This window comes from Lactococcus sp. FSL W8-0209 (assembly GCF_038006585.1).
GTDB classification, from domain to species: Bacteria; Bacillota; Bacilli; order Lactobacillales; family Streptococcaceae; genus Lactococcus; species Lactococcus lactis.
In genome coordinates this window covers 749,730-864,575 of record NZ_JBBOVN010000001.1, presented here as the reverse complement: position 1 = coordinate 864,575, position 114,846 = coordinate 749,730, and the positions used below count along the sequence as shown (strand labels likewise).

The following is a 114,846-nucleotide window of genomic DNA, read 5'->3' as shown; positions in this document are numbered from 1 at the left end:
TTTATCACATAATTAATCTGACTCGGCACGACATCAAATTGATTGGCTAAGTCCGCTCGTTTAATTTCAATGACTTGTGCTTCTTCTAAAAGCTTTCTCAGATAAGCTTCGATAATATCTGATGTATTTTTTTGACCTGCCATCGCTCCATCCTTTCTTTCATCCATTTTCTAAATAATCTTTGACTATTACTGACTATTATACCTGAAAAATATTATTTTTACCAAAAATAGCAATTTTAACTTACTGACAGACTTAAGCGTTGAAAAATAAAAAAACCGTTACTGACGGCTTTTTTACTTATTATATTCTAAAATAATTAGTCAACTTTTACAATTTTAACTGTCATTTCGCCAACTGGAAGTGGTACATTTACGATGTCTCCAACTTTTTTTCCAATCAAAACTCGAGCAATTGGTGATTCATTAGAAATTTTTCCTGAAAATGGATCAGCTTCAGCAGTACCAACAATTTGATAAGATTCTTCGTCAGTTTCGCCAACTTCAACAAAAGTTACGTTTTTACCAAGTGCTACTTCGTCTTTAGCAATTTTTGCGTTATCAACAATTTCAGCATAACGAATCATTGTTTCAACAGTTGAGATACGTCCTTCGATAAAGGCTTGTTCATCTTTAGCTGCTTCGTACTCTGAGTTTTCTGAAAGGTCACCATAGCTACGAGCAACTTTGATACGGTCAATGACTTCTGGACGTTTCACAAGTTTTAAATTTTCAAGTTCTAATTTTAATTTATCAAGCCCTTCTTGGGTCATTGGGAATGTTTTTTCCATTATATTTCTTTCCTTTTTTGTAAACTTTTTTCTTTTTTAATCAAATCTAAATTAATGATAGCTTAGCTACTTATCTTATCATTCACATATTTTTGAACATTTGCATTTTGTTCAGCTAATGTTTTCGCAAAATAAACTTTTCCTGTTGTCACATCAGCAACAAAATAGAAGTAGTCATTTTGAGCAGGATCAAGTACTGCTTTAATAGATGACAAACTTGGACTATCAACAGGGCCAGGGCCAAATCCAGTATTTGTGTACAAATTATATGGCGAATCTAGGTTGGTGTCAATATTAGCATCCTCTGAAAGACTTGTTTTTTCACCAAGTTTACCTTCGGCATAAAGAATTGACAGATTAGAACCCAAAGTCATTCCAGCATTCATACGATTATAGAAGGTTCCAGCAACGTTGCGTCGGTCATCATCATTGTTGGCTTCTTTTTCAACCAAAGCTGCTAAACTCAAAACTTCATTGACAGTCAAATTCTTTTGAGCGATTGTATCATAGTAAGGAGTGAGTTGAGTATTGGCTGCTTGAATCATATTTTCAATGACTGATTCAACTGTCGATGATTTTGTGTAATCATAAGTCGCTGGGAACAAGTAACCTTCTAACTGATATTTGATTCCTGAATCTTTTGTTGGCAAGCTTGCGAACAGTTTAGGATAAGCCTTAACCATTTTAGCGATAAAGGTTGGGTCTTGAACGGTTTTCATGAAGTCTGCTTCAGAAAATGGCGTTTTTGCATTCTTTTCATTGCTTCCACTATTAACTGTCACAGCTTTAGCAATTTGTGTTAGCGTATAGCCTTCAGGAACTAAAATTTTACCTAAAGTTGGAGCAACAGGTTTTTCTGTTCCGCCTTCTTCAAGTTTACTAGCAATTGTAGATAAGCTCATGTTTGGTGCAAGATTATAGTAGCCGCTTTTAAACTCTGAATAATTTTTAAATTTTGTATAATACTGAAAAACCATTCCATTTTTAATAATGGATTGTCTTTGCAAAATTTCACCAATTTGCTTACTACTTGAACCAGCAGGAATATTGATTGACTTAGCTGTTGCATTCTTAGAATCCAAAGGTTGAATGCCAGATTTTACAAAGTTATAGCCATACCAACCAGTTCCTCCAACAACTAAAACTAAAAGAACAACAATCACAGCAATGATTTTTCCTGCTGTTACTTTTTTCTTTTTCTTATTTTTGTTCTTATTCTTATTTTTCTTACTAGAAGAAGTTTTTTTAGAAGAACTGTTGGTTCTTCTTGAAGGTTGATGTTTAACCATTTTTTCTGATTCTTTTTTTTCTGAAAATTGTTCTTGTTCAACCTTTTCATCTTGAACTTTTGATTCACTTCTTGAAAATTGAGGAGGAATATCTTGGTTTTGAATTTCCTCAGAAACCACTCCATCTAAATTTTGACGCAATGAATCGCCTTCTTCTGAAAGGTTTTCATTTTCTACAAAAGGTTCTTCTTCGTTTTCATCCGCTGCTGGAAAATCAAAGACGGGAAGTTTGAAAGGCTCAAGATCAACTTTCCTTGGTTCGATTTTTCGCTCAGGTTCTTCTGAGTCACTCCTGCTGGGACGTTCGAAATCTTCAGGGTCTGGGAACTTAGTTTCTGCTTGTTTCGCTGCATTTTCTTCAAGTTGGCGAAGTATTTTTTCTTTAAAACTTCCTCGAGAAAATTCAGTTGTTTCTTTGTCCACCAAATTTTTTCTCCTTATGATTAGCTTTCGCTCAATAATAAAATTTTACTTTTCCTAATTGTAACCGTTCTTTTAATTTTTTACAAATAAAAAGAGAATATTCATAAAAGTGAGGCTGATGCCTCACTTTTTATGTGTTTTAGTCTTCATCAGTATCGTCTGAATCATCTTCATCGTCTTCTACATCGATGTCAACTTCTTCATCTACATTATCAAGTTCAACTTCCGCAAGTTCTGCGTCATAAGCAGCGACGTCATCTTTATCTTCGTCTTCTGCTTGAGTATCGTATGACATGTCTTCTTCAGTTGTTTCTTTTGCGCCTTCTTCATCTTCTGGATCGATTTCGTCTTCGATACCAAAAGCATTGACTTTTTTACGTTTTTTAGCTGGTTTTTCTTCTTCTTCGTCTTCAATTTCATCAAGAGCGATAACTTCTTCGTCAATCTCATCAATGGCGTACCATGAACGAAGTGCCCAGATATTATTTCCTAATGGAATGAAACTTCCGTCTGTATTGATTTCTGTATAAAAACGAGAAATACTAGCTTTAATTTCATCATCTGATTTTTCCAAATAATCTTGAATCGCTCTGATGATTTCAGAGAATTGCATTTCTTTGCCATTTTGCTCCAATAAAGCATGAGCAACTTCAATCATTGAAAGTTCTGAGATTTTTTGTCCTTCTAAGGCTGTAATTTTCAAGTTTTTACTCTCTCTTTTCCTAATATAAAATATAGGCTCATTTCCTAAAAAACGAACGCTATGTGGATTTTCTTTTTATAGTGTATATCAAAATTAGCTTGCTGTCAATATTTTACGCCAAAAAACCTCTGTTTACTTGCTTTTAGCTTAACTATACTCTCTTGTTTTTATCAAAAGAATACTAATAACATTTATTGGCTACCGACAGTAAAGAAATTAATAGTGCATTAGAACTTTATAATCGTAATCTCCGATTTTTTCGCGACCTTTAAGTTCATCAAGTTCGATAAGGAACGCACATCCGACAACAATTCCACCCATTTTTTCAACAAGTTCAATTGTAGCAGCAATTGTTCCACCAGTTGCAAGCAAATCATCAACAATCAAGACACGTTGTCCTGGTTTGATGCTATCTGAATGCATTGTGAGTGTGTCTGTTCCGTATTCTTTTTCGTAAGTTGCTTCAATGACTTCACGAGGTAATTTACCAGGCTTACGAACTGGGGCAAATCCTACACCAAGTGCAAAAGCAACTGGACATCCAATGATGAAACCACGTGCTTCTGGACCTACAACCATATCTATTTCTTTATCTCTTGCATACTGAACAATTTCGGTAGCAGCATAGTTATAGGCATTTCCGTCTGCCATCAAAGGGCTGATGTCGCGAAAAACTACGCCTTCTTTAGGATAGTTTTCAATTGTTGCAATATAGTCTTTTAATTCCATGTTTTTGTTACTGACAGAATTGTCAGTGCTCCTTTTTTCTAACATAAGTTCGTTATTTTTACTGACAGCTTTATTATTATGAGTATAGCTGATTTCGTCAGTAACTTTTTATAAAAACGAAATTATTTTTCTAATAAATTTTGATAAATTTCTTTGACGGGTGCTAAAGCAAAAAGTTCTTGCATTTTTACAATTTTTTCTAGTTCTTGATAAATTGTACTCTCAGAAATTTCGCGTTTATCGGCCGTCTTATTAACGGTCATTAAGCCATTGTCAATGCTGACAAATTCAAGTTCCTCAAAGATTTTTATCATCTTGACAAGCAAGAGATGAGGGATTTTCAAATAATCCGCAAGTGATTTTAATTTATAGCGAATATCAAATTCTGGAAATTGATAAATTGCTTTATAAAGTCTTGCAAATTCTTCTCGTGTTCCACTTCCTGTTAAATAATAGCTATCAGTGATTTTATTTTTAAAATAAATCATTTTAAAATCATCCGACGCTGCTTTACTGACAGCTTCTTTTAATACTGACAAACCTGCTAAATCTCCAGGTGTCTCTTCGATGACAAGCACATCTTCCATTATACCATGTTTTAGCTGATTTTGAGAAAAAATATTAGCCTCTTTTGGGATAGGAAGTTGTTTACTTCTTATATCAAGAAGTTCGACACCAACTGAATCAGCATCTTCAATCATTAATTGAAGACTCGTATTTCCATTCCAACTATTACTTGAAAGTGTTGCGACTAATTTTGTTTGTGCCTGTTCGAATTCCAATTCTTCTGAACCATGTTGGAAATAAACGGCATCAATTTGTTGCTTTTCTTCCTGAATTTTTAATTTAAGATGAGCATTGTCTTTCCCCATACTTCGGCTTTGAATCACCTTATAATCTTCGATTAAAAATCGAGGCTTAGGATTATCCATGCCAAAGGGAGCCAATTTTGCTAAATTAGTGATTGTTGAGAGCGAAATATCGTCTAAGTGGCAACGGTCAGCAATTTCTAAGGGACTTTTTTTAGACATATCTAAATGATTGTCCACGATATAATCAATCATCGCCTTTTTAACTGCTTCTACGTTTTCCAGACTTAAAGTCATCCCTGCGGCTTGTTTATGACCACCAAAAGCAATAAAAAGTTCACGATGGGCATTTAATGCCTTGAAAATATCAAAATTTTCGATTGACCGAGCAGACCCACGCAAAATCCCATCTTCTTGGGCCAGCATGATTACTGGCTTATGTGTGGCTTCTAGCAAGCGACCCGCAACAATTCCTAAGACACCTTTATGCCAGTCCTTATGATATAAAATCTGAACAGGTTCATCTGTCAGCATACTCAGAGCTTCATTGTGAATTTTTTCCACAATTTCTTTTCGCTCTGAATTTTTTTGGTCAATCATTTTGGCAATTTCATGCGCTTCGTCTTCATCCCAACCTGTCAGCAATTCAATGGCTGGGTTTGGGTCATCGAGACGTCCCAAAGCGTTTAAACGGGGAGCAATTTGAAAACCAACCGTTTCCTCAGTGATTTTATCAAAATCAACCCCAGCATACTTCATTAATTCTTGTAGGCCGGCACGCTCTGTTTGGGCCAAAACTTTTAGACCATGAGCCACTAAAATTCGGTTTTCATCAGTCAAACTGACCATGTCAGCAATTGTACCAATTGCAACTAAATCAAGCATTTCACTGGGTGCATATTCTAAAAGAGCACAGGCAACTTTGAAGGCGACACCAACTCCTGCCAAATATTTGAAAGGATATTGACTGTCAGGATGTTCGGGGTGGACAATGGCATAAGCAGGGGGAAGTTGGTCAGGAATTGAGTGATGGTCGGTAACAATTACATCCACTCCATTTTCCTGTGCCCAGGTAATTGCCTCCAAGCCAGCAACCCCATTATCTACAGTAATAATAAGATTGATATTTTCATTCTTAATATAGTACTGATAAACGTCAAGATTTGGCCCGTAACCGTCAGTAAAACGATTGGGTAAATAAACTTGAGCCTCAGCTCCTAATTCATCCAGAGCGGACTTCATGACTGATGCTGCAGTCATTCCGTCAGCATCATAGTCACCATAAATTAAGATATTTTCACCTTGCTCAATTGCTGATAAAATACGCCCTGTTGCTTTTTCCATATCATGAAGTAGAAAAGGGTCATGTAAATTTTCTAAACTTGGCTTTAAAAATTGCTCAATTTCAGCTTCTGCATGAACTCCTCTTTGATAAAGCACGCGACTTGTCAATTCATCTAATTTATGTTTTTTCGCTATCTTTAGAAAATCTTCGGAAATGGCTGTATCAGCCACTTTCCAATCATATTTTGCTTTTATCATTTTAATTCTCTTTATCTTTTCTATGCTCAATTCAATTATTTTAGCATAAATTACTCGAAAAAAATGGCTAAGTTTAGAGATTATTTTTCTTTTATTTAATAAAATCCTAAACTTTTCTATAATTTACTGACAGAAATAGCATTAAGCTTCTATCAGTAAAAAATTCTATTTGAAATTAAAAAATTTGGCAGAGATAAAATCAAAAAGCGAAGGAAAAATAGCTCGCAATTTGGCCGCTGTGGATAAAGTCCAAGGTAAATTGATTTCTCTTTTCCTTTTTCCCAAGTTATTCACAACTTTGTCAGCAACTTTAGATGCTGAAATTGCATTTTCCCCCACCTTTTCCAGATAATCTCCATTATCTTTGTGAAATTTGGTTTTTACAGGTCCAGTATTCACAGTTGTCACAATTAATTGTGGATTTTCCATACGCAAAGCATCTGAAAATGTAATCAAAGCCGCCTTAGAGGCAGCATAAATTGATGATTTACCTGTTGGTAACTTTCCAGCAATTGAAGCAATATTAATCAATTGAACTTTTGGTTCTAATAATCTGGTCAACTGGATTGGCATTAACGTATTAATGACAAACTGTTCTGTAATTTCCCCATCAGTAAGTTCAGTGAATTCTTTAAAAATACCAAAACCAGCATTATTAATCAAAATATCCACAACAAAAGATTGTTCATTAGTCAAAAGTTCATCATTGGTCAGTAATGTAACATTTTCAAGCTGACCATAGCGTTCAATCAGAGCCTTACGGCTACGTGAAACCAAAATTAAATGGTCATTTTCTTTAGATAAAGATTTGACAATTTCTTTAGCAATATCACCAGTTGCACCTGTAATTACAATATTTCTAACCAATTTTTTCCTCGTAAAAATCCTTAACCACAAAAGTGTTGGAATGAACAGTTTGTGCCTCACGCACCAATTGTCCAACCAAAGGTCCAACATAGCGTGCACTAATATGAGTCAATAACAATCGATTAACTCCGGCTTCTTTGGCGACGTCTGCTGCCTGTTTCGTCGTTGAATGACCATGTGCTTTTGCCATTTTACTTTCATTTGCTTCATAAGTTGCCTCATGAACCAATAAGTCTGCTCCATAAGCTAAGCGTACTGCAACATTCGATTTTCTTGTATCACCTAAAATCGTGACTATTTTACCAGCTTTATCCGCTCCGATATAATCTTTAGGATCGAAAGTTTTTCCTTCGTACTGAACAATCTCACCTTTTTTTATTTTACCAAAAAGGGGTCCGAAAGGAAGCCCAGCTTCTTTTAAAGCATTGGCATCGAGTTCACCTATTCGATTTTTTTCTACGACGCGATAACCCAAGCAGAAAATAGTATGGTCAAGCAAATCTGTATGGACTTCAAAACTATCATCTTCAAAGATTTTTCCAGCCGAATCAATTTCATGAAAATTGATACGATAAGCTAAGCGTGAACCCGAGATTCTAAGAGCGGTCAAAACAAAATCTTTAATTCCCACAGGGCCATAAAGCTCCAAATCAGTTTGTTCATCTGAACTTTGAAAACTCCTACTAGACAAAAAACCAGGCAAGCCAAAAATATGATCCCCATGTAAATGTGTAATAAAAATCTTAGTAATTTTTCGTGGCTTAATTGTCGTATTTAAAATTTGATGTTGCGTTGCTTCACCACAGTCAAAAAGCCAAATTTCATTGCGCTCATCAAGCATTTTCAAGGCAATTGCCTGAGTGTTTCTTGATTTAGAAGGCTGACCAGCCCCAGTCCCTAAAAATTGGATTTCCATTGAACCTCCATCAGTTTCAACTCACCTTAAGGCAAATTAAAACTTTATTTTCTCAAAAATGAGAATTATTTTCCAAAACAAGAAAAGATTGTGAAACTTCCCCACAATCTTTTCTTCAATAAATTAGTGACCCGTGCTGGGCTCGAACCAGCGACCCTTTGATTAAAAGTCAAATGCTCTACCAACTGAGCTAACGAGTCATGCTTAAAGCGTCATTTTCACGACGAAATATATTATAACACAGACTTTCTGAAATTTCTAGTCTCAGCTGTAATTTTTTTATTTTTTTTAAATTTATTATTTATTTATCTCTGATAATGGCCACACACATGTCCAATTAATCATTTTTTTCATCATCAAAGGGCAGTAAAAAATGTGACCAATCCAAAAATTATACCTGGAAAGTTTGCCGTTGCCAAAGCTAAATCTCTAGGCTTTTTGCCAATTCCATAAGTGACCCAAAGTGTACAATTAATTGCAGCAACAAGGGGCTGAATAGGATTTCCTTTGATTCCACTAAGATTGTTAGCAATTTGCGGAAGATATGACACATACATCATTACCGACATCCCAGTCGCTACCCAACTTAAATACTTAATAAATTTCTCTTGATTCATAAAAGCCCTCCTGTAAAATGATAATATCAAAAAACTCTCGGTTTCATTCTAACTATTTTTTAAATTTAAAACCTAGTCATTTTACCTTCGAGTCAATATCTTATTATAACATATTTAGGATTCTATCAAACGCAGTCATTGGCACATGTTTAGCACAAAAACAATAAAAGCCGCTCAACCGAGCGGTTTATTTACTTAATTAAATGCGTCCGGAGGGAATCGAACCCCCATCTCAAGAACCGGAATCTTACGTGATATCCATTACACTACGGACGCGCTACAATCACTTTATTCTACCTAATTTCAAAAAAAATTGCAAGAAGAAGCTTGCTATAATAAAAAAGCTATCCATCGATAGCTTTCCATTTTTACTTTATTTACCTGCTTTAATGGCTGATAAAATCTGAGTCCTTAAACTTTCTGCTCCTTCAGCTCCGCTTGGAAGGAAAATGGTTGAATTTCCACCTGCAGCAAATTGATTCAAGGTATCTAAATATTGGTTAGTTAACAAAATCGCCATAATTTGTTCTTCATCAAGCGCCACACCAAGCTTTTTGATTTCGGTAATTTGTTGAGCCAAACCGTCAACAATAGCCTTACGTTGTTCAGCAATCCCTACCCCATGCAGACGGTCTTTTTCAGCTTCTGCTTCAGCGGCAGTTACAACTTGAATTTTATTAGCATTTGCCAACATTTGGCTGGCATCTTGTTTACGTTGTGCCGCATTGATTTCATTCATAGATTGCTTAACTTCAGCATCAGGTTCTACTTTAGTAATCAATGTTTTTACGATAATATAACCGTAAGTTTGCATTTCTTCAGCAACTGTTTTTTGAACTTCAAGAGCGATTTCATCTTTTTTCTCAAAAACATCATCCAAAGTCAATTTTGGTACTGCTGAACGAAGGGCATCTTCAATATAAGCCTTAATTTGTTCACCTGGATTCATTAACTTATAGTATGCATCTTTGATGGATTGTTCGTTTACTCGATATTGCGTTGCAATATTCATCGTAACAAAAACATTATCCGCAGTTTTAGTTTCAACTGTCATCTCTGTTTGTAATAAGCGCAATTGAACTCGAGCAGCAATCCGATCAATTCCCCAAGGAAGTTTCAAATGAAAACCAGGGTTTGCAGTAAATTGATACTTCCCAAAACGTTCAACAATTGCAACAGTTTGTTGTTTAACAACAAATACAATTGTACTCAAACTAAAGATTAAAATGAGCAGGATAATTGCTAAAACAACGAGTGGAATAAAAATCATAAAAGTTCCTCCTTATATTTGACCAAAAGTTACTGACAAACTTTTCTGTCAGTAATTATGAAAAATTCAGTCTTATTAATTACTGACAGCATCGCCAGTAACCGTTTTCACATAGTCTATCACTTATCAAAGATAAATGCAATTTTTTTGATAGTTTATTAACTAACGATTAAAAACCTTTTGTAATATAGATAAAGTGTTTACGTCCGTCACGCCCAAAGCATAAAGGACTTAAGAAGCCAATTTCTTCGGCTTGTTCTAATAAATCTTCAATATTATAGCCGGCTAAGCGAATATATTCCCCATTTTCTGCTTGTTCTGTTAGTGCTGTTAGGTCTTTCACTTTCTCAAATTCACTTTGAAATTGAGCAGGTTTCATTGTCAATTTTCCGTCTTCTTCCACTAATAGATAATGCGGGAAAATCTGTGCAATTTCAAACATCAATTCGGCTGTCACTTTTACCGGAAATTCACTGAAAATAATTGCTTCTTCTGCGTCATTTTTATATGAAAAACCAAATGATTTTCCAGAAAGATTGAGTCGAATAAATCTGAAATTTTCATAACCATTTTTTCCTTCAAGTTGAAAATCTGGATTTTCTTCAAAAATATCAAAAGCTTTAGAAAGTTCAAAGAAATAATCTGTTGCATCTTTCGGTGAGCGTTTTTGATAAAGTTCAGCAAAATAAGCATTTAAAACTGATGCTGGTGGAGTCACCAAAAGTCTTTTATCTTTTACATTGGTCAAGGCAGCTAATCTATTTTCTAAAAAGATATGGTCTTGAGCCATGAAGCCACCATATTTCATTCCCAAATCAATCCATTTTTTATCAGTCATTTTTTCTCTCCATTTTTAATAAAATTTACTTATAAAGTCCTTTTTTCAATCTTTTTCATTATAACATTTTTAAGGAAATGCGTCAGTTCAAAAACTGACTGACTTTATCAAAAACTGGGTCAGGATAATTTTTTGAAAAAACATCTTCAAATTCGACAGACATTCGATTTTTAAACCAAGTCAATTGTCGCTTGGCATAGCGTCTTGAATTTCTTTTGACCAACTCAACAGCTTCTTCCAAACTAATGTCCCCTGAAAAATAAGGGAAAAATTCTTTATAACCAATCCCTTTTGCCGCTTGAACTTCTGGTGCTTGCTCATACAAAGTTCTAGCTTCATCTAATAAGCCCTCACGCATCATTTGATCAACCCGTTGATTAATTCGATCATAAAGCACTTTTCTGTCAGCATTTAATCCTATAAGCAAAAAATCATAATCAGAACCCAAATTTTCATCTTGAGAGCCGAAAGCTTGCAGCTCCAAAAAACGAATCGCCCGTCTACGATTTAACTCAGGAACTTCTGGATTTATTTTAATCACTTTTGCAAACAATTCCTCATCAGATAAAAGAGATAATTCTTCACGAAGTTTCATCATCTCCTCATGATTTTCCTGTCCGCCAAGATGATAACCTTCGATAAGAGATTGAATATATAAGCCAGTTCCTCCGACGATAATTGGCACTTTTCCTTGGTCAAGAATTTCTTTAATTAATTGATTAGCTTCAATGACAAAATCATGAACCGAAAAATTTTCTGTCCATTTACGTACATCAATCAAATGATGAGGAACTTGAGCTTGTTCAGCCATAGTCACCTTAGCAGTTCCAATGTCTAATCCTTGATAAACTTGCTGAGAATCACCAGAAATAATTTCACCATTAAATTTGATTGCTAAATCAATGCCAAGTGCTGTTTTCCCCACAGCTGTAGGCCCGACAACCACTAAAACTTTATTATTTTTCATTTATTTTTTATGACTCACTCTCACCATTTTCATTCTCTATTATTTCAGAAATAGCCTGTAAATTCAAGCACTGACAAGTAAAAATTACTGACAGCTCAATTTCTGTCAGTAATTTTTATTCTATTATTCTTAAAGTTTTTATGCAGCAAAAACTTTTTGATAAATTCTTTTTCCACGATTCATTAAAGATTTCCGATAATCTTCACGTCCCACAATCAGAGTCATTTTACTAAAGATATAGCATGAGAGTAGTGTGACCGCAAAGTTAGGAAGTGACAAGAATGTTAATAAGGAAACACTTAAAACGACCACATCGACCATAAACAAAACCTTGTCAATTTTAAAGTTCCATTGCTCCTCCAAAATTCGGCTCAATAAGATTGATCCTCCAAATGTTCCTTCAGAAATAATAACTAATCCTGCCCCGAATCCTGAAAGAAGTCCATCGAAAATTCCAGCAAAAATAACATGTGAGAATTGGAAACCAGTAACTCCTAATGCTTCATAAATCATTAACCAACCACTCATGGCAAGCGCTCCAGGAATGCTCAGTAGTAAAATTCTCCGCGGAAGCGAACGTCCTCCGAAAATGAAAAGTGGTACATTTACCAAAAAGAAAGTCAAGGCTGGGTTGATGCCAAAAACAAAATCCATAAGTACAGAAAAACCAGCGACACCATTACTTGCTAGACGATTAGGGATGACGAATAACTGAACTGAGAGTACATAAAGTCCGACACCTAAAATAAGTATGAGTAAGTCCCTCATAAACTTTTTGTCAATTTTTACACCTATAATTGTCATATTTCTTACCTTCTTTCTTTATCATTTATTTATTACAACTGCTACTAATATATCACATGCACCTAATCTTAACCTTAACCAGTTAATTATTAAAGAGTCTTTCTTTTTAAAATGTGCTTCGTTAGCGTTTTCACATTTTTTGATTTATAATGAAGATAGAGCAATTTTTAAATAAAATATAAAGGAGTCCACTAAATGAAAAATAAATTTATACAAGGCTATCTCATTGGAAAATCTGTCGAAATTCTTGTTGCAGGTACAGCCCTGTTAATTGCCAAGAAAAAAGGTTATCTTCCTTCTGCTGACAAGGCCGAATTTATCGCTCAAAAACGAAAAGAAGCCGCTAGAAAACGACTTGCTCGTTAAAAATTTTACTGACAGAAATAAAAACTTACTGACAGAAATTTTGTCAGTAAGTTTTTTTATATTCTTTAATGAGTTGCTGAAGCTTCTGCTTCATCCACCTGTTCCAATCGTTCATGAATTTCCAAATTACGTACATCTGAAAGAACCAAGGGAACTGTTTCAACAGTTACTTCCGAGAATTGAAGACCAAACCAACGAATTGGGGAAGCCGTAATTCTCTTGATTTGTGCTTTAGTTTGAAGAACAAAACGCTCGAAACCTGGCATTTGACGTGCATTCATTAGCTTTTCTTCAACAACGACAAAGCGGAAATCTCCAACTTTACGTCCTGGAGTGATACTGTAATGTTGATGCTGACGTGGCAAGCGTCCTGATTCCATCAAATCCGTCACAATTGTTCTTAAATAACGCGGAACTTCTTGACGCATACGGAATCCAAGATAGAGATTCACACGAACAATAAAGTCAGTATCCATCATGTCTACTTTATACTCAGAAGTATAAGGCTCGTCAGTAACTTTTACATTTACAAACCAATAACATTCTGCACGTTTTGGTCGTTTATCCAAGATTGAATATAAGATTGAACGGTCAATCCATTCATGGTCCATTTTGCTTGTTAAATAAACCACATTTGTTTGATATAAATCATAAGATTCATCATGACGCAAAGCATTAAGTTGATTTTTATACTCATTAATATTCAATGATTTGATATATTTCATGACAATCTTGTGTGACTTGTTCCAGATGAACATCACGAAGATAATTGCCAAGGCAATCAGAACCACAATATATGCTCCGTTGATAAATTGGACAAGAGAAGCAGCAAAGAATGAGCCTTCAATACAAAAGAGACCGATAGAAATAATTGCAATTGCAATTTTTGGCGTTCCTTTTTGAATTAAGAAATAAGTCAAAAGTGTTGTTGTCATCAACATAGTGATGGTAATGGCCAAGCTATAAGCGGCTTCCATATGTTCTGAAGTTTTAAAATACAAAACAAAGAATGAAGTCGTTACCCAAAGAGCAAAGTTAACTGCTGGGATATAAAGTTGTCCCAAAGTTTGCCCTGGATAATAAATTTTGAACAATGGCAAAAGTTTCAAACGAATCGCTTCAGACACCAAAGTAAATGAACCCGAAATCAGTGCTTGAGAGGCGATAATCGCCGCCAATGTTGATAAGATAACGACATAAATAACCATATTATCAGGTAAAACAGCAAAGAAAGGATTAAGTTTTTCAATGTGTTCACCACGGTGAGCTAAAAGCCAAGCTCCTTGTCCACAGTAAGATAAGATAATACAAATCTTAACAAATGGCCAGCTGACATAAATATTTCCACGCCCAACGTGTCCTAAGTCAGAATAAAGTGCCTCTGCCCCTGTCGTTACCAAGAAAATAGAACCCAAGATAAAGAAACCAGCTTTATTTTCTGGACTAAACAATAAGTGAATTGCATAATATGGATTAATTGCTTTTAAAATTGATAAGTCAAGAAAAGAATTAATCAATCCACTTACACCCAAAAAGCCAAACCAGATAAACATAATTGGTCCAAATAAACGACCAACCAAACTTGCTCCAAACCTTTGAATCAAAAAGAGAAAGGCCAGGATTATCAAAGTTGTTACCATGACTGCCGTCTGATTTGAGTAAACATGTGTTACTCCTCTTAAACCCTCGATGGCTGACGTGACCGTCACCGCAGGAGTCAATGCTCCATCCGCTAATAATGTCGCCCCACCAATCATCGCTGGAATAATCAGCCATTTTCTCATCCGTCTCACAAGGGTAAAGAGTGAAAAGATTCCCCCCTCATGATGGTTATCTGCTTTCAAAGCAATCAGAACATATTTAACAGTTGTAATCAATGTTAAAGTCCAAATTACAAGAGAAACAGCCCCCAAAATAAAGCTTTCAGAAAGATTTGCTAACCCTCCCTGTCCTCGAACAATGGCCTGCATGGCATAAAGTGGACTTGTTCCGATATCACCGTAAACAATCCCTAATGCAATCAGGAACCCTGCAGATGTCGCTTTATTAAACGACCGATTATGTAAGTGTACTTGACCCACTTTTGTAACTCCTCAACTTTCTTCAACGAAAATAGTCAAATAAAATAAAACGAAGCGTAGCTCGTTTTTTAATAGCTTTATTATAGCAGATTATCCCCTGTTTATTCAAAAAAAACTGCGGGAAATTATATTTATTTATTTCTCACAGTTTTATATATAATACAGTAATCATCACAAAAGCGATGATAGCAACAGTAAGCTATCTTTTGATTGATTTTATTTTATTATGCTTCTCCTTGATTTTCTTCTGAAATTCGTTCGTGAATTTCCAAATTTTTAACATCCGAGAGAACCAAAGGAACAGTTTCAACCGTCACTTCTGAAAAGTGAAGACCAAACCAACGTGCTGGCGAAGCTGTAATTTTTTTAATTTGCTCTTTTGTTTGAAGAACAAATCGTTCAAATCCAGGCATTTGTCTTGCATTAATTAGTTTTTCTTCTAAAATAATAAAACGGAAATCCCCAACTTTTCGTCCTGGTGTAATACTATAAGTTTGATTTTGTTGTGGTAATCGTCCTGACTCCATCAAGTTGGTCACAATCGTCCGTAAATACCTAGGAATTTCTTGACGCATATGAAAACCGAGATATAGATTAACACAGACAATAAAATCAGTTCCTAGCATATCCACTTCGTATTCAGAAGTATAAGGCTCATCTGTAACATTAACCTTCACAAACCAGTAAACTTTAGCTTTTTTAGGACGCTTATCCAAAATAGAATACAAGATTGAACGGTCAATCCATTCTTTATCCATTTTAGCCGTTAAATAAACAACATTCGTATGATAAAGGTCGTAAGTTTCATCTTTGCGGAGTTTGTCCATTTGTTCTTTATAATCATTAAGATTTGAAGAATTAAGATATTTATAAAAAAGCTGATCAGATTTATGCCAGATTGCCATAACAAATAGAATCATGGCAGCAATAATCACAACGACATAACCGCCATGCATAAATTTTACAGCGGAAGCTGCAAAAAACAAGCCTTCAATAAAGATAAAGACGGTGAAAAATAGGCCAACCAATACTTTTTTAACTTTTTGATAGTGACTTAAATAGACAGTTAACAATGTTGTTGTCATAAGCATGGTTACTGTGATTGCTAAACCATAAGCCGCTTCCATGTGAGCAGAACTTTGGAAATAGACAACAATAAAACTCGCTGCCAACCAGAGTCCCAAATTTACGGCTGGAATATATAATTGTCCGAAAGTTTCTCCTGGATAAAAAATTCTTAATCGAGGAAGGAGTTTAAGACGAATAGCTTCTGACACAAGAGTAAATGAACCAGAAATCAATGCCTGTGAGGCAATAATTGCCGCCAAGGTTGCTAAAATTACTGAAAAAATGATTAAATTTTGAGGAAGGACAGCAAAAAATGGATTGATATCTCCTAATGATTTTCCGCGATTTTGTAAAAGCCAAGCCCCTTGCCCACAATAGGATAGGATGATACAAACTTTAACAAAAGGCCAACTGACATGAATATCTCCCCGACCAACGTGTCCTAAATCGGAATAAAGAGCTTCTGCGCCCGTCGTTGCCAGAAAGACTGAACCTAAAACAAAAATTCCAGCTTTATTTTCTGGGCTTAAAAGTAAATGAATTGCCCAATAAGGATTAATTGCTTGAAGAACAGAAAAATCACCAAAGAGATTAATCAAACCCGTAATTCCAAGAAAACTAAACCAAATAAACATGACTGGTCCAAACACTTTACCAACGATTGAAGTTCCAAATCGTTGAATTAAAAATAAGACCACTAAAATCGCTAAAGTAATAATAACAATCGGTAATTTCTGCTGACCAAAAGCTTCATGAAAAGCTGGAATTGACCTCAAGCCTTCTATTGCTGACGTAACCGTTACGGCAGGTGTTAAGGCTCCGTCAGAAAGCAAAGCAGCACCACCAATCATTGCCGGAATAATTAACCATTTTGCATACTTGCGAACGAGAGTAAATAATGAAAAAATTCCGCCTTCATGATTATTATCCGCTTTTAAAGCAATCCACACATATTTGACTGTTGTAATTAATGTCAGCGTCCAGATAATGAGCGAAAGTGCCCCAATAATTGACGTTTCTGAGATTCGCTCAAGCCCCCCTTGGCCTTGGACAATTGATTCCATTGTGTAAAGAGGGCTCGTTCCGATGTCGCCATAAACAATTCCCATTGCGATGATGAAACCGGCACCTGTTGCTTTATTAAATGAGCGATTAGATTCATAACCCATTCTAATTTCCTCAACTTTCTCTAGTTCCATAAAATTTATCAAAGTAAATAATTCACATTCGATTACCTAAATCATATAACAATTTCTTGATTTTTTGTTAAAAAATGGTCTAAATAATACTGCAAAATTTATAAGAAAAAAAGCTAGAAAATTCTAGCTTTTAATTAATTATTTTTCAACTTAATCTTCCGTGTACCAGTCGTAGTGGAAGATTCCAGCTTTGTCTGTACGTTCATAAGTGTGAGCACCGAAGTAATCACGTTGGGCTTGAATCAAGTTAGCTGGAAGATTTTCAGAACGATAGCTATCGTAGTAGCTAATTGCTGATGTGAATGTTGGAATTGGAATTCCTGCTTGAACAGCAAGTGAAACTACATCACGAACAGCTTCTTGATAACGTTTTGTGATGTCTACAAAGTAGTCATCAAGCAAGAGGTTTTCAAGTTCGCTATCTTTGTCGAAAGCATCAGTAATATTTTGGAGGAATTCTGCACGAATGATACATCCAGCACGCCAAATTTGTGCAATTGTACCGTAAGGCAAGTCCCAATCAAATTCTTCTGAAGCTTTACGAAGTTGAGCAAATCCTTGAGCATAACTCATAATTTTTGAGAAATATAGCGCTTTGCGGATTTTTTCAATGACTTCTTTTTTATCGCCTGAGAAATTAACCGCTGGTCCAGATAAAACTTTGCTTGCTTTAACACGTTCATCTTTATAAGTTGAAATGTAACGAGCAAATACTGATTCTGTAATCAATGGAAGTGGTACACCAAGGTCAAGGGCAGACTCTGAAGTCCATTTACCAGTTCCTTTGTTTCCTGCTTTATCAAGAATTTTATCAACGATGTAGCCTTCGCCTTCATCATCTTTACGTTTCAATACTTCTTTAGTGATTTCAATGAGGTAGCTATCAAGTTCGCCTTCATTCCATTCTTCAAAAATGGCTTGAATTTCTGCATTGCTAAGACCAAGAACACGTTTCAACAAATCATAAGATTCAGCAATCAATTGCATATCGCCGTACTCAATTCCGTTGTGAACCATTTTAACGTAATGTCCAGCACCGTTTGCTCCCATGTAAGCCACACATGGTTTACCATCTTGAGGAGCTTTAGCTGCGATTTGTTCAAAAATTGGTGCAACCAAATCGTAGGCTTCTTTTTGACCACCAGGCATCATTGATGGGCCTAAAAGCGCACCTTTTTCACCACCAGAAACTCCTGTACCGATGAAGTTAATACCTGAGTCTGCAAGTTCAGCATTACGACGCATTGTGTCTGGGAAATGAGTATTTCCACCATCAATCAAGATATCGCCTTTATCCAAGAGTGGTAAAAGTGATTTAATTGTCGCATCTGTCGCTGCTCCTGCTTGAACCATGAGCATGATACGACGTGGTTTTTCAAGACTTCCAACAAATTCTTCAAGTGTTTTAGTGAGAACAAGATTCTTATCTTGATGTTCTTTATAAACTTCTTCAGTTTTTGAAGTCGTACGGTTGTAAATTGCAACGGTATAACCACGTGACTCTACGTTGAGTGCAAGGTTTTTCCCCATTACAGCCATTCCGACAACACCAAAGTTTGCTTGTGCCATTTGAAATCCTCCAGAGTATTTCTTTATATTCTATAATATATAGTATAACGCAATTTATTTCCAATTACCATAGTTAAGTATGTAAATATTTTACATGACAAAAAAATCTGCCTTAAAGACAGATTTTAAATTTTATTCTTTTTCGTCAGGAAAATTTGTTAATTCTTTGGCTTTGTCAGCAATTTTTTTCGCTTCTTCAGCAAGAGACTCAGTATCAATATCTTCTTTCACTTCATCTTTGGCATCACTGAACTTAGCCACAACTTCTGCGGCTTCTTCTGAGATGTCTGATTCATTTTCATCAAAGAGTTCTTCTCCACTGTCTTTCATTGAATTAATTTTTTCAACGACAGCATCTTTAGTATCATTGAAGAAATCAACAACTGAATCTTTAGACAGTTCACCTGAGTCAACTTTTTCCATAATTAAATCACGTTTTGAAAGCAAAAATTCTTTGGCCTTGTCAGCTGAAATTTCACCTGAATCAAATTTTTCTTTGATCTCATTAAATTTTTCAGCTGAGAAATCAAGAGCAGTATCTCTCATTCCAGTCAATGTTTCTTGAGGATTTTCTTTTAAATCATCATAAATTTTTCCAGCCCCTTCGCGGAGTTCGCTTCCTTTTTTAGAAGCTAAAAATAGAGCAGCTGCGGCACCAACTAAAGCACCAACTAGAAATCCTGTTTTTTTTGACATCGGTTAAGTCCTTTCTTTCGTAAGCAAGTTTAATTTACTTTTACACCCGCTTCAGTTTTATCTTTTTTAACAAAGAATTTTTTGGCTGTTTTTGCCAAAACTACTGCTGAAGCTGAGGTTGTTTTTCGTTTTGTTGAACCTCTATTAAGACGTGTCACAAGTTTACGACTTGAAGCATTGATGTATGAAACACTTTCAGACAAGTCAGCAACCGCTGTAAACAAAGGGTCAATCGTGGCGACTTTCCCATTAACATCATCAAGCAAGGTATTGGCTTTAGTCATTATGCCATCAGCTTGATGAAGTAAGACATCTACATCGCTAGAAACTAATTTAACCGTACGGTTGGCTTCTTCAACAACCTTAGAAACTTTATGTAATACAATAACTAAGAAGACCACCAATACAGCAAATGCTATCGCGATAATCAATAATGCAATATTTCCCACGTTTCCTCCTCTTTATTCGGGTATAAATCAGCACCCATTTTTTCAATCTTCTTTCATTTTGATGAAAGCGATTCTATTTGACTTAATTATAACAAATTGTTTCGCTATTTTCTAATATAACTTACATTTTTTTATGACAAGAAGTCTATCCTTCAGGATAGACTTCTTAATTTTTTTTCATTCTGCGATAAATAAAGAGAACAAGTCCTACAATTACTAATAAAACTGAAAGCCATTGTGACACACGAGCAGGTCCTAACATTAGGCTATCTGTTCGCATTCCCTCAACAATAAAACGAACGGCTCCATACCAGACGAGGTAGAAACTAAAAATATCCCCACGTTTTAATCCTTTAATTCGATGCCTAAAGACCATGACCAGAATAAAACCGCTTAGTGTACCAATACTTTCAAAAAGGAAGGTAGGCATTCGATAATGACCATCAATAAACATTTGATTTCTAATGAAAGCAGGTAGCCAGTCTAAATTTGAAACAATTTTTCCATAGGCTTCTTGATTGACAAAATTGCCCCAACGTCCCATTGCCTGAGCAAGAAAAACACCCGGGATAGTAATATCAAGCAAATCTAGCGGATGAATCATTCGATAGTAGCTAAAGACAAAGAGGACAATTGCTCCAGCGATTAAGCTTCCATAGATGGCTCCGCCACCATCCCACATGGCAATGATTTGTGAAGGATGTTGACTATAGTAAGACCATTGGAAAATGACATAATAAAGTCTCGCTCCAACAATTCCTAAAGGAAAGGCAAAGAGAACAAAATCAATAATATCATCGGTTTTTATATTACGCTTTGGGGCTTCTTTACATGCGAGCCAAACGGCTAATGCGGCACCGCCCACAATAAAAATAGCATACCAGTGAATGGCTAGCGGCCCTAATTGGAGTGCAATCTTATTTAAAGCTAAAAAGGGAAATAGATTATTCATATTTTTTATCAGTTTTCTAAATTTACTGACAGAATTTTCGGTCAGTAATTTCTAAGTTTTATCTTATGATTCTTTATTATGACTGATTAAATCAGTGAGACGGTCTTCAAAAGTTTTTGTGGCATCGAAACCCATTTGCTTAGCTCTAAAATTCATAACCGCAGCTTCAACAATTACTGACACATTCCGCCCAGTTTTTACAGGAATGCGGGTTTGTGGGACTTCAACATCAGAAAATTCAACAATAGTCGGTGCATTTCCCAAACGGTCAAAAGCTTTTTCCTTATCGTAGTATTCTAAATATATAGCCATATCAATATCCGTTGAATCTTTAACAGCACCAGCACCAAAAAGACTCATCACGTCAATAATCCCAACGCCACGAATTTCAATCATATTGCGCAAAATTTCTGCGGGTTCCCCAGAAAGTGTGAATGCATCCCGTTGAAAAACATCTACACGGTCATCAGCAACTAATCGGTGGCCACGTTTGACTAACTCAAGACCAGTTTCTGATTTACCAATCCCACTAGCCCCTTGAATAAGAACGCCGACCCCAAAAATATCCATCAAAACACCATGAACAGTCGTTCTTTCAGCTAAACGTTCATCAAGAAATGAGGTCAATACTGAGTTCAATCGGCTGGTTGCTTCACGCGATTGAAGTAAAACAATGTCAGACTTTTTAGCTGCTGCCACCATTTCACTAGGAATTTCTAAATTACGTGCAACAATAACAACCGGTGTTTCTTTAGCCATGACTTTTTTCAAGAGGTCATAGCGATTATCTCCAACTACAGTCATCATGTATGACCATTCTTTCATCCCAAAAAGTTGAATTCGTTCGGGTGTGAAATAATCAAAATACCCAGCCATTTCTAAACCTGGGCGCATAATTTCTGAAGTTGTAATTTCTTTTTGTAATGCTGTTTCTGTTGAGTAAATCACATGAAAACGAATTTTGTCAAGTAAATCTTGAACTGAAACCGCCATTGTAAGTCTCCCCTATTATTTCATAAATAAGAACAACTGACAGAGAATATTTTTTCGTCATAAAACTTTGTCAGTACTTTTATAATAAAAATTGTGATAAAAATCACATTTTCATATCACGTATAAATTTATCCAAGCGATAAGCAAGGAAGATTCGGCGTAATAAAAGAAAGCCGAAAAACGTGGCTAAAAACCACGAAGCAGATAGGAAGGACCAGCTGAAAATCCAAGCTTCAAGTACCGTTCCAATCATAAAAGAATAAAATCGTTGTTTAGGCATGCCTCTATTATGACATTTTTAAGCCAGAAATGTCAATGGATTGTGTTGAATAATACTTAATAAAAAAAGCTTTTTATTTTCTAAAAAGATTTTCAATTTGATGATTTATTTAGCAAAGAATTTGATAATTAAAAAGATAAGTCCAGCATCAACCAATAGTCCCACGTACCATGAGAGATTGAAATACCATTTTCTAGTTTTATGATGACAGAGATGCCCAGCCAAAATTGCTCCAATCCCTCCACCTAAAAGTGCTTGTGCAAGTAAAAATTTTTCAGGAATTCTCCACAGATGATATTGGGCCTTGTACTTATCCACCGCATAAAAAACAAAAACAATAAGATTCCAAACTGCTAATAAAACTAATAAATAAAGAATCATTTTTCTCCCTTCACATCTATACTAAATATCATTAGATTTTAAATTCTTTCATTTTCTCAACTCGAAGAGCCCCTTTTTGACCACTAAAAGTCCAACGTTGTTTAAACGCCCGTCTTTCCTGAGTATTTCCCGCAATAGTTTGACCAGAATTAACAGAAACAAGGTAGTCAATAGCTACAAAATAGAGGTCAACTTCAAATTGATTATCTTTTACTTCTTTATAACGGGTGATTCCATCCAAAACCACACTACGCGTGTGATTAATTTGACCTTTGTCACTCATCTTTTGGAGAATTTTTTCATGTTTTTCATATAAATTATCACCATAAGATTCGGACAAAGCTCGTAAGTCATGTTTATCCCAAGCATCTTGAACTTTTAGAAAAATTGCTTCTATTTCTGCTGACAAAGCTGAATCATTTAATGTCTTTTCTTGAAAATAACCTCTTTTTTTAAAGGGAAGTTTAACTCTATTTCTTATAAAATAAAATCCGAGACCGGCAAGCACAATCAGCCATTTCCAAATCCTTCCTCTATTATACCTGCTCCCCATTCTAGATGTACTCGAATTAGGAGTATAGCTATTAGAACCAGTATTACTATAATGGCTGTTAGTATTTCCACCTCCAAAATTACCGCCAGTTCTTGTACTTCTATTTCCTCCCCCTCGAAATCCTCCTGCTGTTGCAAAAGCATGAGGTGTGACTAAAACTAAGCCACTGATGAGCAATAAAATAACCACTTTCTTCATCATTTGATTCAAAAATTATTTCCTTTTCTTTGTCACTGATTTTATTATATATATTTTGTTATTATACCCTATTTCCCTTTTTATTTGAAACATCTGTTAAATTGCTACTTTTAGTGGAGTCTATTAAAAGAGTGTGATATAATTACCTCATGAAAAAACTCATGAATCTTTTTAAGTCTGAAACTGTTAGATATCTCATTTTTGGAGTCCTAGCAACAGCAGTTTATGCCTTTGTCAAATGGTTAACTTGGCAAGCTTGGCATTCTGGCTGGGGTTCAGAAACTGCCGCTCAAGCTTCAAGTATTATTTTTGCATTTTTTACCAATAAACTTTTTGTTTTCAAACATGAATCATCAAACTTATTACGTGATTTCATCAATTTTACTTCAGGACGAATTGTTCTTTTACTCCTATCCATCTTTATTAACTGGTGGTTCATTGATCAACATCCTGATATTTTGATGAATCTTTTTGGACTTTCTAAAAATAATATGGTTGCTGCTCTTAACCTCGTCGTTCAAGTTTTAATTATTGTTATTAACTATCTTTATTCAAAATTCTTTGTCTTCAAAAAAGATAAAAATTTAACAGAATAAACTAATTTTTTACTGATAGAAAATTACTGACAAGATGAAAAAAAATACTGACAGATTTTCTGTCAGTATTTTTTTTCATTTTTATTAGTATTTTTTATTTTCTAATTTCCTTGATGAATTCAACAATTTCACCACGTCGTGTTTCAATCTTACCAACTTTTGTTTTTTGATAAACAGCATTTAATATGGCGCCAATAATCAAAACGCGGGCGATGAAAATAAACCAAATCATCAGTGCAAAGACAACCAATGACCCAATCAATTTCAAGTCATCTAATCGCTGAAGTGCAAAGCTAACATATTTTGCAATCCAGTTGGTTAGAAAAACAAGAACAAAGGTTGAAAATATTGTTCCAGGCATGGTGTATCTCAATTTTCTTATTTTAACATTTGGTAGGATAAAATAAAGCATCATCAAAGATAGAAAGGTCGCTACAGCAATCGCTGGTAAAGTCATATTGTGTAAAGTTCGGTAGAGATGATCATCAAAAGGAAATAAGCGATGAACTTGTTCAAGAATTAATTGTCCAAAAGTAGAGAGAACAATTGAAAAGTAAAGAAAGAGTAAAATCGCAAATCCGGCAGCTAAACCGATAATTCGACTGACAATAAAATCTCGATGATTAAAGACTTCATAAGCTTTATTCATTGACATTTGTAGAGCAGATAAGGCTCTTGAAAAGGTCCAAAAACCTGCCAATACAGAGAGTGAAAGTAAACCTGTATTTCTTTGATTTAAGAGATTATTAATGACTGGTTCAATTCCTTTGTAAACATCACTTGGGAGTTGCTCAGACAAAAAGCTCAATAAAGCTGTTGTATTGATATGTAAGAAGGGTAAAATATTTCCGACAATCAATCCTAGAGGAAAGATTGCAAGTAAAAGGTAATAGGCAACAGCAATTGAAGACAGACTCATTTCTGAACTTTTGAAAAAAGTCATAAAAGTTGTCGTTAGCTCAGCAATTTTTTGTATAACTTTTTTCATCTTTCCTCTCATCTGTTTTTCCTTTTACTTATTAATAAGTCCGTTCTTCGCCTTGAGAAGTCAAAATCACAGGACCATCTTTAGTGATAACAAACTGGTGTTCGTATTGACATGATAAACTTCCGTCAAGTGTAACGTAACCACGTTCACCATCATGGTCAATTTCCCAACCCCCAGTGTTAATCATTGGTTCAATGGTTAAGACCATTCCTTCGCGTAAACGAAGTCCACGTCCAGCACGTCCGTAGTGGGGCACCATTGGTTCTTCATGCATTGTTGGTCCAACGCCATGTCCTACAAGGTCACGAACGACACCATAGCCACGACTTTCAGCGTATTCTTGAATAGCTGCCCCAATATCACCAATGCGGTTGCCTACTTTGGCTTGTTCAATTCCAAGATAGAGACATTCGCGGGTCACATCCATCAAGTTTTTTACTTCGTCAGAAACTTGGCCTACAGCATAAGCCCAGCAAGAGTCAGCAACGCCACCGCGGAATTCTTCTTGATATTTAACCATTGATTCAGCATCGTCAAAATTAAGTTTTGAAACATCAACAGAACCATCTTCAACCAACCCGAGAACCATGTCAACCTTAATCAAATCACCATCTTTAAGAATTTGATGACGTGGAAATGCGTGAGCCACTTCATCATTCAAACAGCAGCAAGTAGCATAAGGGAATGGATTATAATTTCCTTCATCCACTCCGATTTGTAAAGGTAAAACATTTTTTTCTTTACAAACTTTGCGGACATATTCTTCAATTTCCCACATGTCAATCCCTGGTTTAATCAACTCACGAAGCCCAATGTGGATATCTGCCAAAATTTTGCTACTACGTTCCATTTGCTCGATTTCACGTTGCGATTTTAATGTAATCAATTTATTCTTTCCTTCTAAAGTTCTGAGAAAAACTCAGTTCTTTTTATTTAAATTAATGTTTTGAAGTGACTCATACTTCATCGAAAAATAAATTTTCATTTACTGGGGTTACTGAATCCTTATAAGATAGTATTTATGACTTTATCTATAAGAATTTTCTTCGACAATCATGAGCCTTTTCAAAATTACTTTGAATGCTAATTCAACTGAACAGATTTTTTTGTAATCCAAAACAGTCTATTTAGTATAAATACACTTTATTTTACCATAAATTTCCCTATAACTAGGTGTTTTTTATATAAATTGTCAGTAAAACTTCATCTACCAATTCATTAATTTGCTTATCATTCATGGATTGACCTTCAAGGAGCATATGATAACGGGTCATCTGGAAAGGTAAAAGCTTAGCTGTTTGCCCAATTTTTTCACGCGCTTCCCCTCTTTCCTGAGCCCTTGCAAGCAAGCGTTCCATAATAATCAGATTACTTGGAAGGACATTGCCAACAGTCGATTCAAGAACATTTTTTCCTTGTGACTGCATAAATGAAACGAAGGCCAGAAATCCTTTGGGATAGAGTTTAAAATTCTCTCTCATAAAGGTTAAAAGTTCAATTAAATCTTGCCGCAAGCTCCCACTGTTAATTTCTTGGTCTATCACATTTCCTCGCCACTCAGGATTTTGTGAAATATTGAAACGGACAGCTTCAAAAATTAAGTCAAAAACATCATCCCAATAACGATAAAGTACGCTTCGTGTGGTTTTGGCTTCTTTTGCAACATTTTGAAAGGTTACTTTTTCATAGCCTTCATTTTCTAAAATATGAACTGCAGCTTTATAAATTGCTTTCTTAAGTTCATCCCCTCTTCTTCGAGAATGATTAGGTGATTTTTTTTCTTTTTCTTCAAACATAAGAGACCTCGTGTTTCTTAATTCTATTATAACATCATCTTTATCTAATACCAACAAATCAAATTAGATACAAAAAGAATCTTATTGTTGACAAAACTTATTCTTAGGTTTATAATAATTTTGTATTTAAGATACAAAATGTATGTTATTTTTAAATTATAATTCCTAAGTTTTGATAACTTAGTTTTCGCTCAGACGAAAGAAAGGATTAACATGGCAAAATCAAAAAAGAATGAAAAAGAAAAATTGCCAAAAGAATTGACGCGAAATGCTTGGATTTTAGTCATTGGTGCTATTGCTCCAATGCTTGATTCAACCATGGTCAATATCGCAATCAACAAACTTCAAAGTGACTTACATACTTCACTAGACATGATTCAGTGGGCAATTACAGGCTACGTTCTTGCACTTGCTGTAGCCGTCCCTGTCTGTGGTTATGTTGTCAATCACATTGATGGAAAAAAAGTAATGCAGTGGTCACTCCTTAGTTTTGGACTTTTTAGCTTTTTATCTGGAATTGCTTGGAATATTGATAGTTTTATCATTTTCCGAGCTGTTCAAGGATTTTCAGCTGGTTTTATCACTTTACTGATGACAACCCTGCTAATGCAAATTACGCCTCCAGATAAACTTGGTCAATTGATGGCTGTTGTCTCAACTCCTATTATTCTTGGACCAATTATCGGGCCAGTACTTGGTGGTGCAATTGTATCTGGAGCAAATTGGCACTGGATTTTCTATGTTAATATTCCGGTAGTAATTATTGCAGTCCTCCTTAATCATTTTTATCTAAGTTCTTTCAAACCTTTCAACCCTAAAGCTAAACTAGATTGGTTTGGAACACTCCTTTTGGCTGGCGGTTCTGTGGGATTAATTTACGGAATGATGAAGGATTCAACTAATGCTAAAAATTTTTTCAATAGTCAAATGATTACTTTTGTCATCATTGGCTTAGCCTTGTTTGTTATTTACGGAATTTATAATCGCATTCGCAAAAATAATACTGTTCTTCCGCTCAGATTTTTCAAATCTAAAAACTTCACTGCAGCGAATATTGGAATCTTTTTAGCTGGAATTGCTTCTAATGGACCTATGCTTTTACTGCCACTTTTCTTTCAAAATACAAAAGGCTTTACAGCCGTTGAAGCAGGTCTAATGTTGATTCCTCAAGGGATTGGTATGATGGTGACACGACCATTGATTGGGAAGATGATTGACCGTATGGGAGCTCGTCCTGTAGTACTTGTTTCCCTGGCTATTTCCCTTCTTGGAACAATTCCTTTCATTTTTGTTCACGAAAATACAAATTTGATTTGGTTGGGATTGGTTTTATTTGTTCGTGGAATGGGAATTGGTGGTTTGCAAATGCCAATGATGACTGATATTTTCATTGGTTTAGACAAACAAGATATCCCTGGTGCATCAGTAGGACAAAGAATCATTCAAAACGTTGGTTCATCTTTTGGTTCAGCCGTCATCTCGGCAGTTGTGACGGCGGTTGTGACGTCTGAAATTGCTGGACAGATGACAACTAAACTACATCAATTAGCGGCGATGCACACCAATTTAACACCGACTGTCATTGCAAGAGCAAAAACTTCTGTTGAAAAAGCGGTCACGCTTAATGGTTATCAACTTGGCTTTCTTGTCTCTTCGATTGTTTTAATTGTGATTGCTATTCCAGCCATGTTCCTTTCACAAAAGAAGGTCAACAAATAAAATTCGTAGTTTTTAGCTTTGATTTCACTTGTTTTTTGATATAATTGAATTGAATTATCTCAATAATAGATAGATGAACTTTAATCAATTAACTGAGCTTGGAGCGCTAAATTGTATGGCTCCTTGCATCTTATAGGAGAGTGAAAAAATGCCATTAGCAAAAATTGTATATGCAAGTATGACAGGAAATACTGAAGCTTGTGCCGATATTGTCGCTGATAAACTTGAAGAATTAGGTTTTGAAGTAGAACTTGACGAATGTTCTTCTGTTGATGCCGATGAGATATCTGATGCTGATCTTTGTATCGTTGGAACTTACACTTACGGTGACGGTGAATTACCTGACGAAATTGTCGATTTTTATGAAGAATTAGCTGAGGTTGATTTATCTGGTAAAATTTACGGTTGTTTCGGATCAGGTGATACTTTCTATGATGACTTCTGTATCTGTGTCGATATGTTTGAAGCGCAATTTGAAAAAACTGGCGCAACAAAAGGAGCTGAACTTGTTCGTGTTGACTTGTCTCCTGAAGATGAAGACGAAGCTCATCTCGAAGCCTTTGCGGAAACTTTGGCGGCTCACTTTAACTGATTGAGCTAAGATTAAATCCGTAAAATCTACTGACAAAAAGAAAATGGGAATGAAAAAGCTATTGACGAAAATCTCGTCAGTAGCTTTTCTTATCCACCGATTCCATGCTCACGTTGGTCGCATTGAACTGATGGAATTTCCGTCAGTAACTTTTTTGATGTCTGTCAGTAATTTTTTATTTATTTGACCATTTCAATCTCACTGTCAAAATATTGCTCTTGAAAATGAACTGCTTTTTCAATTTCTGATTTTGTGAAATTTTCAGTTGGACTGGTCAGTACCCATTTGTCCTCAACATCATCTTTTCTGTGGACAATAGCAATAAGTTTTCCAGTGAATGTCTGAAGGGCTTTTTGGTTTTCGGGCAAATTTGACAAAATATAAACATCTTGTTCTTCGCCGTCTCCTGCAATTATTCCTTCAATGTATCCGTAATTTATTGGATAAGTTGTTCCATGATGAACATAACCCATTGGGCGGTCCATTTTTGCAGTGTAAATCTTCATATCCACCTCCATTTTTACTGACAGCACCGAGAAAATTTCTGTCATAGGATAGTCGTTAGCGCTTGAGCGCTTACGAATATGCTAGGAGTTTCTGTCAGTAATTTTATAATGAAAACATCAAAATTCCAGCTGCTACAGCCACATTTAAAGATTCTGCTTGTCCTGGCATGTCAATATGAACGAGTTTGTCAGCAGCTTTAATGGCTTCGTCAGAAACTCCAGCCCCTTCATTTCCCATAATCAATGCAAAACGTGGTTCATTGATTATTTTATAAGACACAGAATTTGCTGACAGCGTGGTCGTCAATATTGAAATGCCTGCTTTTTTAAGTTGAGCAAAACAATCTTCTTTAGCCATTCGTACAAGAGGCAAATGAAAATTTGAGCCTTGCATAGACCGCATGACCTTTGGACTGTAAATATCTGCGGTTTCGCCAAGTAATATAACAGCCGAAAATCCAGCCGCATCAGCTGTTCTAATCATTGTCCCTACATTTCCTGGGTCTTGTACGTTTTCTAAAAGTAAAAATTTTGCTGCTGAAAAATCAATGACTTCTTCAATTTTTGTCACTTCAGCAATCAGTCCTTGTGGACTTTCGCTGTCAGCTAAAGATTTCAACACTTCTTTACTGACCAGATTTACAGATAAGTCTGTCAGTGATTTTTCAGACCCAATCATTTCTGTCAGTTTAGTCAGTTTATTTTCTTCAACAAAAATTTGCTTTATTGAACGACCAGCTTTCAGCGCTTCCTCCAACAAATGAAATCCTTCGATGAGATATGAATTTTTGCGGTATTTTTTTGTCAGCAATTTTCTTGCTTCTTTAATTTTTTTATTATCTTTTGAACTGATGATTTCCATTCTCCAATTATATCATAGCCAGTAAGGCGAAACAAAGTTTTACATTGCCAGTATCCCATTGCATTGATAATCAAATGAAGTGTAAGATAGCTGTCGCCACTTTACTGGCTTACAGATATGCTAGTTCTTTCATCTAAAAAGGATAATTTCCCACTGAGTGATTGTGACTTATGAAAAACATAGATCCCTTTGGTTTGGACAGCAAAGCATAAGCAGTGAAACTTTTATCAGATTTTTGTCAATCTTTCTGGTGCTTATGTTATAATAAAAGAAAACGTTTCAATTATTATCATTTCAACAACATAAAGCTAGGAGGTCTTAAGATGTTCAAAGTAAAAATGATTGTTTCTGGGCGCGTTCAGGGCGTCGGATTTCGTTATTTTGTTATCATAAGTGCGCGTGAACTGGGCATTTTAGGGCGTGTTTGGAATAATGATGACGGTACAGTTGAAATTCTCGCGCAAACAGAGGACGAAAAAAAATTAGAAGAATTCACTGCCATTGTTTGTGGGGAAAAATCAAGTAAAGGACGTCTTTCACCCTTTGCTAAAGTCACTGATGTCAAATCAATCCCTGCAAATTTTCCTGATTTCACAGACTTCAATATCAAATATTAGAAATTAAAAAATACTAACAAAAAGCTTGTCAGTTCAATGCGACTGAAACGAGCATTGAAGCGGCAGATAAGAAAAATTACTGACGGAAATTCCGTCAGTAATTTTTTACATTTACATTTTATTCTTTATCAGCAAGTTTATCCACAAATTCCAAAACGGTCAGTAAATTTCGCTTATCAATATGATAGGAAACAGCAGCTTTGACCGCAGGTTTTGCACAAAAGGCAATCCCAATACCAGCTGTATTTAGCATTGGAATATCATTTGCGCCATCACCTACAGCAATAACCTCAGATAAATTCAACTTATTTTCATTTGCCCATTGTTTGAGCCTATCAACTTTGAAATCTTTATCCACAACTGTCCCATGAGTTTTTCCAGTCAAATGGCCATTTTCCACAGACAAACGATTAGCAAAAACATAATCTATTTTTAAATCTCTTGCGATTTTATCCACTATTTCATGAAAACCACCAGAAACAAGGCCAACTTTCCAGCCTTTCGCATGCAAAGTTTCAATTAATCCCGTTGCACCCTTAGTTAAATGAATTTCTTTGTAAACATCGTCAAAAATAGTTGTGGGCAAACCAGAAAGCAAAGCCACCCTTTCTCTCAAAGATTCCTTAAAATCAATTTCGCCAGACATGGCGGCAGCCGTAATTTCTGAAATCTTATCACCCATACCCGCTTTTCCCCCTAAGAGATCAATGACCTCTTCTTCAATCAATGTGCTATCCACATCCATCACAAGTAATCCTTTTGCAGCCATTTTCTTCCTTTTCCATTCGTTTTTTAAACTATACTCTGATTTTCAATTAAGCGAACACGAATAATATTATCAGCAGCCTCAAAACGTGAAACTAAAGCCGCCAACTTTCCTTCATCTTTTTCATCCAAATCAAGTAAAGTATAGGCATAATCTCCTTGACCACGATTAACAATATTAGCAATATTAATATTTTCTGCTGCCACCGCAAGTGAAATTTGAGCCACAACATTAGGCACATTTTTATTGATTAAGGTCACACGATAAGGCGTATTCAACTCTTGCAAAACACGTGGAAAATTGACTGAATTAATAATTTCGCCAGTTTTCAAATAAGTTTGAACAGAATCCAGAGCCATTCTTGTGCAATTTAAACTGGCTTCCGCCGTTGAACCACCTAAATGAGGAGTTAAAAAAACTTGTGGATGATGATAAAATTTTTCAGAACCAAAATCCGTTCCAAAAAAGCGGACAATTCCCTCATCAATCGCTTTAAGCACTGCTTCTTTATCCGTAATCTCATCTCGTGCATAATTGAGCAAAATCACTCCCTTTTTACACTTAGATAAATTTTTCCAATTGAGCATTTTCGTCGTTTCATCCGTCGCTGGCGTATGAACCGTGATATAATCTGCCTTCTCAAAAATCTCAGCCAAATCATTCACTCTTTTAACATGATGTGACAAGTTCCAAGCGTGCTCAATTGAAAGATAAGGGTCATAACCAATAACTTTCATTCCTAAACGCTGTGCATCATTGGCAACTTTTGAACCAATATTCCCAAGGCCAATTACCCCTAAAGTTTTTCCTGAAATTTCAGAACCAGAAAACGCCTTTTTCCCATGTTCAACCGCCCCATCAATGGTATTATCATCGCCTTTTTGACCAGTCAACCATTTGTTTGCTGGTTTTAAATTACGCGTTCCAAAAATCATCATTGACAAAACTAATTCTTTAACCGCATTGGCATTCCCACCAGGCGCATTAAAGACTACAATCCCTTTACTAGCACACTTTTCTATCGGAATATTATTAAAACCAGCACCAGCACGTCCAATCGCCAAAAGCGCTTTGGAAAATTCATAATCGTGGAAAGGCTGAGCCCGACAAATAAATGCGTCAGATTCAGCTTCTGACACTTGATTAACAAGAAAGCCTTCGCCAATTTCATCTAATGCAATTTGGTCGATATTATTTCCAATTGTTTTGATATGATAAGTCATTTATATCCCTCTTCAAATTCTTTCATAAATTTCACTAATTCAACAACCCCCTCTAAAGGAAAAGCGTTGTAAATACTTGCTCTCATTCCTCCCACGGAACGATGACCTTTGAGTGATTTGAAACCTTTTTCTTCAGCTTTTTGGGTGAATAGCTCATCCAATTCTTGGCTTGGACTTGTAAAAACAACATTGCAAATCGACCGCTCATCTTTATTTTTGATTGGGTTCTGATAAAAGTCAGATTGATCAATTAAATCATACAACAATTGAGCTTTTCTCTGATTCATTTCTTCGAGTTTTTTTACGCCACCTTGCGCTTTTACCCATTTGAAAACCAGCCCGGCCACATAAATAGCAAAAGTCGGCGGGGTATTGTACATCGAGCCATTTTCAACCAAAATCTGATAATCCATCATTGATGAGAGGCTTTCAGCTTCATTCAATAAGTCTTCACGAATAATGACAATGGTTAAACCAGCAATACCTAAATTTTTCTGAGCTCCAGCGTAAATTAAGCCAAATTTACTCACATCATAATCAACCGCCAAAATATTTGAACTCATATCAGCAACCAAAGGAAGGCTTGCAAACTCAGGCAAATTTTCAGGAAAAATACTTGTTCCTTCAATCGTATTATTCGTTGTCAAATGGAGATAGGCCCCATTTTTTTCATCAATTTTAGATTTATCAATTTTCAATAGATGATTATAATTATCTTTTTTAGTTGAGCCCAAACTAATCGGTATTAAATCAAGGAAATGACTCAATTTCACCGCTTCATCATAAGCCTTTTCACCAAAGGCGCCCGAAATATTGTAATAAGCCTTTTTGCCAATTGCCAAATTCATTGGAACCATTGAAAATTGACTGGAAGCTCCCCCTTGTAAAAACAAAATTTTATAGTTTTGAGGAATCGACATCAAATCACGCAAATCGTTCTCAGCCTCATCAATTACTTTTTGGAAAGCCTTGGAGCGATGCGAAATTTCCATCACTGACATACCACTTTTTTCAAAGTCTAACAGTTCTTCTTGAACCTTCTTCAAGACTTCCTTTGGAAGTACACTGGGTCCTGCGCCAAAATTATAAATCATCGATTTCACTTCCTCAAATTATTTATTAATCACTATTATAGTATAATTTTCTGATAATTCAAATATAAAAAAATACTGTTCGACAATAAAGCACATTCAACTGTGTTTTTCTATCTTAACAGTAATTTACCAATTTAATAAATCAAGTAAGAGCATGTTCCATTCAACCTCTTTGGCATAGAAAATATTCCCACCATTAGAGTAGAGTTTTCCTTTATTATAAATCAATGAATCCAGAGTCAAATGATAATAAGTTTCACCCGTTGTATTTCCTAAACTTGGCGCAACGACATCACGAGAATAATCCTTAGAAAGAGCGATAGTATTCTTTCCACCATGGGCAGCTATGTAATCAACATAGGCTTTCCCATAGTTATAAGCCTGAACTCCTGCCCAAGCGTCGACCTTTTTTTGTGAAGCGTATTCTAAAACTTTTGACAAATTAGAAATACCTTGTTTAATACTTTCTTGTTCTGTTGAGAAAGTATTTGTTGTGCCATTCAAGCTTTCACTTGATTGCATAATATCAACTTGTTTTCCTTTAGTTTCTGTATAAATAATTGCCAAAGCCAACTTTGTATCACCACTCAATCCTTGTGCTTTAAGGCTTTTTTTGACCTCTGCCTCATAAGACATTACGTGTTTCACATTTTCATGCATACGGTAAACATAAAAACCACTGAATACAAGAAGTATCAGTACTATTAATCCAATTAATTTTTTAAACATTTCACTTACCTAAATTTTCTGACTGCTCTTATTCTTTACTAGCACATATCATTATTTTTTGCAGTCATTTTTTATATAAGTTCTATTATAACACTTCTCTTTTAAATTTAGCTTAACATTAAAAAATTAGACAAATTTTCTTTGTCTAATTTTTTGATATTATAAGGGAAATTGACGAGTCAGTTCTAAAGCTGCTTTCCTAACTTCCGCAAGTTTTTCTTGATTATCGTGATTAACCAAAGCTTCTGAGACCAATTGTGCAACTTTTTTCGCTTCAACTTCTTTAAATCCTCTTGAAGTAATCGCTGCTGCTCCAATTCGCACCCCTGAAGTTTTAAATGGTGATAATGTTTCATCAGGAATTGCTTCTTTATTGAGTGTGATGTGAACACTATCCAATAAATCTTGAGCTTCTTTCCCATTAATTCCTAAGTCTAAAACTTTAAGATTAAGCAAATGATTATCTGAACCACCAGCTATCAATCGTAAGCCTTCCACTTTAGCAAATTCCTCAGCCATTGCTTGCGTATTTTTAATGACTTGTTCAATATAGGTTGTGAATTCTGGATCAAGTGCTTCTTTAAAAGCTACTGCTTTTGCTGCAATGACATGTTCTAAAGGCCCACCTTGAGTTCCAGGGAAGATTGCAGAGTTAATTTTCTTGGCCAAAGCTTCATCATTAGTCAAAATCATTCCACCACGTGGTCCACGGAGTGTCTTATGAGTTGTTGTTGTAACGACATCAGCATAAGGAAGTGGATTAGGATGCGCACCAGTCGCTACCAATCCAGCAATATGTGCCATATCAACCATTAATTTTGCTCCAACACTATCAGCGATTTCACGGAACTTAGCAAAATCAATCAGGCGTGAATAGGCAGAAGCGCCAGCAACAATCAGTTTAGGTTGAACTTCTTTAGCAATTTTTAAAATTTCATCATAATCTAAAAGCTCAGTTTCAGAATTAACTCCATAAGGAACAAAATGATAAGTTTTTCCTGAAAAATTGACTGAAGCTCCATGAGTCAAGTGACCGCCAGCATTTAAATCCATTCCTAAGACTGTGTCTCCAGGTTGAATTAATGCCATATAAGCTGCCGCATTGGCTTGAGAACCTGAATGAGGTTGAACATTGGCAAATTTTGCACCAAAAAGTTCTTTTGCTCGTTCAATAGCCAAATTTTCTACAACATCAACCGCTTCTGTTCCGCCATAATAACGTTTCCCAGGATAACCTTCGGCATATTTATTTGTCAAAACAGAACCTTGTGCTGCCATAACTGCTTTTGAAACAATATTTTCTGAAGCAATTAATTCAATATTTTGTTGCTGACGAATTTCCTCAGCATGAATGGCTGCCCACAATTCTGGGTCAAAACTTTCAAAATCTTCTTTATCAAAAATCATTGGTTCTCCTTGTATGTCTTTTGGGATATTTTAAAAAATATAAGTAGAATTTTATAGTCATTGGCGCTATAAACTTAATCAGTTAATTTTAGTTTACTTTCGCAAGCAAACTTTCAACTCTAAAACTATTATATCGGCTAAAGGCTCTTTTTTGAAATAAGTTGGCTTGTAAATCTCATCATTGCCAAAGAATGTTCGGAAATTTTTAGATTACTTTTTTCAGCTTATTTTATTCAATTTGACCAAGTTCAGGAACTTTTTTAAGTAATTCTTCTTTAGTAACAGCCCCTTGACGCAGTAATTTTGGTTTTTCTTGCGTCAAATCGATGATTGTTGTATCTAGTCCATAGATGCTATCATCTTGAACAGCGACTGCGGCATTTTCTAAAATTTCAGGACTTAAATCGGCAAAGAAACTTGGACTTTTAGAACCACTTAAATTGGCAGAAGGTCCGACCAAAACACCGACCTCTTTGATAATTTTTTGAGTTACTGCAATATTTGGCATTCTAAAACCAACAGTACTTTTTCCAATATGAATCCATTCAGGAACATCTTTAGATGCCTCTAAAATAATAGTTAAAGGGCCAGGAAGAAAGGCTTCCACAATTTTTTGAAGATAAACTGGTTGATTGATTGAATATTTTAAAATATCTTCAAAGCTTGAAATATTCATATTTAAAGCTTTTTCTGTTGGACGTCCTTTGACTGAATAGAGTTTTTGGACTGCTTCTTCATTCATCGCATCTGCAAAGAGACCGTAAACTGTTTCTGTCGGTAAAATAGCTAACTGACCAGATTTTAGTGCTTTGATAGCTCTAGCTGATAAGCGGTTTTTATTATTATTCTCTTTTTCTGACTGCTTGTCTAGTTCTTTTTGTAATGTTTTTGCTTCAATAAAAAGATTTTCTCTAATATTTTTCAAATCATCTGGTACTTTGTAGGGACGACGAAAAAGAAAGCCAATAATACCATAAAATCCACCTTCGACTTTTTCAAGTTCGTTAGCAAAATTATTGAGTCCCCCTTGCACAAACTTCAAATTTTCTTTAGCTTGGTCTATCTTGTTTGACTCAACCAAAGTTTTGATATCTTTTAATTGCACTTGCAAAAAAGAGGACATTGTTCGTAAATCATTTTCAACTTTCATTTTAACTTCTTTCTTAAATATATTTTATCTTTTAACTGAACTTTTCCTTCAAAAATAGGATGATCATAATTATCAAGAAAATAATTGGAAATTTTATGAGTAATTGTGAAGCCGCATTTTTCATAGAAAGCTACATTGTTTGAAACATCATCTGTTCCAAGAATTAGCTCATCAGCTGCTAAATTTTCTTTCAAATATGTGATGAGTTGTTTCATCATTTGCTGACCGAATCCTTGTCCTTGAAAACTAGTTTCTACCGCGAAATTCTCAATTTCAAAAGTATTTTTTTGTTTTTTTATGACTACAGCACAGGCAACGGTCTTGCCATTTTTTAAAGACAGAGTAAATAAATCTCCATTTTCCAGATAATTTTCTAAATGTGGTCCATCATCAGCTAATAATAATATTGGTAAAAAATCTTCTTTTTGCTGAAATACTTGTTCAAAAATTAAAGAATTCATTTTTCTCCTTAAATATTGCAACAGTAGCTTTTATCACTTGACACTAATCATTCGATCTTTTCCAAATATATCCTGATGAATACTAACAAGCTTGTCAGTAAATTTTTCTTGAAAAATAGCTTGCACAGCTTGCCCTTGCTTATAGCCGATTTCCAAATAAATTTTTCCATTATCGGTCAGATGATTGACCGCTTGGTCAGCAATTTTTTGATAAATTGCTAATCCCTGATTTTCCGCAAAAAGCGCTAAATCAGGTTCATATTTAATGACAGAATTATCCATTTCGTAAGTTTCATCAAAAGCAATATATGGCGGATTAGAAACGATAATATCAAAGCTGTCAGTAATTTTATCTAGTACATCTGATTGAACGAATTCCAAATTAGCCTGATTTATTTCAGCATTTTCAGCTGCTAAAGTTAGTGCCTCTTTAGAAATATCAGAAGCTTTTACTGTCCAATTTTCACGCGCTTGAGCTAGAGAAATGGCAATCGCTCCTGACCCTGTTCCAATATCTAAAATTTTGAGGGAATCATTCTCATTTTCAGCCAAAATCATTTCCACTAATTCTTCAGTTTCAGGACGAGGAATTAAAACACGCTTATCGACCTTCAATTTCAAATCACGGAATTCTGCCCAACCCACTATATATTGTGGAGGCTCATTTTGATGAAGACGTTCTGACACTTCTGTCAGTAATTTTAATTCTTGGTCAGTAATTTTTTCTCGCATCAAATTCAACCAAGATAATTTATCAAGTTCATGTAAATTTCGCCAGACAAATTCCAACTCAAAAGGGTCTTCTAAATCTGCTGACAAAGTTCGCACAGCTTCAATCCAAAGCATTTTTCTTTTTCTACTTTCCAATATTAATTATTTTTCTAATATCTTTTTAAATTACTCTTCCAAGTATAGCAAAAAAGCCCAATAAAATCAGGCTTAATCAACCTTTCAGTTTAATGTAAATCCTTGCTTTTTCAAAAATTTGGCAACATCCTCACGCCGTGGCTTTGTCAGAAAATTGCTCATTTCCTGCGTCCAATCAGTAGACTTTTGATGATGACTCCGATTGGCATAGTAATCTGAAGTTTGTTCATTATAAGCCTGTAAATCACTCACTGTCACACGATTATAAGCATTAACTGACAAAATATTTGCTCTTGGTAAACGTGGTTTAACTTCATTTCGTGTTTTTGGCATCCCAATTGTAAGACCAAAAAGTGGAACAGTCAATTCTGGTAAATTCAGTAACTCTGCCACTTTAGCAATATCATTACGAATCCCACCAATATAACAGATTCCAAGCCCCATAGATTCTGCAGCTATCGCCATATTCTGTGCAGCAATTGTAGTATCAACAATGGCAACCGTCAATGCTTCCATATTCTGGAGAGCCTTCACGTCCTTATTTTCCGTCTGTAAAATCTGAGCTTGTCGATACCAGTCAGCCACAAATATATAAAAAACACCTGTTTGATTCACATAATCATCTGAACCTGATATCCTAGCCAGTTCACGACGTAAATCATTATCCGCTATCTCAATGATTGAATAAGCTTGTAGAAAATTAGATGAAGCTCCAGACTGTGCAGCTTTTAGCAACAACTCCTTGACATCAGCTGACAAAGGCTTCTCTTTAAAATCACGAACTGATGCGTGGAGCAACATTTTTTCAATCGTTGGATTCATGATTGTTTCATCATTCATCAAAATAAGTTCCTCACTACTAATAATTTTTATAAATAATCATTATTTTACAAGATTCTCTACTAAATAAGAGGTGAAATTCGAGTTAAAAGATAAGCACATAAAGGGATTTTTACTTCTTGAGCTGGAAAAAGCAAAGCATACTGCTTTCGATTTTGATTTGTTTCGGAAACCAACTCTTCTAAAGTTCCAAGTTTTGCTCCAAGTTCTGAGAAAGATTGACGTAAAGGATTTTTACTATATTTTCCCAATTCAGACAAAGGTAAACTTTTCTTGGTCCGACTCCAGTCTTCATCTTTTTTTACTTCTTGCCAAAGTCGACAATATTGCTTTTCTTTATAATTTTCAATTGACATCCGAGTTCTTTGCGCTCGGTGCAAATGCTTAGAAAGAGACTCCATCTTTTCAGCAACTACCCAAACATCTCCATTTCCCCCCCTACAATAAAGTAAATCAAAAGATAAATCAAAGCCTTTGACCTTAAAAATAGTCACATCTGTTGAAACATTATTCACCTTTTTCGAAGTTTGCATTTTCCTATTTTCATGTCCCACTTCTCGAATAACAAAATCTTCAAATTCAAAATCCATTATTTATTTAATTCTTCTAATTTTTTAGTTTGGTCATAGACAATCAAAGCATCAATCACTTCATCCATTTTCCCAGATAAAATACTATCCAACTTTTGTAAAGTTAAGCCAATCCGGTGATCAGTCACACGGTTTTGTGGGAAATTGTAAGTTCTAATCCGCTCAGAACGATCCCCAGTTCCGACAGTTGATTTACGTTCTGCATTTTGCTTATCCAATTCAATTTGTTGATAGTAATCAAAGACTTTTGTATTCAACAATTTAATAGCTTTATCCCGATTTTTTTGTTGCGTCCGTTCTTCTTGCATTTCCACTTTAATCCCAGTTGGTAAATGGACCATACGTACCGCAGTAGCAACCTTATTGACATTCTGTCCACCAGCACCAGAGGCATGGTAAATATCCACACGTAAATCTTTTTGGTCGATTGTCATCTCAAATTCTTCAACCTCAGGCATAACAAGAACAGTAGCCGTTGATGTATGGACACGCCCTTGTGTTTCGGTTACAGGAACACGTTGTACTCGGTGAGCACCAGATTCATATTTCAATTTTGAATAAACAGATGGACCAGAAATTAAAACTGAAACCTCTTTATATCCACCAATTCCGGTGATGTTTGCTTCCATAATTTCAAACTTCCAACCTTGTGATTCAGAAAAATGTTGGTACATATTCAACAAATCACCAGCAAAAAGTGCAGCTTCATCACCACCAGCAGCTCCACGAATTTCTAAAATAATATTTTTTCCATCATTTGGGTCTTTTGGCAAAAGCAAAATTTTGATTTCTTCTTCCAAAAGCTCTTTTTGTGATTTTGCTGATGAAAGTTCTTCTTTGAGCATTTCTTTCATATCATCATCAAGTCCACCTTCGCCAAGCATTTCTTCACTATCAGAAATTGTTTCAAGAACTTTTTTGTATTCATTATAAGTCGCTACTTTATCACGTAAATCTGCTTCTTCACGCGATAATTCCATAAAACGCTTTGTATCCGAAACCACCTCAGGGTCAGACAATAACTCACCCAATTCTTCATATCTTCCAACTATTGATTCTAACTGATCAAACATTTCTCTATTTCCTTTAATTATTTTTTAGTTTGTAATGGTAAATTTTTGGCCATATTGACAAACGAATCCCATTGTGTCACATCTTGCAGCATGTCTTTTTTAAAAATCATCACTTGATTTCTACCTTGAAAAAAGTGCACACGATCTGAAAAAATTTCGACATTACGTACATTCATTTGAGCTTTAATTTGTTCCTCTGTCACATACATATCAAGTTCTTGTGGCTTAAAATTTTTCAAAAAACGACTTTTCAATTGCCAATGTAAAAAAAGATTTCCTAAAACAAGAACAAGTAAAGCAGAAACAACCGGCCAAAGCCATTGCCCCTTACTCATAAATAAATTAATAACCAAAAAAATAAGCATAATTCCTGAAAAAACAAGCATCATCCGCTTGGTCATTTGACCAAGAATTCTTTGATAATCCTCACCAGTAATCGTTCCTTTAAAATGATAAAACATCGAGTTCCTCCCTCTTGATATAAAGTCTGTTCGTGTAAAATTCTAATCTTATTTTTTAAATTTCTGGCTTAAAATAATGTTTACGACAAACAGGAATATAGGTTTCGTTTCCACCAATCTGCAACTGTTCACCTTCATAAACTGGTTTTCCATCAATTGTCCGAATCACCATTGTTGCCTTTTTACTACAATACCAACAAATTGTTTTAATTTCTTCGATTTTGTCCGCAAGCAAAAGTAAATATTTTGAGCCTTCAAAAAGCTCATTACGAAAATCATTTTTCAAACCAAAAGCCATGACTGGAACATTTAGTTCATCCACAACACGCGCAAAATCATAGACATGTTTTTTATTTAAAAATTGTGCCTCATCAATCAGCACACAAAAAGGTTTAGCTGGCAGGCTGTTCACATAATCAAAAACAGACATTTCCTCATCAATTGCGACAGCTTCAGCTTTCATCCCGATTCGACTAGCAACTGTCCCAACCCCTGCGCGTGTATCTAGACTAGAAGTCATTAATAAAACAGGCTTACCCTGTTCCTCATAATTATAAGCCACTTTCAAAATCTCAATTGATTTCCCTGAATTCATCGTCCCATATTTGAAATATAATTGCGCCATTACTTTTCCTTTTATTTTTTAGCTTCTATACCATTGATATCAAAAGTTCTGTACTTCAAAATCTTTAAAGATTACTTCATAAACTTTCTCGATTTCTCTAATTTTTACTCAATGAGGTCAAATTAAAACACAACTTAAATTATATCATATTTCATTTATATTTTAACCCTTCTCTCTGTTTTATTAAACCATCAAAGATTGGAAAGGTTACTTCATTTAATGTATATCTTTATAATTTCTTAGCAATAAGGTCCTTTTATCTATTTTTTTATTTTTTTCTTGCACTCGAGATGAAAACACCTATTCTGGAATTTCTTAAAATAAAAAAACCAATATTTTTGTTATTGGCTTTTTTACTTTTAAAATTTTTAATAAGCTCCTCGCTGATTTTTGTATTTTAAATCCTGCATTAACTATTGTTATCTTTTATTTTCAGTATATCATCAAAACAAAAAATAATAAGACTTTTGTGCTCCCTAAACTTAGTAAAAAGTTTAATCTTGGAAAACTAATTTTAGAAAAATCTTTTAGATAGCCTTTATCGTTACTTCAATATTACCTTGAGTAGCGCGGGAATATGGGCAAGTTTTATGTGTTAGTTTCAAGAGTTCTTCTGTTTCTTCAGCACTCACTCCTTCGATATGTCCTGTAATATCAACTCCTAATACTACATCTGGAATTTCATTTTGACTTAAATTATAGAGAGAAACTGTAACTTCAATAGTTGATTCACCCTCTATATTTTTTGATTTTTTAATATAGTCTAAAGCACTATTAAAACAAGCGCTATATCCTGCAGCAAATAATTGCTCTGGATTTGTCGCTCCTTCAACCTTTCTGCCTGGTGCAATAATATCTAAATTAAAACTTTTATCTGGAGAATGGACTTCGCCATTTCGACCGCCAGTATTTATCATTTTTGTAGAAAATATTTTTTTCATTGAAACCCCCCTTTTGTATTGTTTACAATATAATTGTACTAAATACAATCACGTTTGACAAATATATAGATTCAGATATAATGAAATGATGGGAGAAAATATGACAGACAATATTCTTAGTAAGGAATTATGCTTTCAATTATACATTGCTTCAAAGGAAATTATAAAAAAATATAATTCTTATTTAAATAGATATTCGCTTACTTATACTGGATTTATCGCTATGTTAGCAATTGAAAACGAGATGACAATAAATAAATTAGGCGATGAACTCTCTTTAGATTCTGGTACATTAAGCCCTCTACTAAAAAGATTGGAAGCAAAAGGATACATTATAAGAAAACGTTCTGATAAAGATGAAAGAAGTGTTGAGTTATTTCTCACAGATAAGGGAGCACAAGTTAAAAAGGAATTACCTTCTATCTCTCTTGAAATTGGTGACAGTTTAGTTTCTTGCAACGAGAATATTAATTATGACTTACTTCTCTCGCAATTACTTACTTTAAATAAAAGTTTGAAAACAGAGATTTAAATATTTTTTATTTATTATACATCTTTTACAGCCTGATCAGATTTTGCTCGAATATCTTGAACTTCTCGCAATGCTTGATCATTGTCCTGTCCAATAATTATCCGCTAATGATTTGATATCAATACACGCATTAAAGACTATTGCAAAATTGGTGTTTGCTATGATTATTTTTTTATGCTATAATTTCTCAATCTTAAAATAGGAGAATGTAAGATGAAATACTTTGTACGCCTTGCTACAGAGCAAGATAAACCCGCAGTTGCTAAATTCTATGATAATTCTTTACCATTGATTGATGAAAAACAAACGAGTTGGATAAAAAATATTTATCCCTCAATTGATACAGCTCTAAAAGCAATTGACTTATCTCAGCTCTTTGTTTGTTATGATTCAAATGATATTGTTTCAGGGACTGTGATTCTAAATAATCAATCAGATAAAGAGTATGAAAATATTACCTGGAGCACTCCAGAGCTTGATCCTAATCAAATATTGGTAATCCATACTTTAATTATAGATCCTAAAAAATTAAATCAAGGAATTGCAAGTGCCATGATCAACTTTATTAAAGATTTTGGCAAAAGTAATAGTATGGTAACTATTAGATTAGATACTAATTTTAAAAATACACCTGCACAGAAACTTTATGAAAAACATCAATTTGTATTTCGCGGGAGAACCAATCTCAAGAGCTTTGATAACAAAGGATGGGACGATTGCGTATTTTATGAATTTTGTATTAAATAATTAAAAATATAAAAATAAGTAAAAACCACTATTTTTTTAGTGGTTTTTTATTTTATAAATTTTCTTTTTTAACAATATTTTTTAATTTATTTTAAATTCTACCCATTAAATTTTATTATGATTTCTTTAAATTCATTGCTACAAAGAGGACCAGTAATATTTGCATATTTGAACTGATTAAATATCTTTCTTAAAAATTGGAGTTTTCCTAAAACTTACATCAATTATTCTTAAATATTTTTATCTTCTGGTGTTTGTGGTCGTTTGCTTCAATATTTAAGTCACCATTACTATATTCAAAATTTTGATAGATATTTTTTAAATAATGAATCAAATACAGAACTTCTTTGCCCTTCTCTAAATCTAACTATAGCAGAAAATAATCTCTTTTTTGGGGGGAAGGAACAAACTGAGATGTTTTTTATCTTTTTACTATTTTTTCTGATATTATCCATTGATTAATGGTTTTTTTTAGAGTATAATATCAGATAAACAGATGTTTTGTATTAAATATGTTACTGAAGGGGAGAGATGGATAAACATAAATTAAATAACTTTTTTGACTACTCACTTGAACCTCGCAGAGCTATCCTTTTTGAAGATGTCAAATCAAATTACGCTTCTATTGAGTGCGTTCAACGAAATCTTAACCCTTTGACAACTTCTCTTTGCGTCATGAGTCGTGCAGATAACACTAAAGGTTTAACGCTTGCCTCTAGTCCTACTTTTAAAAAAGTCTTTGGAATGAAAAACATAAGTCGTGCCAGTGATTTACCCTTTATTATTGAAACAAGGAAATTCAATTTCCCACAATGGTATCGAACACATACGGATATTTACGGACAACGGACTGAACCAACTTTGCAGCATGTCGCTTTCATCGAATCCTGGGCAAAACGAACATGGCTTGTTCCGCCTCAAATGCAGCTCTATGTAGATTATAAAATCAAAGTTACTGAAATTCTAACCAATTACACATCAATTGAAGAAATTCACTCTTACTCAATTGATGAATCATTTTTAGATATCACAGAATCTCTTAACTTCTTCTATCCTGATATTAGAAACCGATATGAGCAAATGAATCTGATTGCTTTAGATTTACAACGTGAGATTTTGGATAAGTTAGGGCTTTATGTAACTGTAGGGATGGGTGATAATCCTCTACTTGCAAAACTTGCCATGGATAACTATGCCAAACATAATCAGAATATGAGAGAATTAATACGGTATGAAGATGTGCCTAGTAAACTCTGGACTCTTCCTAAGATGACTGACTTCTGGGGAATTGGAAAACGAACTGAGAAACGTTTGAACAAGTTAGGAATCAGTTCTATTAAAGAGCTTGCAAATGCTGACCCTCTTCTCCTTAAACAAAAATTAGGCACAATTGGACTCCAACATTTTTTCCATGCAAATGGAATTGATGAAAGTAATGTAAGGGAAAAATATATTCCTAAATCTTCTAGCTTCAGCAATTCTCAAATTCTACCTCGTGACTACCATAAACAAAAAGAAATAGAACTTGTGATTAAAGAAATGGCTGAAAACTTAGCGATAAGGCTAAGAAAGGGAGGAAGAATGGCAGGCAATCTTTCACTTTATGTGGGTGCTGCAGCAAGCTCTGAACACTCTTCTATTAAAATTTCACGCAATATTGAAGCAACACAAAATACAAAGGAACTGCAAGACCTCGCAATTCGTTTATTTCGTGAAAAATATCAAGGTGGAGCAGTAAGGCAAATAGGAATAAGTGGCAATCAACTCTCTGATAATTCGGTCAAACAACTTTCTTTATTTGAAACTGTTGAAGAAAATCAATCCAACGAAAAGCAGGAATCCCTTCAAAAAGCCATTGACGAAATCAGAGAAAAATTCGATTTTCTATCCATTCAAAAAGCAAGTAGTTTATCCGAAGGTTCACGTGTGATTTATCGAAATAAACTTATTGGAGGTCATGCAGCAAGTCAAAATAAGGAGGATAAAGATGTCAGTTGACCGTTCTTATAGTTCCTATGAAGTCATTCGAGCATATCAGGATAGAGGAATGATGAAATGGGGATCATTTGCGACCGGAGAGTTGACCGAGGCCCAAAATGCATTTGTTAAAGAGCAAAATAGTGATAAAATCTTACAACCTTTATCACATCACATTATACTTCATCTTCTCAACCAGTCATTTACTAATCAAGTACAAGTCAAAATTAAATATCAATCTAAGGATAAAATAACTGAAGTTTTTGGTTTTGTATCAGAATTTATGAATAATCAAGTTAGAATAAAATCCACAGATAAAATTCACCTCATATCTATCGAAAAAATTATAAATATTTCATAATTAATGAAAAAAGCATGTTATGTCCAAACATGCTTTTTTATTACTATAGCTTCTTTGAGTACAATAATTTCATAAATAAGAATAATTTTTAATATTTATTCAGATGACATCTCATGATATAATTGTTTAAAGAATAAGTTCAAAAGGAGAAGATTTATGGAATATCAACTAAGTTCAACATCAATGGCACCACTAGTGGAGATTAGTCTTGACAATAATGAAGAGATTCAAATTGAGTCTGGAGCGATGGTCTATCATAACGCTGCTGTTAAACTTGAAGGAAAAATGAACAGCAATGGAAAAGGAGGACTTGGAGGTGCTTTAAAAGCTCTTGGTCGTTCAATTACAAGTGGAGAAAGTTTCTTTATTACTAAGGCAAGCGCAATAGGTGCAAATGGTAAAATTTCGCTTGCTCCTGCTAGCCTTGGTTCAATCAAGGAAATTCTTGTCGGTCAAGAACAGTGGAATCTTAACACAGGGGCATTCCTCGTTAGTGAGGGTGGTGTCCATTACATAATGGAACGTCAAAAATTAGATGGAGCATTATTTGGAGGAACTGGTGGTCTTTTTGTGATGAAAACACAGGGCAGCGGAAAGATGTTAATCAGCGGTTACGGGGATATTGTAGAAATAGCTCTTGATGGAACAGAAGATTTTGTAGTTGATAATCAACATGTTTTAGCATGGACTGAATCTTTGAGTTATTCAATTGAAGTTGCTTCCGGAACATTTGGTTTTAAGACAGGAGAAGGGTTAGTTAATAAATTTCGAGGTAAGGGAAAAATCCTGATTCAAAGTAGAAATGTTGAAGCCCTCGCACAGTCAATCATTCCATTCATACCAAGTAAAGGATAAATAAAAAGTCACTAAACTTTAGTGGCTTTTTATTTTATAAATTTCCTTATTTTTCAATAATATCTTGTTGTTTTATGTATTTTAAATTTTGCACACTATTTTCACACTAAATTTTATTTTAGTTTCTATCGTATATTGCTACACTAACATTCAGTAATAATTCTATATCTTAAATTGGTTTTGAACATTCTTTAGTTATTCTAATACATTCAAATCTTTTTATTTATTGAAATGCCACGAACTGAAATATCATTATATAAACTAAAATATAAATAAAAACAAAATTTCTGGCACTTGATTATCTTAAGCTTGTATTTCTAATAATACTGTGATTTTCGTAGAGACCGAAAAGCCAAAGCTTTGGAACCTCTTGGACTTTTAAATATCGACGGAAATCTAAGTTCAATTGGGTATAAAAGCATAGTCAAATTTCGGACTAACTTACTCTGTTTTAAACTTCGAAATAGAACCATTTTATGGCTTCATAGTGGGAAAGAGGAGCACATCTCTAATAGTTGTTGTATTAGTTAAGAGCATAACAAGTCGGTCAATCCCAATCCCTAATCCTCCAGTAGGGGGCATTCCATACTCTAAAGCCTCTACATAATCATAATCTATACCAGTCGCTTCTTCATCACCTAATTCTTTATCTCTTGCTTGATTTTTAAATCTTTCTAACTGATCTATCGGATCATTCAATTCAGAATATGCATTAGCATATTCATGCCCACCGATAAACAATTCGAATCTCTCAGTAAACCTTGGATCTTCTTTACTCATTTTAGCAAGAGGTGTTATTTCTTTTGGGTGGCCAAAAATAAACGTGGGTTGAATCAAAGTTTCCTCAACAAATTTTTCAAAGAATTCATTAATGATATGCCCAATTGTAAAATGTCTTTGTACCTCAATACCATGATTAACAGCAATATTTACTGCCTCTTCAAAGGTCATCTGTTTTCTAAAATCGATCCCTATTTTTTCTTTTATTGCATCAACCATATGTAATCTTTTAAAATTCTTAGATAAATCTATTGAGGTTTTCTTTCCTGATAACTCTACCTCAACTACTGTACTTGAAGCAACGGATAATGCTGCACTTTTAAAAATACCTTCTGTTAAATTCATAATATCTCTAAGATCAGAATAAGCTTCATAACATTCTAACATGGTAAATTCAGGATTATGAGTATTATCCATCCCCTCATTACGAAAGTCTCTTCCTATTTCATATACTTTTTCCATTCCACCAACAATTAACCTCTTCAAATGCAACTCCGTAGCAATTCCAAGTGTCATATCTATATCTAAAGCATTATGATGAGTAGTAAATGGTTTTGCTGAAGCGCCGCCAGCTTGATTTTCCAAAACTGGAGTTTCTACTTCGAGGTATCCTCTATCATCCAAATACTTTCTCACTGAGCTGATAATATTGCTTCTCATCCTAAAGCGTTCTAAACTTTCATGATTAGAAATCAAATCTAAGTAGCGTTTACGATAACGAGTTTCTGTATCAGTGAGGCCGTGCCATTTTTCAGGAAGTGGGCGCAAAGCTTTTGATAGATGCGTTAAACGAGTAGCTTTAACAGTGACTTCACCAGTGTCAGTTTTCATAACGTCGCCTTCAACACCTAGAATGTCTCCCAAATCCGATTTTTTAAAAATATCGTAATTTTCCTCACCCACAATATCTTTACGCACGTAAATCTGGATTTGCCCCTCTCGGTCTTGAAGGTTGGCAAAGCCAACTTTACCTTTGCCACGCTTGGTCATCATACGCCCAGCAATCATTGCTGTTAAAGCTTTTGCTTCCAAATCTTCTTTACTGTCTGCGTCGAAATTTTGATGTAATTCTCCTGAATCTGTCGTGCGTATAAACTTTTTCCCAAAAGGACTAATCCCCTTTTCACGCAACTCTTCCATCTTTTCACGCCTAACTTTCATTTGGTCATTCAACTCGATGCTTACTGTCATTATAAATCTCCTTTGCTCCTTGCTTTATGTTTTTTCTTTATATAGTACTTTTTTAGATCTAACATACTCAAAAAATTTTTTATAATAATACCACTTTTCAGATCCTGTTGCAAAGCTCCTCATAATTCTCTAATTAAGTATAAAATATAGGAATAATAGCAAGGGATACAAATGAAGCTGAGTTATGGTAATCTTAGTTCTATTCTTTATATTCTTTAACTTGTCTATACAATATTTTGTTCGTTAACCATATTTGAATATTTCAAGACAAAAATTATAAAATAGTTATACATTCTCCATATGATTTTATAACTTGGTAAACAAGTTTATCATAGCGAGGGTGTCTTTTTGTTTTCTTAAAAGTGACTTTTATATATAATTTCTCCTTATCCTTCTGATAACCTGCTTAAAAATGGTTTCATTTTTAATACTAGTGGAGCTATACTATAAAAGTGGACAGAAAATTGTGTGTTATAATCTGTCTATTAAGACACAAAAATGAAAGGACTTTTATGTCAGGTTTTAAACGTTACGACGAGGATTTCAAACAATCGCTCGTTAATCTCTATCAAACTGGTAAAACACAAACTGAACTCTGTAAAGATTATGGGGTATCTTCTTCTGCACTTGCAAAATGGATTAAGCAGTACTCTCAAGTGCGTCTTGAAGATAATACGGTGTTGACTGCTAAACAGATTCAAGAATTACAAAAAAGGAATGCCCAACTAGAGGAAGAAAATCTGATCTTAAAAAAAGCGAGTGCCATATTCATGCAAAACTCCAAGTAAGATTGAAAGCCATCTATAGACTCCGATTTGAACACACGACAGTTATGCTCTGTCGTGTTTTACATGTCAATCGTTCCACCTACTATAACTTCATAAACAAGAGGCCTTCGAAGCGTGAAGTAGAAAATCAACGCTTGAGAAAATTACTCCTTGAGATTTATATGAAAGCCAAGAAAAGAATTGGAACGAGAGCTTTTAAAATCATTCTTCTGCGTGATTATGGCGTTAATATTTCTGAAGGCCGTATCTTAAGACTTCTCAAGTCTATGACACTCCCTAAAATGTCAACCATCAAACCTCGTTTTAAATCAAATAAATCTCCTGTATTTTCTTCTGATAATCTGCTTAAACAAGAATTTAACCCGAACTCCCCAAATCAAGTTTGGACAACAGATTTCACTTATATCTCTATAGGACCTAAGCGACATGTTTATCTCTGTGCTATTCTTGACCTCTACTCAAGGAAATGTATTGCGTGGAAAGTAAGTGATAGGATTTATGCCAAGCTCGCCTGTGACACCTTAGAAATAGCTATAAATAAGAGGAAACCTAAGGAACCAATTATTTTTCATTCGGATCAAGGAAGCCAATTTAAATCAGCTTCCTTTAGAAAGTTATTAGATGAGCATCAATTGCTTGCTTCTTACTCCAAGCCTGGATATCCTTATGATAATGCCGTCACTGAGGTCTTTTTCAAGTATCTTAAACAACGAGAAATTAATCGCAGAACTTATCACTCCATTCAAGAAGTTCAACTCTCTTGCTTTGAATACATCGAACAATTTTATAACAATTATAATCCTCATTCCGCCAACAATGGTTTAACTCCAAATCAGAAAGAAGAAAATTATTTTAAGAAAATGGAAAGGTTATAATAAACTAGACACAAAGTTAAGAGAAATCGTGGAAAGGTTTATTATGGCAAGAAGAAAATTCGATAAACAATTTAAAAATTCTGCAGTAAAACTCATTCTTGAAGAGGGTTACTCTGTTAAAGAAGTCAGCCAAGAGCTTGAGGTTCATGCCAATAGTCTTTATCGCTGGGTTCAAGAAGTTGAAGAATATGGAGAAAGTGCTTTTCCAGGCAATGGGACAGCCCTAGCTAATGCCCAACATAAGATTAAATTGTTAGAGAAAGAAAATCGTTATCTTCAGGAGGAACTTGAACTTCTAAAAAAGTTCCGGGTCTTCTTGAAGCGAAGCAAGTAAAACGTTTTGAATTTCTCTTGAAACATCATGGGAAGATAAAAATTAAGCATGCAGTAAAAGTTCTTAAGGTTTCTCGCTCAGGTTTCTATGAATACATGCATCGTCGTCCTTCAAAACAACAAGTGGAGAGAGAAATTCTCTCAGAGAAGATAAAAGCTGTCTTTCATGAGCATAAGGGACGCTATGGTGCGGTTAGAATTACCAAGGTACTTCATAATACTGGTATTATGACCAACACGAAACGTGTTGGAAAACTGATGCACTTGATGGGACTTTATGCCAAGGGAAGCCGTTATAAATATAAACATTACAACAGAAAAGGAGCTTCGCTTTCAAGACCCAATTTAATTAATCAGATCTTTAAAGCAACAGCTCCTAATAAAGTATGGCTGGGAGACATGACCTATATCCCTACCAAAGAAGGCACCTTATACTTAGCCGTGAATATCGACGTTTTTTCACGTAAGATTGTAGGCTGGTCAATGTCTTCACGGATGCAAGATAAACTGGTGAGGGATTGCTTCTTACAAGCTTGTGGGAAAGAACATCCTCAGCCTGGCTTGATTGTCCATACTGATCAAGGGAGTCAATATACAAGCTCTCGTTATCAATCTACTCTTCGTCAAGTCGGTGCTCAATCTAGCATGAGTCGTAAAGGAAATCCCTATGACAATGCAATGATGGAGTCTTTTTATAAGACGCTAAAGAGGGAGCTTATTAATGATGCTCATTTTGAGACAAGAGCTGAGGCTACTCAAGAAATATTTAAATACATTGAGACCTATTACAATACAAAAAGGATGCATTCAGGTCTTGATTACAAGTCTCCAAAAGACTTTGAAAAATATAATTCTTAAATTCTCTTAACTCCGTGTCTAGTTTTTCGTTGACTTTCCAAAAATATAGCTCATTTTGTGTCTAAATATTTGACATTAGTCCAGTATCTTGTTGTTTTATGTATTTTAAATTTTGCCCACTAAATTTTATTTTAGTTTCTATAATGCATTGTTATAAAGGAATCCAGTAATATTTCCATATCTAAAATATAGTTGAGCGATTACTTTTCCTTTCCCAGTTTTACCTTCTAAACCTTAGAAGATTCTTCACTAATTTCTTTCCCTATAATATAAAAAGATAGAGCAATATTTTTCTTGCTCTATCTTTTTATATTGTTAATTATTTTTTACTTTGTTTCCGCAATTTGTAGAACTGGTTTCTTTGAACTATAAGTGCTTAAGTTCTTAGCGAATGCTAGCAAAAGGGGATTAGTGTTATGTTTTTCGATCGCTTCCTGTGATTCCCAATTTTCTATCATCACAAATTCTAGCTGATTATCCGTAGATTCATAAAGAGAGTATTCCAGACATCCTTCATCCTTTTTGGAAGCTGAAATCAGACCTTCTATCTCTTTTAAGAATTGAGATTTTTTATCTTCTTTAATATAAAATTTAGCATTTACAATAATCATAATTTTTATTCCTTTTTATTTATTAATGTTTATTTTTCAATTTTTGGAAAAATAAATACTTGACGAGTCAATGATTGATAAGTCATATAATAAAATATTTTACTTGTTTTTGCAAATATTTTAGATTACACAGAATAAAAATTTATATGATTTCTTTATTTTTTCATTTAAATAAAAAGAACTGCCTTTAATGACAGTTTTTAAGTACTATTATAAAATTAGATATGATTAAATTTCCATAAAAGCATAATAGTTACCCGAAGGGCTTTGGAAATTAAATGCTTTTTTCCCGTTAGCATCCATCAAGTCGCTTGTTGTAGGAGTAATTTTCTTTAATTTTTCATTCATCTCTTCTATATTATCTACTGTGAATAGTAATGAAGGTTTATCATTCGCAACTTCGGGTGAGACTTTTTTTATAAACTCGATATCCCAAATTTGTAAAAAAGCATTGCCATCTGATAGCGGTGCAATTACAACTGAATCTGAGTTTTCCATCTTATGTCTTTCAATTTCTAAAAAACCGATTGACCTGAAAAAATCTACTTCTTTTTCTACTTCTTTTACATAAAGATTTACACAGATATTAAAAGCCATATTTATTTTCCTTTTTTCCTTTAACACTATCATTATATCGCTAAAATATTTAATCTATCCACTAACTTCTTTTAGCTCCCTAGCTTACAAATTCTTTATCTAGATAAGGAAAATAGAAATTAGTTTTCTAAGCTTTGTAGCTCTTTTAATGCAGGTTTTGGTATTTCTTTCTCTTGGACCTCATTCCAGTTTGTTACACCTTTATGCTTGTTATAAGTCAGTTCTAAATAGGCTTGGTTTCTTAAATTATGACTAGCCATAAACTTTACTAACTTTTTATCTCCTTTTGAATTGAAAGAATCAAGTTTGTAGTGATAAATTACCATTGGTGTATGATCATCAGCAGTCGTCTCTTCCCGCTCACCATTAACTAATATTTGAACATAGTAACTTTCCCCACCATAATTCATTTTATAATATGTATATCCAGAAGCGATTATCATAACCATAATAGCTAACAATCCTACTAATACTTTCTTCACAATATATTCTCCTTTATTTTATACCCTTATTATATCAAGGAGCTGGATTAATAAGCTTACAATTTTGAAAGCATACGAATGTTGTTTTATATAAGAATAAAAAGGAAATTACTAAAATTATGGGCCTTTATGATTGAGAACTTAGTCTACAGGCCCTTTTTACCAATAAAAGGAACAAACTTCGGGGTAGTTTTTGCATATTCTTTAAAATCTTCACGATTCTTATATTTTTTTTCAAGAATTGGTACACCAGATACAAATAAAAGGAGACTAGTAATCAATAGTGGACTAATAACCAACCAAAGCGTTGATAAAGTCGTCAAAGAGATTAAGAATATTCCCCACCAACACATTGACTCGCCAAAATAATTAGGATGTCGTGTTAGTGACCACAGGCCACTAGTCAATAGTTTTCCTTTATTTTGGGGTAGTTTTTTAAAGACTTCTAACTGACGATCTCCAAAAACTTCAAAGATAAAGCCAAATATCCAAATTATTATACCTAAAATTTGCCACCAATAAAATTGAGAATTAACATTTGAATTGACTTGAATAATTGGGAGTGAAATAATGATTAACAAAAGATATTGCACCATAAATACCGTTAGAAAAGCTTTCAATTTTGGAAAATTATTTCCCCACCTTTTACGCATATTTGTATAGCGATAATCCTCGGGTTTATTCCAATTTCGTCTTCCTAAATGAATTGCTAAACGTACTCCCCATAATATGACTAATACTAAGATTAGGCTATTTTGAATCGTAATTCTCGGAGAAAATAAATAAGAGACCACAGCTGTAAGAACAAATCCTCCGCCCCAAGCAATATCTATCAATCCGTAATTCTTCTTAGATGTCGCAATAAGAAACCAACAGATGAAATAAAGTAATAAAGTTACCAAAACGGCTATATAATTCATTTGACCTCCTTTAATAGTCCGGCAATTGCTAAACTTCCAATCCCTGCAGAAATTCCAATTGCTGCTGAACTGTCTATAATTTCACAGTTTTTAGTAGTTTTTTCTTTCAATAGTTCATTTATCTTTAAGGCTGATTCTTCGGATAAAACATGTGTCAAAGCTAATTCTTCGATTTGTCCTTCTTTTGACAATAGGTTAATTTTTTTCAAAATTTTATCCATACTCTTATTTTGACTAAAAGAAGCACCAATCAGCTTTCCGTTTCCTCTTTTATCAAGACTAATAATTGGATGCATTGAAAGTTTTTGTGCGGTTTCTCCCAAAATTTTTGGAATTCTTCCCGAATTTATCATTGGCGATAAATCTTCTACTGCCACATAAATAAATATCCGGTCAGTTATTTTTTCTGTTTCATTAAGTACTGATTCAATAGAACGCTCTTCACTAATCAATTTGGCAACTTGTTTAACTAGTAGTCCTTGAGCCACTGAATTTAATTTGGAATCTATAAGATGTACTCGGTTTTCTAAGGATTTCTTTGCTGTAATTCTTTGGTTGAGAAGTTGATAAGTGCCACTTAGTTTTGAAGAAACTGAAATCACGATGATATGTTCATATTTTCCTTCTAAAAAGGAGAAAAGCGAATCAACAGATTGAATGCTTGGTTGAGAAGTTGTCATTTTTAAATTCTTATTATACTTTTCTGAAAAAATTTGAGGATTGATTGTAAGTTTATCTAAAAAGGCTTGCTCACCTACTGAAACATTCAAAGGTAAAACAAAAATTTGATTTTCAAGTATAAAATCAGCAGATAGATCGGCAACAGAATCTGTGACAATAGCAATGGATGATTTTCTATTTTGTGATATTTCATATTGTAATTGCATATCATCAACTTTTTGATAGATAATTGTTCCTGTTTTTTCTAACAGTGCTAATATATTTTCCGGATGGTTAGTATGGATATGAATCTTTATTTGTTTTTTATTTCCAGCAATAACTAAAGAATCTCCCCATTTCCTTAGTGATTCTTTTAAGTCCTTTTCTTGTTTTAGGGGTTCTTTGATAATAAATTCTGAACAATACCTATTTTTAGGTGCTTCAGATATAAAGTGTTCTTTAATATCTTCTGTATTTAATTCTTTTATGCTGGGGATAAGTCCTTCTTGTATCTTACTTACTTTTTCTCCACAGTAAGCGTCAGTAAAACCAGATATAAAGTAGTAAAAACCCTTCGCTCCAGAGTCAACGAGTTTATTCTTTTTTAAAATTGACATCTGAAATTGTGTTTCCTTAAGAGCTTTCCAAGCTTCTCCTTTTGCTTCTAGCAAGGCTTTTTCAAAAGATGTACTTTCTTTAAAAGTAATCAGTAATACTTCTGCCCATCTTTTCATAACTGATAAAATCGTTCCTTCTTTGGGCTCAATCAAAGAATCATAGGCGCTCTTTACTGCTCTGTTGAAAGCTAAAACAAGTATCTCTAAGTTAGTTTCATATACACTATAATAATCTGAAACGGCATTTAAGTACTGGGCAAAAATAATTCCAGAATTTCCCCGAGCCCCAATGAGTGCTGCCGAAGCTACTTCATCAAATAAAAGGTTCGTTGAATAATTATTATTAGATAAATTATCAATAATGGTTTGCATTAAAGATGCTAAATTACTCCCTGTATCCCCATCGGCAACTGGAAATACATTTATTTTGTTTAGTTCATCCTTTCCGTTAATAACCTTTTGCGCTCCTGCTATGATACTTTCTAGTAGACGGTCTTCAGATTTTACCTTTTCCATTCTTTATCCTTCCATAAACTTTGTAATCACAAGAAATGAAAGACTTGCACTCAAAGAGCTTACAAAAGTCCCCCAAATAATATCAATTATTGTTACCATTAGTGACCAGTCTTTAATTGATGCCAAATTTGTTAAATCGTATGTAGAATAACATACTAATCCTAGTAGAGCACCACTCAGTAAGACGTAAGTTATACTATTTTTTTCAAGTCCGGGCATTAATACAAAAAATGTTAGTGCTCCTAGATAAATAATATAGAAGATAATGGCCGGAATAACTTTAAAATCTCCCATCAAGTTACCAATATTTGGCTGATAGATTTTTTTATTTGCAAAAAAGAGCCAGCAAATATCTAAAATTAAAAAAATTACTCCACTTATAATAAAGGGTTTAATAAAATTCATTATTCTTCTCCAATCTATAGCTTTCAGTTTTACAGATGTATATACTTATAAATATCAAAATTTTTATGTTATATAATCATTATTTATTGCCCAAACCATCAGATTCTCCTCAAATTATTTAGTTCAAGATAGCAACTGATATACTCAAATATGTTGCGAAAATAATCCAAATAAAATAAGGAATTAGAAGGAATGCAGACCACTTATTAATTTTTGAAAATTTAATGATGCAGAGATAAACAATAAAATCTAGTAAGAGAATAATAATAACTCCTAACCAAAAATAGCCTTTGAAAAAAATAATACTCCAAATAAAGTTTAAGATAAGTTGTATTCCAAAATAGAATAAAGCATTTTGTCCCTCACTTCTTTGAGTTTTCAGCTTATAAAAAATCAAATAGGCGGAAATGGCGATAAGAGCATATAATACAGGCCAAACAATCCCAAAAAGATAGTCTGGTGGAGCTAGGGGTGGGAGTTTAAGATTATTATAAATCCCCTTAATATCCCCCGCCAAGAGGCCAGATAGGCCACCAATTAGTTCAATTCCTACAATAAATAATATTAGTTGTCCCAATGCTTTTAGTTTTTTACTAGTCATAATTTCTCTACCTTTTAATATACATGAGTTCTTTTGATTACTATACTTATATTATTACATAAATAGTGAGTCAAGCTGTCTTATTCGCTTGATAACTTTATAACTTAGTATAATCATCTTTAATTTGTTAAAAAATAAAAATGTCACTGGAAAAATTTCCAGTAACATTTTATAAGAGTTATTTTTAGTAGTTTTTATTATTTGTAAGGGAATATCTGTGAGGGAATTGAACCACTCGTAATGTAGCTTTTAAGGACTTTATCAGCATCTCGTTTTTCTTTTATTACACTTACAAATTTAGCTTTTGCATCAAATTTTTGATAATCTTCATCATTAAGAATCAATAGCTTAGAAGTAGCACTGTATTCTCCTAGAACAATATATTTTGTACTTTTAGGTTTCACTGACTGTCCTTTATCATCAGTTATTGTTTTATCTTCCTTTCCTGTCCACAAAGCTGGCTCGGCTGATAAGTTTTCTACTGTCTTAAATTTAAACTTGTCTCCTTTTTTGGTTACGTTATTAAAAACTTTTTCATTTATTAATTTATTAGCAGCTTGAGTATTCAAGACTAAGACATCTGATTTTGAACTGTATTTACCTTCTACAGTTAAACTTTTATCAATATATTTTTTATTATTCTCTAATATAGTATCTGCTTCATCCTTATTATCACTATACATGATTATACCGTGAACATGAGCAAAATTTTTTTTGAAAAAGTCATAACCGAGAAATCCGGTAATGGCAATTGGTACTATGATAATTAGCGCTATTAGTATTTTCTTCATTCTATATCTTTCCTTTTTTTCTTTTTACAATTTAGCTACTCTTTCATTCTAACATCAAGTCCGATGCCTCCTTCTTACATTTTTGTAATGAAAAAATGAGTACTAAAAACCTCAAGAAAGAGATTATTTCTTGAGGTTTGCTAACTTTTTTAAATAGGAAGAAGGGAAATAATGATGAATAGTAAGACACCTCCCAATACACTAAAAAGAATAATTTTTCTATGTAGAAGTAATGCGATATATTCACGAATTAAGGCCGTAGGTAAGAAATAAAGTGCTGTGGGTGCCCCTACTCCTTGGGCTTTTAATTTTACTCTTTGCGCATATAAACTTCCTCTGAGAACATGATAATTATTGGTTGAAAAAATGATTGAAGGGGGCATTTTTTTATCTGACCAATCCTCATTAATTATCCTTTTAGAAAATAACATGTTCTCATAAGTAGTGGTGGATTTATCTTCAAAAAGAATTTGATGATTAGGAATTTTTTGTGAGTGGAGGTATTTTCGCATGGCGAAGGCTTCTGATACAGGCTCATCCGCCCCCTGTCCGCCACTAACAACAAATTTGGCTGTAGGATTTTTCTGGTAATATTCAATTCCTTTGTCCAATCGACTCTTTAACAAGGGTGGAACTTCTTCACTTCTAACACCTGAACCCAAAATGATAATATAATCTATCTTTTTTTGTAAAGGAATCATTTGGCTCATCCATGAATATAAAATATAGGCTGCAAACAAAAAACAGAGAATTATATCAATAAGTAAAATATAAAGAAGAATGTACCAGATTATTTGTGGTATTGTTTTTGTTGAAAATGTGAATAACATAAAGAGTGCTGGAAAGGCAATAAGCAAATTTAAGCCAAATAGAGCAGATAATTTTGCAGTGGCACTTTTACCTTCTTTAGTTCTCATTGTTTTTGAGTTAAAAATGAAATATCCACAGACCAATAAAAATATTAAGGGAAGGATTCCATAAGCAATGATCAAGGTTGCAAAATCACCCGACGGAAGATAAAGATAAATAAGGTATAATAATTCAAAAAACAGAGAGGCTAGGCTCAATATCAAACCTGAGGCTAAAAAAATTCCTCCTATTATACTTCGTTTATTGATTTTTAATCTTAGCAGGCCAATTAGCATGATAATCAGGGAAATTATTAAAAAAGCCATTCAAACTCCCTGGGTTTAATCTATTCTATTATAACATAGCCTTCTATCCTAATCTCTTCACGTGTATTAAAAAAATCCCACTGTTCAAATGTGAGATTTTTGATTATTAACCCAAATGCATAAAAAGAATTGGATATTGATTTCCTTGTTCGTCAATTGGATTTCTTTTATAAACTTTAAAGCCTAAATGCTCATAAAATCCTTTGGCTTGCGGATTTTGCTCATTCACTACAAGTTCATTTACCGAATAGTTTTTTATTGCTTCTTCAAGCAACTTTCTACCGAGTCCTTTTTTCATGCGATTAGGGCTAATAAACAACATTTCAAGTTTCTCACCAACAATTCCCATAAAAGCAATTGGTTTTTCATTATCGTCAAATTCCACAATTAAATGTTCGATAGCTTTAAGAGCTTGCGGGACATATTGTTTTATATCTTCAATTTCTTTAACTGACAGAAAAGAATGTGTTTCTTTAACTGAATTTTCCCATAAACTTATCAATTCTTCTATGAGTTCTTTATTTCTCATATCTTTATTTATTTCTTTCATTTTAATCCTTTCTTATTTGAAAAACTTTTTTAATAGTGAATCAAAATTTCTAAATAGTGATTCTGAAAATAGTGAGAGTAAGGCAACCAGAACAAAACTATCCAAAGAAATTTTGCTGATAGAGAAGAGGGAATTGAACATGAAACCTGAGATAATTATCCCAACAATATTAAAAATGATAATTCCCATTTTAAAACGGTTGAGTGGTGCACTGATTTTAGTTAAAATCATAAATCCAACAACAGCTAGTAAGATAACTGCTGAAGTTGAAATTTCTGATGCCGTCAATTTGAAGGCAGCTCCAGCAATAACGACTCCTAAAACGGCCGTAATTTCAGTCAAGCTGGCTGGTAATGCTTTTAAGATAACATTTTTAATAAAATCTTTTTCAATTCGTTTGTCATTTTCTTCTAAAGAGAGTAAGAATCCCGGAATCCCAATGGTGAATAAACTGATAAGTGAAAGTTGTGAAGCTTGTAAGGGATAGGTGAAGACAAAGATTGCTGAGATAATTGCCAAGATGATTGAAAAGAGATTTTTTACAAGGAAAAGAATGGCTGAACGTTGGACGTTATTGACGACTCGACGTCCTTCTGTGACTACTTGTGTCATATGCCCAAAATCTGAATCTAATAAGACAACTTGTGCAACTTGGGTCGCGGCATCACTTCCGGAAGCCATGGCAATGCTACAATCAGCACTTTTCATGGCTAAAATATCATTAACACCATCTCCGGTCATTGCGACAGTATGATCTTTACGTTTGAGGGCTTGAACGAGACGGCGTTTTTGGTCAGGTGTCACACGCCCAAAAACAGTATATGATTCAACCGCTTGGTCTAAATCTTCTTTCGTTTTCAATAAATTTGCATCAATGAAACGTTCAGCTCCAGTAATTCCTGCTCTTTTTGCAACTGCCGACACGGTTTGAGGGTTATCACCTGAAATAACTTTGATATTGACTCCTTGCTCTGCAAAGTAGTTAAAAGTCGATTTAGCATTTTCTCTGATGGGATTGGCTAACACAACGTAGCCAAGTGCGTAAGCCCCCAAATTAAGTTGGTCATAAATTTTTTCTTTTGTTCCCGCTAAAACTAGGACACGAAAGCCTTCTTCTAAGAGATGATTGATTTCAGAGCTAATTTTTTCATAAGTTTTCCCTAAAACAATTTCTGGTGCTCCTAAAAGATAACTTTCATTTTCAAAACAAACAGCACTATATTTTACTTTTGATGAAAATGGAATAATTTTTTTAACGCCGGTCATTTGATTTTGAAGGTCACCTTTTGCAAGCATAAACTCTCGAATTGCCTTCATGGTATCATTGTCATCAGTATTTGCTGAGATGTAGTCAGATAAAAGAGACATAAATTTCGCTTCGCTTATGTTACTACTTGGGCTAACAAATACTTGCTCAACTGACATTCTGGGTTCTGTGATTGTTCCTGTTTTATCAACACATAGAACGTCTACACGCGCTAAGGACTCAATACTTTTCATATTGTGCAATAGCACTTGATTACGAGCCAATTTCACACTACTGAGCGTTAAGGCAATGGTTGTTAAAAGATACAACCCCTCTGGAATCATTCCGATAACCGCTGCCACCATTGCTACAACACTGGTTTGAAGTGTATTATGATTGACAAAGTAATTTTGGGTAAATAAAATGACTGCTATCGGAAGAATAATAAAGCTGACCCACTTTAATAATTTATTGAGGGCCCGTAACATCTCAGAGTCTTCGCCATGGTCAACCAATTTGGCTTGTTCTGTTAATTTGGAAATGTAGGAATCTTTTCCGACTTTTTCCAAAATGACTTTGGCTTCTCCTGACACAACAAAACTTCCTGACAGAAGTTTGTTATCAACATTTTTTTCAATTTCGTCAGCTTCACCTGTCAAAAGTGATTCATTGACAAAAATACTTCCTTCGACAATGCGAGCGTCAGCGACAATTTGATTTCCTGTTTTAAGAATAATAATATCTTCTTCAACCAAATCATCTGAAGCAATTTTTTCTTGTTGACCATTCCTTATCACTGTGGATTGCGGAGCGTGCAGGAGAGTCATTTGGTCCAAATATCGTTTGGCTTTGATTTCTTGATAAATTCCGACAATTGTATTAATGACAATTATTGGAAGGAAAATAAGCTGATTCCATGCTTGAACTAAACTGATTAGAATCGCAATGACTGCAAATATTAAGTTGAAAAATGTAAAAGTATTTCGTTTTACAATTTCCCAAACAGGACGATCCGTCTCATCTATATTTTTATTTATCTTCCCTTGGCGAATCCGTTCTTCAACCTCAAAACTTGTTAATCCTTTTAAAGACATATTTTTTACTCTCTATTTCTTCTCAATTTCAATTTTTGATTTCAATTATATAGTATTTTTAAGAATACTTTGTTTTATCTTAACATAGTTCTGAGAAGTCCTGCAAACGGTAAAAATGTTATTTTTGATTCGTTAAACTTTTTTCTATTTAAATATGATAAAATATGCTCATAATCATATAGAAAAGAGAATTTATTATGCCATATGTCCATGTTGAACTTTTTGAAGGTCGTACAGTTGAGCAAAAAGCTATAATTGCTAAAGAAATTACTGAATCAATTTCTAAACATGCTGGAGCACCTACTTCAGCAATTCATGTCATCTTTAATGACCTTCCAGAAGGAATGCTCTATCAAGGCGGAGAAATGAAAAAGAAGAAATAAGTTTTCATTTGAGCCAATCAAAGCTGTCAGTAATTGATGGCTTTTTTATTTAAGCTGTGAGTAAATTTTTAGTAAATAAACTTCTCTTGAAAAAATATTTTTATTAGGATAAAATGAAAGCAACTCTAAAAGAAACTGGTGAAAAATGAAAGTTTTGATTACTTCTGGTGGAACAACGGAACCTATTGACAACGTTCGTGGCATCAGTAATTTTGCAACAGGAAGTCTCGGAAAAGTGACTGCTGAAAATTTTTTAAATGCTGGTCATGAAGTCTATTTATTAGCTGGACTTCAGGCTAAACTTCCTGAATTTACTGACAGAATGACCTATATTCCGATTGAAGGAACTCATGACCTTTATGAACAGATGAAAAACTTAGTCCCTGACATGGATGTTGTTATCCATAGTATGGCTGTCAGTGATTATCGTCCTATTTATATGACAGGTCTTGAAAATTTTACTGACAAGTTTTCTAAAGAGGAGCTTTTAAATTTTCGTCCTGAAAAAGTTGGGAAAATTTCTTCAAAATCTGATTATCAAATCATGCTCCTAGAAAAAACACCAAAAATTATTTCTTATATTAAAGAATGGAATCCAAATGTTTTACTTTTTGGTTTTAAATTATTGGTTGGTGTAGAAAAATCTGAGCTTCTTTCTGTGGCCAGAGAAAAGTTACTGACAAATCATGCTGATTTTATTTTAGCGAATGATTTAGAAAATATTCATGGAAATGATCATCAAGCATTTTTGGTCAGTAAAAATCATGAAATTACTTTAAAAACAAAGGCTGAAATTGCTGACAGACTTTTAAAAACCTCGGAGGAATTAAAAAATGACTAAAATTACACTTGCGGTAACAGGTTCAATTGCAGCTTACAAAGCAGCAGATTTAACTTCTTTACTGACAAAAGAGGGATATGATGTGACAGTTTTAATGACAAAAAGCGCTACTCAGTTCATCACTCCTTTAACTCTACAAGTTTTGTCCAAAAATAAGGTTCACTTGGATATTATGGACGAAGAACGTCCTGAATTGGTTAATCATATTGATTTAGCTAAAAATACTGAGCTTTTCCTTGTGGCACCTGCAACTGCTGATACAATTAGCCGTTTGGCGCAGGGCCGAGCTGATGATATTGTCACTTCTGTAGCCCTTGCTCTTGAACCTTCTGTACCAAAATATTTTGCCCCTGCAATGAATACTAAAATGTATCAACATCCTTTGACGCAAAAAAACATTGAGATTCTTAAGAAAATAGATTATAATATGATTCAACCGAAAAAATCTTTGCTCGCTTGTGGAGATTTTGGTGAGGGAGCACTCGCCGACTTACCTGATATTCTATCGGATTTAAAAAATTCTTTATAAAATAAATGAGGTATTTATGAAAAAATCAAAAGCGTCTGATGTGGCAATCTTGTCCATTTTTATTGCAATTATGGTCGTTGTCCAACTTTTGAGTCAAATTATCTATAGCGTTTGGCCTTTACCAATCGTTCCAACTTTGCTCCATATTCCAGTAATCATTGGTTCAATTGTTCTTGGAGTTCGTAAAGGAGCATTTCTGGGTCTAGTGATGGGATTGATTAGTGTTATTAATTCAACAATCGTAACCCTACCTTCTAGCTTTATGTTTAGTCCCTTACAGCCTGTTCCTGGAACAAATCATGGTTCTATCTGGGCATTGGTTATTGCCATCGTTCCGCGTGTTCTAGTCGGAATTCTTCCTGCCCTCGTTTATCGTTTGGCACAAAATCGTTTTGGAGCTGGTTTAGCCGCTTTTGTTGGAACAGCAACTAATACACTTTTGGTTTTAAGTTTCATCTTCCTCTTCTTTCATGATGTAACCAAACAAACCTTCGGAGCTTTGCTTGCTTCAATTATCACAGGAAATTCTATTGCAGAAGTGATCATCGCTGTGATTTTAACAATGGCAATTGTCCCTGCTTTAAGTAAAGCAAGAGGCAATTCATAATTGAAAAAAAAACAATCTATTTTTATTAGATTGTTTTTTTTATTAAAAAAATGTTATAATGTAAGCGTTGATAAGAAAAAAATAGGAGAAAACTTATGAAAAAAATATTAAGTTTCGACATTGACAACACACTCAATGAACCAAAAATGCCGATTTTCCCTGAGATGGCTGAATTGTTGGCTACTTTGTCTCAAAAATATATCATTGCACCAATTTCTGGTCAAAAATATGATCAATTTTTGATTCAAATTATTAATAATTTGCCTGAATCTGCAAATCTGGATAATTTCCATTTGTTTGTTGCCCAAGGGACTCAATATTATGCTCACAAAGATGGCGAATGGAAACAGGTCTTCAATTACGCTTTAACTGATGAACAAGCTAACGCAATTATGGGTGCACTTGAAAAAGCTGCTAAAGAGCTTGGACATTGGGATGAATCTGTTCTTGCCCCTGGTGATGAAATTAATGAAAATCGTGAATCGATGATTGCTTACTCAGCAATCGGTCAAAAAGCTGGTGTTGAAGCTAAACAAGCTTGGGACCCAGACATGACAAAACGTAATGAAATTGCTAAATTGGCTAGTCAATATGCTCCAGAATTTGAATTTGAAGTTGCTGGAACAACAACTATTAACGGTTTTGTTCCAGGTCAAAATAAAGAATTTGGGATGAATCATTTGATGGAAGAACTTAATGTTACTAAAGAAGAAATTCTTTACTTTGGTGACATGACTCAACCTGGCGGAAATGATTACCCTGTTGTTCAAATGGGAATTGAAACAATCACTGTTCGTGACTGGAAAGAAACTGCAGCTATTCTAAAAGCAATTATTGCGATGGAAGAAGCTTAATTTTCCACTGATAAAAAGCTGTCACTACTGACAGCTTTTTTCTTTTGCTGACAGAAAATATTATTGAAGATTTTAAACTACAGAATGGCTTTTCATCCTTTAGTCCTATTGAAATTCATCTGAATTTTAGGTAAAATAGGTGAGTATGTTTAATTTATAGAAGGTGAACTTATATTGAAAAATTTGAAAAAGAAATTAACATTGACTGGTTTAATGACAGCCGGATTGTTATTCCTATCTGGCTGTGTTCAAACACACGTTGTTGATGGAGTCCGCGTTCCAACCGAAGCAGCTACTCATGGAATTACCTATAATTTTTTGGTTCGTCCAATGTCTGCTTTTGTTGACTTATTCGCTAATAACTTGCACATGGGTTATGGTTGGGGAATTATTTTTGTTACTCTGATTATCCGTTTTCTCATCTTGCCTTTAGGTTTGAATCAAGCCTACAAATCAACTTATATGCAAGAAAAAATGGCTTATCTTGCTCCTGTATTTGCTCCTTTGCAAGAACGACTCAAAAAAGCACAAACTCCTGAAGAAAAAATGGCAGCTCAACAAGCATTGATGGCAGCCCAAAAAGATAATGGAATTAACATGCTTTCATCAATTGGTTGCTTACCAATGTTGATTCAATGGCCTTTCTTTATCGCTCTTTATAATGCTGCAGCCTATACAACGGGAATTTCAAGTTCAACATTTTATGGGATTCCTTTAGGACATCCAAGTGTGGTCTTGGTTATTATCTCTGGGGTGCTTTACTTCATCCAAACCTGGATTTCAACTTTGTCAATGACCCCTGAACAAAAGAAATCAGGAATGGCAATGTTGATTATGAGTCCGGCAATGATTGTTGTCTTCTCATTCATGTCACCTGCTGGAGTAGCACTTTATTGGGCAGTTGGTGGTTTTGTTATTGTTATCCAACAAATCATCATTACCTTCATCATGAAACCAAGAATGCGCCGTCGTATTGATGAAGAATTTACAAAAAATCCTCCAAAAATCAATAATGAAGGTCTCAAAGATGTTACACCTACTTCTGTTCAAGAAAATTTCAAAGAAATCACAAGTGAACGCAATGAAAAGGAACGTAAATCTGGCGGACGAAATGCTGGTAAACAAAATCGTAAGTAATTTTTACTGACAAGATATAAAAAAATAAAAAGTCACTGATAAAATTTCTGTCAGTGATTTTTTTATTTATTGAATCAATAATTTCTTGTTCAGATTAAAATGAGAGTTCTGTCAGTAACTTTTCTTATATATTATAGCGTGTATGCTTAAAAAATATCAACATTCCTCCAGTAAGAATAATTAAAAGATAAGTCACAAATAGCACTAAAATAAATAAAGGAGAGATTTGGGTCATTGAAAGAGGTGGCACACCTAGATGGTTACCAAATGGTGCAAAAATATTTAATGTCATATTACTCCAATCGAAGCAACCAGTATTTGGTAAGATAAATAAATAAATCATAAAAGCACTCCCTATCAGGTTTGCTCGTTTACTGGCTAAAGTTAACGCAAAACACATCATTGCTAATGCTAATCCAATCATAAAGCTAAAAAATAGTAAATAAAAACTATCTGAATTAATAAGGGGATACAATGATTGCCCATATTCTCCAGCATTTTCAGACTTAAAGAATAAGTGTAAAATTTCACCAGAACAAGCTGCCAAACTAAAAATAAGCAAATACATTACAATTAATGATACAACTAATCCAACAGATTTTCCTAATAAAATTATCTTCCAACTCTGTTGCCCAAGTCTCCTTTTGAAGGTTCCAAATTTATAATCATAGTTTGCAACAAGTACTCCAAAGAAACCAGCAAGTAAAGAAATAATTGTCATACCATAAGCTTTAAATATGAATTGTGGAAATCCCACAAAACTGATTGCTTGGTTGGCTTGATTTAATTGCTCATAATCATAGCGAGTGGCATTATTAAGTATAGATTGATTGCCATTATTAGAAATAGAATAATCTTTATGAATATTTTTTTGAAAATTAATATCTGATTGTTTGTCCTCCATAAAAAGACTCTCAGCTCCTTTTAAATTAAGGATTGCTTGGAATGTGCCTAAAATCAATAAGCCGATTATTATTCCAAAAATTACTAGATAAATTTTGGATTTGGTAAGATAGAAAAGCTCTTTAATTAAAGTTATTTTCATAAATTTTTTTCAAACCTCCTTTATCCACCTTTAAAATTTTTTTATTTTTTATCACATATAAATCATCAATAATCTCTTCATAAAACTCAAATTGATGACCTGTTAATAAAATAATTTTCTCGTTTTTTGACCTGATAAGGTCTTCCTTAAGAATATTTAAACTCTCATAATCCAATCCATTTGTCACTTCATCCATCATCGTTAAAGAAGGTTCTAATAAGTTCCATATAATCAATGATAATCTTTTCCCTTCACCAAGAGAATAGGTTGATACCCGTTTTGACAGTCTTTCTTCTGAAAGATACCGTTGAGCTCTCTTTTCAATTGTCAATTTAGAATATCTAAAATTTGTAAAAAAAAGAATATTGTCCATTCCAGTTAGATTTTTATAGAGTTCTAAATTATCAAATAGGACATATGTATCATTATTTTTAGCTGAATTATTTATAAGGCCTTGGCTCGCATGCAGACTTCCTAAAATAAGTTTCAATAGTGTTGTCTTCCCTCTACCGTTTGGTGCCATAATAAACGAGATTTTACCCTCTGTGAAAGAAACCGTTGTATTCTCAAAAATATTTTGTGTTTTGAAATTAAAAGATAAATTTTGAATGTCAATTTCCATTTATTCTCCTTTATAAAAAATATGTACACAACTAAATTTTAATCATGTACATATTTTCACTAATATTATCAATTAAATGTAGAATAGGTCCATTGACCATTTCCAAGAATAGTTGTCCGTATATACTTATTAAAACTAACTCCCACATGTCCAAATTTTCCAGCATTTATACCTGAGCCCACAGTATATTTTCCTTGATAAATTCGTCCCCAAGAACCATTTTTATTAATAAGTGAAATTCCATTTTGAGTGACCCAGTTTGTCGGAGTAAAGCTATGAGCACTCTGAAAAGCTGTAGCTGTACTAATCGCTTTTCCATTATACTGAAAATAGACACGATCCGCCATTGTGATAATATTTAAAACAGAAATAGAAGCATTAGTTGTTTTAGTTGCCGCATTTACAGCCGGACTTAGAGCACCTGATATTCCCAGGGTGACTGCGAGAGTTACAAGAGTTTTCTTCATGAGTTTCATATTTATACCTCCATATTAAATAATTAAATTGACATTTCTTCTTTAATCCAATTTTTCTACAAAAGCAAGAGATAATCCACTATATTCAAAAATATTCTGGATAATAACAATCATTCGTTAAGATAATGATAGCGCTTTAATTGATTTGCTTCAATATATTTTTTGTTAACATTAAGTTTCTTTTGTATTACTTGAGGTCAAAAAAATACTGATTATTTTTATCAATCTCGATAAAAATAATCAGTATTTTTCTCTTTATTCTTATGTTAAATGAACACCTTTATCAACATAAACAATATCACCAATGACCCCTGAGGCAAGCGGGCTAACAAGGAAAGCGGCAGTTTGACCAACTTCATCAATTGTTACACCAACACCATCAGCTGTACGGCTGTCAGATTCTTTAATCAAATCTTTGTAACCTGAAACTCCAGAAACCGCAAGTGTTTTAATTGCTCCTGCAGAAATTCCGTTCACATGAACACCTACATGTGCCATTTCAGCAGCAAGATAACGAACTGTTGATTCAAGAGCTGCTTTAGCAATTCCCATAACATTGTAGTTAGGAATGGCACGAACTGAACCCATGTAAGTCAAAGTTACGATACCAGAACCTTTTTTAAGCAATGGTTTTGCTGCTTTAGCAACAGCAAGCAAGCTGTAAGCTGAAATATCTTGAGCAAGGGCATAACCATCGCGAGAGATATCTGTAACATTCCCACCAAGCTCTTCTTTTTTAGAGTAAGCAATGGCATGAACAAGTCCGTCAATTTTACCGACACGTGCCTCAATTGTACCAAAAGCACGGCGAATAGATTCATCAGAAGTTACATCACATTCAATGAGCAAATCTTCTGGTTCAGCCAATTTAGCTAATTGTTTTTCCATTCGTTCATTTTGGTAAGTATAAATTAATGTTGCACCTTGATCTTTCATTGCTTTAGCACAGCCCCAAGCAATAGATTTATTGTTAGCAACACCCATGATAACAATTTTTTTACCTTCTAAAAACATAAATAAAATAAGTCCTTTTCTTTAAAATAATCAGGTTTAAGCGACTAGCAAATAAAAAAAAAATAAATTTAATCACTTTACCTTTACAAGTCATATAAAAAAGTTGACACTCTCACAAGAAATTGATAATATTAATTGTAAAAGGTTTTGTATATCAAAATACTTGATACATAAAATTTTAACTTAAAAATGTTGAACTGTCAAGTTAGAGTGATGGCTCTTTTTCCCTGATTACTCGGGCTTTTCATTAATTTTTAATAAGAAAAGGAATAAAAAATGACTAAAAAATACGCTATGACTGCTACAGAAGTGATGGAAGTTATTCCGAACCGCTATCCTATCATGTTTATTGACTACGTTGATGAAATTTCTGAAAATAAAATTGTTGCAACGAAAAATGTAACGATTAACGAAGAAGTTTTTAATGGACATTTCCCTGGTAATCCAACTTTCCCTGGTGTTTTGATTCTTGAATCACTCGCTCAAGCTGGTTCAATTTTGATTCTCAAAAAAGAAGAATTTCAAGGAAAAATGGCTTATATTGGTGGAATTGATAAAGCAAAATTCCGTCAAAAAGTCACTCCTGGTGATGTAATGAAACTTGAATTTGAAATTACAAAATTCCGTGGAAAAGTAGGAACTGCTGATGCCGCAGCTTATGTTGATGGTAAAAAAGTAACCACTTGTCAGTTCACTTTCATCGTTGATGAAGCAGCTGAACAAACAAACTAAAAAAAATTTACTGACAGTCTTTGTCAGTAAATTTTTTTATTATATACAGGATTTGTCAGTAAATATCTTAACTCTCCTGCATTTTTTTAATAAAGGATTGTAAAATTTCAATATGTTCTTCCAACTTTTCAAGAATAATAGATTCATTTGCAATGTGGCATTGTTCATGCTGTCCTGGTCCAAAAACAACCGTTCTAATCCCAACATTTTCAAAAAATCCTTGATCATTAGAACCCGAAGCCGCCGTTGTTTTCGCGCCAGATAAGTCTGTCAGTAACTGAATGAATGGAGCTTGATTATCGGTCAAAGTTGATAAAACAGGTGTCACAATATCTTCATAAGTAAAATGATACTGCACAGCTAACTCACTCATGACTTGCTCAAATACCTCTTCCAATTCAGGAGTTAAACGACAGTCAACCACAAGTTCAGCGAAGTCGGCTGTTTTATTAGGAGAATTTTCATCCCCAGAGAGAATTGATGTCACTACAAAAGTTGGCAGACCAAGCTGACTATTTTTGTAAATTTTCAAGTCTTCAACGATTTGCTCAATATTTTCTAGAAAATAAGTAACCGCCCCTAAAGCGCTTTGCTGAAAATGTTCTTGTACCGAAGCATGACCAGCCTTCCCAGAAAAATGTAGCTTCATAAAATGATTTCCACGTTGCCCAATATAAATCTTCTCTAAATCAGTTGGTTCTGCAATAATGCAACAAGCTGAGTCATAGCTCCAATTTTCACTAAAATAACGAGCAAAATCTTCTGAACCCTTACCATCAAGTTCTTCGTTAGCCGTCCCCACGACCCAAATATCTTGACTTAAATCTTTACCAATAAAACTTGCAGCAGCAAGTAAGTTTCCAACATCGCCACCTTTCATATCACTCGCACCAAGTCCAAAGAGTTTTCCCTCTTCTACTCTTGCATCGGTAGGCGAAAATTTCCAGTCAGCTAAATGACCTGAAACGACAGTATCAACATGCCCAGTTAAGATAATGGCTTCTTTTTTTTGTTCTTTTTTACCTTTTGCTTTAATTTGTCCGGCGACAAAAGTTTCTTTGCGAATAACAAAATCAAATTGCTTCTCAATAAACCATTTTTCAAGAAATATTAAAATCTCTTCTTCATTTCCTGAACTTGACGGAATATTAACCAAACTTTTTAATAAGTCTACAGCTTTTTCCATAAATTTCCACCAAACTATTTATTATTTTCAGAAAGCGTGTAGTTCTTTTGAATATCTTTATTAATTTGTCCGTTCTTCAATTCTTCTTTAATGACAGAATTGACAACCTTTGTTAATTCATCTGAACCTTTAGGAAGTGCAACCGCTGAACCATAACTATCTTTTGGCGTTTTTACGTCCACATTAGCAATCGCTAAATCTGAATTAGCTGCGACGTAACTCTTAGCAATAAGATTTTCAATCACGGCTCCTTGAACCTGCCCCCCTTTGACTTCATTGATTTCATCGCCAATTTGTGGCAAGGCAATCTCTGTTGCTCCTTTGAATTGACTGGTTACAATGCCTTCTTGAGTTGACCCTTTTTGTGCCGCTACTTTTTTACCTTTGAAATCTTCTACTGAACGATATTTACTTAAATCAGATTTTTTCACAACTAAATAATTACTTGCTGTATAATATACATCTGAGAAATTGACAGATTTTTCACGACTAGGTTCTTTTGAAATTCCCGAAATCGCAATATCTGCTTTTCCTGTATTTAAACTAGCTAAAACATTGTTAAAGTCCATGCTTTCAATTTTCACTTTAACCCCTAGTTTTTTACCAATAGCATTGGCCAAATCAACATCAGAACCCACGATTGTATTCTTGCCATCTTTAATAATTTGAAATTCAAAGGGTGGATAATCTGGAGATAAAGCAACTTTCAATACGCCAGCTTTTTTTACTTTATCCACTTGATTAGTAGCCGATTTTCCATTTCCGCAAGCTGCTAATGTTGCTACTGCGGCCAAACCGACCATTCCCAATGCTAATTTTTTCATCTTCTTGTTCATCCTTAAACCTCTTTTATAAATAGAATAAGTATAATTATACATTTTAAAATTATTTTGTCAAGGATTTTTGCATATTTATATTATAATTATTTAAAAAACAAAGATTTTCAGATAAAAAATGTACTTTTATACTTAAGTAAAAATAAAAATTCACTCATTGAGTGAATTTTTATTAATTATTAATCAATCCATTGCACGTAATTCTAATACCATATCACGTAACTGAGCAGCTCCTTCAAAGTCGAGGGCGCTAGCCGCTTGTTGCATTTCTTTTTCAAGTTTTTTGACTAATGCTTTACGTTCTTTCTTAGTCATCGCACTTGCATCGACTTCTTCAATCTCACCAGACTCAGTTTTCTTAGTAATGGCAATCAAATCACGAATTTCTTTTTTGATCGTTTGAGGTGTGATTCCATGTTCTTCATTATAAGCCATTTGAATTTCACGCCGGCGGGCCGTTTCATCCATCGCATGTTTCATTGAACGCGTTATTTTATACTTTTGACCCTCGTATTCTGTATAATAACCACTATCTAAGATTTCTTTATCCGCAGGATCATTTTCATCAAGGGCTTTAGCCATATCAGAATAAAGAATAACATGGCCTTCACTATTACGTGCTGCACGACCAATGGTCTGAATCAAGCCACGCTCATTACGTAAAAATCCTTCTTTATCAGCATCCAAAATTGCTACTAAAGAAACTTCTGGCACGTCTATCCCTTCACGAAGCAAATTAATTCCCACCAGAACATCAAAGACTCCTAAACGCAAATCCCGAATAATTTCGGTTCGTTCTAATGTTTTGATATCCGAGTGCATATATTTAACTTTTATCCCCATTTCCTTGAAATAGGCAGTCAAATCTTCTGACATCTTTTTAGTCAAAGTCGTAACAAATACTCGTTCGTTTTTCTCAGCTCGTTTATGAATTTCACCAACTAAATCATCGATTTGTCCCATCATTGGTCGAACTTCTACGACAGGATCTAATAGACCTGTTGGACGAATAATTTGTTCAACAATGGTATCGGTCTGCTCCATCTCATAATCCCCAGGGGTTGCTGAAACATAAACAATTTGATGCACATGACTTTCAAATTCTTCTCTTTTTAACGGACGGTTATCGAGGGCTGAAGGCAGGCGGAATCCGTAATTACAAAGCATTTCTTTACGGGCTCTGTCACCGTTATACATCCCTTTTACTTGCCCCATTGTCATGTGTGATTCATCAATCATAATCATGAAATCATCAGGAAAGAAATCAAGCAAAGTATATGGAGGTTCGCCTTCCTCGCGCCCATCCATATGACGTGAATAGTTTTCGACCCCATTACAATAACCCATTTCACGGAGCATTTCGATATCGTAGTTGGTTCTTTGTTCTAAACGTTGAGCCTCAAGAAGTTTTCCTTCTGAGCGGAAAACTTTTAATTGTTCTTCTAATTCTGCTTCTATCTTGGCAATTGATTCTTCCATACGGTCATCATTTGTCATGAAATGTGTCGCTGGGAAAATTGCCAAATGGTCTACTTCACCTAAAACTTGTCCGGTCAAAACTTCAATTTCACGGATACGGTCAATTTCATCACCGAAAAATTCAACACGAAAGGCATGTTCATCACGAGAGGCTGGAAAAACTTCTACAACATCCCCGCGAACTCGGAAACAGCCCCGTTGAAAGTCAATATCATTTCGCTCAAATTGAATTCCTACCAAATCATTTAAAAGTTGGTCACGAGAAATTTCTTGACCTGGGCGCAATGAAACCACCGAATCTTGATACTCTTTGGGTGAACCCAATCCATAAATACAAGAAACTGAGGCCACAACAATCACATCATTACGTTCCAATAAGCTTGAGGTCGCACTATGACGCAATTTATCAATTTCATCATTGACCGAACTGTCTTTTTCAATATAGGTGTCAGAACTTGGAACATAGGCTTCGGGTTGATAATAATCATAGTAGGATACGAAATACTCAACTGCATTATTTGGAAAAAACTCTTTAAATTCACTGTATAATTGACCAGCCAGTGTTTTATTATGAGCCATAACAAGAGTAGGTTTACCTGTCCGTGCAATCACTTGACTCATGGTGTAAGTTTTCCCTGTTCCTGTTGCTCCACGTAAAATTTGAGCTTTTTCCCCATTCTCAATATTATCTACTAACTCAGCAATCGCCTCACCTTGGTCACCGGCTGGCTCATATTTTGAAACAAGTTCAAATTTATTATCTGTTATTCTTTCTATAGCCATTCTTTTTCCTTTAATTCTTTTCTATTATCTTTGAAAAATAATCTAATGCTTGATGATAAACATCATTTTTAAAGCCAAAATCCATTTTACGAATTTCAGAAAGTCCTAAAAATTGATAAGTTGAAAATTCAATTTCTTCAGGATGGCTTTCAAGATTAATTTTTGCTTCTTCATGCAATCGGACAAGAAAATAATGTTGTTCTTGGCCAGCATAAGTCCAAGTTGGAAATTTCATCTCTTTAGGAAAATCATATTTTAAAGTTCCTGGATATTGTCCAATGATTTCAAACTCTTTTGTGCCAATTTCTTCTGAGAGTTCTCGAATAATGGCTGTCTCTGGTTTTTCACCAGCTTCAATTCCACCTTGTGGGAAGCCCCAGCTCATCCCGTCTGCTCGTTTACCTAGCCAAATTTTGTTTTCTTTATTGAGAATAATGGCTGCAACATTTTGTCTGTATTCTTTCATTTTTATCCTCTTTTTAGTATTAGGTTTACTGAATTCTATAGATGTAAAATTTGTCTTATTATTAATCTTCTAATACAATTTTACCATTTTCATCGCTAAAAATATGCTATAATTAATCTATATTCAAAAAAAGATAAGGAAGTTTTATTAATAATGAATCGTGATGAAATTCAAGCAAATTTAATCAAAGCAAGTCACATGATTAGCATGGACGATATTATTCGTGAAGGTTATCCAACTTTACGTGAAGTGGCAAATGATGTAACCTTGCCATTGTCAGATGAAGACATTATCTTAGGAGAAAAAATGTTGCAATTCTTACATAATTCTCAAGATCCTGTCATGGCTGAAAAAATGGGACTCCGTGGTGGAGTTGGACTTGCAGCAAACCAACTTGGCTTGCTCAAAAAAGTCATCGCCGTTTTGATTCCAAATGAACCTGAAGTTGATGAAGATGGAAATGAAATTCCACCTAAAGAAGCTTACAAAATGCGCGAAATCATGTATAATGCAAAAGTGGTTAGTCACTCTGTTCAAGATGCGGCTGTTGAAGGTGGCGAAGGTTGTCTTTCTGTTGACCGTGAAGTTCCAGGTTACGTCGTTCGCCATGCTCGTGTAACTGTGGAATACTACAACAAGGAAGGCGAAAAGAAAAAAATTCGCTTAAAAGATTTCCCAGCAATTTGTGTTCAACATGAGATTGATCACACTAATGGTGTTATGTTCTATGACCACATCAATATGAATGACCCTTGGGAAATTAAAGACGGTATGATTATTGTTAAATAATCGCCAAATTTACTGATGAATTTATGAATAGAAAAATTACTGACAGAATTTCCGTCAGTAATTTTTTATTTCATTTTCTACTTTTTAATTCTTGTCAGTAAAAGTTACTGACAAGTTTTTAGAAAATGATAAAGGTAAATTATTATTTAGCAATTTTTGCAAAATATTCAAGAGTACGAATCAATTGAGCAGTGAAACTCATTTCATTATCATACCAAGCAGCTGTTTTAACTAATTGTCCACCGTCTTTTAGGTCAGTCACTTCAGTTAATGTAGCATCAAAAAGTGAACCGTGAGCCATACCGATAATATCAGATGAAACAATTTCATCAACATTATAGCCAAAGCTTTCATCAGCGGCAGCTTTCATTGCTTCATTGATTTCGTCAACTGTAACGTGTTTTTCAAGTACAGTAACAAGTTCGGTAATTGAGCCTGTTGGAGTTGAAACACGTTGAGCATGACCTTTCATCAAACCAGAAAGTTCAGGCAAAACAAGACCAATTGCTTTAGCCGCTCCACTTGATGCTGGAACAATGTTTTCGGCAGCAGCACGCGCACGACGGAAGTCTCCACCACGATGTGGACCATCAAGGGTCATTTGGTCACCAGTATAAGAGTGAACAGTAGTCATTGTTCCACCTTTAACACCAAAGTTTTTATTTAAGGCATCCGCCATTGGTGCTAAACTATTTGTAGTACAAGAACCGGCAGAAATAACTGTTTCAGTTCCATCAAGAATTGTGTGGTTTGTATTGAAGACAACAGTTTTAACATCATTTCCACCAGGTGCCGTAATCAAAACTTTCTTAGCTCCACCAGGATGCAAATGTTTTTCAGCTTTTTCTTTAGTCGCAAAGAAACCTGTGGCTTCAAGCACAATTTCAACACCAGTATCAGCCCATTGAATGTCTTCCGGATTACGTTCGGCCGTAACTTTCACAAATTTTCCGTTGACATCAAAACCATCTTCTTTGACTTCAACAGTCCTTTTAAAACGTCCTTGAGTTGTATCATATTTTAGCAAATGTGCAAGCATTGCTGGGTCTGTCAAATCGTTGATATGCGCAACTTCAACTCCTTCGACTTCTTGAATTCGACGTAATGCCAAACGTCCAATACGACCAAAACCGTTAATACCAACTTTAACTACCATGATGTAGTCCTCCGTTTTTTTATTTAGATGATGAGATTCTTCTCTTTTTTTGCTATAATAGAAATAAATAATTATAGTTATTAGAGATATCTCTTATCTCTAATATAAATGATACTACTTTTTTACCCTAGTGTCAATCTTTTTTAATTTAAAATGTTTAAGGAGCTTCATCATGAAATTATCATCTGGTTGGGAACAATCTGTTTATGTATTACTTATTTTGGCAAGACTTCCTGAAAATCGGACCATGTCATCAATTGCACTTGCAAATCGTCTCAAAGTTTCTCCTTCATATCTCAAAAAAATTATTAAATCTTTAGTTGATGAGGGACTTTTACGCTCTACTCCAGGGAAAAATGGCGGTTTTTCACTCAATAAAGACCTTCATGATATTAGTTTTTACGATGTCTTTTTGGCCATCGAAGGACGGGGTCGAATTTTTCAAAGTCAAGGTCTTTTGCAAAATTTTATTGGTTCAGAGTCTGGCAAAGCAAAGCGTTGTGCCATTACAAGCGCTCTTGATGAAATTGAAAATACGCTTGTCAGAACACTATCAAATGTTTCACTAGCCCAAGTTGCTGACGAAACTCAATATAATTATAATCTTGGTTATCTTGATGAGTGGATTGATGAAATGGATTAAAGGATTTTCTGACAGAGCTGCAATTCATTACGAACAATGAAGTTACAAATAGAAAAATTACTGACGAGATTCACGTCAGTTCAATGCGACCAAGGGGAGCATTGAAGTTGGGGATAAAAAAAATTGCTGACAAGATTCATGTCAGTTCAATGCGACCAAGGAGAGCATTGAAGTTGTAGATAGAAAAATTGCTGACAAGATTCATGTCAGTTCAATGCGACCAAGGAGAGCATTGAAGTTGTAGATAGAAAAATTGCTGACAAGATTCATGTCAGCAATTTTTCATTATTTCATTATTTTATTTTTTCTATCACTAAAAATTTTACTGACAGACATTTTTTATTCAGCAGGAACTTCTTCATCAGTCGTTTCTGCTGCTTCTTGAGCTTGATTAGAGATAACAATTTTATCATCAATCAAATCAGCAACCAATTCTTTGTATTCAGGGTGTTCAATATAGAAGTCAGCAATTGAATCTTCGATATTTTCTTGAATTGTTCTACGAAGTGGTCTTGCACCCATTGCTGGATTGTAACCTAGATCAACTAATTTTTCTTTTGCTGCTTGAGTGACACTAAGATGAATATCATTACGTCCAATTTGTTCGTTGACTTCATCAAGCATCAAATCAACAATTTTAAGGAGATTTTCTTTGCTCAAAGCAGAGAATTCAATAATTCCGTCAAAACGGTTCATGAATTCGGGGCTAAAGAAATCGCCAAGCTGACCAAGCACTGATTTAGTTCGTCCCTCACGAGCAGCACCAAATCCGACAGAGGCTTCAACTTTACCAGTTCCGGCATTAGAAGTCATAATAATCAAACTATCTTTAAAGGATACTGTCCGTCCTTGTGCGTCTGTCAGACGTCCATCTTCAAGAATTTGCAAGAACATGTGCATCACATCTGGATGTGCTTTTTCGATTTCATCTAATAAAATCAAACTGTAGGGATTACGACGAACACGTTCAGTCAATTGACCAGCTTCTTCATAACCCACATATCCTGGAGGGGCTCCAATCAATTTGGCCACCGAATGTTTTTCCATGTATTCCGACATGTCAAAACGAATCATACTTTCACTTGAGCCAAATAATTCTTTAGCCAATTGTTTAGCAAGTTCTGTTTTACCAACACCTGTTGGACCAACGAAAAGGAAAGAACCAATTGGACGATTAGGTTTACCAAGTCCCACACGAGAACGACGGATAGCTTTAGCAATCTTATCCACTGCTTCATCCTGACCAATCACATGTGCTTTCAAATCATCAGCCAAATTAATCAATTGGGTTTGTTCTTTTTCTTTCAAATCACCAACTGGAATATGTGTTTTTTGCTCAACAATTTGTTCAATATCTTTTTCAGTGATGACAGGAATTTCATCATCTGAAACTTCATGATTTTGTAATTCACGAAGTTTAGTGATTTGGTCACGGAAATGAGCGGCTTTTTCAAAATCTTCAGCCTGTGTTGCTTCATTTTTCTTCGTTTCTGCATCCGCAATCCGACGATTAATATCTTCAGGATCAACAAATTTCAAGGTTAGATTTTTCTTAGAACCAGACTCATCCAAAAGGTCAATGGCTTTATCTGGTAAGAAACGGTCTTGAATGTAACGATTTGACAAATGAGCGGCTGCTTCAATAGCCTCATCAGTGTATTTCACGTGATGATAATCTTCATAACGTGCTTGAATGCCTCGCAAAATAGTAATTGTTTCATCAACTGATGGTTCATCGACTTTAACTGGTTGCATCCGGCGTTCAAGCGCAGCATCTTTTTCAATGATGCGATATTCATTGAGCGTTGTTGCTCCGACCAATTGAAGCTCACCACGCGCAAGCGCAGGTTTTAGGATATTTCCTGCATCCATATTGCCATCACCGGCAGAACCAGCACCAACAATTTCATGAATTTCATCAATAAACATAATCACATCATTACGTTTTCTGATTTCATCCATTAATTTTTGCATCCGTTCTTCAAATTGTCCACGAATTCCTGTTCCTTGAACAAGAGAAACAACATCAAGACGAATCACTTCTTTATTTTGTAGTTTTTGCGGCACATCTCCGTCCACAATTTTTTGCGCTAAACCTTCAACAACTGCTGTTTTACCAACACCAGGTTCACCAATTAATACAGGATTATTCTTAGTCCTACGATTTAAAATCTCAATGACACGTTTAATTTCTTCATCACGCCCAATCACTGGGTCAATTTCGCCACGACGAGCTGACTCTGTGATGTTAATTCCAAATTCTTCTAACATTCCTTTAGGTTGTTTTGCCCGAGGATTTTGTGGACCGCGCGGACCACGTCCACCTGTTTGTGTTGGTGGAGTTTGAGTGCTTGCTGCTCCATTAAAATCTTGACCGTGCAAAGCACTAAAGATATCATTAAATGGATTAAATGGTTCATCAGAATTTCCATTTGAGGCATTTCCTGCGCCAAATAAAGCTTCTTGACCGCCAGATTTCATAATTTGATAACAGTTTTGGCACAAATCAATTTGTTTTTTCTGACCATTTACACTTGTGTAAAGGTGAATCGTCGCTTCATTAATATTACAATTTTGACAAAGCATCGCTTTCCTCCTCTTAATTCTCAGTAATTAATTTTAAACTAATTTTCCCTTCACGGTTTGGAAGGAGTTAATCTAAAATCAGGACCAACTTCGATGTAAAGTTTTTTATATTTGAAATTTCTTGTGGTGATGACTAGAACTCGCTCATTATTTCGGACATCCCAAAACTCATTTTCACCGTTTTCTCTGAACCAACCGCCATAGTACCAAGCGTTAGTTCCTGCTACTTTTTTATAGAATTTTGGTTTTTTCATATCAGAAACAAGTTGAACAGATTCCAAATTTTCCGGGTCAATCTTGATATGTTTTCTTAAAGAAAGAACTTTTCTTGCCCCTCTAAGTTCAATATCAATGCCACCATTTTTTTCAAAATAGACAGTAGTCGTCATTTTCTCTCCTTATTTATAATTTAAGTGATAACGGTTACTTTCATTTTACATCAAATTTAAAAAATCAATAAATCATTTCTCCCTTTTAAAATAAAAAGTTTGACCATATTTGACCATTGATAAATTTATTATAATCATTTTAGGAAAATTTAGCAAGTCTTTTGAACTTTATAAATAAATTTTTAATAAAAAATACTGACAAAGCTGTCAGTAGAGCCAAAATATAATATAAAAAATTTAGCTTTTCCTTCATAGATTTGTCAGTAATTTTTTTATTTTGTCAGTTAGCCTGCATCATCAATTTTCTTATATAATCGATTTTGATGAACCAAGATATAAATTGAAGCAAGAATGGCAATGCCGGCAAAAATATAAACAATGATATTTCCTGCTGACCAGCCGTATGCTTGAACAAGCCAACCAATAACCAGAGTTGCTGTCACTTCACCAATAATGTACTGACAGAACCCCATCGTACCCGTTGACATTCCATTGGCAAATTTGGGGACAGCTTCATTGACCATCAGCCCGACAATCGTTGCTGGAGCATAACTGAAAGTTCCCATAATTAATAACACAATAATAATCAAAGTATGATTGGTCGCTGCAAAATAAGTAATCAGACAGGCAAGCATGGCAATCAATGAAACCAAAACCATAATGGCCCGACGGCCTTTAAGTAAATCAGTGATAAATCCGATGATAATAACACCAGGTACAGCTGCAAGTTCAAAAATTCCTGTCAGCCATTTTGCTGTTGAATTATCAAATTCTTTGACATTAACCAGATAGTTTGGAATCCAACTCATAATTCCATAACGAACGACATAGATTGACAATGAGGTCAAAATGACCGCCCACACGAGTTTATTTTTGACAATGTATTCAAAAAATATTTTAAAAACATTGTCATTAGAAACATCGCCTTCAACAATTTCTCCGTCTTTAATAACCACTTTGTCGCCAGAATATTCTTCAATTGTCGGTAATCCTTTCATCGTTGGACGGTCAGAACCCAGAAATAAAACGATAATAGCAATGACAATCGAAACAATTGATGCTGTCCAAAAACTCCATTGAAGCGAAGCGCCGAAAAAGAAAGCAGATAAATTAATAACAGCCACACACATGAAAGCTCCAGCATTATGAGCTGATGACCAGATTGAAAATGCTGTCCCACGCGCCATAATCGAACCTTTTGCTTTTCGGCCAAACCATAAACCGAATAAACGCTGACAAGCCGCAGCTCCCATACCTTGCATAACCGAGTTAAGCAACATCAAAAAGATAATCATCCCAAAACTTTGGGTTGCTCCATAAAGCGCATTGATAATCGCTGACACAATCAATCCTGTCGCCACATAACGGTTTGGATTGTCCCGGTCAGCTAAAGTCCCCATAATCAGCTTTGAAATTCCATAGCCAATCCCAAACATGGAGAGAATTGTCCCAATTTGTCCCATCGAAAAACCATAAGCCTTGGAAATATCATTTTGTTGAACGGTAAAGATCAACCGAATAATATAATAACCAATATAAACGATTGCCGTCGAAATTAAAACTCGAGTTTGCCACATTTTATACAACCGGGGAACTTTTTCCTCTGATATTTTTTGCTCCGCATATGGAGCGGGTTTTAAGAATCCAAACATTTTGAATCCCCTTTCATTTTGATGAATTAATTATAACCCACTCCTATTTGAAATAAATTCCTGATTAAGCCATAATTTCAGGAATTTATTTTTAAATCAAAAAAATTTACTGACAAAATATAATCGTCAGCTTACATTACAATCTGTCAGTAAATCTCTAGCACTCAAACAATTGCACCGTATTCTTTATACTGTTTGTAAAGTTGGATTAAAAGGTGAATAATTAATTCTAAGGGGAGCATATTATTATAATCAACAAGGATTTTCCCTGACAGGTTCTTTTGATAAGCAAGCAAAAGCAAATCACTTTGTTCAACTAGCCTACTCTTATAGTTACCAGTAATAGCTAAAACCTTTTTTCCATCTCTTTTGGCCTTCTGTGCTGTTGCCACAATCAAATCTGTTTCACCTGATAAGCTAAGACCAATTACAAATGTATTTCTAGGCAATTTTTCAAGATATGCTTGCATATTATCTTGATATAAGCTGACAGCTTTAACATCTAAAAATTGCAAATCTCTCGCAAATGAGTCAGCTATCCGAACAGATAATCCTCTTGAAATAATCACGACTGAAGCTGCATGAAAAATATTTTCAACAACTTTAGCTAAGTTTTCACTCTCTAGCAGCCTTACTGTCATTAATAATTCTTCAATATTTTCAGAGACAACTTGATTTGCATCTTTTGTCAGCCCATAAATCCAATCATGTCTATTTAATTTTTGTTTTTCCATATTTTTGTATTCAGAAAAACCAGAAAAATTTTTCTTTTTCAAAGTTCGAATAATTGATGAAGGACTGACATGGGCAGATTCAGCAATTTGAGCAACCGTCATTTGAATTATTTTTGCTTTATTTTCTTCTAAATAATTCCAAATATAAATTTCGACACTAGTTAAATGGTTCATAAAACTCCTCTGAATAAAAAATAATTTTATATAATACAAACTGAATCATAATACATACTATCTCTAAAAAAATATAAAAAAACTTACTGACAGTTTCATCAGTAAGTTTTTAAATTACATAAAGTCACGCAACGGTTTAGAACGACGTGGGTGACGAAGTTTTTTGATTGCTTTTGCTTCAATCTGACGAATACGTTCACGTGTCACTTTGAATTGTTTACCAACATCTTCCAAAGTATGCATGCGTCCATCATCAAGACCAAAACGCATTCTCAAAACATTTTCTTCACGGTCAGTCAAAGTATCCATGACTTCATCTAACTGTTCACGTAAAAGAATACGGTTTGTATAATCAACAGGTGATTCGATTACATCATCTTCAATGAAGTCACCAAGATGTGAATCATCTTCTTCACCGATAGGTGTTTCGAGTGAGACTGGTTCTTGAGCAATTTTCAGAACTTCACGAACTTTATCTGGCGCCATGTGCAACTCTTTACCAATTTCTTCTGGTGAAGGATCGCGTCCGAGTTCTTGCAAAAGATTACGTTGAACACGAATCAATTTATTGATTGTTTCAACCATATGCACTGGAATACGAATCGTGCGGGCTTGGTCAGCAATCGCACGTGTAATTGCTTGGCGAATCCACCATGTGGCATAAGTCGAGAACTTGAATCCTTTTGTATGGTCAAATTTGTCCACAGCCTTCATCAAGCCCATATTTCCTTCTTGAATCAAGTCCAAAAATTGCATTCCACGTCCAGAATAACGTTTTGCAATTGAAACAACCAAACGCAAGTTGGCTTCGGCAAGCATTTGTTTCGCAAATTCTGCCCCTTCACCACCAGCAATAATTGCTTCAGCAAGTTTTGTTTCTTCATCAAGAGAAATCAATGGATAACGACCAATTTCTTTAAGATACATGCGAACAGGATCATCGATACGAACATTCGTAACAATTTCATCCATTGCAGTATCTGAAACTTCTTCTTTTTCAATTTCATCAGTGACAAGAGCCAAAGGACTTGGATTTCCATCTTTATCCACAATTGAAATTCCTGCATCTTGAATTTGTTTAAACAAGTCTTCAAGCGCATCATCAACAATCCCAAATTTAACAGAAAGTTCATCCATGATTTCTTCATCAAGTGCTTCACCCAAAGGTTTACGTTTGGTAATATAGCTTTTAACTGCTTTTTCATAAGCTTTTACGTTAAAAGTATCACCATTTTCTTTGACTTCAACTCTTGCTAATGTCTTAGGACTATCCATCTTTTCAACAACAACAGGTTTAACATTTAATGCTTCAAGAAGACGACGTTCTTCACCAGGTCCAACTGAACTTGAATGTGATTTTACAAGTAAGCCAATTTCTTGAGCCTTCTCAACCAAAACACGGTTTTGAACGCCAGTTTCTTTTGAAATTTGACTTATTCTTTTTTTATTTGCTGCCAATTCGCTCCTCCTCTTTGGGTAAAACTACTGACAAAACTGTCATTAAATAGACTAGCCAATTGTCAGTAAAAAATTATCATAATTTCTTCTTTTGGTTAATAATCTGAAGGGTTAACTCTAAGACACGTTCTTTGTTTCCTGCTTTCTCAGCAGTTGCCAACTGTTGAATGAGTTCTTCAAATTTTATTTGTTCCATTTCATTAGAAAAAATGGAAACTAAGTCATTGATTTCCTGACTTGATGCTGTATCAGGCAAATCTAAACTTATAATCTGGTAAAACAGACTACGTTCTTCGTCTGACAGCTCACTTGCTAAGTGTGATTCATCAATTTGTTCATAAACCATTGCTTCAAGCAAGATTTTATCAAATAAATCTTGATAACGTTTATGGACGAATCTAAAATTCTCATCTTGAGAAAATTTTTTCAAAACTGATGAATGATAAATCATTCGATGGAGTAGCATTTCTTCGGCTTTTTCCGAACGTGACAACTTAGGAACCTGAACAGATGGTTGAACAACTTGAGCCGATTCACTTCTTCTGTAAGTTTGTTGAGTTTTAACATTATTCTCATAATAAGCCTCCTCAAAATCTACAGGCATGACTGATTCAAGACTAGAATAATCATTTTCGTCAGTAAAACTTTCGTTCAAACTTGAAGCATCTAAATTACTGACAGGATGGTCAGTAATTGTCATATTTTCACGCCGTAAATTTACAGCCTGCTCCACTTGATTATACTCGAAATCAGGCAAAATCTCAACTAATTTTCTTATATAGGCATCCTGAGCCGTAATCGATGGAAGCTTTGCAATCATTGGTGAAATCTGTTCAATAAAATCAAGTTGCGTTTGTAAATTAGCAAGGTTTTCAGGTCTCAAATAATCAATTAAAAATTCAATGGGTTGAATACGCCCCGTTTCCATTAAGGCAGATAATCCCTTCAAACCATAATTTTTAGAATACTCATCTGGATCAAGTCCTTCTGGAACCTTTACAATCTGCACAGCAGATTCACCAATCAAATCAATGGCCTTATAAATTGCATTTTGCCCAGCAGAATCTCCATCATAAACTAATACGAATTTTTTTGCCATTTGTTTCAAACGGCGGACATGTTTTTCGGTTAATGCCGTCCCCATTGAGGCAACAACATTATTTATTCCAGCTTTATAAGACGCAATAACATCCATAAAACCTTCCATTAAATAGACTTCATGCTGCTTTGAAATTGTTGGTTTTGCTTTATCTAAATTCCAAAGTTCATAAGATTTATCAAATATAGTTGTTGCTGAAGTATTAATATATTTGGCTTTAGAATCATCATTTTCCTGCCATTTACGTCCAGAAAAACCAATTGTCTGTCCATATTCGTTGGTGATTGGAAACATGATTCGATTCGTAAAAGCATCAAAAACTTTATTATTTGAGAAATGAAATAAACCAGACTTTGCCATAATTTCTTCATCAAACTTATTCGATAAATTTTTAAAAATAAAATCATTTTCTTCAGGAGCTAAACCAATATTAAATCTCTTGATCACATCATCAGTAATACCCCGCTCCTCAAGATATTTCCTAGCCCGTTCACCCAACTCCGTTGACATCAATAGAATATTGTATAAACGAGCAGCCTGGTTATTGATTTCAAACAATGGAGCATTTGGATTATTTTTTTCTTCTCTATCATCAGAAATGTTAAGAGTAACTCCTGCAAAATCAGCCAGTTCCTTAACAGCATCAACGAACCCAACTTGATTGTATTCTTTTAAAAACTCAATCGCATCACCAGAGCGCCCACAACCAAAACAATGATAAAAACCTTTTTCAGCATTTACATTAAAGGAAGGAGTTTTCTCACCATGAAAAGGGCATAAACCAATATAATTCTTACCTGTACGACTTAAAGCAACATACTGTGAAATTAAATCAGCAATATTAACTTTTGACTTTAAATCATTAACAACCTCAGTGTCAAGTAAAACCATAATCTCCCCCTTCTTCCCTACGATTAATCATAAAAGTAATCTCATAAAATAAGTATAACACTTCAGAAAGGTTCTTAATCATCATTCATTTTCTAAAATAAATATAACTTACGAAATCTTACTGATTTTATGGCTTTAAAGTCTAAAAGACGCCTATTAAAGAATAGACGTCGAACAAAGGGGGGTAAGGGATTCGAACCCTCGCGCCGGTTTCCCGACCTAACGATTTAGCAAACCGTCCTCTTCAGCCTCTTGAGTAACCCCCCATAGGCTTATTAACAATGAATAGATATCTTACATATCCATTATGGGAATTCCAGGATTCGAACCTGGGACCCCTGCGTTATCAACACAGTGCTCTAACCAACTGAGCTAAACTCCCAATTTATTGTTTTCAATTGAAAACTAAGCGGATGACGAGAATCGAACTCGCGTAGCCAGCTTGGAAGGCTGGGGTTCTACCATTAAACTACATCCGCTAACAAAGAATGGCGCGAGACGGAATCGAACCGCCGACACATGGAGCTTCAATCCATTGCTCTACCAACTGAGCTACCGAGCCAAAGATATGGATCTTGCTGGATTCGAACCAGCGACCGATCGGTTATGAGCCGATAGCTCTAACCAACTGAGCTAAAGATCCAGCTGATAAATATAGCGGCGAAGGGGATCGAACCCCCGACCTCTCGGGTATGAACCGAACGCTCTAGCCAGCTGAGCTACACCGCCATTTTTGACATAAGTCAAATTGATGTAAAAACATCAATCGGGAAGACAGGATTCGAACCTGCGACACCTTGGTCCCAAACCAAGTACTCTACCAAGCTGAGCTACTTCCCGTTATATGCAAGCGGTAGGATTCGAACCTACAACCGCCTGATTCGTAGTCAGGTACTCTATCCAGTTGAGCCACGCCTGCAAATAACACTTTTATAAATAACTAGTAATAATACTAGTAAGCGAACGACGAGATTCGAACTCGCGACCCCAACCATGGCAAGGTTGTGTTCTACCCCTGAACTACGTTCGCACTTAAACTTTGTGTCTTACGACAATGCCGACTACATGATTCGAACACGCGACCCTCTGATTACAAATCAGATGCTCTACCAACTGAGCTAAGTCGGCTAATACCTAGTATGCGGATGAAGGGACTTGAACCCCCACGCCGTTAAGCGCTAGATCCTAAATCTAGTGCGTCTGCCAATTCCGCCACATCCGCTAGGATTATGACCCGTGCTGGGCTCGAACCAGCGACCCTTTGATTAAAAGTCAAATGCTCTACCAACTGAGCTAACGAGTCATTAGTATTTCTACTAACGGTTCTGACGGGAATCGAACCCGCGATCTTCGCCGTGACAGGGCGACGTGATAACCGCTACACTACAGAACCTTTATTCACTTAATGGCTGAAACAACCAATGGGAGTTAACGGGATCGAACCGCTGACCCTCTGCTTGTAAGGCAGATGCTCTCCCAGCTGAGCTAAACTCCCAAAACTTGGCCACTCGCCTATCTCCCAGGGGGCAACCCCCAAGTACTTCCGCCGTAGATGGACTTAACTTCTGTGTTCGACATGGGAACAGGTGTATCTCCATCGCAATGATGACCAAATCATTAAATGTTACCTTGAACATTCAAAACTAAATAACAATTCTTCTAACTTTTAAACCATAAGCATATTATATTTGACTCTTTTGGTAAAGTCCTCGAGCGATTAGTACTGGTCCGCTCCAAGTCTCGCAACTCTTCCACTTCCAGCCTATCTACCAGATCATCTCTCTGGGCTCTTAATTCTTACGAATGGGTAATCTCATCTTGAGGTGGGCTTCGCACTTAGATGCTTTCAGCGCTTATCCCTTCCCTACATAGCTATCCAGCCGTGCTCCTGGCGGAACAACTGGTACACCAGCGGTAAGTCCATCCCGGTCCTCTCGTACTAAGGACAGATCCTCTCAAATTACCTACGCCCGCGACGGATAGGGACCGAACTGTCTCACGACGTTCTGAACCCAGCTCGCGTGCCGCTTTAATGGGCGAACAGCCCAACCCTTGGGACCGACTACAGCCCCAGGATGCGACGAGCCGACATCGAGGTGCCAAACCTCCCCGTCGATGTGAACTCTTGGGGGAGATAAGCCTGTTATCCCCAGGGTAGCTTTTATCCGTTGAGCGATGGCCCTTCCATGCGGTACCACCGGATCACTAAGTCCTAGTTTCCTACCTGCTCGAGTTGTAGCTCTCGCAGTCAAGCTGGCTTTTACCTTTACACTCTACGATTGATTTCCAACCAATCTGAGCCAACCTTTGAGCGCCTCCGTTACTCTTTAGGAGGCGACCGCCCCAGTCAAACTGTCCGTCAGACACTGTCTCCCTGGCCGATTATGCCAGCGGGTTAGAGTAACCATAAGTCAAGGGTAGTATCCCAACAACGCCTCAATAGAAACTAGCGTCCCTATTTCAATGGCTCCTACCTATCCTGTACATGACTTACAGGTACTCAATATCAAACTACAGTAAAGCTCCATGGGGTCTTTCCGTCCTGTCGCGGGTAACCTGCATCTTCACAGGTACTAAAATTTCACCGAGTCTCTCGTTGAGACAGTGCCCAAATCATTACGCCTTTCGTGCGGGTCGGAACTTACCCGACAAGGAATTTCGCTACCTTAGGACCGTTATAGTTACGGCCGCCGTTTACTGGGGCTTCAATTCATACCTTCGACTTACGTCTAAGCACTCCTCTTAACCTTCCAGCACCGGGCAGGCGTCACCCCCTATACATCACCTTGCGGTTTAGCAGAGAGCTGTGTTTTTGATAAACAGTTGCTTGGGCCTATTCACTGCGGCTGGCTTTTACACCAGCACCCCTTCTCCCGAAGTTACGGGGCTATTTTGCCGAGTTCCTTAACGAGAGTTCTCTCGATCACCTGAGGCTACTCGCCTCGACTACCTGTGTCGGTTTGCGGTACGGGTAGATATGACTTTACGCTAGAAGCTTTTCTTGGCAGTGTGACATCAGAGAGTTCGCAACCGTAGTTGCTTCCCCATCACAGCTCAATGTTAAAGAGAAATGCATTTGACACATCTCACACCTCACTGCTTAGACCAGAATCCATTAACTGGCATCTCTTAGCCTACTGCGTCCCTCCATCACGATCATATCTAGTACTGGAATATCAACCAGTTGTCCATCGACTACGCCTTTCGGCCTCGCCTTAGGTCCCGACTAACCCAGGGCGGACGAGCCTTCCCCTGGAAACCTTAGTCTTACGGTGGATAAGATTCTCACTTATCTTGCGCTACTCATACCGGCATTCTCACTTCTTAACGCTCCAGCACTCCTCACGGTATACCTTCATCGCGGTTAAGAACGCTCTCCTACCATTGATAAAATATCAATCCAAAGCTTCGGTAATATGTTTAGCCCCGGTACATTTTCGGCGCAGGGTCACTCGACTAGTGAGCTATTACGCACTCTTTGAATGATAGCTGCTTCTGAGCTAACATCCTAGTTGTCTATGCAACCCCACATCCTTTTCCACTTAACATATATTTTGGGACCTTAGCTGTTGGTCTGGGCTGTTTCCCTTTCGACTACGGATCTTAGCACTCGCAGTCTGACTGCCGAACATGTGTATTAGCATTCGGAGTTTATCTGAGATTGGTAATCCTAGACGGACCCCTCACCCAAACAGTGCTCTACCTCCAATACACTTACATTTCGACGCTAGCCCTAAAGCTATTTCGGAGAGAACCAGCTATCTCCCAGTTCGTTTGGAATTTCTCCGCTATCCACAAGTCATCCAAACACTTTTCAACGTGTCCTGGTTCGGGCCTCCAGTGCGTCTTACCACACCTTCACCCTGCTCATGGATAGGTCACTAGGTTTCGGGTCTACATCATGATACTAAGTCGCCCTATTCAGACTCGGTTTCCCTACGGCTCCGTCTCTTCAACTTAACCTCGCATCATAACGTAACTCGCCGGTTCATTCTACAAAAGGCACGCTCTCACCCATTAACGGGCTCGAACTTCTTGTAGGCACACGGTTTCAGGTGCTATTTCACTCCCCTCTCGGGGTTCTTTTCACCTTTCCCTCACGGTACTGGTTCACTATCGGTCACTAAGGAGTATTTAGGGTTGGGAGATGGTCCTCCCGGATTCAAACTGGATTTCGCGTGTCCAGCCCTACTCAGGATACTGCTAGGTATAAGCGCTATTTCGTCTACGGGATTATTACCCTCTTTGATTAACCTTCCCAGGTTATTCGACTATAATGCTTAAGTCCACGTTGCAGTCCTACAACCCCAAGAAGCAAGCTTCTTGGTTTGCCCTTCTTCGCGTTCGCTCGCCGCTACTTACGAAATCGTTTTTACTTTCTCTTCCTGCAGGTACTTAGATGTTTCAGTTCTCTGCGTTACCTTTACATGAGCTATGTATTCACTCATGAATAACTGCTAGTAGCAGCTGGGTTTCCCCATTCGGAGACCTAGGGATCAATGCGTACTTACTGCTCCCCCTAGAATATCGTCGTTAGTCACGTCCTTCATCGGCTCTTAGTGCCAAGGCATCCACCGTGCGCCCTTATTAACTTTGCCATGATGATTTATAATCATCGTTTTTCAAGTATAAGTTTGTAAATTCTTTAAAATTCACAGCTTTTGGTTTATTTATCGTTATTAGATATTGTTATTTAGTTTTCAATGTTCAAGTGATTTTAACGTCTTGTCTGACAATGGAGCCTAGCGGGATCGAACCGCTGACCTCCTGCGTGCAAAGCAGGCGCTCTCCCAGCTGAGCTAAGGCCCCACAATCAAGAAGTTGATTCTTGCTTAGGTTTATGACTAAACCCCTCAAAACTGAATAAAGTTGAATGCTCACGTCTTTGTATATATTCCTTAGAAAGGAGGTGATCCAGCCGCACCTTCCGATACGGCTACCTTGTTACGACTTCACCCCAGTCATCGGTCTTACCTTAGGAAGCGCCCTCCTTGCGGTTAGGCAACCTACTTCGGGTACTCCCAACTCCCGTGGTGTGACGGGCGGTGTGTACAAGGCCCGGGAACGTATTCACCGCGGCGTGCTGATCCGCGATTACTAGCGATTCCGACTTCATGTAGGCGAGTTGCAGCCTACAATCCGAACTGAGAATGGTTTTAAGAGATTAGCTAAACATCACTGTCTCGCGACTCGTTGTACCATCCATTGTAGCACGTGTGTAGCCCAGGTCATAAGGGGCATGATGATTTGACGTCATCCCCACCTTCCTCCGGTTTATCACCGGCAGTCTCGTTAGAGTGCCCAACTTAATGATGGCAACTAACAATAGGGGTTGCGCTCGTTGCGGGACTTAACCCAACATCTCACGACACGAGCTGACGACAACCATGCACCACCTGTATCCCGTGTCCCGAAGGAACTTCCTATCTCTAGGAATAGCACGAGTATGTCAAGACCTGGTAAGGTTCTTCGCGTTGCTTCGAATTAAACCACATGCTCCACCGCTTGTGCGGGCCCCCGTCAATTCCTTTGAGTTTCAACCTTGCGGTCGTACTCCCCAGGCGGAGTGCTTATTGCGTTAGCTGCGATACAGAGAACTTATAGCTCCCTACATCTAGCACTCATCGTTTACGGCGTGGACTACCAGGGTATCTAATCCTGTTTGCTCCCCACGCTTTCGAGCCTCAGTGTCAGTTACAGGCCAGAGAGCCGCTTTCGCCACCGGTGTTCCTCCATATATCTACGCATTTCACCGCTACACATGGAATTCCACTCTCCTCTCCTGCACTCAAGTCTACCAGTTTCCAATGCATACAATGGTTGAGCCACTGCCTTTTACACCAGACTTAATAAACCACCTGCGCTCGCTTTACGCCCAATAAATCCGGACAACGCTCGGGACCTACGTATTACCGCGGCTGCTGGCACGTAGTTAGCCGTCCCTTTCTGGGTAGTTACCGTCACTTGATGAGCTTTCCACTCTCACCAACGTTCTTCTCTACCAACAGAGTTTTACGATCCGAAAACCTTCTTCACTCACGCGGCGTTGCTCGGTCAGACTTTCGTCCATTGCCGAAGATTCCCTACTGCTGCCTCCCGTAGGAGTTTGGGCCGTGTCTCAGTCCCAATGTGGCCGATCACCCTCTCAGGTCGGCTATGTATCATCGCCTTGGTGAGCCTTTACCTCACCAACTAGCTAATACAACGCGGGATCATCTTTGAGTGATGCAATTGCATCTTTCAAACTTAAAACTTGTGTTTAAAGTTTTTATGCGGTATTAGCATTCGTTTCCAAATGTTGTCCCCCGCTCAAAGGCAGATTCCCCACGCGTTACTCACCCGTTCGCTGCTCATCCAGTTGGTACAAGTACCAACCTTCAGCGCTCAACTTGCATGTATTAGGCACGCCGCCAGCGTTCGTCCTGAGCCAGGATCAAACTCTCAAATAAAGTATTTAAGTCACCGAAGTGACTGGCTTGTCTTTCATTATTGATTGACAGATTTTTGATGTATCTTACTACATCACATGAGTCATTCTTCTTTATTCAGTTTTCAATGGTCTAGCTTATCGCTTCAAGACCCTCGTCTCTTGCGACAACTATTATATTCTATCAAACCTACCTAAACTTGTCAAGAATTAACTGTGACTTTTATACCTTTTTTTATCTTACATCCGGAAAATCCCACGGTTGTCATGTTTTATCATGTATACTTTTTATAACTTATACTCATAATTGGATCGATTTTTCACTTATTATGATAAATCCATGAACTAAATCTCACTCAAAATTCGAATTAATAATAAAAAAATAAGTACCAGTAGTTACTGACACTTATTTTTTTATCATTATTATATGAAATTATTTTACTTTTGCTGTTGTTGCAATAACTTCTACTGCTTTTTTCATTGCAATATCATGTTTAAGCATATCAACCGGAAGAAGTTTTTCAACTTGTTCAACAGGCATGTTGTATTGACCAGCAAGATCTTCAATTTCTGCTTTAACTTCTTCATCTGAAGTTGTAAAGTTTTCAGCAGCAGCAATTGCTTCGATTACCAAGTTTGTACGCACGCGTTTGTCAGCGTCTGCTTCATATTGTTTATGAAGATCATCTTCAGAAGTTCCAGTAATTTGGAAGTACATTTCTGGAGAGATTCCTTGTTGTTGCATTCCACCAAGAAATTCGTTCATAGCGCGATGAACTTCTTCGTGAATCATTTCTTCTGGAATTTCTTTGATTTCAGCATTGGCAACAGCAGCTTCGATTGCAGCAGTTTCTACAGCATCATCATAAGCTTCTGCTTTTGATTCTTCAAGTTCTTTACGGAATTTAGCTTTAAGCTCATCCAAAGTTTCAACTTCTTCGTCAATATCTTTAGCAAGTTCATCATCAAGTTCTGGTAATTCTTTTGCTTTTACTTCATTAACAGTTGTAACAAAGAGTGCTTCTTTACCAGCAAGTTCTTCAGCTTGATAGTTTTCTGGGAATGTAACTTTAACTTCTACAGTTTCACCAGCTTTAGTTCCAACAAGTTGTTCTTCAAATCCTGGAATGAATTGACCTGAACCAAGTTCAAGACTGTGATTAGAACCTTTTCCACCTTCAAATTCAACACCATCAACTGAACCAACGAAGTCAATAACAACAGTATCACCATTTTCAGCAGCAGTTTCTTTTACTACAAGTTCAGCTAAATTGTTTTGAGAGTTAGTCAAGCGTGTTTCAACTTCTTCGTCAGAAACTTCTTTTGTTGCTTCTACTTCAACTGTAAGGTCTTTATAGTCACCAAGTGAAACTGTTGGTTTTACAACAACTTCTGCAGTCAATTCCCAGTCAGAACCTTTTTCCATTTTTGCAACATCAATTTTTGGTTGTGCAACTGGTTCGATACCAGCTTCTTTTACAGCTGCATCATAAGCAGTTGGAAGAACAGCGTTTAAAGCTTCTTCAAAAAGTGCTTCTTCACCGTACATTTTATTAAACATTTGACGGCTGATTTTACCTTTACGGAAACCAGGAACGCTAATGTTAGCTTTTACTTTATTAAAGGCTTTGTCAAGCCCAGTTTTAATTGTTTCTTGGTCAATTGAAAATGAGAGTGTACCTTTAGTATCACTAGTTTTTTCAAAACTTACAGTCATTTTTTTCTCCTTATTTTGAGCCTGAGCTCAGAAATTCATACCTTTCAAGAATAGCATAAAATCCGCTATATTTCAAGAAAGACTAGCTTTTTTGACTTATAAAATGTAATTTCTTAACAAAATAAAAGGCCTGATTCTTCCGAATCAAGTCTTTTATTATTTTGCAGGGCTAAGTTTATCCATAACTTCTTTCCATAAGTTATGGTTGAAAACGTTGGAAGGATTTCCTCCACCTAGAAAACCATAACCAACCATAAGTCCTAAAACGGCGGCAAGAACTAGTAGAACTATAACAAAAATAATAATAGAGAGTCTTAGTCCTAAAAATTTTATGGTTTTCTTAAACATTAGCCTTCTCCGTCTTCGTCTTCTACACGAATAATATTAGCTCCCAGAGCTTTTAATTTTTCATGGAATTTATAGTAGCCTCGGTCTAAATGACTTAATCTTCTAACAGTTGTTTGCCCTTTGGCAACCAATCCCAAAAGAATCAATGCGGCACTTGCACGTAAATCTGTTGATTTTACCGCAGCACCTTGTAAATTTGAATTTCCTTGAATAAGCGCTGTATTTCTAGTAATGTCAACTTCCAATCCCATACGACGCATTTCTTCCAAATGTTGGAAACGATTTTCAAATACTGTCTCTACCATCACTGATTCTCCCACGGCAATGGCCTGAGCAGCTGTCATTTGTGATTGCATATCTGTAGGAAATCCTGGGTGTGGTAAAGTCTTAACGCTTGTTGCTTTTAGTTTTTCAGGCCCAACAACTCGAAGTCCAGATTCTTCTTGGGTAAAATTAACACCCATTTCGCTAAGTTTTGAAATCAATGGACGGTTATGTTCAGCAATCGCGTCTTTGATTAAAACATCACCTTGTGTCATTGCGGCCGCAACCATGAAAGTTCCTGCTTCAATTCGGTCTTGAACAACTGAATGGTTTGCCCCATGCATTTTTTCAACACCTTTAATAATAATTGTATCTGTTCCGGCCCCCTTAACATTTGCTCCCATTTTATTTAGGAGGTTTGCTAAGTCAACAATTTCTGGTTCACGTGCTGCATTTTCAAGTGTCGTTGTCCCGTCAGCTAGTGTCGCAGCAAGAATAAGATTTTGAGTAGCTCCTACTGATGGAAAGTCAAGATAAATATGAGCTCCTTTTAATTTATCAGCCTTAGCTTCAATATAACCAGCATTTTGAGTGATTGTTGCTCCCATTTGTTCAAAACCGCGTAAATGTAAATCAATTGGTCGAGATCCAATGGAACATCCACCTGGCATTGATACACGTGCTTGTCCGTTGCGGGCTAAGATTGGTCCCATAACAACGATTGAGGCACGCATTTTGCTGACATACTCATATGGTGCAGTTGTTTTTATTTCTGAATTTGATTTAGCAATAATTTTCTTTGCTTCTTGGTCAAAGCTAATCGCAGTTCCAAGATGATTTACCAAATTATTCATCATAAAAACGTCGCTTAAAATAGGGACATTAGTAAGTACAACTTCATCCTCACTAGCGAGTAATGTTGCTGCAAGAAGAGGAAGAACAGCGTTCTTTGCTCCTTCAATTTCAACTTCACCTTGAAGTTTTGTTTGCCCACCTTTTACAATTATTTTATCCATCATTTAAATCCTATTTTTCCTCTAAATTTTATTTTATATTTTTAGATTATAACACAAAAGTACCTTCCATTTTTCTGAAATATTTCACTCTGTTTATTTTTTGATGTATTTTTGTATTTCAGAAATTAAGTATGAGGGGGCAGTGAATACTCGCTCTCTACAGTTAAAATGGGGACTTTCACCCGATATGTTCAATGTAACATAGCCAATTCTTTCAGCAATAATACTTCCGGCTGCATAATCCCAAGGTTGAAGATTACTGAAATAGCCAATTATCTTTCCTTCCAGAAGCTGACCATAGCTGATACCTGCACTGCCAATGATACGAACCCCTAAAGTTTGATGGCTTAAATCTAACAAGCCTCCACTATTAGATCTATACATGTAACTATTCACTCCAAGTAAACTTTGAGCCAAAGGTCTTTCTTTGAGTTCCAATTCTTTTTGATTACAAAAGGCTTTGTGGCTATCACACCAATAAAGTTTATCCTTCATTACATCTAGTATCAGACCAAATTTACCAACACCATACTCATAATAAGCAAGCATCACGGCAAAATTATCTTTTTGAACAATAAAATTTGTTGTTCCATCAATGGGGTCTAAGACCCAGAGATGCGGAATTTCTGAATCGAACTTTATTTTTTCTTCGTCTTCTTCGGCTAAAATTTTATCTTCCGGGAAATGATGGAGAATATTGGCTACTATTTGTTCTTGGACTTCTTTGTCAAAATTTGTCACTAAGTCATCATAGCGAGTCTTTTCAGTAATTTCCAACGGAGCAGCTATATTTTCTTTTAAGAAATTTCCAGCATCTCTTACCCAATCTTTAGCTAATTCAAGCCTTGTCAGCACTGACAAATCGTTTTCCACTAGCTTTTACCTCCTTGACTGCATGATAAAGTGAGTAACCACTGCTTAGTTCAAAATCACGTCCAAGCTGTTTTTCTTGCATTTTTGAGGGAACAATCTTTTTGAAAGCATTATAGGATTCTAAAAAAACTTCTTTTTCAACTTTGCTTTCATAAAATTTTTCAACTTGATTGAAAAAAGAGAGCACTTCTGTCATTTCAGTAGTACTCCAACTTAAATCAAGAGGATAATTATAATTTTCTTTCATGTTTCTCCTGCCCGTTCAGGCTAAAAAATCTATAAAATTCAGCAAAAATTTACTGACAGAATTGTTGTCAGTAAATTTTGCTGCCTAAATCTTAATCTATTGTACTTAACATTTCTGCTCGACGATATTCACGTGGCAAAAATGCACGAATTTCATCCTCGTTAAAGCCAATTTGTAGGTGTTTTGAGTCAGTAATAATTGGACGTCTTAATAGATTTGGAAATTCTGTTACCAAGTCTAATAATTCATTAATAGTCAAATTATCAACATCCACAGCCAATTTTTGAAAAACTTTTGACCGTGTCGAAATAATATCTTCTGTTCCATTTTCCGTTTTCGTCAAGATATGACGCAAATCGTTTGTTGTCATCGGTTGTGTCAAAATGTTGTGCTCTACAAAGGGAACCTTATGGCTTTGCAACCAAGCGCGCGCTTTACGGCAACTGGTACATGATGGCGACAAATATAAATCAATCACAGTCCTATTTCCCATCCTTTTAAAATTATCAGTAAGTTTATTTTTCTCCTCATTGGATAAAAACTAATTTACATCTGCTAAGTATTATATCAAAATTAATATCGCAAAAAAAGTGACGTTATGATTTTTAGTAATTATTTTCTTCTAAAAATTACGAAATCACTCATTCATTTCTTCAAAAGTTTCTTGTAAATCTTCAAAATCAAGCAAATAAACTTCATAATTAGTGTTTTGTTTCATTTTTTCAACCATATATTTTAATTTTGTCTCATTTTCTTCATCGTAAAAAACAAAAGCTCCCTCGGTATTTTCCAGTATAAAATCATTGTACTGGCGGAATTGGCTTGGACTTTCATAAGTTTCAAAAGCATATTTCACAAAATCTACTTGCTTGAAAGCTGCCAACTTAACTTGATTACTTTCGTTCCAATTTTGGCCATGTGTTTCAAAAGAAAAAATTGTCCCAATTTGAAAGTCATAATCTGTCTGAAGTTCCTTTGCTACTTCCAACGCCCAGTATTCAAAACCCAAATTACCTGTAAAAATAATCCAACGAAGGCCTTCCTCCAAAAAATTAATTAATTTTCTTCTAATTGTTTTTTTTATTATTGATACTTTTATGTCTTTTTCATTGAAAATACCTAGGTCAAAACTTGTATAACCCATGATTAGTAGTGAATTCATAAATATTTTCCCCTTGTAAAATTTATGTTATAATAGACATTATATAACTAACTGAGAATTTTATAAAGGTAGAAAACAGAATGGTTAATTATCCTAATGGAAGGTCGCGAGCTTACAGCACTGTTCCTAAGAAAAAAAAATCACTGACAGAGCTGTCAGTAACTAAAAAAAGCACCTCAAAAACCAAAGGGATGGTTGCCTTCGGGAAGCGGGGAATGAATTTTGAAGCTGAAATTAATGCAACAAATGAGTATTATCTTTCTCGTGGACTTGCAGTTATTCACAAAAAGCCAACACCAATTCAAATCGTTAAAGTAGATTATCCACAAAGGAGTCGTGCAAAAATTACAGAAGCTTACTTCAGGCAAGCATCTACTACTGACTACTCTGGAGTCTATAAAGGTCACTACATCGACTTTGAAGCAAAGGAAACACAGCAAAAAACTGTTTTCCCTCTAAAAAATTTCCATGAGCATCAAATTGTTCACATGAGTAATGTTCTCGCTCAAGGGGGAATTGCTTTTGTCCTCTTGCACTTTGCAAGGTTAAATGAAACATATCTTCTTCCATCTTCGTTTTTGATTACTTTTTATTACGAAAAAGGCGGTTTGAAGTCAATTCCGCTTTCTCATATTCGCGAAAATGGCTATAAAATTGAAACGAACCACATTCCTAGAATTCCTTATCTAGAAATTGTGAATAAACTTTGTGAGGTACAGTAAAATTTCTACTAAATCTAAGAAAAATAAACAAAAAAAACGTACGAAACGCGGTTCCGCCAAATCTAAAATGTGGACGGCAGTAAAATTATTTTTAATTGCTTTCTTTTCTTTAATTATCCTAGCCTTAGCCGCTGGGGGCGCCGTTTTCGTTTATTATGCTAAGGATGCACCTGCACTCACTTTGGACAAACTTGAATCTAAACCTTCTACTAAAGTTTATGACTCTAGCGAAAAAGTGGTGGCAACTTTAGGAGCTGAACAAAGAAATCTGGTTAAAACTGATAATATTCCAGTAATGTTGGTTAATGCGGTTACTTCTATTGAAGACCATCGTTTCTTCAATACTCGTGGAATTGACCCCATTCGGATTGCTGGGGCTTTTGTTAATAATTTAAAAGGTGGTTCTTTAAACGGTGGTTCTACGCTTGACATGCAGCTCATTAAGCTTTCATTCTTCTCAACCGATGAATCAGACCAAACTTTGAGTGTTAAAATTCAAGAAGCTTGGATGGCCTTAAAATTAGACCAAAAATGGACTAAGGAGCAAATTTTTACAGCTTATGTTAATAAGGTTAATATGGCAAATGGTTATTATGGAATGGGAACCGCTTCCCAAGCCTATTATGGTAAAGATTTAACTCAGCTTTCAATCGCTCAACTTGCCCTACTTGCAGGAATGCCTCAAGCTCCTAATACTTACAATCCATATACTAATCCTACTTCTGCTAAATGGCGCCGAGATATGGTTATCCGTGCAATGCGTCGCTATGATAAAATTACAGCGGAAGAAGAAAAGAAAGCACTGGCTACCCCAATTGATGATGGACTTCAACCTTTAAAACAAAGTGTAACTATTCCAAGTTATGCTGATAATTTCCTCAAACAGGCAATTGCTCAAGCTAAAACTTTGGCTGGAGATGATATTTTGACTGAGGGAGCTAAAATTTATACTACTCTTGATACAACAGCCCAACAAAATCTATATAATATTGTTAACACTGGCAACTATATCACTTATCCAGATGATACAATGCAAGTTGCTTCAACTGTTACTGATGTCAAAACAGGTGCTGTAATTGCACAAATTGGTGGTCGTAATCAACCAAGCAATGTTACTTTTGGCTTTAACCAAGCCGTGCAAACAGACCGAGATTGGGGTTCGACCATGAAGCCAATTGTCGACTACGGTCCAGCTTTTGAAAATAATATTTATACTTCAACTAATAATTATGTTTCCGATTCCCCAACTACTTATCCAAATGGAACGCCTTTAAAAAACTGGGATAATACTTATTTTGGTTCAATGACTGTCAAAAGTGCCTTAGCACTTTCACGTAACATCCCAGCTGTTAAAACTTTAATCAATGTTGGACTAGATAATTCTAGCAAATTTGTTAATGGTCTAGGAATTACTTTAGATCCTCTGGAATACTCTAATGCTATCTCTAGTAACTCTAAAAATGGTGGAGCAAGTTCTGAAAAAATGGCTGCTGCTTATGCTGCCTTCTCAAATGGTGGGATTTACACTAAACCTTATTATGTTTCCAAAGTTGTCTTCCCCGATGGTCGTACAGTTGAATACAAACCGGTCCGCTCACGAGCAATGCAAGCCTCAACCGCTTATATCATGACCAATATTCTTCAAAGTGTTTTAACATTGCCACTTTCTGAATCTGTTGGTTCTTACGCTGCTGTTCCCGGCTTGGCAGCCGCTGGTAAAACTGGTACATCTAACTATACAGATAGTGAAATGGATCAAATCACTGAGAAATACGGTTCCCTTCCAGGTATGGTTTCTCCAGACGAAAACTTTGTTGGTTATACTCCTCAGTATTCAATGGCTGTTTGGACCGGTTATTCAAATCGAATGACGCCAATTTATGGTACAAGTACTCAGATTGCAACCAAAGTTTTCTCATCTATGATGACTCAACTTACTCCTGATCCTTCATCTGTTGCGACATGGACAATGCCTGAGGGTGTTAGTCAAGAAGGAACTGCTCTTGTTAAAACAGATAGTTCTGGTCAAACAATAAGTCAATCCTCCGCTAATGGTAGTTAAATGAAAATTGAAAAAATCGTTAATAAAATTGCTCAAGAGAATACATATCTCCTGAGCAATTCTACTTCACATCTCATTATTGATCCTGGAAGTGATTCGTCAGCACTTCTTGAACGTCTTAAAATTACTGACAAAACAATCTCCGCTATTTTACTGACACACGCTCATTTCGACCACATTATAGGGCTGAATGAACTAAGGAAACATTTTCCTGATGTTCCTATCTACCTTCATTCAGCTGAAAAAGAATGGATGAAAAATCCTAAATTAAATGCATCACTCTTTTTCCTAGGAACTGCTGTGACTGGCCCTGAAGCTGATTATTTTTATGAAATTAATCAGTTTTACGATATTGATGCTTTCAAGTTTCAAGTGCTCGAAACGCCGGGACATTCTATTGGTGGAGTAAGTCTGCTTTTTACATTGGAAAATGAGTCTTTTGTATTTAGTGGAGATGCACTTTTTAAGAATGCTATAGGACGCTGGGATTTACCTACTGGAAATCAAGCGCAACTTTTAAAATCAATTCGTGAGCAGCTCTTCACACTTGATGAAAATACTCAAGTCTTTCCTGGTCATGGTCCCAAAACGAGTATTGGTACTGAAAAACAAAATAATCCTTTTTTCCAATAAAAAAAAGTTACTGATTCTATTGTCAGTGACTTTTTTATTTAAATTCTAATTGTTTGTCCTGGATGAATCATGTCATTAATTCCAAATCCATTGAGGGCTGCTAATTGGTCAGCTGTCATACCATTTGCTGTGGCAATTGAATAAATGCTATCACCATTTTGAATTGTATAACTGTTTGAAGTCGTTGTGTTTGAAGTTGTTGCACTAGTACCTACAGTTACTTGCAATACTTGTCCTACTTGAAGCATTGAATTAACATCATAAATTCCATTGGCTGACATCAGTGATGAAACAGTCATTCCATATCGTTCCGCAATCGAATATAAACTATCTCCCGATTTGACGGTATAAGTAGAACTTGACGATACATTGGAAGTTGTATTGGTACTTGTTGTAGTTGCGCTAGCACCAGCAACTTGCAAAACTTCTCCTACATGAATATCGTTCGCATTTTCTAAACTATTTGCTGACACAAGTGCATCAACAGTTGTACCATATTGAGCAGCGATTGCTGATAATGAATCTTCCTCTTGTACTTTGTATGTGCCAGCTGAATTTGTTGAGGCTGATGAACTAGTTGTAACAGCAGTTCCTCCTGATATTTCTCCTCCTTGGTCATAAACACTTAAACCAAGTTCAGAAATCACGCTATTCAATTTAGAAGCATAAGTTGGATCTGTGGCATAACGTCCTTCAAGCCAAGCTGTCGCATCTAGGTAAGAACTTGTATTTTCACGCCAAGCCCCAGAATAATATGATGAAGCACGTAACATTTTAGCTTGGGCAACACATGCGTCATAAACTGAGCTATAAGCTTGGAAGGGTTCAACAACATTTGTCATTGTTCCATTCAAATACTCTTGTGTTGGTAGATAAACAGGTGTACCAGAAGTGTATTTAACTCCAAAAATATTATTATAATTGCTTGCTAAGGCACTTTGTCCACCACTTGATTCTAAAATCCCTTGGGCAATCATTACTGATGGATAAAGTCCGTAGTCATTTGCCACTGGTACCGCAGCGTTAATAATTTCTTGAACAGATGCAGCTTGTGCTTTAATCCCACCAAGACTTGCCAAAGCAACAATTGACGCACCAAGCGCTAATTTATGTTTCTGTTTCATCGAGTCTCCTCTTTAATATTAGATAATTTTTTGACTAAAATATGCCAATTGTATTTTTATTGTTACTTACTAGTATAAAAATTTTCTGGCGATTTGTAAAGTCTTTTCTTTATTATTTTTTAAATTTCACATCATAAATTTTTTTTAGAGCCATGATTATAATATTAGGAGGCAAATCTTTTTATTTGAGCTATAATAAAGTAAAAGGAGCGAAAAAATGACTAAAATTTATGATAACATTACTGAATTAATCGGACAAACTCCAATTGTTAAACTTCAACATGTTCCAGCAGAGAGTGCTGATGTCTATGTCAAACTTGAAGCTTTCAATCCTGGTGGTTCTGTGAAAGATCGGATTGCCCTTGCAATGATTCGGGCGGCTGAGGCCGATGGACGTTTAAAACCTGGTGGAACAATCGTTGAACCGACTTCTGGAAATACAGGAATTGGACTCGCCTTCGTTGGCTCTGCTTTGGGTTACAAAGTTGTCATTGTCATGCCAGAGTCATTCTCACTTGAACGTCGCAAATTGATTCAAGCTTACGGGGCTCAATTAGTTTTAACACCCGCTAGTGGTGGAATGAAAGCTGCAATTGCTAAGGCAAAAGAACTCTCAGAAACAGAAGGTTATTTTCTTGCCATGCAATTTGAAAATCCCGCAAATCCTGAAATTCATGAAAAAACAACAGGAGCTGAGATTATTGATGCTTTTGGGCCAACTGGACTTGATGCCTTTGTGGCAGGTGCAGGGACTGGTGGAACGATAACAGGAGTTTCGCATGCCCTCAAAAAAGCAAATCCAACTATCAAAACTTATGTTGTCGAAGCTGATGAATCTGCTATTCTCTCGGGTGAGGCTGCTGGCCCACATAAAATCCAAGGTATTTCTGCTGGTTTTATTCCTGGGAATCTTGACACTAAATCTTATGATGAAATCATTCGGGTCAAAGGAGATGATGCCATTTTAACGGCTCGTCATCTTGGAGGAAAAGAAGGATTTTTAGTTGGAATTTCTTCGGGCGCAGCCATTTATGCTGCCCTTGAAGTAGCTAAAAAATTAGGTAAGGGTAAAAAAGTGTTAGCGATTGCTCCTGATAATGGAGAACGCTACTTATCAACGGCTCTTTATGATTTTGAGTCTGAAAAATAAATAATTTTCACTGACAGAAAGTAAAAAAGTTACTGACAGAAATTTGAGAAGATAAATCAGCTAAAAAGGTTGACAAAATTTTCTGATTTTCCTGTCAGTATTTTTATCTAAAATCCAAACAACATATTTTTATATTTCACTATTTTAGGGTAAAGTTATTTTGGAGCGCTTTGCTCTTGGAAAATTTTAATAAGGAAAAAACAATTTCATGAATAAATCAAAAATTTTTGCTTTCTCTGCAATTTCACTTTCTGCTGCCCTTTTACTGACAGCTTGTGGAAATTCTGTCAGTAAATCTGAAGATTCCGCTCAGGAAGCCAAATACAGCTTTGCAAGCAATATTTTAACCCTTGACACTAGCATGGCTGCTGACGTCAATTCCATTGATGTTCTTCTCAATGTTGATGCTGGACTTGTCCGTTGGAATCCCAAAGCGCAAGTTGTCAACGATTTGGCAAAATCAATTGACATTTCAAAAGATGGCAAAACTTATAATGTAACTTTGCGTGACGGTTTAAAGTGGTCAAACGGTGCTAAATTAAGAGCTGCTGATTTTGTTTATGGTTGGCAAAGAACCGTTGACCCAAAAACTGGTTCACAATACGCATATGCCTTAACACCTGTTGCTAATGCCAGCGAAATAATGACTGGCAAAAAACCAGTTGATACCCTTGGAATTAAAGCTGAATCTGATACGAAATTAGTCATCACTTTAGCAACACCTACTCCTTACTTCAATAAATTGCTGACACTTCCAGCTTATTATCCCGTCAATGAAGCTTTCGTTAAAAAAATGGGAAATAAATATGGAACAAGTTCAGACACCAGTCTTTATAATGGTGCTTTCAAATTTGTCAAAGGAAAAAATAATTGGACTGGTTCAAATGAAACTTTTTCAATTGTAAAAAATGATCAATTCTATGACGCCAAAAATGTTAAGCTTTCTGGAGCAACTTATCAAATTGTAAATAATCCTAACACCGCTGTTAATCTTTTCAAATCTGGAAAACTTGATGTCGCTAATTTGGCCACTCCGGAATTAGTTTCTGCAAATAAGAAAAATAAAGATTATAAAGCACTAACTTCACCAAGAATTGATGTTTTAGAATACAATCAATCTGGTAAAGTTCCCGAACTTTCAAACTTAAAAATTCGTCAAGCTTTAAACTTAGCAACAAATAGAAAAAACTTGTTAGAAATTGCGGCGCCAAGTTTTTCAATTACGAATACAGTGACTCCTAAAAAATTAGATCAAGCACCAAATGGAGAAGATTTCGCAACTTACGCTGCCCAACCTTATAAATATGATGCCACAAAAGCCGCTGAACTTTTTAAAGAAGGTCTAAAAGAATTAGGAAAAACATCAATTACTCTTGAACTTGAAGGAGCAAATGACAATTCCTTTGCCAAGGCAGAGGTTGACTATCTTAAAGGCAATCTCGAAAAAGATTTACCAGGTTTAACCATTAATGAGAAACTCGTTTCTTCAGCTCAACGTCAAAAAGATGCTCAAAATAATAATTTCCAAATTCTGCTGACAAGTTGGGGTGCAGATTACAATGAACCCTCTGATTTCTTGATGAATTTTGTATCAGGAAGTACAATGAATCATGGATTAGTCAAAAACCCTAACTTTGATAAAGCCTATCAAGCAGCGACTACAGCTCCTGACGTTCTGTCAGCTGATAAACGTTATGCTCATTATAAAGATGCTGAGAATGCACTATATGAGGCCGCTAATGTCAATCCCTTAGCCACTGAATCTGTTTCTTTATTATTAAATCCAAAACTTAAAGGAATTTCAACTTATAACTCAGCCATGATTTTTGATTTACGTCATGCTGAAATCGCTAAATAATAAAAAAATTTACTGACAAATTTTTGTCAGTAATTTTTTTATTCTGTCAGTAAATTTTAAACTTCACGACGAACATGTCCTGGCTCAAAAAGTTGTCCCCAAGTCATTGTCCCTAAAACTTTCTTATTGATGACCTGATTTAAACGACTAATGCTCACTCCATCAGTACTTGTTGAGTCATGTAGAATAAATCCTCCGCCAAGATAGATAGCCGCATGTTGCTCATCCTCACTTGCATCGTCAGCTGTAATTAATAAATCACCACGCGCCTTATCTGACCAATCTTCAGCCTCGCCAGTTTGAGCTAGCAAGGAGGCTGAAGCCGCAAATTGATAAACCAAAGATTGACCGCCTAACCGGAACATTTGAGCAATAAAACTCGAACAATCAAATTCATTAGCAGCTACTGAATCATCGGTGCGCCCTCCACCATAAACATATGGACTTTTCCCAACCAGTTTCATTCCTGATGAAATTGTTTTTTCAATCACTGAATTATCAGAGTTCAATTGGCTGGCCACCGCTTCATAAGCTTTAACCACATCATCTTTACCCGTCTTTTTTGTGAAATAGTAATAATAACCATTAATTTTTTGTAATCCATAAACCATTTTCCCCGTTTGTGGACTGAAATAAACCGTTCCACCATCCAAAGTCATCAAACCTGTCTTCATCACACCTGTTGTTGAATCAAAATAATAATTATTCCCATTAATTTTTTGAAGACCCGTTAATTTTTTTGACCCAGAGTAAGCATAAGTCTCATTTGATTTATTAACCAATTTAATCGTTGAAGCCTGAACATCTTTACTATGATATATTTTAAAGCCAACAAAGAAAATTAGAAATGCTAATAAAGCTAGAATAAGTACTTTCCCTTGTTTACTCATTTTTTTAGAGCCATTTTTTTTATAATCTCTTGTTCTTTTTTCCATATCTAGTTATACCACTCCAAGTTTAATGATAACTTAATAAGAACAATTTAAGATTTGGATAAGAAAAGTGATTTGAAATTATCTTCAAATCACTTTTATAAAATATTTAACCACTTACTTTTTCTAATTCTTGATAAATTTGTCGAAAAACAGTCAAAAATTGTTCAACTTCAGCCATATTATTTGTTGAATCAAGAGAAATCCTGACCGCACTTGTTGCTAATTTTGAAGGGACATTCATCGCAACTAAAGTTCCAGCCGCCGCATTTTTCTTTGAAGAACAAGCTGAGGTTGTCGAAATATAGATTTCATGTTGTTCAAAAGCGTGAACAACAACCTCACCTCTAACCCCACGAATCCCAAAGGTCAAAATGTTAGGAGCAAAATTCTCCACTTTACTAAAAACATGAACTTTTCGATGCTTTTCTAACTCTTCTAAAATCACCTGCTTCATTGCTCGTACTTTTTGACGTTTAAAGTCATCATCATCTAAAGCTAAACGAAGGGCTCTAGAAGTCGCAGCAATTCCAGCTAAATTTTCTGTAGTCGAACGCCAATTATGCTCTTGACCTCCCCCATGTAAAAGCGGAGTCAGTCTTTTCCCTTTTTTTGCAACAACAATTCCCACACCACGTGGCCCATGAAATTTATGAGCAGATAAAACCGCAAAATCTACCCGCTCTGTCAACCAAGCCTCTAATGGAATTTTACCAATGGCCTGTACTGCATCTACATGAAAAGAAATTGTTGGCTTATCAGCAAGTAGGTCAGAAATTTCACCAATCGGTTGAATGGTTCCGACCTCATTATTGACTGCCATGATTGAAACTAAAATCGTTTCATCTCTAATCAATTTTTCAAGCTCAGAAACAATAACAAAACCATCCCCATCAACAGGTGCAAAATCAACTTCAAAACCTTGCGTTTTTAACCATTCTGCTGTATTTTTTACAGCTGGATGCTCTACATTAGAAACAATGATGTGATTACCATAAGGACGCTTTTCAAAAGCGACACCTTTTAAAATCCAATTATCTCCTTCAGTCCCTCCACTTGTAAAAAATATTTCTTGTGAATCGACTCCCAACAGTTCAGCAATTTGTCGTCTAGAAGCCTCTAATAATCTCGTCGCTGTTGTCCCCAAACCATGTAGACTTGACGGATTTCCCATAATTTTTGTTGCAACATCTGTATAAGTTCGTAAAACCATTGGATTAACTGCTGTCGTAGCAGAATTATCAAAATATATCATTTTTTATCCTTAATATTTAAAAATCAATCTTATTTTAACACAAAAAATACCGAAAAGTTTGACTAAAATATAAGAATGATGATTAAATTACCATAAAAAACTTTTGGCATTCGCTATTTCTGTCTATTAAATCTTTTGACAATTTTCCGATTTCTGACGATTGAATAAAGATATACCAAAATAAAAATGAGCAACCAAGTAATAGTAAAACTCCAAATATGATGTTGCCACGAGCTATCAAAAAGCCAAGTATTAACTAATAAGTAACCCCAAGCCAGCAAATAACTTGCTAAAGCTTGACTAACAAATTCAAGCAAGGCAATTGTGACATATTCATCTATCAATTTAGACATGGCCCCCTGAACAAAACCATAAACAAGAATTAGAGTCATTGATTCAAAATCAATTTCTCCACCAAAATACAAAGTAAGCAAGACTCCACATACTATAGCAATGAAGGCACCTTTGAGTCCCGAAATTACATATTTCATTTTTTAGCTCCTTCTTCTAACTTCTTGTTGATATTTGCCAAGTATCTACGACTGACAGGCAACTTTTCATCTCCGAGATAAAGCAATACTCCGTATACAAAGTCTGTTTCCAAGCGCCTTATTTGTTCAAAATTAACCAGAGTATTTCTTGATATTTTAATAAAATTCAAAGCCAATTTTTTCTCATAAAAATAGAGAGGAGATCTTACTCTTATCACTCCATCCGTCATATGGAAATCTAGATAATTTTTTTCTGATTTTAAATATAAAATTTCTCTGATATTAACAATCTCAAAACCTTTATTTGTTGCCAAATAGAGTTTTTCGTTATCTATAGAAGACAAATCTTCTAAATGATATTCTTTTACAATAGCCGAAAATTCTTCTTGCCTTCGAGCAACAATGACAATTTCCGCTTCTTCTATATTAGGGTCAATTTGTTTTTTTAATTTCACTTTTTCATTATATAAATAAATACTCACTTAAACAATTATTTAACTAACAAAAGCTAAAGTATTTATGCCTTTCTTCGATAAACTAATAGGGCTAAGAGACAAATCAATCCGACACTTAAAGATATTCTTGACCAATTTGGAACGACTGTATAGTTGGAAGTTAATGTATGGTTTAAATCAGAAAGTAACTGAGTGAGGAAAAAATTGTCAGCAATCTTACGAATTCCTCCTGAAAGTTGTGCTAACGGAATCATCATTCCTGAAAAGAAGAAGGAAAGAAACATCAGAGGCATAGCAATCGCACTTGCTGTTGCCGTGTTTTTAGCAAGAAGTCCAATAATCATTGCTAATAAACAAAATGGAATTGAATATAAATAAAGTTTTAGATAAAAAAGAATTAATAAACTCAACTTAGGAAACTCATAATCATAAGCATAATGAGCAACTACTAGAATAACAAGCGTTGAGCAAAAGATAATAATCATAAAACTAACAATTTGTGCAATAATATAAAATAATTTTTTTATTCCTCTTTGGACAAATAATTGATAAATTTTTCTAGACTGATAGTCAGCAATTTGTACTGACAGTGAAGTCAAACTAGCTGATAGAACACTGTATAATAATATTGATGCAATATTATTTTCAATATAATGTGGTATGCTTTTTCCAAAACTTGATGAAAAAGCAAACATTAAAAATAAGGGAAAGATAAATACAAAGAAAATTTGTGAAGGATTCCGATAGCGTAAACGTAGTTCAAATGTAAAATATTTTAGAAATTTCATGATAATAGTTCCTCCAAGTTGATACGGTAAGTCATTTGATATAAAACAAGTTCTTTATTGAATTTAATGATGGCTTGTTCAGCCAATTCCTTTGGTAATTTGTACTGTTTTTCTTTTAGTTTATAGGCTTCAAATTCTGGAACTTCTACTAAAAATTCAACAAAAGAAAATTCTTCTTGAATTAAATCTGATTTTTGTAAATCTGCAATAATTTTTCCATCTTTAAGAATGATAAATCGGTCGCATAATTGCAATGCTTCTTCTAAATAATGGGTTACCAAAAGTAAAGTTGAATTTTTTACTTTCAAATTTGAAGATAAAAATTTAAAAAGCTCTCCTCTGCTCTCACTGTCAAGACCCGTTGTAATTTCATCCAAAAAGAAATATTCAGGACTATTTTGTAGTGCAGATACCAAAAAGAGTTTTTGTTTTTGACCACCAGATAAATTTGAAAATCTTTGCTTTAAATAGGATTCCATTTTAAATTCTTTGACCAGTTTTAAGCCATATTCTTTAGATTGTTCATCATTTGAAAACAAAGCTAAAACTTCACTGACTAAAGCATCAGGAGGTAAGGTCATATTTTGCATGATATAACCAGTATTATTGGAAGTCGGTTTCATTTTGCCATATTCAATTTTTCCTGAAGAAGCCTTGACATTTCCATTAATAATATTCATTAATGTTGATTTTCCCGCACCATTATTACCTAATAAAGCAACCTTATCACCAGCTTTTAATTCAAAACTGATATCATTTAGCACTTGATTGTTACCATAGGATTTTTTTATATTTTTTATTTTCATATTGCTATTTTAACTCAATCTATCAAAAGTACTGACCAAAAGTCTGGGATAAATTAAGCAATTTTAGGGATAAAAAAATAAGAGTTTTTTCTCCTATTTTTTGGAATTTATATTATAAGCTTTACGGTATTGATTGGGAGCAAGTCCATAGCGCTTTTTAAAAGATTTTATAAAATAAGGAGTATTCATCATTCCAACGTCACGCGCAATTTCAGAGATTGCTTCATTTCCTTTAAGCAATCGTATTCTTGCTTGCTCAAGTCTTATTCTTGTTAGTTCTTGCTGTGGAGTTAGCCCTTTTATTTTTTTATAAATATGCCGAAGATAAGACGAAGAACCATGAAGTCTTTGTCCAAGATCCTCAAGACTTAAGTCCTCATCATAATGATTTTTTAAAAGTAAATCAATCTCTTCTACCCAAACCTCATTTGGTACAATTTTATCCATTGGTCGACATCTTTTGCAAGGACGATAACCTTCTTCTAAGGCTTGCTCGGCTGCTTGAAAAATACTTACATTCTCTCTTTTTGGTAGTCTAGAGACGCAGGAAGGTCGACAAAATATTTTAGTTGTTGCTACGCCATACCATAATTTATTATCAAAGTTTTTATCATTATTTTTAATGATTTCCCAAGTTTCGTCAGTAATTTCCAAATGAAAACTCCAATTATTTTTTTAAATGTGCTTGCTCAAGTATCAAAAGAGCTTTTTTCTTCTCTAGTCCACCAGCGTATCCTGTCAAGGAACCATCAGTCCCCACAACTCGGTGACAAGGGATAATGATTGAAAATGGATTATGTCCAACTGCTCCACCAACCGCCTGTGACATATTTCTTTTTTTCTCTTCATTAACCTGAAGAAGATTTGATATTTCTTTATAAGTAATTAGACTACCATAGGGGACATCACTTAATATTTTGAGTACTTTTTTTCTAAATTCCGTTACTTCTGGTTTCAATTTTATTTTTTTAAAATCAGGGTTTTCTCCTTTAAAATAAGCGTCCAACCATTCTATAGCATTAATAATTGGAAGACTCTTATCCTCTTTTGCCTGATTTAAATCATAATTGGCCGCAAAGTATTTTTGCTCTTTAAACCACACTCCTAATAAATAAGTTTCATCACTTAAAAGCGTTATTTCTCCTAAAGGTGACTGATATTTTTTTTTAGTTAACATTTTCCCCTCCTCTTCGTTCCGACTTTTTTATATTCAATAGTATAACAAAAAAATAAGGCAGAAAACATCACTATTTGGCTTTTTCATTTTTTTGAATATCATTCTTGATAAATGATATAATATAAAAAAAGATTAAGGGTCTGACAATGAAAGTAATACTAAGAAAAGCATTCCCAGATGATTATGAGCAAATTGCTTTTGTTCACTATAAAGCCTGGTTAGAAACATACACTGGACTTCTCCCAGAAAGTTTCTTAAAAAACAGAACGCTTGAATCAAGCATTAATATTTTTAAAAATAATCTTTGTTCAAATACAGTGGTTGCCATTGTTGAAGGCAAAATTATTGGTTTTTGCGGCTGGGGCCCTCTTCGGAATAATTCTTTTGAAGAAAACTTTGGTGAAATTCATGGCATATACTTACTCGACTCCTATAAAAAACATAAAATAGGTCGAAAAATGCTTGAATTCGCCTTAGAAAAACTTTCAACAAAGAATTATCCAAAAGTTGGTCTGTGGGTACTAAGTAGCAATGAAAATGCCATTCACTTTTACAAGAAACTTGGTTTTTCTGACACAGGAATTGTTAAGGAAGAAAATTTAGGGGAAATTATCACTGAATCTTTTTTTACAAAGGAAATCTAAAAAAGCATATCCCGGGATATGTTTTTTATTTTAATGACAGACAAGAAAAAAACACCGTAAAATTATGGTGTTTAATGCTTAATAGCTATAATTATTTAACAGCGTCTTTCAATGCTTTACCAGCTTTGAATGCAGGAACAACTGTAGCAGCGATTTTGATTGCTTCACCAGTTTGTGGGTTACGTCCTTCACGAGCTGCGCGTTCGCGAGTTTCGAAAGTACCAAAACCGATCAATTGAACTTTTTCACCTTTTGCAAGGAATTCAGTTACAACTTCACCAAAAGCATTAACTGCTTTTTCTGAATCTTTTTTAGTCAATCCTGTTTTTGCTGCAACTTCAGCGATAAGATCTTGTTTGTTAGCCATTTTAGAAATGTCCTCCATTTGTTTTTTACCTTAAACATAGGCAATTTTCATTTTAGCAAATCTTAGCCTAGTTTGCAAGTCAAAATGCCATTTTAATGCGTTTTTCAGGCTTTTTTCATGAAATCAAAGACAAAATTCCCTTTGGCTAAATCAATTTGATTCGCTTTAATATAAAGATTACCTGAGACATTTATTTTGGACAAATTAATGACCACTTGATTTTTCTTACTTTCAACTTGAACAAAGTCTGGCAAGTCGTATGCCTTAACAATTTGCAGAACTTCTGAAGTTGGTAAACTCAAACTTCCAGCAGAAATATTTTGGACAGATAGACTAATTGAACCATCTGAGAGTGCCAGAGGTTCAAAATAAATATAAAGTGGAATTTTGGTTCCAAAAAGTTTATAAGATGCTTCAAGAACTGCTTGTTGATTAGAAATATAAAACTTATAAGTCATTTCTTTAGTTTGATAAGTTTCTAAATAACTATTTATCAATTCATTAAGCTGCGAAGTTGTGCTCGTAATCTGAGCAACCTTTTGGTCTGAACTATTAGTTGATTTTTGATTGAGAACCGTTTGATCTCTTGGGCTAGTCACGCGAATGGCAATAAACACAACTCCAGCTATATTCAGAGCCAAAAGAATAATAAAGAGCCATTTCCAAATAGGACGTTTTTTAAGGCCTTCTTCTTTTTCAGTTTTTGGCTTAGTGGAATTTTTTGTTTTTGATTTTCTTGTTTGATTTTCGTTATTTTCCATTTTGCTTCTCTATTCTACAAGTTTCATTTCTTCTTTTACTTTAATCACTCTTGTGGCTGATTGACTGATTTTTTTAGCAAAGTCTGGGTCTGCTTTTACCTTTTGCAAAACTTCTGAGATCATTTCTGGAATTTGTGTAGGCTCATTTGCTAAAACAAGGTCATTTCCTGCTGACAATGCTAAAACTGCCCT

The 114,846-nt window shown here is 35.3% G+C and carries 115 protein-coding genes, 17 tRNA genes, 3 rRNA genes and 1 pseudogene (2 of these 136 running past the window's edge); 28 read left to right on the top strand and 108 right to left on the bottom strand.

Going from position 1 to position 114,846, the window contains the following annotated elements:
• The 15 genes from MKX45_RS04440 to MKX45_RS04370 form a co-directional block, all read right to left on the bottom strand.
• Nucleotides 1-143, bottom strand: partial view of a CtsR family transcriptional regulator gene (locus tag MKX45_RS04440; protein WP_010905471.1) — the start only. Its footprint begins 313 nt before the window's first position; only the first 143 of its 456 coding nucleotides appear in the window; its start codon is at nt 141-143; the stop codon falls past the left edge of the window.
• A gap of 176 nt (nt 144-319) precedes the next feature.
• Complete coding sequence (greA, locus tag MKX45_RS04435) at nt 320-793, bottom strand: transcription elongation factor GreA (RefSeq protein ID WP_025016857.1); 474 nt, start codon at nt 791-793, stop codon at nt 320-322.
• A 59-nt stretch (nt 794-852) separates the two neighbouring features.
• On the bottom strand, nt 853-2,505 hold the full coding sequence (gene mltG, locus MKX45_RS04430) for an endolytic transglycosylase MltG (protein WP_025016858.1): 1,653 nt from the start codon (nt 2,503-2,505) through the stop codon (nt 853-855).
• Between the two features lie 136 nt (nt 2,506-2,641).
• Nucleotides 2,642-3,205 carry a DNA-directed RNA polymerase subunit delta gene (gene rpoE, locus MKX45_RS04425; RefSeq protein WP_012897344.1) on the bottom strand — a complete coding sequence of 188 codons (564 nt, stop codon included), beginning with the start codon at nt 3,203-3,205 and terminating at the stop codon, nt 2,642-2,644.
• Nucleotides 3,206-3,421: 216 nt separating this feature from the next.
• On the bottom strand, nt 3,422-3,934 hold the full coding sequence (locus MKX45_RS04420) for an adenine phosphoribosyltransferase (protein ID WP_012897343.1): 513 nt from the start codon (nt 3,932-3,934) through the stop codon (nt 3,422-3,424).
• A gap of 122 nt (nt 3,935-4,056) precedes the next feature.
• Complete coding sequence (gene recJ / locus MKX45_RS04415; protein ID WP_195918717.1) at nt 4,057-6,285, bottom strand: single-stranded-DNA-specific exonuclease RecJ; 2,229 nt, start codon at nt 6,283-6,285, stop codon at nt 4,057-4,059.
• A 165-nt stretch (nt 6,286-6,450) separates the two neighbouring features.
• Nucleotides 6,451-7,152 (bottom strand): SDR family NAD(P)-dependent oxidoreductase, encoded by a 702-nt coding sequence (locus tag MKX45_RS04410; RefSeq protein ID WP_195918716.1) that lies wholly within the window; start codon nt 7,150-7,152, stop codon nt 6,451-6,453.
• Nucleotides 7,145-8,068, bottom strand: coding sequence for a ribonuclease Z (gene rnz / locus MKX45_RS04405; RefSeq protein ID WP_003129545.1), 924 nt, complete (start codon nt 8,066-8,068; stop codon nt 7,145-7,147). Before rnz ends, MKX45_RS04410 begins: the two co-directional genes overlap by 8 nt.
• Nucleotides 8,069-8,195: 127 nt before the next feature.
• Nucleotides 8,196-8,268 (bottom strand) — tRNA-Lys (locus tag MKX45_RS04400).
• Nucleotides 8,269-8,424: 156 nt separating this feature from the next.
• Complete coding sequence (locus MKX45_RS04395) at nt 8,425-8,685, bottom strand: SemiSWEET family transporter (protein ID WP_023189601.1); 261 nt, start codon at nt 8,683-8,685, stop codon at nt 8,425-8,427.
• Nucleotides 8,686-8,889: 204 nt separating this feature from the next.
• Nucleotides 8,890-8,961: transfer RNA gene (locus MKX45_RS04390), tRNA-Arg, on the bottom strand.
• Between the two features lie 97 nt (nt 8,962-9,058).
• Complete coding sequence (locus tag MKX45_RS04385; RefSeq protein WP_003129543.1) at nt 9,059-9,955, bottom strand: SPFH domain-containing protein; 897 nt, start codon at nt 9,953-9,955, stop codon at nt 9,059-9,061.
• Between the two features lie 169 nt (nt 9,956-10,124).
• Nucleotides 10,125-10,793, bottom strand: a complete 669-nt coding sequence (locus tag MKX45_RS04380) for a hypothetical protein (protein ID WP_023189600.1) — start codon at nt 10,791-10,793, stop codon at nt 10,125-10,127.
• 82 nt (nt 10,794-10,875) lie between these two features.
• Nucleotides 10,876-11,760, bottom strand: a complete 885-nt coding sequence (miaA, locus tag MKX45_RS04375; protein WP_025016860.1) for a tRNA (adenosine(37)-N6)-dimethylallyltransferase MiaA — start codon at nt 11,758-11,760, stop codon at nt 10,876-10,878.
• 138 nt (nt 11,761-11,898) lie between these two features.
• The gene (locus MKX45_RS04370; RefSeq protein WP_003129540.1) at nt 11,899-12,564 is read right to left on the bottom strand and encodes a YitT family protein; all 666 of its coding nucleotides are present in this window, start codon (nt 12,562-12,564) and stop codon (nt 11,899-11,901) included.
• Nucleotides 12,565-12,759: 195 nt separating this feature from the next.
• Here MKX45_RS04370 and MKX45_RS04365 point away from each other — a divergent pair, with 195 nt between their 5' ends.
• Complete coding sequence (locus MKX45_RS04365; RefSeq protein ID WP_011675764.1) at nt 12,760-12,930, top strand: DUF3042 family protein; 171 nt, start codon at nt 12,760-12,762, stop codon at nt 12,928-12,930.
• 65 nt (nt 12,931-12,995) lie between these two features.
• On the opposite strand, the gene MKX45_RS04360 is transcribed toward MKX45_RS04365, so the two are convergent.
• The 10 genes from MKX45_RS04360 to MKX45_RS04315 all read right to left on the bottom strand — a co-directional run bounded on the left by MKX45_RS04360 (nt 12,996) and on the right by MKX45_RS04315 (nt 23,352).
• On the bottom strand, nt 12,996-15,011 hold the full coding sequence (locus MKX45_RS04360) for a KUP/HAK/KT family potassium transporter (RefSeq protein WP_003129537.1): 2,016 nt from the start codon (nt 15,009-15,011) through the stop codon (nt 12,996-12,998).
• 224 nt (nt 15,012-15,235) lie between these two features.
• On the bottom strand, nt 15,236-17,248 hold the full coding sequence (locus MKX45_RS04355) for a potassium transporter Kup (protein ID WP_340816836.1): 2,013 nt from the start codon (nt 17,246-17,248) through the stop codon (nt 15,236-15,238).
• A 180-nt stretch (nt 17,249-17,428) separates the two neighbouring features.
• Nucleotides 17,429-18,847: an NADP-dependent phosphogluconate dehydrogenase gene (gndA, locus tag MKX45_RS04350; protein ID WP_003129534.1), complete on the bottom strand. Its 1,419-nt coding sequence runs from the start codon at nt 18,845-18,847 to the stop codon at nt 17,429-17,431.
• 132 nt (nt 18,848-18,979) lie between these two features.
• Nucleotides 18,980-19,543: a YtxH domain-containing protein gene (locus MKX45_RS04345; RefSeq protein WP_195918714.1), complete on the bottom strand. Its 564-nt coding sequence runs from the start codon at nt 19,541-19,543 to the stop codon at nt 18,980-18,982.
• Nucleotides 19,544-19,572: 29 nt separating this feature from the next.
• Nucleotides 19,573-19,992, bottom strand: coding sequence for a DUF948 domain-containing protein (locus MKX45_RS04340; protein ID WP_340816835.1), 420 nt, complete (start codon nt 19,990-19,992; stop codon nt 19,573-19,575).
• A gap of 166 nt (nt 19,993-20,158) precedes the next feature.
• Entirely contained in the window at nt 20,159-20,944 is a 786-nt protein-coding gene (gene lgt / locus MKX45_RS04335; RefSeq protein WP_003129530.1) for a prolipoprotein diacylglyceryl transferase, read from the bottom strand.
• Nucleotides 20,945-21,007: 63 nt separating this feature from the next.
• Nucleotides 21,008-21,937 (bottom strand): HPr(Ser) kinase/phosphatase, encoded by a 930-nt coding sequence (gene hprK / locus MKX45_RS04330; protein WP_340816834.1) that lies wholly within the window; start codon nt 21,935-21,937, stop codon nt 21,008-21,010.
• Between the two features lie 103 nt (nt 21,938-22,040).
• Complete coding sequence (locus tag MKX45_RS04325; RefSeq protein ID WP_023189594.1) at nt 22,041-22,217, bottom strand: DUF3272 family protein; 177 nt, start codon at nt 22,215-22,217, stop codon at nt 22,041-22,043.
• A 105-nt stretch (nt 22,218-22,322) separates the two neighbouring features.
• Nucleotides 22,323-22,598, bottom strand: a complete 276-nt coding sequence (locus tag MKX45_RS04320; RefSeq protein WP_039114752.1) for a DUF1294 domain-containing protein — start codon at nt 22,596-22,598, stop codon at nt 22,323-22,325.
• 31 nt (nt 22,599-22,629) lie between these two features.
• Nucleotides 22,630-23,352, bottom strand: a complete 723-nt coding sequence (locus tag MKX45_RS04315) for a TIM44-like domain-containing protein (RefSeq protein ID WP_223848646.1) — start codon at nt 23,350-23,352, stop codon at nt 22,630-22,632.
• A gap of 146 nt (nt 23,353-23,498) precedes the next feature.
• Here MKX45_RS04315 and MKX45_RS04310 point away from each other — a divergent pair, with 146 nt between their 5' ends.
• Nucleotides 23,499-23,945 (top strand): GtrA family protein, encoded by a 447-nt coding sequence (locus MKX45_RS04310; RefSeq protein ID WP_003129522.1) that lies wholly within the window; start codon nt 23,499-23,501, stop codon nt 23,943-23,945.
• A gap of 94 nt (nt 23,946-24,039) precedes the next feature.
• Here MKX45_RS04310 and MKX45_RS04305 read toward each other — a convergent pair whose 3' ends face one another.
• The 3 genes from MKX45_RS04305 to MKX45_RS04295 all read right to left on the bottom strand — a co-directional run bounded on the left by MKX45_RS04305 (nt 24,040) and on the right by MKX45_RS04295 (nt 26,729).
• A complete protein-coding gene (locus tag MKX45_RS04305; RefSeq protein WP_010905463.1) occupies nt 24,040-24,933 on the bottom strand; it encodes a YihY/virulence factor BrkB family protein in 894 nt (297 codons plus the stop codon).
• Between the two features lie 31 nt (nt 24,934-24,964).
• Nucleotides 24,965-25,819, bottom strand: coding sequence for a methionyl aminopeptidase (locus MKX45_RS04300; RefSeq protein ID WP_003129519.1), 855 nt, complete (start codon nt 25,817-25,819; stop codon nt 24,965-24,967).
• A gap of 283 nt (nt 25,820-26,102) precedes the next feature.
• Nucleotides 26,103-26,729 (bottom strand): TetR/AcrR family transcriptional regulator, encoded by a 627-nt coding sequence (locus MKX45_RS04295; RefSeq protein ID WP_340816833.1) that lies wholly within the window; start codon nt 26,727-26,729, stop codon nt 26,103-26,105.
• 213 nt (nt 26,730-26,942) lie between these two features.
• Between MKX45_RS04295 and MKX45_RS04290 the strand changes: the two genes are divergently transcribed.
• The 3 genes from MKX45_RS04290 (at nt 26,943) to MKX45_RS04280 (ending at nt 29,227) form a co-directional block, all read left to right on the top strand.
• Entirely contained in the window at nt 26,943-28,448 is a 1,506-nt protein-coding gene (locus tag MKX45_RS04290; protein WP_195918712.1) for an MDR family MFS transporter, read from the top strand.
• A 148-nt stretch (nt 28,449-28,596) separates the two neighbouring features.
• Nucleotides 28,597-29,040 carry a flavodoxin gene (locus tag MKX45_RS04285; RefSeq protein ID WP_340816832.1) on the top strand — a complete coding sequence of 148 codons (444 nt, stop codon included), beginning with the start codon at nt 28,597-28,599 and terminating at the stop codon, nt 29,038-29,040.
• Nucleotides 29,041-29,089: 49 nt separating this feature from the next.
• Nucleotides 29,090-29,227 carry a hypothetical protein gene (locus tag MKX45_RS04280; protein WP_023189538.1) on the top strand — a complete coding sequence of 46 codons (138 nt, stop codon included), beginning with the start codon at nt 29,090-29,092 and terminating at the stop codon, nt 29,225-29,227.
• Here the strand turns inward: MKX45_RS04280 and MKX45_RS04275 are convergent.
• Both MKX45_RS04275 and MKX45_RS04270 read right to left on the bottom strand, forming a co-directional pair.
• Nucleotides 29,220-29,591, bottom strand: a complete 372-nt coding sequence (locus MKX45_RS04275; RefSeq protein ID WP_023189537.1) for an inorganic diphosphatase — start codon at nt 29,589-29,591, stop codon at nt 29,220-29,222. The genes MKX45_RS04280 and MKX45_RS04275 overlap by 8 nt on opposite strands.
• A 58-nt stretch (nt 29,592-29,649) precedes the next feature.
• Nucleotides 29,650-30,408 (bottom strand): TrmH family RNA methyltransferase, encoded by a 759-nt coding sequence (locus MKX45_RS04270; RefSeq protein ID WP_023189536.1) that lies wholly within the window; start codon nt 30,406-30,408, stop codon nt 29,650-29,652.
• 323 nt (nt 30,409-30,731) lie between these two features.
• On the opposite strand from MKX45_RS04270, the gene MKX45_RS04265 reads away from it, so the two are divergent.
• The gene (locus tag MKX45_RS04265; protein WP_340816831.1) at nt 30,732-31,025 is read left to right on the top strand and encodes an acylphosphatase; all 294 of its coding nucleotides are present in this window, start codon (nt 30,732-30,734) and stop codon (nt 31,023-31,025) included.
• A gap of 118 nt (nt 31,026-31,143) precedes the next feature.
• Here MKX45_RS04265 and serB read toward each other — a convergent pair whose 3' ends face one another.
• From serB to MKX45_RS04195, 14 genes are all read right to left on the bottom strand, one after another.
• Nucleotides 31,144-31,794, bottom strand: a complete 651-nt coding sequence (serB, locus tag MKX45_RS04260; RefSeq protein ID WP_023189534.1) for a phosphoserine phosphatase SerB — start codon at nt 31,792-31,794, stop codon at nt 31,144-31,146.
• A 23-nt stretch (nt 31,795-31,817) separates the two neighbouring features.
• On the bottom strand, nt 31,818-33,014 hold the full coding sequence (locus MKX45_RS04255; protein WP_039114743.1) for a phosphoglycerate dehydrogenase: 1,197 nt from the start codon (nt 33,012-33,014) through the stop codon (nt 31,818-31,820).
• Nucleotides 33,011-34,108, bottom strand: a complete 1,098-nt coding sequence (gene serC, locus MKX45_RS04250; protein ID WP_023189532.1) for a phosphoserine transaminase — start codon at nt 34,106-34,108, stop codon at nt 33,011-33,013. Before serC ends, MKX45_RS04255 begins: the two co-directional genes overlap by 4 nt.
• 126 nt (nt 34,109-34,234) lie before the next feature.
• Nucleotides 34,235-34,837 carry a lysozyme family protein gene (locus MKX45_RS04245; RefSeq protein ID WP_021723140.1) on the bottom strand — a complete coding sequence of 201 codons (603 nt, stop codon included), beginning with the start codon at nt 34,835-34,837 and terminating at the stop codon, nt 34,235-34,237.
• 159 nt (nt 34,838-34,996) lie between these two features.
• The gene (glyA, locus tag MKX45_RS04240; protein WP_021723141.1) at nt 34,997-36,244 is read right to left on the bottom strand and encodes a serine hydroxymethyltransferase; all 1,248 of its coding nucleotides are present in this window, start codon (nt 36,242-36,244) and stop codon (nt 34,997-34,999) included.
• 229 nt (nt 36,245-36,473) lie between these two features.
• Nucleotides 36,474-37,058, bottom strand: a complete 585-nt coding sequence (locus MKX45_RS04235) for an L-threonylcarbamoyladenylate synthase (RefSeq protein WP_026138870.1) — start codon at nt 37,056-37,058, stop codon at nt 36,474-36,476.
• A gap of 332 nt (nt 37,059-37,390) precedes the next feature.
• Nucleotides 37,391-37,855, bottom strand: coding sequence for a GNAT family N-acetyltransferase (locus MKX45_RS04230; RefSeq protein ID WP_012897311.1), 465 nt, complete (start codon nt 37,853-37,855; stop codon nt 37,391-37,393).
• A gap of 33 nt (nt 37,856-37,888) precedes the next feature.
• Nucleotides 37,889-38,701: a peptide chain release factor N(5)-glutamine methyltransferase gene (prmC, locus tag MKX45_RS04225; protein WP_023189531.1), complete on the bottom strand. Its 813-nt coding sequence runs from the start codon at nt 38,699-38,701 to the stop codon at nt 37,889-37,891.
• A gap of 105 nt (nt 38,702-38,806) precedes the next feature.
• Entirely contained in the window at nt 38,807-39,562 is a 756-nt protein-coding gene (gene nfsA, locus MKX45_RS04220) for an oxygen-insensitive NADPH nitroreductase (protein WP_195918710.1), read from the bottom strand.
• Nucleotides 39,563-39,624: 62 nt separating this feature from the next.
• Nucleotides 39,625-40,152, bottom strand: coding sequence for a hypothetical protein (locus tag MKX45_RS04215; RefSeq protein WP_033899673.1), 528 nt, complete (start codon nt 40,150-40,152; stop codon nt 39,625-39,627).
• Complete coding sequence (gene prfA, locus MKX45_RS04210; protein ID WP_340816830.1) at nt 40,152-41,225, bottom strand: peptide chain release factor 1; 1,074 nt, start codon at nt 41,223-41,225, stop codon at nt 40,152-40,154. Before prfA ends, MKX45_RS04215 begins: the two co-directional genes overlap by 1 nt.
• A gap of 17 nt (nt 41,226-41,242) precedes the next feature.
• On the bottom strand, nt 41,243-41,686 hold the full coding sequence (locus MKX45_RS04205; protein WP_025016869.1) for a hypothetical protein: 444 nt from the start codon (nt 41,684-41,686) through the stop codon (nt 41,243-41,245).
• 55 nt (nt 41,687-41,741) lie between these two features.
• Nucleotides 41,742-42,311 carry a thymidine kinase gene (locus MKX45_RS04200; RefSeq protein WP_023189527.1) on the bottom strand — a complete coding sequence of 190 codons (570 nt, stop codon included), beginning with the start codon at nt 42,309-42,311 and terminating at the stop codon, nt 41,742-41,744.
• A 527-nt stretch (nt 42,312-42,838) separates the two neighbouring features.
• Entirely contained in the window at nt 42,839-43,252 is a 414-nt protein-coding gene (locus MKX45_RS04195) for an Ohr family peroxiredoxin (RefSeq protein ID WP_017864190.1), read from the bottom strand.
• Between the two features lie 100 nt (nt 43,253-43,352).
• On the opposite strand from MKX45_RS04195, the gene MKX45_RS04190 reads away from it, so the two are divergent.
• From MKX45_RS04190 to MKX45_RS04170, 5 genes are all read left to right on the top strand, one after another.
• Nucleotides 43,353-43,784 carry a MarR family winged helix-turn-helix transcriptional regulator gene (locus MKX45_RS04190; RefSeq protein ID WP_025016870.1) on the top strand — a complete coding sequence of 144 codons (432 nt, stop codon included), beginning with the start codon at nt 43,353-43,355 and terminating at the stop codon, nt 43,782-43,784.
• Nucleotides 43,785-43,997: 213 nt separating this feature from the next.
• Complete coding sequence (locus MKX45_RS04185; protein WP_017864188.1) at nt 43,998-44,531, top strand: GNAT family N-acetyltransferase; 534 nt, start codon at nt 43,998-44,000, stop codon at nt 44,529-44,531.
• 531 nt (nt 44,532-45,062) lie between these two features.
• Nucleotides 45,063-46,529 carry a Y-family DNA polymerase gene (locus MKX45_RS04180; protein ID WP_340816829.1) on the top strand — a complete coding sequence of 489 codons (1,467 nt, stop codon included), beginning with the start codon at nt 45,063-45,065 and terminating at the stop codon, nt 46,527-46,529.
• Nucleotides 46,489-46,869: a hypothetical protein gene (locus tag MKX45_RS04175; RefSeq protein WP_195918708.1), complete on the top strand. Its 381-nt coding sequence runs from the start codon at nt 46,489-46,491 to the stop codon at nt 46,867-46,869. Before MKX45_RS04180 ends, MKX45_RS04175 begins: the two co-directional genes overlap by 41 nt.
• 156 nt (nt 46,870-47,025) lie before the next feature.
• Nucleotides 47,026-47,724 (top strand): TIGR00266 family protein, encoded by a 699-nt coding sequence (locus MKX45_RS04170; protein ID WP_025017231.1) that lies wholly within the window; start codon nt 47,026-47,028, stop codon nt 47,722-47,724.
• Between the two features lie 474 nt (nt 47,725-48,198).
• On the opposite strand, the gene lysS is transcribed toward MKX45_RS04170, so the two are convergent.
• Nucleotides 48,199-49,695 (bottom strand): lysine--tRNA ligase, encoded by a 1,497-nt coding sequence (gene lysS, locus MKX45_RS04165; protein ID WP_340816828.1) that lies wholly within the window; start codon nt 49,693-49,695, stop codon nt 48,199-48,201.
• A gap of 512 nt (nt 49,696-50,207) precedes the next feature.
• Here lysS and MKX45_RS04160 point away from each other — a divergent pair.
• Both MKX45_RS04160 and MKX45_RS04155 read left to right on the top strand, forming a co-directional pair.
• Nucleotides 50,208-51,356 (top strand): annotated as a pseudogene (locus tag MKX45_RS04160) (IS3 family transposase); the annotation flags it as partial.
• A 45-nt stretch (nt 51,357-51,401) separates the two neighbouring features.
• Nucleotides 51,402-52,549 (top strand): IS3 family transposase gene (locus MKX45_RS04155; RefSeq protein WP_095559415.1). Its coding sequence is split into 2 segments (ribosomal slippage): nt 51,402-51,654 and nt 51,654-52,549, totalling 1,149 coding nucleotides; the frame shifts between segments, so codons are not numbered across the junction.
• Between the two features lie 326 nt (nt 52,550-52,875).
• On the opposite strand, the gene MKX45_RS04150 is transcribed toward MKX45_RS04155, so the two are convergent.
• The 11 genes from MKX45_RS04150 to MKX45_RS04100 form a co-directional block, all read right to left on the bottom strand.
• A complete protein-coding gene (locus MKX45_RS04150; protein WP_003130528.1) occupies nt 52,876-53,160 on the bottom strand; it encodes a putative quinol monooxygenase in 285 nt (94 codons plus the stop codon).
• 228 nt (nt 53,161-53,388) lie between these two features.
• The gene (locus tag MKX45_RS04145; protein ID WP_021723158.1) at nt 53,389-53,757 is read right to left on the bottom strand and encodes a glyoxalase/bleomycin resistance/dioxygenase family protein; all 369 of its coding nucleotides are present in this window, start codon (nt 53,755-53,757) and stop codon (nt 53,389-53,391) included.
• 119 nt (nt 53,758-53,876) lie between these two features.
• Nucleotides 53,877-54,239, bottom strand: a complete 363-nt coding sequence (locus tag MKX45_RS04140) for a YxeA family protein (protein WP_010905449.1) — start codon at nt 54,237-54,239, stop codon at nt 53,877-53,879.
• A 146-nt stretch (nt 54,240-54,385) separates the two neighbouring features.
• A complete protein-coding gene (locus MKX45_RS04135; protein WP_010905448.1) occupies nt 54,386-55,159 on the bottom strand; it encodes a DUF1295 domain-containing protein in 774 nt (257 codons plus the stop codon).
• Complete coding sequence (locus MKX45_RS04130; RefSeq protein WP_012897297.1) at nt 55,156-56,952, bottom strand: DAK2 domain-containing protein; 1,797 nt, start codon at nt 56,950-56,952, stop codon at nt 55,156-55,158. The genes MKX45_RS04135 and MKX45_RS04130 overlap by 4 nt, the downstream gene beginning before the upstream one ends.
• A gap of 3 nt (nt 56,953-56,955) precedes the next feature.
• On the bottom strand, nt 56,956-57,357 hold the full coding sequence (locus MKX45_RS04125; RefSeq protein ID WP_003130519.1) for a DUF2177 family protein: 402 nt from the start codon (nt 57,355-57,357) through the stop codon (nt 56,956-56,958).
• A 118-nt stretch (nt 57,358-57,475) separates the two neighbouring features.
• A complete protein-coding gene (locus MKX45_RS04120; protein ID WP_003130518.1) occupies nt 57,476-57,958 on the bottom strand; it encodes a TspO/MBR family protein in 483 nt (160 codons plus the stop codon).
• A 197-nt stretch (nt 57,959-58,155) separates the two neighbouring features.
• Nucleotides 58,156-58,749, bottom strand: coding sequence for a lipoprotein BA_5634 family protein (locus MKX45_RS04115; protein ID WP_010905446.1), 594 nt, complete (start codon nt 58,747-58,749; stop codon nt 58,156-58,158).
• 149 nt (nt 58,750-58,898) lie between these two features.
• Nucleotides 58,899-59,924: a YdcF family protein gene (locus MKX45_RS04110; protein ID WP_340816827.1), complete on the bottom strand. Its 1,026-nt coding sequence runs from the start codon at nt 59,922-59,924 to the stop codon at nt 58,899-58,901.
• A 106-nt stretch (nt 59,925-60,030) separates the two neighbouring features.
• Nucleotides 60,031-60,474, bottom strand: a complete 444-nt coding sequence (locus MKX45_RS04105) for a GNAT family N-acetyltransferase (protein ID WP_003130515.1) — start codon at nt 60,472-60,474, stop codon at nt 60,031-60,033.
• Between the two features lie 12 nt (nt 60,475-60,486).
• Nucleotides 60,487-62,814, bottom strand: a complete 2,328-nt coding sequence (locus MKX45_RS04100) for a cation-translocating P-type ATPase (RefSeq protein WP_023189441.1) — start codon at nt 62,812-62,814, stop codon at nt 60,487-60,489.
• Between the two features lie 197 nt (nt 62,815-63,011).
• Between MKX45_RS04100 and MKX45_RS04095 the strand changes: the two genes are divergently transcribed.
• From MKX45_RS04095 to yidC, 6 genes are all read left to right on the top strand, one after another.
• Nucleotides 63,012-63,197 carry a 2-hydroxymuconate tautomerase gene (locus MKX45_RS04095; RefSeq protein ID WP_003130513.1) on the top strand — a complete coding sequence of 62 codons (186 nt, stop codon included), beginning with the start codon at nt 63,012-63,014 and terminating at the stop codon, nt 63,195-63,197.
• A gap of 145 nt (nt 63,198-63,342) precedes the next feature.
• A complete protein-coding gene (locus MKX45_RS04090) occupies nt 63,343-64,038 on the top strand; it encodes a phosphopantothenate--cysteine ligase (RefSeq protein WP_195918704.1) in 696 nt (231 codons plus the stop codon).
• The gene (gene coaC / locus MKX45_RS04085) at nt 64,031-64,567 is read left to right on the top strand and encodes a phosphopantothenoylcysteine decarboxylase (RefSeq protein WP_340816826.1); all 537 of its coding nucleotides are present in this window, start codon (nt 64,031-64,033) and stop codon (nt 64,565-64,567) included. The genes MKX45_RS04090 and coaC overlap by 8 nt, the downstream gene beginning before the upstream one ends.
• Nucleotides 64,568-64,583: 16 nt before the next feature.
• Nucleotides 64,584-65,174: an ECF transporter S component gene (locus tag MKX45_RS04080; RefSeq protein ID WP_003130510.1), complete on the top strand. Its 591-nt coding sequence runs from the start codon at nt 64,584-64,586 to the stop codon at nt 65,172-65,174.
• Nucleotides 65,175-65,269: 95 nt separating this feature from the next.
• Nucleotides 65,270-66,028, top strand: coding sequence for an HAD-IIB family hydrolase (locus MKX45_RS04075; RefSeq protein WP_003130508.1), 759 nt, complete (start codon nt 65,270-65,272; stop codon nt 66,026-66,028).
• 174 nt (nt 66,029-66,202) lie between these two features.
• Nucleotides 66,203-67,165 (top strand): membrane protein insertase YidC, encoded by a 963-nt coding sequence (gene yidC / locus MKX45_RS04070; RefSeq protein WP_003130506.1) that lies wholly within the window; start codon nt 66,203-66,205, stop codon nt 67,163-67,165.
• A gap of 124 nt (nt 67,166-67,289) precedes the next feature.
• On the opposite strand, the gene MKX45_RS04065 is transcribed toward yidC, so the two are convergent.
• From MKX45_RS04065 to fabI, 4 genes are all read right to left on the bottom strand, one after another.
• Nucleotides 67,290-68,210 carry an ABC transporter permease gene (locus tag MKX45_RS04065; RefSeq protein ID WP_012897292.1) on the bottom strand — a complete coding sequence of 307 codons (921 nt, stop codon included), beginning with the start codon at nt 68,208-68,210 and terminating at the stop codon, nt 67,290-67,292.
• Nucleotides 68,191-68,832 (bottom strand): ATP-binding cassette domain-containing protein, encoded by a 642-nt coding sequence (locus MKX45_RS04060; RefSeq protein ID WP_012897291.1) that lies wholly within the window; start codon nt 68,830-68,832, stop codon nt 68,191-68,193. The genes MKX45_RS04065 and MKX45_RS04060 overlap by 20 nt, the downstream gene beginning before the upstream one ends.
• A gap of 68 nt (nt 68,833-68,900) precedes the next feature.
• The gene (locus tag MKX45_RS04055; RefSeq protein ID WP_003130500.1) at nt 68,901-69,308 is read right to left on the bottom strand and encodes a hypothetical protein; all 408 of its coding nucleotides are present in this window, start codon (nt 69,306-69,308) and stop codon (nt 68,901-68,903) included.
• A gap of 261 nt (nt 69,309-69,569) precedes the next feature.
• Nucleotides 69,570-70,322: an enoyl-ACP reductase FabI gene (gene fabI / locus MKX45_RS04050; protein ID WP_012897290.1), complete on the bottom strand. Its 753-nt coding sequence runs from the start codon at nt 70,320-70,322 to the stop codon at nt 69,570-69,572.
• Between the two features lie 276 nt (nt 70,323-70,598).
• Between fabI and fabZ the strand changes: the two genes are divergently transcribed.
• Nucleotides 70,599-71,054 (top strand): 3-hydroxyacyl-ACP dehydratase FabZ, encoded by a 456-nt coding sequence (fabZ, locus tag MKX45_RS04045; protein WP_003130498.1) that lies wholly within the window; start codon nt 70,599-70,601, stop codon nt 71,052-71,054.
• 67 nt (nt 71,055-71,121) lie between these two features.
• On the opposite strand, the gene MKX45_RS04040 is transcribed toward fabZ, so the two are convergent.
• From MKX45_RS04040 to MKX45_RS04025, 4 genes are all read right to left on the bottom strand, one after another.
• Nucleotides 71,122-72,240 (bottom strand): M20 family metallopeptidase, encoded by a 1,119-nt coding sequence (locus MKX45_RS04040; RefSeq protein ID WP_012897289.1) that lies wholly within the window; start codon nt 72,238-72,240, stop codon nt 71,122-71,124.
• A gap of 14 nt (nt 72,241-72,254) precedes the next feature.
• On the bottom strand, nt 72,255-73,064 hold the full coding sequence (locus MKX45_RS04035; protein WP_074453851.1) for an ABC transporter substrate-binding protein: 810 nt from the start codon (nt 73,062-73,064) through the stop codon (nt 72,255-72,257).
• Nucleotides 73,065-73,259: 195 nt separating this feature from the next.
• Nucleotides 73,260-75,338, bottom strand: coding sequence for an excinuclease ABC subunit UvrB (gene uvrB, locus MKX45_RS04030; RefSeq protein WP_340816825.1), 2,079 nt, complete (start codon nt 75,336-75,338; stop codon nt 73,260-73,262).
• 10 nt (nt 75,339-75,348) lie between these two features.
• Entirely contained in the window at nt 75,349-75,810 is a 462-nt protein-coding gene (locus tag MKX45_RS04025) for an RNA pyrophosphohydrolase (RefSeq protein ID WP_306171264.1), read from the bottom strand.
• A 147-nt stretch (nt 75,811-75,957) separates the two neighbouring features.
• Here MKX45_RS04025 and def point away from each other — a divergent pair, with 147 nt between their 5' ends.
• Nucleotides 75,958-76,593, top strand: coding sequence for a peptide deformylase (gene def, locus MKX45_RS04020; protein WP_003130816.1), 636 nt, complete (start codon nt 75,958-75,960; stop codon nt 76,591-76,593).
• A gap of 142 nt (nt 76,594-76,735) precedes the next feature.
• Here the strand turns inward: def and gap are convergent, their stop codons facing one another.
• On the bottom strand, nt 76,736-77,749 hold the full coding sequence (gap, locus tag MKX45_RS04015) for a type I glyceraldehyde-3-phosphate dehydrogenase (RefSeq protein WP_340816824.1): 1,014 nt from the start codon (nt 77,747-77,749) through the stop codon (nt 76,736-76,738).
• Nucleotides 77,750-77,921: 172 nt separating this feature from the next.
• On the opposite strand from gap, the gene MKX45_RS04010 reads away from it, so the two are divergent.
• Nucleotides 77,922-78,392 carry an Rrf2 family transcriptional regulator gene (locus MKX45_RS04010; RefSeq protein ID WP_003130820.1) on the top strand — a complete coding sequence of 157 codons (471 nt, stop codon included), beginning with the start codon at nt 77,922-77,924 and terminating at the stop codon, nt 78,390-78,392.
• A 339-nt stretch (nt 78,393-78,731) separates the two neighbouring features.
• On the opposite strand, the gene MKX45_RS04005 is transcribed toward MKX45_RS04010, so the two are convergent.
• The 31 genes from MKX45_RS04005 to MKX45_RS03855 all read right to left on the bottom strand — a co-directional run bounded on the left by MKX45_RS04005 (nt 78,732) and on the right by MKX45_RS03855 (nt 99,429).
• Nucleotides 78,732-80,978 (bottom strand): ATP-dependent Clp protease ATP-binding subunit, encoded by a 2,247-nt coding sequence (locus MKX45_RS04005; protein ID WP_012897283.1) that lies wholly within the window; start codon nt 80,976-80,978, stop codon nt 78,732-78,734.
• Between the two features lie 50 nt (nt 80,979-81,028).
• Nucleotides 81,029-81,367 (bottom strand): hypothetical protein, encoded by a 339-nt coding sequence (locus MKX45_RS04000; protein ID WP_021723450.1) that lies wholly within the window; start codon nt 81,365-81,367, stop codon nt 81,029-81,031.
• A 284-nt stretch (nt 81,368-81,651) separates the two neighbouring features.
• Nucleotides 81,652-83,019, bottom strand: coding sequence for an MFS transporter (locus MKX45_RS03995; protein ID WP_340816823.1), 1,368 nt, complete (start codon nt 83,017-83,019; stop codon nt 81,652-81,654).
• Between the two features lie 164 nt (nt 83,020-83,183).
• Nucleotides 83,184-83,927: a MurR/RpiR family transcriptional regulator gene (locus MKX45_RS03990; RefSeq protein WP_010905438.1), complete on the bottom strand. Its 744-nt coding sequence runs from the start codon at nt 83,925-83,927 to the stop codon at nt 83,184-83,186.
• 114 nt (nt 83,928-84,041) lie between these two features.
• The gene (gene rpoD, locus MKX45_RS03985; RefSeq protein ID WP_003130829.1) at nt 84,042-85,385 is read right to left on the bottom strand and encodes an RNA polymerase sigma factor RpoD; all 1,344 of its coding nucleotides are present in this window, start codon (nt 85,383-85,385) and stop codon (nt 84,042-84,044) included.
• Nucleotides 85,386-85,461: 76 nt separating this feature from the next.
• Nucleotides 85,462-87,375, bottom strand: a complete 1,914-nt coding sequence (dnaG, locus tag MKX45_RS03980; protein ID WP_340816822.1) for a DNA primase — start codon at nt 87,373-87,375, stop codon at nt 85,462-85,464.
• 178 nt (nt 87,376-87,553) lie between these two features.
• Nucleotides 87,554-87,641, bottom strand: a tRNA-Ser gene (locus tag MKX45_RS03975).
• Nucleotides 87,642-87,683: 42 nt separating this feature from the next.
• A tRNA-Ile gene (locus MKX45_RS03970) sits at nt 87,684-87,757 on the bottom strand.
• Between the two features lie 26 nt (nt 87,758-87,783).
• Nucleotides 87,784-87,854, bottom strand: a tRNA-Gly gene (locus MKX45_RS03965).
• A gap of 10 nt (nt 87,855-87,864) precedes the next feature.
• Nucleotides 87,865-87,937, bottom strand: a tRNA-Phe gene (locus tag MKX45_RS03960).
• 7 nt (nt 87,938-87,944) lie between these two features.
• A tRNA-Ile gene (locus tag MKX45_RS03955) sits at nt 87,945-88,018 on the bottom strand.
• A 12-nt stretch (nt 88,019-88,030) separates the two neighbouring features.
• Nucleotides 88,031-88,104 (bottom strand) — tRNA-Met (locus MKX45_RS03950).
• A gap of 37 nt (nt 88,105-88,141) precedes the next feature.
• Nucleotides 88,142-88,215: transfer RNA gene (locus MKX45_RS03945), tRNA-Pro, on the bottom strand.
• Between the two features lie 5 nt (nt 88,216-88,220).
• A tRNA-Arg gene (locus MKX45_RS03940) sits at nt 88,221-88,294 on the bottom strand.
• A 39-nt stretch (nt 88,295-88,333) separates the two neighbouring features.
• Nucleotides 88,334-88,405 (bottom strand) — tRNA-Gly (locus MKX45_RS03935).
• A gap of 25 nt (nt 88,406-88,430) precedes the next feature.
• A tRNA-Thr gene (locus MKX45_RS03930) sits at nt 88,431-88,503 on the bottom strand.
• A gap of 12 nt (nt 88,504-88,515) precedes the next feature.
• Nucleotides 88,516-88,597: transfer RNA gene (locus MKX45_RS03925), tRNA-Leu, on the bottom strand.
• Nucleotides 88,598-88,605: 8 nt separating this feature from the next.
• Nucleotides 88,606-88,678 (bottom strand) — tRNA-Lys (locus MKX45_RS03920).
• A gap of 17 nt (nt 88,679-88,695) precedes the next feature.
• Nucleotides 88,696-88,768 (bottom strand) — tRNA-Asp (locus MKX45_RS03915).
• A gap of 29 nt (nt 88,769-88,797) precedes the next feature.
• Nucleotides 88,798-88,870, bottom strand: a tRNA-Val gene (locus tag MKX45_RS03910).
• A gap of 3 nt (nt 88,871-88,873) precedes the next feature.
• Nucleotides 88,874-88,989, bottom strand: a 5S ribosomal RNA gene (gene rrf, locus MKX45_RS03905).
• 83 nt (nt 88,990-89,072) lie between these two features.
• Nucleotides 89,073-91,973: ribosomal RNA gene (locus tag MKX45_RS03900) — 23S ribosomal RNA — on the bottom strand.
• A gap of 138 nt (nt 91,974-92,111) precedes the next feature.
• Nucleotides 92,112-92,184, bottom strand: a tRNA-Ala gene (locus MKX45_RS03895).
• A 93-nt stretch (nt 92,185-92,277) separates the two neighbouring features.
• Nucleotides 92,278-93,824, bottom strand: a 16S ribosomal RNA gene (locus MKX45_RS03890).
• The 16S, 23S and 5S rRNA genes sit together here with 15 tRNA genes alongside, the layout of an rRNA operon.
• A 411-nt stretch (nt 93,825-94,235) precedes the next feature.
• Nucleotides 94,236-95,519, bottom strand: a complete 1,284-nt coding sequence (gene tig, locus MKX45_RS03885; protein WP_033900528.1) for a trigger factor — start codon at nt 95,517-95,519, stop codon at nt 94,236-94,238.
• Between the two features lie 156 nt (nt 95,520-95,675).
• Nucleotides 95,676-95,867, bottom strand: coding sequence for a DNA-directed RNA polymerase subunit beta (locus tag MKX45_RS03880; RefSeq protein ID WP_003131739.1), 192 nt, complete (start codon nt 95,865-95,867; stop codon nt 95,676-95,678).
• Nucleotides 95,867-97,147: a UDP-N-acetylglucosamine 1-carboxyvinyltransferase gene (gene murA, locus MKX45_RS03875; protein WP_039116580.1), complete on the bottom strand. Its 1,281-nt coding sequence runs from the start codon at nt 97,145-97,147 to the stop codon at nt 95,867-95,869. The genes MKX45_RS03880 and murA overlap by 1 nt, the downstream gene beginning before the upstream one ends.
• Before the next feature lie 93 nt (nt 97,148-97,240).
• Nucleotides 97,241-98,020 (bottom strand): inositol monophosphatase family protein, encoded by a 780-nt coding sequence (locus tag MKX45_RS03870; RefSeq protein WP_058208079.1) that lies wholly within the window; start codon nt 98,018-98,020, stop codon nt 97,241-97,243.
• Nucleotides 97,986-98,267: a UPF0223 family protein gene (locus MKX45_RS03865; RefSeq protein ID WP_003131743.1), complete on the bottom strand. Its 282-nt coding sequence runs from the start codon at nt 98,265-98,267 to the stop codon at nt 97,986-97,988. Before MKX45_RS03865 ends, MKX45_RS03870 begins: the two co-directional genes overlap by 35 nt.
• 91 nt (nt 98,268-98,358) lie before the next feature.
• Nucleotides 98,359-98,745, bottom strand: coding sequence for a transcriptional regulator Spx (gene spx / locus MKX45_RS03860; RefSeq protein ID WP_010905435.1), 387 nt, complete (start codon nt 98,743-98,745; stop codon nt 98,359-98,361).
• A gap of 159 nt (nt 98,746-98,904) precedes the next feature.
• On the bottom strand, nt 98,905-99,429 hold the full coding sequence (locus tag MKX45_RS03855) for a DUF1273 domain-containing protein (RefSeq protein WP_010905434.1): 525 nt from the start codon (nt 99,427-99,429) through the stop codon (nt 98,905-98,907).
• An 80-nt stretch (nt 99,430-99,509) separates the two neighbouring features.
• Between MKX45_RS03855 and recU the strand changes: the two genes are divergently transcribed.
• The 3 genes from recU to MKX45_RS03840 all read left to right on the top strand — a co-directional run bounded on the left by recU (nt 99,510) and on the right by MKX45_RS03840 (nt 102,846).
• Entirely contained in the window at nt 99,510-100,151 is a 642-nt protein-coding gene (recU, locus tag MKX45_RS03850) for a Holliday junction resolvase RecU (protein WP_195918553.1), read from the top strand.
• Between the two features lie 67 nt (nt 100,152-100,218).
• On the top strand, nt 100,219-102,213 hold the full coding sequence (locus tag MKX45_RS03845; protein ID WP_043994558.1) for a transglycosylase domain-containing protein: 1,995 nt from the start codon (nt 100,219-100,221) through the stop codon (nt 102,211-102,213).
• Nucleotides 102,214-102,846, top strand: coding sequence for an MBL fold metallo-hydrolase (locus MKX45_RS03840; protein ID WP_039114691.1), 633 nt, complete (start codon nt 102,214-102,216; stop codon nt 102,844-102,846).
• 38 nt (nt 102,847-102,884) lie between these two features.
• On the opposite strand, the gene MKX45_RS03835 is transcribed toward MKX45_RS03840, so the two are convergent.
• On the bottom strand, nt 102,885-103,970 hold the full coding sequence (locus tag MKX45_RS03835; protein ID WP_340816821.1) for a LysM peptidoglycan-binding domain-containing protein: 1,086 nt from the start codon (nt 103,968-103,970) through the stop codon (nt 102,885-102,887).
• A gap of 217 nt (nt 103,971-104,187) precedes the next feature.
• Here MKX45_RS03835 and cysK point away from each other — a divergent pair, with 217 nt between their 5' ends.
• Nucleotides 104,188-105,120, top strand: coding sequence for a cysteine synthase A (gene cysK / locus MKX45_RS03830; protein ID WP_003131750.1), 933 nt, complete (start codon nt 104,188-104,190; stop codon nt 105,118-105,120).
• A gap of 208 nt (nt 105,121-105,328) precedes the next feature.
• Entirely contained in the window at nt 105,329-106,978 is a 1,650-nt protein-coding gene (locus MKX45_RS03825) for a peptide ABC transporter substrate-binding protein (RefSeq protein ID WP_340816820.1), read from the top strand.
• A gap of 56 nt (nt 106,979-107,034) precedes the next feature.
• Here MKX45_RS03825 and MKX45_RS03820 read toward each other — a convergent pair whose 3' ends face one another.
• The 8 genes from MKX45_RS03820 to MKX45_RS03785 all read right to left on the bottom strand — a co-directional run bounded on the left by MKX45_RS03820 (nt 107,035) and on the right by MKX45_RS03785 (nt 112,882).
• Nucleotides 107,035-107,913 carry a C40 family peptidase gene (locus MKX45_RS03820; protein WP_340816819.1) on the bottom strand — a complete coding sequence of 293 codons (879 nt, stop codon included), beginning with the start codon at nt 107,911-107,913 and terminating at the stop codon, nt 107,035-107,037.
• Between the two features lie 106 nt (nt 107,914-108,019).
• The gene (locus MKX45_RS03815; RefSeq protein ID WP_195918557.1) at nt 108,020-109,165 is read right to left on the bottom strand and encodes a cysteine desulfurase family protein; all 1,146 of its coding nucleotides are present in this window, start codon (nt 109,163-109,165) and stop codon (nt 108,020-108,022) included.
• A gap of 113 nt (nt 109,166-109,278) precedes the next feature.
• A complete protein-coding gene (locus MKX45_RS03810) occupies nt 109,279-109,656 on the bottom strand; it encodes a hypothetical protein (RefSeq protein ID WP_012897270.1) in 378 nt (125 codons plus the stop codon).
• The gene (locus MKX45_RS03805; protein WP_003131756.1) at nt 109,653-110,111 is read right to left on the bottom strand and encodes a LytTR family DNA-binding domain-containing protein; all 459 of its coding nucleotides are present in this window, start codon (nt 110,109-110,111) and stop codon (nt 109,653-109,655) included. The genes MKX45_RS03810 and MKX45_RS03805 overlap by 4 nt, the downstream gene beginning before the upstream one ends.
• Before the next feature lie 62 nt (nt 110,112-110,173).
• Nucleotides 110,174-110,899 carry an ABC transporter permease gene (locus tag MKX45_RS03800; RefSeq protein ID WP_021723464.1) on the bottom strand — a complete coding sequence of 242 codons (726 nt, stop codon included), beginning with the start codon at nt 110,897-110,899 and terminating at the stop codon, nt 110,174-110,176.
• Nucleotides 110,896-111,705, bottom strand: coding sequence for an ABC transporter ATP-binding protein (locus MKX45_RS03795; protein ID WP_012897268.1), 810 nt, complete (start codon nt 111,703-111,705; stop codon nt 110,896-110,898). Before MKX45_RS03795 ends, MKX45_RS03800 begins: the two co-directional genes overlap by 4 nt.
• A 93-nt stretch (nt 111,706-111,798) precedes the next feature.
• Complete coding sequence (locus tag MKX45_RS03790; protein ID WP_195918558.1) at nt 111,799-112,359, bottom strand: bifunctional transcriptional activator/DNA repair enzyme AdaA; 561 nt, start codon at nt 112,357-112,359, stop codon at nt 111,799-111,801.
• Between the two features lie 13 nt (nt 112,360-112,372).
• Nucleotides 112,373-112,882, bottom strand: a complete 510-nt coding sequence (locus MKX45_RS03785; protein WP_340816818.1) for a methylated-DNA--[protein]-cysteine S-methyltransferase — start codon at nt 112,880-112,882, stop codon at nt 112,373-112,375.
• Nucleotides 112,883-113,028: 146 nt separating this feature from the next.
• Between MKX45_RS03785 and MKX45_RS03780 the strand changes: the two genes are divergently transcribed.
• Nucleotides 113,029-113,526, top strand: coding sequence for a GNAT family N-acetyltransferase (locus tag MKX45_RS03780; protein WP_021723467.1), 498 nt, complete (start codon nt 113,029-113,031; stop codon nt 113,524-113,526).
• Nucleotides 113,527-113,617: 91 nt separating this feature from the next.
• Here MKX45_RS03780 and MKX45_RS03775 read toward each other — a convergent pair whose 3' ends face one another.
• From MKX45_RS03775 to MKX45_RS03765, 3 genes are all read right to left on the bottom strand, one after another.
• Nucleotides 113,618-113,893, bottom strand: a complete 276-nt coding sequence (locus tag MKX45_RS03775; protein ID WP_010905402.1) for an HU family DNA-binding protein — start codon at nt 113,891-113,893, stop codon at nt 113,618-113,620.
• A 104-nt stretch (nt 113,894-113,997) separates the two neighbouring features.
• The gene (locus tag MKX45_RS03770; RefSeq protein ID WP_010905401.1) at nt 113,998-114,654 is read right to left on the bottom strand and encodes a YpmS family protein; all 657 of its coding nucleotides are present in this window, start codon (nt 114,652-114,654) and stop codon (nt 113,998-114,000) included.
• Between the two features lie 9 nt (nt 114,655-114,663).
• On the bottom strand, nt 114,664-114,846 hold the final stretch of the coding sequence (locus MKX45_RS03765; protein WP_340816817.1) for a glycoside hydrolase family 3 protein. Its footprint extends 1,029 nt past the window's final position; the window shows 183 of its 1,212 coding nt (coding positions 1,030-1,212); its start codon lies beyond the right edge, outside the window — the gene reads right to left on this strand; the stop codon is at nt 114,664-114,666.

What these genes read in the sequence shown, in the direction of transcription:
- MKX45_RS04265 (WP_340816831.1), top strand. Translation starts at nt 30,732, where the DNA reads ATGTTCAAAGTAAAAATGATTGTTTCTGGGCGCGTTCAGGGCGTCGGA.
- MKX45_RS04355 (WP_340816836.1), bottom strand. Translation starts at nt 17,248, where the DNA reads ATGGGTTATGAATCTAATCGCTCATTTAATAAAGCAACAGGTGCCGGT.
- MKX45_RS04295 (WP_340816833.1), bottom strand. Translation starts at nt 26,729, where the DNA reads ATGTTTGAAGAAAAAGAAAAAAAATCACCTAATCATTCTCGAAGAAGA.
- murA (WP_039116580.1), bottom strand. Translation starts at nt 97,147, where the DNA reads ATGGATAAAATAATTGTAAAAGGTGGGCAAACAAAACTTCAAGGTGAA.
- MKX45_RS04135 (WP_010905448.1), bottom strand. Translation starts at nt 55,159, where the DNA reads ATGAATTATATAGCCGTTTTGGTAACTTTATTACTTTATTTCATCTGT.
- serB (WP_023189534.1), bottom strand. Translation starts at nt 31,794, where the DNA reads ATGGCTGCAAAAGGATTACTTGTGATGGATGTGGATAGCACATTGATT.
- coaC (WP_340816826.1), top strand. Translation starts at nt 64,031, where the DNA reads ATGACTAAAATTACACTTGCGGTAACAGGTTCAATTGCAGCTTACAAA.
- MKX45_RS03995 (WP_340816823.1), bottom strand. Translation starts at nt 83,019, where the DNA reads ATGTTTGGATTCTTAAAACCCGCTCCATATGCGGAGCAAAAAATATCA.
- MKX45_RS04180 (WP_340816829.1), top strand. Translation starts at nt 45,063, where the DNA reads ATGGATAAACATAAATTAAATAACTTTTTTGACTACTCACTTGAACCT.
- nfsA (WP_195918710.1), bottom strand. Translation starts at nt 39,562, where the DNA reads ATGAATGATGAAACAATCATGAATCCAACGATTGAAAAAATGTTGCTC.
- cysK (WP_003131750.1), top strand. Translation starts at nt 104,188, where the DNA reads ATGACTAAAATTTATGATAACATTACTGAATTAATCGGACAAACTCCA.
- MKX45_RS03795 (WP_012897268.1), bottom strand. Translation starts at nt 111,705, where the DNA reads ATGAAAATAAAAAATATAAAAAAATCCTATGGTAACAATCAAGTGCTA.
- MKX45_RS04170 (WP_025017231.1), top strand. Translation starts at nt 47,026, where the DNA reads ATGGAATATCAACTAAGTTCAACATCAATGGCACCACTAGTGGAGATT.
- MKX45_RS04310 (WP_003129522.1), top strand. Translation starts at nt 23,499, where the DNA reads ATGAAAAAACTCATGAATCTTTTTAAGTCTGAAACTGTTAGATATCTC.
- MKX45_RS03815 (WP_195918557.1), bottom strand. Translation starts at nt 109,165, where the DNA reads ATGATATATTTTGATAATTCTGCTACGACAGCAGTTAATCCAATGGTT.
- MKX45_RS04385 (WP_003129543.1), bottom strand. Translation starts at nt 9,955, where the DNA reads ATGATTTTTATTCCACTCGTTGTTTTAGCAATTATCCTGCTCATTTTA.
- MKX45_RS04255 (WP_039114743.1), bottom strand. Translation starts at nt 33,014, where the DNA reads ATGACTTATCATATCAAAACAATTGGAAATAATATCGACCAAATTGCA.
- MKX45_RS04150 (WP_003130528.1), bottom strand. Translation starts at nt 53,160, where the DNA reads ATGATTATTGTAAATGCTAAATTTTATATTAAAGAAGATAAAAAATCT.
- prmC (WP_023189531.1), bottom strand. Translation starts at nt 38,701, where the DNA reads ATGCTTTGGATTGAAGCTGTGCGAACTTTGTCAGCAGATTTAGAAGAC.
- MKX45_RS03855 (WP_010905434.1), bottom strand. Translation starts at nt 99,429, where the DNA reads ATGAATTCACTACTAATCATGGGTTATACAAGTTTTGACCTAGGTATT.
- MKX45_RS04370 (WP_003129540.1), bottom strand. Translation starts at nt 12,564, where the DNA reads ATGACAATTATAGGTGTAAAAATTGACAAAAAGTTTATGAGGGACTTA.
- MKX45_RS04095 (WP_003130513.1), top strand. Translation starts at nt 63,012, where the DNA reads ATGCCATATGTCCATGTTGAACTTTTTGAAGGTCGTACAGTTGAGCAA.
- MKX45_RS04040 (WP_012897289.1), bottom strand. Translation starts at nt 72,240, where the DNA reads ATGGAAAAAGCTGTAGACTTATTAAAAAGTTTGGTTAATATTCCGTCA.
- MKX45_RS03865 (WP_003131743.1), bottom strand. Translation starts at nt 98,267, where the DNA reads ATGAAAGAAAATTATAATTATCCTCTTGATTTAAGTTGGAGTACTACT.
- fabI (WP_012897290.1), bottom strand. Translation starts at nt 70,322, where the DNA reads ATGTTTTTAGAAGGTAAAAAAATTGTTATCATGGGTGTTGCTAACAAT.
- MKX45_RS04010 (WP_003130820.1), top strand. Translation starts at nt 77,922, where the DNA reads ATGAAATTATCATCTGGTTGGGAACAATCTGTTTATGTATTACTTATT.
- MKX45_RS03770 (WP_010905401.1), bottom strand. Translation starts at nt 114,654, where the DNA reads ATGGAAAATAACGAAAATCAAACAAGAAAATCAAAAACAAAAAATTCC.
- lysS (WP_340816828.1), bottom strand. Translation starts at nt 49,695, where the DNA reads ATGACAGTAAGCATCGAGTTGAATGACCAAATGAAAGTTAGGCGTGAA.
- MKX45_RS04105 (WP_003130515.1), bottom strand. Translation starts at nt 60,474, where the DNA reads ATGAAAGAAATAAATAAAGATATGAGAAATAAAGAACTCATAGAAGAA.
- MKX45_RS04280 (WP_023189538.1), top strand. Translation starts at nt 29,090, where the DNA reads ATGAAAAAGCTATTGACGAAAATCTCGTCAGTAGCTTTTCTTATCCAC.
- lgt (WP_003129530.1), bottom strand. Translation starts at nt 20,944, where the DNA reads ATGAATAATCTATTTCCCTTTTTAGCTTTAAATAAGATTGCACTCCAA.
- fabZ (WP_003130498.1), top strand. Translation starts at nt 70,599, where the DNA reads ATGACTAAAAAATACGCTATGACTGCTACAGAAGTGATGGAAGTTATT.
- MKX45_RS04245 (WP_021723140.1), bottom strand. Translation starts at nt 34,837, where the DNA reads ATGTTTAAAAAATTAATTGGATTAATAGTACTGATACTTCTTGTATTC.
- recJ (WP_195918717.1), bottom strand. Translation starts at nt 6,285, where the DNA reads ATGATAAAAGCAAAATATGATTGGAAAGTGGCTGATACAGCCATTTCC.
- MKX45_RS04110 (WP_340816827.1), bottom strand. Translation starts at nt 59,924, where the DNA reads ATGGCTTTTTTAATAATTTCCCTGATTATCATGCTAATTGGCCTGCTA.
- MKX45_RS04380 (WP_023189600.1), bottom strand. Translation starts at nt 10,793, where the DNA reads ATGACTGATAAAAAATGGATTGATTTGGGAATGAAATATGGTGGCTTC.
- MKX45_RS04175 (WP_195918708.1), top strand. Translation starts at nt 46,489, where the DNA reads ATGCAGCAAGTCAAAATAAGGAGGATAAAGATGTCAGTTGACCGTTCT.
- miaA (WP_025016860.1), bottom strand. Translation starts at nt 11,760, where the DNA reads ATGAAAAATAATAAAGTTTTAGTGGTTGTCGGGCCTACAGCTGTGGGG.
- recU (WP_195918553.1), top strand. Translation starts at nt 99,510, where the DNA reads ATGGTTAATTATCCTAATGGAAGGTCGCGAGCTTACAGCACTGTTCCT.
- MKX45_RS04080 (WP_003130510.1), top strand. Translation starts at nt 64,584, where the DNA reads ATGAAAAAATCAAAAGCGTCTGATGTGGCAATCTTGTCCATTTTTATT.
- MKX45_RS04075 (WP_003130508.1), top strand. Translation starts at nt 65,270, where the DNA reads ATGAAAAAAATATTAAGTTTCGACATTGACAACACACTCAATGAACCA.
- MKX45_RS04145 (WP_021723158.1), bottom strand. Translation starts at nt 53,757, where the DNA reads ATGGCTTTTAATATCTGTGTAAATCTTTATGTAAAAGAAGTAGAAAAA.
- MKX45_RS03810 (WP_012897270.1), bottom strand. Translation starts at nt 109,656, where the DNA reads ATGAAATATGTAATTTCGGGACTCAAAGGTGCCTTCATTGCTATAGTA.
- MKX45_RS04190 (WP_025016870.1), top strand. Translation starts at nt 43,353, where the DNA reads ATGACAGACAATATTCTTAGTAAGGAATTATGCTTTCAATTATACATT.
- MKX45_RS03800 (WP_021723464.1), bottom strand. Translation starts at nt 110,899, where the DNA reads ATGAAATTTCTAAAATATTTTACATTTGAACTACGTTTACGCTATCGG.
- MKX45_RS04315 (WP_223848646.1), bottom strand. Translation starts at nt 23,352, where the DNA reads ATGATGAAGAAAGTGGTTATTTTATTGCTCATCAGTGGCTTAGTTTTA.
- MKX45_RS04035 (WP_074453851.1), bottom strand. Translation starts at nt 73,064, where the DNA reads ATGAAAAAATTAGCATTGGGAATGGTCGGTTTGGCCGCAGTAGCAACA.
- MKX45_RS03845 (WP_043994558.1), top strand. Translation starts at nt 100,219, where the DNA reads ATGTGGACGGCAGTAAAATTATTTTTAATTGCTTTCTTTTCTTTAATT.
- serC (WP_023189532.1), bottom strand. Translation starts at nt 34,108, where the DNA reads ATGATTTATAATTTTGGCGCAGGACCCAGTGTACTTCCAAAGGAAGTC.
- MKX45_RS04115 (WP_010905446.1), bottom strand. Translation starts at nt 58,749, where the DNA reads ATGAAGAAAATACTAATAGCGCTAATTATCATAGTACCAATTGCCATT.
- prfA (WP_340816830.1), bottom strand. Translation starts at nt 41,225, where the DNA reads ATGTTTGATCAGTTAGAATCAATAGTTGGAAGATATGAAGAATTGGGT.
- MKX45_RS03825 (WP_340816820.1), top strand. Translation starts at nt 105,329, where the DNA reads ATGAATAAATCAAAAATTTTTGCTTTCTCTGCAATTTCACTTTCTGCT.
- MKX45_RS04270 (WP_023189536.1), bottom strand. Translation starts at nt 30,408, where the DNA reads ATGGAAATCATCAGTTCAAAAGATAATAAAAAAATTAAAGAAGCAAGA.
- glyA (WP_021723141.1), bottom strand. Translation starts at nt 36,244, where the DNA reads ATGATTTTTGATAAAGAAGATTTTGAAAGTTTTGACCCAGAATTGTGG.
- MKX45_RS03840 (WP_039114691.1), top strand. Translation starts at nt 102,214, where the DNA reads ATGAAAATTGAAAAAATCGTTAATAAAATTGCTCAAGAGAATACATAT.
- MKX45_RS03775 (WP_010905402.1), bottom strand. Translation starts at nt 113,893, where the DNA reads ATGGCTAACAAACAAGATCTTATCGCTGAAGTTGCAGCAAAAACAGGA.
- MKX45_RS04000 (WP_021723450.1), bottom strand. Translation starts at nt 81,367, where the DNA reads ATGACGACTACTGTCTATTTTGAAAAAAATGGTGGCATTGATATTGAA.
- MKX45_RS04195 (WP_017864190.1), bottom strand. Translation starts at nt 43,252, where the DNA reads ATGAAAAAAATATTTTCTACAAAAATGATAAATACTGGCGGTCGAAAT.
- MKX45_RS04205 (WP_025016869.1), bottom strand. Translation starts at nt 41,686, where the DNA reads ATGTTTTATCATTTTAAAGGAACGATTACTGGTGAGGATTATCAAAGA.
- MKX45_RS03880 (WP_003131739.1), bottom strand. Translation starts at nt 95,867, where the DNA reads ATGTTTAAGAAAACCATAAAATTTTTAGGACTAAGACTCTCTATTATT.
- uvrB (WP_340816825.1), bottom strand. Translation starts at nt 75,338, where the DNA reads ATGGCTATAGAAAGAATAACAGATAATAAATTTGAACTTGTTTCAAAA.
- gndA (WP_003129534.1), bottom strand. Translation starts at nt 18,847, where the DNA reads ATGGCACAAGCAAACTTTGGTGTTGTCGGAATGGCTGTAATGGGGAAA.
- MKX45_RS04365 (WP_011675764.1), top strand. Translation starts at nt 12,760, where the DNA reads ATGAAAAATAAATTTATACAAGGCTATCTCATTGGAAAATCTGTCGAA.
- def (WP_003130816.1), top strand. Translation starts at nt 75,958, where the DNA reads ATGAATCGTGATGAAATTCAAGCAAATTTAATCAAAGCAAGTCACATG.
- dnaG (WP_340816822.1), bottom strand. Translation starts at nt 87,375, where the DNA reads ATGGTTTTACTTGACACTGAGGTTGTTAATGATTTAAAGTCAAAAGTT.
- MKX45_RS04290 (WP_195918712.1), top strand. Translation starts at nt 26,943, where the DNA reads ATGGCAAAATCAAAAAAGAATGAAAAAGAAAAATTGCCAAAAGAATTG.
- MKX45_RS03780 (WP_021723467.1), top strand. Translation starts at nt 113,029, where the DNA reads ATGAAAGTAATACTAAGAAAAGCATTCCCAGATGATTATGAGCAAATT.
- MKX45_RS04005 (WP_012897283.1), bottom strand. Translation starts at nt 80,978, where the DNA reads ATGCTTTGTCAAAATTGTAATATTAATGAAGCGACGATTCACCTTTAC.
- MKX45_RS04230 (WP_012897311.1), bottom strand. Translation starts at nt 37,855, where the DNA reads ATGAATTCTTTAATTTTTGAACAAGTATTTCAGCAAAAAGAAGATTTT.
- MKX45_RS04100 (WP_023189441.1), bottom strand. Translation starts at nt 62,814, where the DNA reads ATGTCTTTAAAAGGATTAACAAGTTTTGAGGTTGAAGAACGGATTCGC.
- MKX45_RS04200 (WP_023189527.1), bottom strand. Translation starts at nt 42,311, where the DNA reads ATGGCGCAATTATATTTCAAATATGGGACGATGAATTCAGGGAAATCA.
- MKX45_RS03835 (WP_340816821.1), bottom strand. Translation starts at nt 103,970, where the DNA reads ATGAAACAGAAACATAAATTAGCGCTTGGTGCGTCAATTGTTGCTTTG.
- MKX45_RS03820 (WP_340816819.1), bottom strand. Translation starts at nt 107,913, where the DNA reads ATGGAAAAAAGAACAAGAGATTATAAAAAAAATGGCTCTAAAAAAATG.
- MKX45_RS04125 (WP_003130519.1), bottom strand. Translation starts at nt 57,357, where the DNA reads ATGAATTTTATTAAACCCTTTATTATAAGTGGAGTAATTTTTTTAATT.
- gap (WP_340816824.1), bottom strand. Translation starts at nt 77,749, where the DNA reads ATGGTAGTTAAAGTTGGTATTAACGGTTTTGGTCGTATTGGACGTTTG.
- MKX45_RS04420 (WP_012897343.1), bottom strand. Translation starts at nt 3,934, where the DNA reads ATGGAATTAAAAGACTATATTGCAACAATTGAAAACTATCCTAAAGAA.
- MKX45_RS04215 (WP_033899673.1), bottom strand. Translation starts at nt 40,152, where the DNA reads ATGGATTTTGAATTTGAAGATTTTGTTATTCGAGAAGTGGGACATGAA.
- tig (WP_033900528.1), bottom strand. Translation starts at nt 95,519, where the DNA reads ATGACTGTAAGTTTTGAAAAAACTAGTGATACTAAAGGTACACTCTCA.
- MKX45_RS04395 (WP_023189601.1), bottom strand. Translation starts at nt 8,685, where the DNA reads ATGAATCAAGAGAAATTTATTAAGTATTTAAGTTGGGTAGCGACTGGG.
- hprK (WP_340816834.1), bottom strand. Translation starts at nt 21,937, where the DNA reads ATGGCGGTTTCAGTTCAAGATTTACTTGACAAAATTCGTTTTCATGTG.
- MKX45_RS04285 (WP_340816832.1), top strand. Translation starts at nt 28,597, where the DNA reads ATGCCATTAGCAAAAATTGTATATGCAAGTATGACAGGAAATACTGAA.
- MKX45_RS03990 (WP_010905438.1), bottom strand. Translation starts at nt 83,927, where the DNA reads ATGAACCATTTAACTAGTGTCGAAATTTATATTTGGAATTATTTAGAA.
- MKX45_RS04345 (WP_195918714.1), bottom strand. Translation starts at nt 19,543, where the DNA reads ATGTCAAAAAAAACAGGATTTCTAGTTGGTGCTTTAGTTGGTGCCGCA.
- rnz (WP_003129545.1), bottom strand. Translation starts at nt 8,068, where the DNA reads ATGGAAATCCAATTTTTAGGGACTGGGGCTGGTCAGCCTTCTAAATCA.
- MKX45_RS04320 (WP_039114752.1), bottom strand. Translation starts at nt 22,598, where the DNA reads ATGATTCTTTATTTATTAGTTTTATTAGCAGTTTGGAATCTTATTGTT.
- MKX45_RS04120 (WP_003130518.1), bottom strand. Translation starts at nt 57,958, where the DNA reads ATGACTAGTAAAAAACTAAAAGCATTGGGACAACTAATATTATTTATT.
- MKX45_RS04305 (WP_010905463.1), bottom strand. Translation starts at nt 24,933, where the DNA reads ATGAAAAAAGTTATACAAAAAATTGCTGAGCTAACGACAACTTTTATG.
- MKX45_RS04130 (WP_012897297.1), bottom strand. Translation starts at nt 56,952, where the DNA reads ATGGAAAAGGTAAAATCTGAAGACCGTCTACTAGAAAGTATCATAGCA.
- MKX45_RS04275 (WP_023189537.1), bottom strand. Translation starts at nt 29,591, where the DNA reads ATGACAGAAATTTTCTCGGTGCTGTCAGTAAAAATGGAGGTGGATATG.
- MKX45_RS04065 (WP_012897292.1), bottom strand. Translation starts at nt 68,210, where the DNA reads ATGAAAATAACTTTAATTAAAGAGCTTTTCTATCTTACCAAATCCAAA.
- MKX45_RS03785 (WP_340816818.1), bottom strand. Translation starts at nt 112,882, where the DNA reads ATGTTAACTAAAAAAAAATATCAGTCACCTTTAGGAGAAATAACGCTT.
- MKX45_RS04060 (WP_012897291.1), bottom strand. Translation starts at nt 68,832, where the DNA reads ATGGAAATTGACATTCAAAATTTATCTTTTAATTTCAAAACACAAAAT.
- MKX45_RS04185 (WP_017864188.1), top strand. Translation starts at nt 43,998, where the DNA reads ATGAAATACTTTGTACGCCTTGCTACAGAGCAAGATAAACCCGCAGTT.
- MKX45_RS04090 (WP_195918704.1), top strand. Translation starts at nt 63,343, where the DNA reads ATGAAAGTTTTGATTACTTCTGGTGGAACAACGGAACCTATTGACAAC.
- MKX45_RS04055 (WP_003130500.1), bottom strand. Translation starts at nt 69,308, where the DNA reads ATGAAACTCATGAAGAAAACTCTTGTAACTCTCGCAGTCACCCTGGGA.
- MKX45_RS04325 (WP_023189594.1), bottom strand. Translation starts at nt 22,217, where the DNA reads ATGCCTAAACAACGATTTTATTCTTTTATGATTGGAACGGTACTTGAA.